Source organism: Cellvibrio sp. 25HG11W-0 (genome assembly GCF_057815475.1).
The window spans coordinates 1845487-1960829 of sequence record NZ_CM174230.1 but is presented as its reverse complement, the minus strand read 5'-3'; the positions used below and the strand labels follow the sequence as shown (position 1 = coordinate 1960829).

At 46.1% G+C, this 115343-nt stretch carries 93 protein-coding genes, 7 tRNA genes and 2 pseudogenes (2 of these 102 only partly in view); 32 read left to right on the top strand and 70 right to left on the bottom strand.

What is annotated here, in order from left to right; translation table 11 throughout:
- Positions 1-573 carry the 3' end of a TonB-dependent receptor gene (locus AC0KUT_RS08080; RefSeq protein ID WP_488834954.1) on the top strand. 2457 nt of this gene lie to the left of the window's left edge, so only the last 573 of its 3030 coding nucleotides appear in the window; the start codon falls outside the window, past its left edge; it ends in the stop codon at positions 571-573.
- 259 nt (positions 574-832) lie between these two features.
- Here AC0KUT_RS08080 and AC0KUT_RS08075 read toward each other — a convergent pair whose 3' ends face one another.
- The 5 genes from AC0KUT_RS08075 to tpiA form a co-directional block, all read right to left on the bottom strand.
- Positions 833-967 carry a hypothetical protein gene (locus AC0KUT_RS08075; RefSeq protein ID WP_488830101.1) on the bottom strand — a complete coding sequence of 45 codons (135 nt, stop codon included), beginning with the start codon at positions 965-967 and terminating at the stop codon, positions 833-835.
- Positions 964-1935 carry a group II intron reverse transcriptase/maturase gene (ltrA, locus tag AC0KUT_RS08070; protein ID WP_488834952.1) on the bottom strand — a complete coding sequence of 324 codons (972 nt, stop codon included), beginning with the start codon at positions 1933-1935 and terminating at the stop codon, positions 964-966. Before ltrA ends, AC0KUT_RS08075 begins: the two co-directional genes overlap by 4 nt.
- 770 nt (positions 1936-2705) lie before the next feature.
- On the bottom strand, positions 2706-3740 hold the full coding sequence (locus AC0KUT_RS08065; RefSeq protein WP_488835680.1) for a class 1 fructose-bisphosphatase: 1035 nt from the start codon (positions 3738-3740) through the stop codon (positions 2706-2708).
- A gap of 215 nt (positions 3741-3955) precedes the next feature.
- Positions 3956-5035 (bottom strand): class II fructose-bisphosphate aldolase, encoded by a 1080-nt coding sequence (gene fbaA, locus AC0KUT_RS08060; RefSeq protein ID WP_488834950.1) that lies wholly within the window; start codon positions 5033-5035, stop codon positions 3956-3958.
- Between the two features lie 72 nt (positions 5036-5107).
- Complete coding sequence (gene tpiA / locus AC0KUT_RS08055) at positions 5108-5932, bottom strand: triose-phosphate isomerase (protein ID WP_488834360.1); 825 nt, start codon at positions 5930-5932, stop codon at positions 5108-5110.
- A 470-nt stretch (positions 5933-6402) separates the two neighbouring features.
- Here tpiA and uxuA point away from each other — a divergent pair, with 470 nt between their 5' ends.
- Positions 6403-7602 carry a mannonate dehydratase gene (gene uxuA, locus AC0KUT_RS08050; protein ID WP_488834948.1) on the top strand — a complete coding sequence of 400 codons (1200 nt, stop codon included), beginning with the start codon at positions 6403-6405 and terminating at the stop codon, positions 7600-7602.
- A 229-nt stretch (positions 7603-7831) separates the two neighbouring features.
- Here uxuA and AC0KUT_RS08045 read toward each other — a convergent pair whose 3' ends face one another.
- The 4 genes from AC0KUT_RS08045 to AC0KUT_RS08030 form a co-directional block, all read right to left on the bottom strand.
- The gene (locus AC0KUT_RS08045) at positions 7832-9361 is read right to left on the bottom strand and encodes a glycosyl hydrolase family 28-related protein (RefSeq protein ID WP_488834947.1); all 1530 of its coding nucleotides are present in this window, start codon (positions 9359-9361) and stop codon (positions 7832-7834) included.
- 173 nt (positions 9362-9534) lie between these two features.
- Positions 9535-10749 carry a glycoside hydrolase family 5 protein gene (locus AC0KUT_RS08040; protein ID WP_488834945.1) on the bottom strand — a complete coding sequence of 405 codons (1215 nt, stop codon included), beginning with the start codon at positions 10747-10749 and terminating at the stop codon, positions 9535-9537.
- Between the two features lie 326 nt (positions 10750-11075).
- Positions 11076-13406 carry a hypothetical protein gene (locus AC0KUT_RS08035; protein ID WP_488834944.1) on the bottom strand — a complete coding sequence of 777 codons (2331 nt, stop codon included), beginning with the start codon at positions 13404-13406 and terminating at the stop codon, positions 11076-11078.
- Positions 13407-13780: 374 nt separating this feature from the next.
- Positions 13781-15271: a right-handed parallel beta-helix repeat-containing protein gene (locus AC0KUT_RS08030; protein WP_488834942.1), complete on the bottom strand. Its 1491-nt coding sequence runs from the start codon at positions 15269-15271 to the stop codon at positions 13781-13783.
- A 477-nt stretch (positions 15272-15748) separates the two neighbouring features.
- On the opposite strand from AC0KUT_RS08030, the gene uxaC reads away from it, so the two are divergent.
- Positions 15749-17161 (top strand): glucuronate isomerase, encoded by a 1413-nt coding sequence (gene uxaC, locus AC0KUT_RS08025; RefSeq protein ID WP_488834941.1) that lies wholly within the window; start codon positions 15749-15751, stop codon positions 17159-17161.
- Positions 17158-18657, top strand: a complete 1500-nt coding sequence (locus tag AC0KUT_RS08020) for a mannitol dehydrogenase family protein (protein WP_488834939.1) — start codon at positions 17158-17160, stop codon at positions 18655-18657. Before uxaC ends, AC0KUT_RS08020 begins: the two co-directional genes overlap by 4 nt.
- A gap of 86 nt (positions 18658-18743) precedes the next feature.
- Here AC0KUT_RS08020 and AC0KUT_RS08015 read toward each other — a convergent pair whose 3' ends face one another.
- A complete protein-coding gene (locus AC0KUT_RS08015; protein WP_488834937.1) occupies positions 18744-19439 on the bottom strand; it encodes a FadR/GntR family transcriptional regulator in 696 nt (231 codons plus the stop codon).
- Between the two features lie 302 nt (positions 19440-19741).
- Between AC0KUT_RS08015 and AC0KUT_RS08010 the strand changes: the two genes are divergently transcribed.
- The 5 genes from AC0KUT_RS08010 to AC0KUT_RS07990 are packed head-to-tail and all read left to right on the top strand — an operon-like array spanning position 19742 to position 24469.
- On the top strand, positions 19742-20668 hold the full coding sequence (locus AC0KUT_RS08010; protein WP_488834936.1) for a sugar kinase: 927 nt from the start codon (positions 19742-19744) through the stop codon (positions 20666-20668).
- A gap of 49 nt (positions 20669-20717) precedes the next feature.
- Complete coding sequence (locus AC0KUT_RS08005; protein ID WP_488834935.1) at positions 20718-21710, top strand: TRAP transporter substrate-binding protein; 993 nt, start codon at positions 20718-20720, stop codon at positions 21708-21710.
- A 1-nt stretch (position 21711) separates the two neighbouring features.
- Positions 21712-22236, top strand: a complete 525-nt coding sequence (locus AC0KUT_RS08000; RefSeq protein ID WP_488834933.1) for a TRAP transporter small permease — start codon at positions 21712-21714, stop codon at positions 22234-22236.
- Between the two features lie 11 nt (positions 22237-22247).
- Entirely contained in the window at positions 22248-23546 is a 1299-nt protein-coding gene (locus tag AC0KUT_RS07995; protein ID WP_488834931.1) for a TRAP transporter large permease, read from the top strand.
- 50 nt (positions 23547-23596) lie between these two features.
- Positions 23597-24469, top strand: a complete 873-nt coding sequence (locus AC0KUT_RS07990; protein WP_488834929.1) for a substrate-binding periplasmic protein — start codon at positions 23597-23599, stop codon at positions 24467-24469.
- 173 nt (positions 24470-24642) lie between these two features.
- Here AC0KUT_RS07990 and AC0KUT_RS07985 read toward each other — a convergent pair.
- Positions 24643-24730: transfer RNA gene (locus AC0KUT_RS07985), tRNA-Ser, on the bottom strand.
- A 159-nt stretch (positions 24731-24889) separates the two neighbouring features.
- Positions 24890-25453: a nitroreductase family protein gene (locus tag AC0KUT_RS07980; RefSeq protein WP_488834928.1), complete on the bottom strand. Its 564-nt coding sequence runs from the start codon at positions 25451-25453 to the stop codon at positions 24890-24892.
- A 217-nt stretch (positions 25454-25670) separates the two neighbouring features.
- Here AC0KUT_RS07980 and AC0KUT_RS07975 point away from each other — a divergent pair, with 217 nt between their 5' ends.
- Both AC0KUT_RS07975 and AC0KUT_RS07970 read left to right on the top strand, forming a co-directional pair.
- Entirely contained in the window at positions 25671-26915 is a 1245-nt protein-coding gene (locus AC0KUT_RS07975; protein WP_488834926.1) for a hypothetical protein, read from the top strand.
- A 289-nt stretch (positions 26916-27204) separates the two neighbouring features.
- Positions 27205-28587, top strand: a complete 1383-nt coding sequence (locus AC0KUT_RS07970) for an adenylate/guanylate cyclase domain-containing protein (protein WP_488834924.1) — start codon at positions 27205-27207, stop codon at positions 28585-28587.
- A 28-nt stretch (positions 28588-28615) separates the two neighbouring features.
- On the opposite strand, the gene queF is transcribed toward AC0KUT_RS07970, so the two are convergent.
- The 3 genes from queF to AC0KUT_RS07955 are packed head-to-tail and all read right to left on the bottom strand — an operon-like array spanning position 28616 to position 31207.
- Positions 28616-29452 carry an NADPH-dependent 7-cyano-7-deazaguanine reductase QueF gene (queF, locus tag AC0KUT_RS07965; protein WP_488834922.1) on the bottom strand — a complete coding sequence of 279 codons (837 nt, stop codon included), beginning with the start codon at positions 29450-29452 and terminating at the stop codon, positions 28616-28618.
- A gap of 26 nt (positions 29453-29478) precedes the next feature.
- On the bottom strand, positions 29479-30252 hold the full coding sequence (locus AC0KUT_RS07960) for an ABC transporter permease (RefSeq protein WP_488834920.1): 774 nt from the start codon (positions 30250-30252) through the stop codon (positions 29479-29481).
- A complete protein-coding gene (locus AC0KUT_RS07955) occupies positions 30242-31207 on the bottom strand; it encodes an ABC transporter ATP-binding protein (protein WP_488834918.1) in 966 nt (321 codons plus the stop codon). Before AC0KUT_RS07955 ends, AC0KUT_RS07960 begins: the two co-directional genes overlap by 11 nt.
- A gap of 65 nt (positions 31208-31272) precedes the next feature.
- Here AC0KUT_RS07955 and AC0KUT_RS07950 point away from each other — a divergent pair, with 65 nt between their 5' ends.
- On the top strand, positions 31273-31680 hold the full coding sequence (locus AC0KUT_RS07950) for a PA2817 family protein (RefSeq protein ID WP_488834917.1): 408 nt from the start codon (positions 31273-31275) through the stop codon (positions 31678-31680).
- 142 nt (positions 31681-31822) lie between these two features.
- Here the strand turns inward: AC0KUT_RS07950 and AC0KUT_RS07945 are convergent.
- The 4 genes from AC0KUT_RS07945 to AC0KUT_RS07930 all read right to left on the bottom strand — a co-directional run bounded on the left by AC0KUT_RS07945 (position 31823) and on the right by AC0KUT_RS07930 (position 32219).
- A tRNA-Gly gene (locus tag AC0KUT_RS07945) sits at positions 31823-31898 on the bottom strand.
- Positions 31899-31902: 4 nt separating this feature from the next.
- A tRNA-Glu gene (locus AC0KUT_RS07940) sits at positions 31903-31978 on the bottom strand.
- 85 nt (positions 31979-32063) lie between these two features.
- A tRNA-Gly gene (locus AC0KUT_RS07935) sits at positions 32064-32139 on the bottom strand.
- 4 nt (positions 32140-32143) lie between these two features.
- A tRNA-Glu gene (locus tag AC0KUT_RS07930) sits at positions 32144-32219 on the bottom strand.
- Positions 32220-32449: 230 nt separating this feature from the next.
- Between AC0KUT_RS07930 and AC0KUT_RS07925 the strand changes: the two genes are divergently transcribed.
- Both AC0KUT_RS07925 and AC0KUT_RS07920 read left to right on the top strand, forming a co-directional pair.
- Positions 32450-33235, top strand: coding sequence for a hypothetical protein (locus AC0KUT_RS07925; RefSeq protein ID WP_488834916.1), 786 nt, complete (start codon positions 32450-32452; stop codon positions 33233-33235).
- Positions 33236-33743: 508 nt separating this feature from the next.
- On the top strand, positions 33744-34988 hold the full coding sequence (locus AC0KUT_RS07920) for a site-specific integrase (RefSeq protein WP_488834914.1): 1245 nt from the start codon (positions 33744-33746) through the stop codon (positions 34986-34988).
- Between the two features lie 25 nt (positions 34989-35013).
- Here the strand turns inward: AC0KUT_RS07920 and AC0KUT_RS07915 are convergent, their stop codons facing one another.
- The 3 genes from AC0KUT_RS07915 to AC0KUT_RS07905 all read right to left on the bottom strand — a co-directional run bounded on the left by AC0KUT_RS07915 (position 35014) and on the right by AC0KUT_RS07905 (position 36171).
- On the bottom strand, positions 35014-35355 hold the full coding sequence (locus AC0KUT_RS07915) for a hypothetical protein (RefSeq protein ID WP_488834912.1): 342 nt from the start codon (positions 35353-35355) through the stop codon (positions 35014-35016).
- 194 nt (positions 35356-35549) lie between these two features.
- Positions 35550-35729, bottom strand: coding sequence for a hypothetical protein (locus AC0KUT_RS07910; RefSeq protein ID WP_488834910.1), 180 nt, complete (start codon positions 35727-35729; stop codon positions 35550-35552).
- A 148-nt stretch (positions 35730-35877) separates the two neighbouring features.
- Positions 35878-36171, bottom strand: coding sequence for a type II toxin-antitoxin system Phd/YefM family antitoxin (locus AC0KUT_RS07905; protein ID WP_488834909.1), 294 nt, complete (start codon positions 36169-36171; stop codon positions 35878-35880).
- Between the two features lie 519 nt (positions 36172-36690).
- Between AC0KUT_RS07905 and AC0KUT_RS07900 the strand changes: the two genes are divergently transcribed.
- Both AC0KUT_RS07900 and AC0KUT_RS07895 read left to right on the top strand, forming a co-directional pair.
- Positions 36691-36915: a helix-turn-helix transcriptional regulator gene (locus AC0KUT_RS07900; protein ID WP_488834907.1), complete on the top strand. Its 225-nt coding sequence runs from the start codon at positions 36691-36693 to the stop codon at positions 36913-36915.
- Positions 36916-36924: 9 nt separating this feature from the next.
- Positions 36925-38583, top strand: coding sequence for a replication endonuclease (locus AC0KUT_RS07895; RefSeq protein ID WP_488834905.1), 1659 nt, complete (start codon positions 36925-36927; stop codon positions 38581-38583).
- A gap of 50 nt (positions 38584-38633) precedes the next feature.
- Here AC0KUT_RS07895 and AC0KUT_RS07890 read toward each other — a convergent pair whose 3' ends face one another.
- The 4 genes from AC0KUT_RS07890 to gltX all read right to left on the bottom strand — a co-directional run bounded on the left by AC0KUT_RS07890 (position 38634) and on the right by gltX (position 43918).
- The gene (locus AC0KUT_RS07890) at positions 38634-39464 is read right to left on the bottom strand and encodes a hypothetical protein (RefSeq protein WP_488834903.1); all 831 of its coding nucleotides are present in this window, start codon (positions 39462-39464) and stop codon (positions 38634-38636) included.
- On the bottom strand, positions 39464-41185 hold the full coding sequence (locus AC0KUT_RS07885; RefSeq protein WP_488834901.1) for a hypothetical protein: 1722 nt from the start codon (positions 41183-41185) through the stop codon (positions 39464-39466). Before AC0KUT_RS07885 ends, AC0KUT_RS07890 begins: the two co-directional genes overlap by 1 nt.
- Before the next feature lie 1032 nt (positions 41186-42217).
- Positions 42218-42293, bottom strand: a tRNA-Ala gene (locus tag AC0KUT_RS07880).
- Between the two features lie 110 nt (positions 42294-42403).
- Positions 42404-43918: a glutamate--tRNA ligase gene (gene gltX, locus AC0KUT_RS07875; protein WP_488834899.1), complete on the bottom strand. Its 1515-nt coding sequence runs from the start codon at positions 43916-43918 to the stop codon at positions 42404-42406.
- A 507-nt stretch (positions 43919-44425) separates the two neighbouring features.
- On the opposite strand from gltX, the gene AC0KUT_RS07870 reads away from it, so the two are divergent.
- The 4 genes from AC0KUT_RS07870 to AC0KUT_RS07855 all read left to right on the top strand — a co-directional run bounded on the left by AC0KUT_RS07870 (position 44426) and on the right by AC0KUT_RS07855 (position 47716).
- Positions 44426-44821, top strand: a complete 396-nt coding sequence (locus AC0KUT_RS07870; RefSeq protein ID WP_488834898.1) for a DUF6165 family protein — start codon at positions 44426-44428, stop codon at positions 44819-44821.
- Between the two features lie 62 nt (positions 44822-44883).
- Entirely contained in the window at positions 44884-45951 is a 1068-nt protein-coding gene (gene waaC, locus AC0KUT_RS07865) for a lipopolysaccharide heptosyltransferase I (protein WP_488834896.1), read from the top strand.
- Complete coding sequence (locus tag AC0KUT_RS07860; protein WP_488834895.1) at positions 45948-46772, top strand: glycosyltransferase family 2 protein; 825 nt, start codon at positions 45948-45950, stop codon at positions 46770-46772. The genes waaC and AC0KUT_RS07860 overlap by 4 nt, the downstream gene beginning before the upstream one ends.
- A gap of 113 nt (positions 46773-46885) precedes the next feature.
- Entirely contained in the window at positions 46886-47716 is an 831-nt protein-coding gene (locus tag AC0KUT_RS07855; RefSeq protein ID WP_488834894.1) for a glycosyltransferase family 2 protein, read from the top strand.
- A 30-nt stretch (positions 47717-47746) separates the two neighbouring features.
- On the opposite strand, the gene AC0KUT_RS07850 is transcribed toward AC0KUT_RS07855, so the two are convergent.
- Both AC0KUT_RS07850 and AC0KUT_RS07845 read right to left on the bottom strand, forming a co-directional pair.
- The gene (locus tag AC0KUT_RS07850) at positions 47747-48784 is read right to left on the bottom strand and encodes a Stealth CR1 domain-containing protein (RefSeq protein ID WP_488834892.1); all 1038 of its coding nucleotides are present in this window, start codon (positions 48782-48784) and stop codon (positions 47747-47749) included.
- 32 nt (positions 48785-48816) lie between these two features.
- Positions 48817-49629: a glycosyltransferase family 2 protein gene (locus tag AC0KUT_RS07845; RefSeq protein WP_488834891.1), complete on the bottom strand. Its 813-nt coding sequence runs from the start codon at positions 49627-49629 to the stop codon at positions 48817-48819.
- Between the two features lie 194 nt (positions 49630-49823).
- Here AC0KUT_RS07845 and AC0KUT_RS07840 point away from each other — a divergent pair, with 194 nt between their 5' ends.
- Positions 49824-52679 carry a valine--tRNA ligase gene (locus tag AC0KUT_RS07840; protein WP_488834890.1) on the top strand — a complete coding sequence of 952 codons (2856 nt, stop codon included), beginning with the start codon at positions 49824-49826 and terminating at the stop codon, positions 52677-52679.
- Between the two features lie 296 nt (positions 52680-52975).
- On the opposite strand, the gene AC0KUT_RS07835 is transcribed toward AC0KUT_RS07840, so the two are convergent.
- The 13 genes from AC0KUT_RS07835 to pgi form a co-directional block, all read right to left on the bottom strand.
- Positions 52976-53067, bottom strand: a tRNA-Ser gene (locus AC0KUT_RS07835).
- Between the two features lie 275 nt (positions 53068-53342).
- Entirely contained in the window at positions 53343-53531 is a 189-nt protein-coding gene (csrA, locus tag AC0KUT_RS07830) for a carbon storage regulator CsrA (protein ID WP_488834889.1), read from the bottom strand.
- Positions 53532-53753: 222 nt separating this feature from the next.
- Entirely contained in the window at positions 53754-55001 is a 1248-nt protein-coding gene (locus AC0KUT_RS07825) for an aspartate kinase (protein ID WP_488834886.1), read from the bottom strand.
- A 154-nt stretch (positions 55002-55155) separates the two neighbouring features.
- Positions 55156-57786 carry an alanine--tRNA ligase gene (alaS, locus tag AC0KUT_RS07820; RefSeq protein WP_488834885.1) on the bottom strand — a complete coding sequence of 877 codons (2631 nt, stop codon included), beginning with the start codon at positions 57784-57786 and terminating at the stop codon, positions 55156-55158.
- Positions 57787-57827: 41 nt separating this feature from the next.
- On the bottom strand, positions 57828-58022 hold the full coding sequence (locus tag AC0KUT_RS07815) for a Trm112 family protein (protein WP_488834884.1): 195 nt from the start codon (positions 58020-58022) through the stop codon (positions 57828-57830).
- Between the two features lie 95 nt (positions 58023-58117).
- On the bottom strand, positions 58118-58945 hold the full coding sequence (locus AC0KUT_RS07810; RefSeq protein ID WP_488834882.1) for a M23 family metallopeptidase: 828 nt from the start codon (positions 58943-58945) through the stop codon (positions 58118-58120).
- Positions 58946-59042: 97 nt separating this feature from the next.
- Entirely contained in the window at positions 59043-60491 is a 1449-nt protein-coding gene (gene pyk, locus AC0KUT_RS07805; protein WP_488834880.1) for a pyruvate kinase, read from the bottom strand.
- Positions 60492-60502: 11 nt separating this feature from the next.
- Positions 60503-61510, bottom strand: a complete 1008-nt coding sequence (gene gap / locus AC0KUT_RS07800; protein ID WP_488834878.1) for a type I glyceraldehyde-3-phosphate dehydrogenase — start codon at positions 61508-61510, stop codon at positions 60503-60505.
- A gap of 85 nt (positions 61511-61595) precedes the next feature.
- Complete coding sequence (gene eda, locus AC0KUT_RS07795) at positions 61596-62231, bottom strand: bifunctional 4-hydroxy-2-oxoglutarate aldolase/2-dehydro-3-deoxy-phosphogluconate aldolase (RefSeq protein ID WP_488834876.1); 636 nt, start codon at positions 62229-62231, stop codon at positions 61596-61598.
- 47 nt (positions 62232-62278) lie between these two features.
- Positions 62279-62989, bottom strand: coding sequence for a 6-phosphogluconolactonase (pgl, locus tag AC0KUT_RS07790; RefSeq protein ID WP_488834875.1), 711 nt, complete (start codon positions 62987-62989; stop codon positions 62279-62281).
- Positions 62989-64470 (bottom strand): glucose-6-phosphate dehydrogenase, encoded by a 1482-nt coding sequence (gene zwf / locus AC0KUT_RS07785; protein WP_488834873.1) that lies wholly within the window; start codon positions 64468-64470, stop codon positions 62989-62991. Before zwf ends, pgl begins: the two co-directional genes overlap by 1 nt.
- Before the next feature lie 198 nt (positions 64471-64668).
- The gene (edd, locus tag AC0KUT_RS07780) at positions 64669-66495 is read right to left on the bottom strand and encodes a phosphogluconate dehydratase (RefSeq protein WP_488834872.1); all 1827 of its coding nucleotides are present in this window, start codon (positions 66493-66495) and stop codon (positions 64669-64671) included.
- A 231-nt stretch (positions 66496-66726) separates the two neighbouring features.
- Positions 66727-68391 (bottom strand): glucose-6-phosphate isomerase, encoded by a 1665-nt coding sequence (gene pgi / locus AC0KUT_RS07775; RefSeq protein ID WP_488834870.1) that lies wholly within the window; start codon positions 68389-68391, stop codon positions 66727-66729.
- 565 nt (positions 68392-68956) lie between these two features.
- On the opposite strand from pgi, the gene AC0KUT_RS07770 reads away from it, so the two are divergent.
- Entirely contained in the window at positions 68957-70036 is a 1080-nt protein-coding gene (locus AC0KUT_RS07770; protein ID WP_488834868.1) for a beta-N-acetylglucosaminidase domain-containing protein, read from the top strand.
- A gap of 5 nt (positions 70037-70041) precedes the next feature.
- Here AC0KUT_RS07770 and AC0KUT_RS07765 read toward each other — a convergent pair whose 3' ends face one another.
- The gene (locus AC0KUT_RS07765) at positions 70042-70707 is read right to left on the bottom strand and encodes an alpha/beta hydrolase (protein WP_488834867.1); all 666 of its coding nucleotides are present in this window, start codon (positions 70705-70707) and stop codon (positions 70042-70044) included.
- A gap of 171 nt (positions 70708-70878) precedes the next feature.
- Here AC0KUT_RS07765 and ppnN point away from each other — a divergent pair, with 171 nt between their 5' ends.
- A complete protein-coding gene (ppnN, locus tag AC0KUT_RS07760) occupies positions 70879-72291 on the top strand; it encodes a nucleotide 5'-monophosphate nucleosidase PpnN (protein ID WP_488834866.1) in 1413 nt (470 codons plus the stop codon).
- A gap of 372 nt (positions 72292-72663) precedes the next feature.
- Here ppnN and tadA read toward each other — a convergent pair whose 3' ends face one another.
- The 7 genes from tadA to AC0KUT_RS07725 form a co-directional block, all read right to left on the bottom strand.
- On the bottom strand, positions 72664-73200 hold the full coding sequence (gene tadA / locus AC0KUT_RS07755) for a tRNA adenosine(34) deaminase TadA (protein ID WP_488834865.1): 537 nt from the start codon (positions 73198-73200) through the stop codon (positions 72664-72666).
- Positions 73200-73466, bottom strand: a complete 267-nt coding sequence (locus tag AC0KUT_RS07750) for a DUF1653 domain-containing protein (RefSeq protein ID WP_488834864.1) — start codon at positions 73464-73466, stop codon at positions 73200-73202. The genes tadA and AC0KUT_RS07750 overlap by 1 nt, the downstream gene beginning before the upstream one ends.
- 24 nt (positions 73467-73490) lie before the next feature.
- On the bottom strand, positions 73491-74189 hold the full coding sequence (locus tag AC0KUT_RS07745; protein WP_488834863.1) for a transglycosylase domain-containing protein: 699 nt from the start codon (positions 74187-74189) through the stop codon (positions 73491-73493).
- Positions 74189-75394: a CaiB/BaiF CoA transferase family protein gene (locus tag AC0KUT_RS07740; protein ID WP_488834862.1), complete on the bottom strand. Its 1206-nt coding sequence runs from the start codon at positions 75392-75394 to the stop codon at positions 74189-74191. Before AC0KUT_RS07740 ends, AC0KUT_RS07745 begins: the two co-directional genes overlap by 1 nt.
- The gene (locus AC0KUT_RS07735; RefSeq protein WP_488834860.1) at positions 75381-76358 is read right to left on the bottom strand and encodes an NAD(P)H-quinone oxidoreductase; all 978 of its coding nucleotides are present in this window, start codon (positions 76356-76358) and stop codon (positions 75381-75383) included. The genes AC0KUT_RS07740 and AC0KUT_RS07735 overlap by 14 nt, the downstream gene beginning before the upstream one ends.
- Before the next feature lie 72 nt (positions 76359-76430).
- Complete coding sequence (gene pdxH, locus AC0KUT_RS07730) at positions 76431-77075, bottom strand: pyridoxamine 5'-phosphate oxidase (RefSeq protein WP_488834859.1); 645 nt, start codon at positions 77073-77075, stop codon at positions 76431-76433.
- Positions 77076-77339: 264 nt separating this feature from the next.
- On the bottom strand, positions 77340-77804 hold the full coding sequence (locus AC0KUT_RS07725; protein WP_488835678.1) for a catalase: 465 nt from the start codon (positions 77802-77804) through the stop codon (positions 77340-77342).
- A 337-nt stretch (positions 77805-78141) separates the two neighbouring features.
- Between AC0KUT_RS07725 and mobA the strand changes: the two genes are divergently transcribed.
- Both mobA and AC0KUT_RS07715 read left to right on the top strand, forming a co-directional pair.
- A complete protein-coding gene (gene mobA / locus AC0KUT_RS07720; protein ID WP_488834858.1) occupies positions 78142-78765 on the top strand; it encodes a molybdenum cofactor guanylyltransferase MobA in 624 nt (207 codons plus the stop codon).
- Positions 78766-78843: 78 nt separating this feature from the next.
- The gene (locus AC0KUT_RS07715) at positions 78844-79203 is read left to right on the top strand and encodes a VanZ family protein (protein ID WP_488834857.1); all 360 of its coding nucleotides are present in this window, start codon (positions 78844-78846) and stop codon (positions 79201-79203) included.
- A 96-nt stretch (positions 79204-79299) separates the two neighbouring features.
- On the opposite strand, the gene aceF is transcribed toward AC0KUT_RS07715, so the two are convergent.
- The 4 genes from aceF to AC0KUT_RS07695 all read right to left on the bottom strand — a co-directional run bounded on the left by aceF (position 79300) and on the right by AC0KUT_RS07695 (position 87676).
- Positions 79300-80892 (bottom strand): dihydrolipoyllysine-residue acetyltransferase, encoded by a 1593-nt coding sequence (gene aceF / locus AC0KUT_RS07710; RefSeq protein ID WP_488834856.1) that lies wholly within the window; start codon positions 80890-80892, stop codon positions 79300-79302.
- A gap of 92 nt (positions 80893-80984) precedes the next feature.
- Complete coding sequence (gene aceE, locus AC0KUT_RS07705; RefSeq protein ID WP_488834854.1) at positions 80985-83636, bottom strand: pyruvate dehydrogenase (acetyl-transferring), homodimeric type; 2652 nt, start codon at positions 83634-83636, stop codon at positions 80985-80987.
- Between the two features lie 488 nt (positions 83637-84124).
- On the bottom strand, positions 84125-87223 hold the full coding sequence (locus AC0KUT_RS07700) for an insulinase family protein (RefSeq protein ID WP_488834853.1): 3099 nt from the start codon (positions 87221-87223) through the stop codon (positions 84125-84127).
- Between the two features lie 174 nt (positions 87224-87397).
- Positions 87398-87676, bottom strand: coding sequence for a sulfurtransferase TusA family protein (locus tag AC0KUT_RS07695; RefSeq protein ID WP_488834852.1), 279 nt, complete (start codon positions 87674-87676; stop codon positions 87398-87400).
- Between the two features lie 268 nt (positions 87677-87944).
- On the opposite strand from AC0KUT_RS07695, the gene AC0KUT_RS07690 reads away from it, so the two are divergent.
- Positions 87945-89429 (top strand): M48 family metalloprotease, encoded by a 1485-nt coding sequence (locus AC0KUT_RS07690; RefSeq protein ID WP_488834851.1) that lies wholly within the window; start codon positions 87945-87947, stop codon positions 89427-89429.
- Between the two features lie 58 nt (positions 89430-89487).
- Here AC0KUT_RS07690 and AC0KUT_RS07685 read toward each other — a convergent pair whose 3' ends face one another.
- The 3 genes from AC0KUT_RS07685 to AC0KUT_RS07675 all read right to left on the bottom strand — a co-directional run bounded on the left by AC0KUT_RS07685 (position 89488) and on the right by AC0KUT_RS07675 (position 93636).
- Positions 89488-92049 (bottom strand): putative bifunctional diguanylate cyclase/phosphodiesterase, encoded by a 2562-nt coding sequence (locus AC0KUT_RS07685; RefSeq protein ID WP_488834850.1) that lies wholly within the window; start codon positions 92047-92049, stop codon positions 89488-89490.
- 187 nt (positions 92050-92236) lie between these two features.
- Positions 92237-92455 (bottom strand): SlyX family protein, encoded by a 219-nt coding sequence (locus AC0KUT_RS07680; protein WP_488834849.1) that lies wholly within the window; start codon positions 92453-92455, stop codon positions 92237-92239.
- Positions 92452-93636 carry a serine hydrolase domain-containing protein gene (locus AC0KUT_RS07675; RefSeq protein ID WP_488834847.1) on the bottom strand — a complete coding sequence of 395 codons (1185 nt, stop codon included), beginning with the start codon at positions 93634-93636 and terminating at the stop codon, positions 92452-92454. Before AC0KUT_RS07675 ends, AC0KUT_RS07680 begins: the two co-directional genes overlap by 4 nt.
- Before the next feature lie 155 nt (positions 93637-93791).
- Here AC0KUT_RS07675 and yciH point away from each other — a divergent pair, with 155 nt between their 5' ends.
- The 4 genes from yciH to AC0KUT_RS07655 all read left to right on the top strand — a co-directional run bounded on the left by yciH (position 93792) and on the right by AC0KUT_RS07655 (position 95441).
- The gene (yciH, locus tag AC0KUT_RS07670; protein WP_488834846.1) at positions 93792-94121 is read left to right on the top strand and encodes a stress response translation initiation inhibitor YciH; all 330 of its coding nucleotides are present in this window, start codon (positions 93792-93794) and stop codon (positions 94119-94121) included.
- A gap of 1 nt (position 94122) precedes the next feature.
- Entirely contained in the window at positions 94123-94374 is a 252-nt protein-coding gene (locus tag AC0KUT_RS07665) for a DUF3820 family protein (RefSeq protein WP_488834844.1), read from the top strand.
- Positions 94375-94495: 121 nt separating this feature from the next.
- On the top strand, positions 94496-95032 hold the full coding sequence (locus AC0KUT_RS07660) for an energy transducer TonB (RefSeq protein WP_488834842.1): 537 nt from the start codon (positions 94496-94498) through the stop codon (positions 95030-95032).
- A 148-nt stretch (positions 95033-95180) separates the two neighbouring features.
- Complete coding sequence (locus AC0KUT_RS07655) at positions 95181-95441, top strand: rhodanese-like domain-containing protein (RefSeq protein WP_488834840.1); 261 nt, start codon at positions 95181-95183, stop codon at positions 95439-95441.
- 135 nt (positions 95442-95576) lie between these two features.
- Here AC0KUT_RS07655 and AC0KUT_RS07650 read toward each other — a convergent pair.
- From AC0KUT_RS07650 to AC0KUT_RS07640, 3 genes and pseudogenes are all read right to left on the bottom strand, one after another.
- Positions 95577-95948: pseudogene (locus AC0KUT_RS07650) on the bottom strand (methyl-accepting chemotaxis protein); the annotation flags it as partial.
- A gap of 207 nt (positions 95949-96155) precedes the next feature.
- Positions 96156-96458, bottom strand: a pseudogene (locus AC0KUT_RS07645) (PAS domain-containing protein); the annotation flags it as partial.
- Between the two features lie 54 nt (positions 96459-96512).
- Positions 96513-98177: an eCIS core domain-containing protein gene (locus AC0KUT_RS07640; RefSeq protein WP_488834839.1), complete on the bottom strand. Its 1665-nt coding sequence runs from the start codon at positions 98175-98177 to the stop codon at positions 96513-96515.
- Positions 98178-98469: 292 nt separating this feature from the next.
- Between AC0KUT_RS07640 and AC0KUT_RS07635 the strand changes: the two genes are divergently transcribed.
- Together AC0KUT_RS07635 and AC0KUT_RS07630 are read left to right on the top strand one after the other, a co-directional pair.
- On the top strand, positions 98470-100974 hold the full coding sequence (locus tag AC0KUT_RS07635) for a YgiQ family radical SAM protein (protein WP_488835676.1): 2505 nt from the start codon (positions 98470-98472) through the stop codon (positions 100972-100974).
- A gap of 236 nt (positions 100975-101210) precedes the next feature.
- Positions 101211-103427, top strand: a complete 2217-nt coding sequence (locus AC0KUT_RS07630) for a protein kinase domain-containing protein (protein ID WP_488834837.1) — start codon at positions 101211-101213, stop codon at positions 103425-103427.
- Positions 103428-103521: 94 nt separating this feature from the next.
- On the opposite strand, the gene AC0KUT_RS07625 is transcribed toward AC0KUT_RS07630, so the two are convergent.
- The 11 genes from AC0KUT_RS07625 to bamA all read right to left on the bottom strand — a co-directional run.
- On the bottom strand, positions 103522-104469 hold the full coding sequence (locus AC0KUT_RS07625; protein WP_488834836.1) for an acetyl-CoA carboxylase carboxyltransferase subunit alpha: 948 nt from the start codon (positions 104467-104469) through the stop codon (positions 103522-103524).
- Between the two features lie 255 nt (positions 104470-104724).
- Positions 104725-105177 (bottom strand): CBS domain-containing protein, encoded by a 453-nt coding sequence (locus tag AC0KUT_RS07620; protein ID WP_488834834.1) that lies wholly within the window; start codon positions 105175-105177, stop codon positions 104725-104727.
- 171 nt (positions 105178-105348) lie between these two features.
- On the bottom strand, positions 105349-108879 hold the full coding sequence (dnaE, locus tag AC0KUT_RS07615; protein WP_488834832.1) for a DNA polymerase III subunit alpha: 3531 nt from the start codon (positions 108877-108879) through the stop codon (positions 105349-105351).
- Positions 108880-108953: 74 nt separating this feature from the next.
- Complete coding sequence (locus tag AC0KUT_RS07610; RefSeq protein ID WP_488834830.1) at positions 108954-109277, bottom strand: hypothetical protein; 324 nt, start codon at positions 109275-109277, stop codon at positions 108954-108956.
- A 13-nt stretch (positions 109278-109290) separates the two neighbouring features.
- Positions 109291-109863, bottom strand: coding sequence for a ribonuclease HII (rnhB, locus tag AC0KUT_RS07605; protein ID WP_488835674.1), 573 nt, complete (start codon positions 109861-109863; stop codon positions 109291-109293).
- 46 nt (positions 109864-109909) lie between these two features.
- A complete protein-coding gene (gene lpxB, locus AC0KUT_RS07600; protein ID WP_488834828.1) occupies positions 109910-111094 on the bottom strand; it encodes a lipid-A-disaccharide synthase in 1185 nt (394 codons plus the stop codon).
- Between the two features lie 43 nt (positions 111095-111137).
- Positions 111138-111908 (bottom strand): acyl-ACP--UDP-N-acetylglucosamine O-acyltransferase, encoded by a 771-nt coding sequence (gene lpxA, locus AC0KUT_RS07595; RefSeq protein ID WP_488834826.1) that lies wholly within the window; start codon positions 111906-111908, stop codon positions 111138-111140.
- 25 nt (positions 111909-111933) lie between these two features.
- Positions 111934-112371, bottom strand: coding sequence for a 3-hydroxyacyl-ACP dehydratase FabZ (gene fabZ, locus AC0KUT_RS07590; protein ID WP_488834823.1), 438 nt, complete (start codon positions 112369-112371; stop codon positions 111934-111936).
- 36 nt (positions 112372-112407) lie between these two features.
- Positions 112408-113421 carry a UDP-3-O-(3-hydroxymyristoyl)glucosamine N-acyltransferase gene (lpxD, locus tag AC0KUT_RS07585; protein WP_488834822.1) on the bottom strand — a complete coding sequence of 338 codons (1014 nt, stop codon included), beginning with the start codon at positions 113419-113421 and terminating at the stop codon, positions 112408-112410.
- A 16-nt stretch (positions 113422-113437) separates the two neighbouring features.
- Entirely contained in the window at positions 113438-113950 is a 513-nt protein-coding gene (locus AC0KUT_RS07580; protein WP_488834820.1) for an OmpH/Skp family outer membrane protein, read from the bottom strand.
- A gap of 44 nt (positions 113951-113994) precedes the next feature.
- Positions 113995-115343, bottom strand: partial view of an outer membrane protein assembly factor BamA gene (gene bamA / locus AC0KUT_RS07575; RefSeq protein WP_488835672.1) — the 3' portion only. Its footprint extends 1297 nt past the window's final position; the window shows 1349 of its 2646 coding nt (coding positions 1298-2646); the start codon falls outside the window, past its right edge; the stop codon is at positions 113995-113997.

Below are 115343 nucleotides of genomic sequence, written 5' to 3'. Positions count from 1 at the left end.
GGCGTGTGTACAACTCCAGATACAACAGCAGGTGCTCCAGCTGGCCAAACAAAAGTTGTCACAATCAATCAACTGCAAAATTCTAGAGAAACTTCAACCCTGAGCGGCGCAGAACTTTCGATTCAACAGAATCTGAATTTCTTGCCTTACCCATGGGACGGTTTTGGCGGTGTGGTTAACTACTCAAGAATCAGTCAAAATGATGATGAGCTAACTACCAATAAAATTGTGGGCATCTCTGAAGGAACCACCAACATTATTGTCTATTACGAGCAAGGTGCAGCTGGTATTCGTTTCTCTTACAACTATAGAACCGAATATGATTTAGAAAGCACCAATACTATTGCAGGTGTTGGCACTGGATTTAACGGCGCCGGAGACAAGAGTGTAAAAGCAGCAGGACGTTTGGACATGTCCGCCTATTACAATGTTACAGACGACTTAACATTGAGCTTTAAAGCCTACAATCTAACTGATACTTTGTATGAAGAATACCAAGATACAGAGCTACAACCACGTGCAACTCACTACGACGGCAAAACCTTCGTACTGCAAGCAAAATACAAGTTCTAACCTGTAACTTGTAGCACTAAATCGAGTAGGAGGAGGCCTCACGGCCTCCGTCCTCTCACACCACCGTACATGCGTTGGTCGCATACGGCGGTTCTGGTGGTAAATTTAATAACGCGTAATTCTCTCGCAAGCTGTACAGCCTTGCTCCTTAAACCATGCATTCGACAGCGCTTGATTAATCACTGGATTTCTCGATAGTCGCCACCAACCTTTCGAGGACATGGCCAGCTGCCACGCCAGAGTTGCTTTCACACCCAAGCTAATAATCCAACTTGCAATGCTGTAGCTTCGCTTGCGTTGCTTGAGTCGATAATACCGCAATCGCCGCCTGATCCATTCGTCCAGACTTTGCAATTTTGTGCTTAATCTCGCCAAGCGAAAATAGTGCAGTCATCCCCTCAAGAATTGATTCAACTCCGAAATAACCTGCTCGAACGCGCGCCCCCGGTTTCGGTACGTCAGCTCCCTCACTCGTCGTTTCATCCGCATTTGTGTTTTCGGCGGTAGCGCCAAATCACCACTCTTGTGAATGCGGTAACCCAGAAACTGCCGCTCACTCACCAACGCGCAGGCACTTTTAAGATCGTTGACCTTGAGTTTGAGTTTGCTTTCGATAAAACCTTTGACGCTGGTCATGACCCGCTCTGCTGCTGCCTGACTGCTGACATAAATATTGCAATCATCTGCGTAGCGACAGAATAAGTGACCGCGTTGTTCAAGTTCTTTATCCAGTTCGTCCAATACAATATTGGATAGCAGAGGCGACAAGGGACCGCCCTGCGGTGTACCCTTTTGTCGTTGCTCTACCAGTCCGTTTTGTAACAAGTCTGCCGTTAAATAGCGACGGATCAATGTCAGTACATGCTTATCGTTTATTGCTTTCGATAAGCGCGACATCAACCGATCATGATTGACGCTATCAAAATATTTCTCCAAGCCCACATCCACCACATAGACTTTTCCGCTTTTCACGTAGGCACTCGCTTGTTTTAACGCGTCATGCGCGCTGCGCCTCGGGCGAAATCCATAGCTGGAATTCGAGAATTGCGGCTCATAGAGCGGCGTTAATACTTGCGCTATCGCCTGCTGTATCCAGCGGTCGAGTACCGTGGGTATGCCCAATTGTCTTTCGCTGCCATCTGCCTTGGGAATTTTCACGCCGCGTATCATTTGCGGGTGATAGCTTCCGTCGAGCAGTTGTTGGCGAAACTCACGGGCATTGTTGTGTGAACGCAACCAGTGTTCAGTGGCTTCAATCGTTAACCGATCCACACCTGCTGCGCCTTTGTTGCGTTTGACTTGTTTGAATGCGTTGTTTAAGTTTGATGGGGCGCAGATTGCGTCCATCAGTCCATTACTCATTATCAAGACTCGTGTTTTCGTTTCGCCTGTGTTGCTTGCTGCTCTTGATTGCATCGAGTTTCGGTGCCGCCGTTACCCAACACAAACGAGCGGTGAGAAAAAACTACTCGCTTCATTTTTTTTCACCCTTTGCTGCCGCTCCACAACCCAGAGAGTGGATTCACTGCTTCTTGTTACTTCCAGTTCAGGCCTTCGTCACTCTTGTACTTCAAGCGACTACTATGCCGTCTGCTGACTTCTTGTTACGCATCATTCGCCATCACTGGCGAATTAGTTTCTCGCGAAACACACAACAAGATCTCCCGAGGTAAGACGACAATCTTTCACAGGGCAACGCCAGATCTACTGCTACACACGTCCGGTCGAGGTTAGGGTTATTTGTCTATGGCCAAGTTACCCCGCTGTAACAGCCTAACTATCTGATTTATACCTCGCTTCGCTCCTACCCTTCGGGCCAGCTAAAGCTGTTCAACACTTCGCTTTTGTCTGTTCGTCATCACCTTGCTTTGCCATTTGGTTACCGTTCCCTTCGGTCACTTTCGCTTCGCTCATGGTTTCCGCTGCGCTACAACTCCTTCAGATTCCACCTCACGATGGACACCCTTGCATAGGCTAGTGCTTCCTCCTCGACGAGGCGCACAGAGGACTTTCACCTCCTAGAATGTCGCCATGCTCGGCGCACCATAAAAAAACCCTCAGATAAAATCATGAGGGTTTTTAATTCACAAATATTCTTGCCAAATAGCGAGTAAAATCGCTATTAAATTTCATCATTCAACTACATCTATTTCATTATCCGAACAACCTTTTTTCACCAGCGGTTCACGCAGTAAGTAAGTAACGCACACCTTCACCTCATTGGCCGAGCCTAAAATAACGGGCACGCGCTGGTGAAGCGATTGGGGCTCTATATCGAGAATGCGTTGGATTTCATCCTGCGCTTCACTGCAGGCTTTGCCACCGGCATTTTCGATGAGCATGGCCATGGGGTTGGCTTCGTAGAGCAAACGCAACTTGGCCGGTTGCTTGGCATTGCGGTTATCGCTGGGGTACATAAAGATTCCGCCGCGCGTGAGTACGCGGTGCACATCGCCCACCATGGCCGCATTCCAGCGCATGTTGTAGCGCAAGCCACGCGCGCCCGATTCGCCTTGCAATAGATCGGCGATGTAGCGCTGCATGTTGCCACCCCAGAAACGTTGGTTAGACATGTTGATAGAAAATTCTTGCGTGCATTGCGGTACGGCTAACTTGCCATTGGTGAGTACAAATTCATTGCTTTGGCTGTCAAGGGTATAGCAGCGCGTTGCGCCGCCCGTGCTAATAACGAGCAAGGTTGCGGCGCCATAGAGTACATAGCCCGCGCACACTTGTTGTTTACCCTGCTGATAAAAATGCGCGGGGCTATCCGCTGCCAATTGCGACAGTGCGGGGTAGACCGTGAAGATGGTGCCAATTTGCCCATTGATGTCGATGTTTGATGAGCCGTCGAGAGGATCAAAGGCGACGACATAGGGTGCACCTGCAGTAGCGGCAACCACTTGCTCTTCCTCTTCCGAGGCGAGCGCGCGCACCGCTGAATTTTGTAACAGCGCGGTTTTGATTAAATCGTTGGCGATGACATCTAATTTTTTTTGTGTTTCGCCCTGCACATTTTCGCGCTGCGCTGAACCGAGTATGCCCGCCAAGGCACCTTGACGCACGCAGAGTGCGATATCTTTGGCAACCTGGGTAAGGCTGCTAATAACGGATACTAATGCCGGTTCCACTTTGTCATGGTGTAAATCAGTATAGATAGTTTGCATAGGAGAATGCCCGAGCGTGAAGCGCGTATGCCCATGAGTAACTGCGCAATGAGTAACAATGCCATGGGCGCTATTGTTGTTGTCGGCAGCAGTTAACACTGGCGGCTGGTGTGATGGAATGGAGTAGTGCATAACATAAATCTCGGTGTAGGCCTTACGCGCAGGGGGAAAAAAGCCGCGCGCCTTTTATAAGGCTGCGCGCTATTAATAAAATACTAGCGGTATTGATTTACACAATTCAAATCCGCAAAAGACTGTTGCAAACGCTGCACTATGCCCTCCTCCACTTTGCGCAGCCACACGCGTGGGTCGTAGTATTTTTTGTTGGGCTTGTCGTCGCCCTCAGGGTTGCCGATTTGCGCTTGCAAGTAGGCTTGATGCGCTTTGTAGTAGTCCATCACGCCCTGCCATGCGGCCCATTGGGTGTCGGTATCTATATTCATTTTGATCACGCCATAGCCAATTGCCTCGGCAATTTCCACCGGGTCGGAGCCCGAGCCACCGTGAAAGACAAAATCCAAACTATTTGCAGGCAGATTAAATTTTTCACTCACATAGGTTTGCGAATTTTTTAAAATTGCGGGCGTAAGTTTTACATTGCCGGGCTTATACACGCCGTGCACATTGCCGAAAGAAGCGGCAATGGTGAACTTGTCGCTGATGGCGCTGAGCGTTTCATAGGCGTAGGCGACATCTTCCGGCTGGGTGTAGAGCGCAGAGCTGTCCATACCGGTGTTATCGACGCCATCTTCTTCGCCGCCGGTGCAACCCAGTTCTATCTCTAAGGTCATGCCGATTTTGCTCATGCGCGCTAAGTAGGCGGCACATATTTCAATATTTTCCGCGAGCGGCTCTTCAGACAAATCCAACATGTGCGAGCTGAACAGTGGCTTGCCGGTTTGCGCAAAAAACACTTCGCCCGCATCCAGTAAGCCATCGATCCAGGGCAGTAATTTTTTCGCGGCGTGATCCGTGTGCAAAATAACGGGAACACCGTAGGCTTCAGCGACTGTATGTACATACTTAGCCGCGGCCACCGCGCCCAGCACGGAATTTTCTTGGCCGGTTAACGTTAAGCCCTTGCCTAAAAAAAACGCCGAACCGCCGTGGGACAGCTGCACAATAACCGGTGAATTAACGGCGTGCGCTGCCTCTAAGGTGGCGTTAATAGAATTGGTGCCCACCACATTCACAGCGGGATACGCAAAGCCATGTTCTTTAGCGTAACGAAACAGGGCTTGCACCTGGTCACCGGTGGCTACACCGGGAGCAACTTGGTTTACTAACGAGCTCATTATAAAATCCTGTCAAAATATCAATCTAATTTTTTTACTGTCACTGGGTGTCGTTAACTTATTCACTCGCTACTACAACGAGGGCACAAGGCTGGGCTGAACCGCCAGCACCGAGGCCTGTTGGCAAATCGCCAAAAAGTGGCCTGGGTCTAAACTCGCACCGCCCACCAAAAGCCCGTCGATATCTTCTTGGCCCAACAACTCAGTCGCATTGGTTTTATTCACGCTGCCGCCGTAGAGCAAACGCAAACGCTGGGCCGTGGGCTCATCGTAAAGCGCGGCCAATTCACGGCGAATAAATTGATGCACTTCTTGGGCTTCTGCAGGCGATGCGGCCAAACCGGTACCAATCGCCCACACGGGTTCATAGGCAATACACAAATCTTTCGCGGTTAAATCTATACCTTCTAGGCCTTCGCTCAGCTGACGAAAAATCACATCCTTCGTAATACTCGCTTCGCGCTCCTCTTGGTTCTCACCAATGCAAAGCACGGGCAACAAGCCGTGATTGAGCGCCGTTTGCACCTTGATATTACAGCTGAGATTATTCTCGCGGAACATCGCGCGGCGCTCCGAGTGACCAATTAAACAAAGTGAGCAACCCGCCTGCTTCAACATTTGCGCCGAGGTCTCACCGGTGTAAGCACCCGACTCAAACTTACTCACATTTTGGCTGCCAATTTTAATTTCCGAATGCTGCAAAAACGTGAGCATGTCGCGCATATAAATATAGGGTGGGCACAGCGCAATCTGAATATCAAAATGCTTGCCAATAAAAGACGCCACCGAGGTGCAGATTAAATCTATACCGCCATTCAACTTCCAATTCGCGATCACCATAGGTTTACGCTTTTTGAGCGTGGTAGGGCTGTTGGGTACATGGGTTGCAGAATTCATAAACAATACTCAGCCAGCCAACCCTATCTAGAGGATCACCCTAGTGGGCTGGGTTGCATAAAAATGATCTTCAAGAATAGGTTCATCAGCCTCAATTTACAGCCAAAGAACCCCTGAATAGATAACATACAGCAGAAAAATTGGTAAGGCAACCCTACCAATAAGACAAAGAATTATAGTCTTTTATTATAAAAGCCTATTATTGCGCACCAGCATCTTATTTATTGCTCTTTATCGGGTAGATTCTGTTCATCAACACCATCTTTATAAGGCTACAACAATGAAATATTCTTGAATGCGCTCTTGAAATATCACATTTAATACTGTTTAATTGGCTAAGTGGTAATGCCAATTAACAAAGAAGACTAGGCGAGACAATTAAACTGACGTCGGATGAGTAAACACTGCGTGTTGTTTATGGCCTATAGATGGTGCTCCGACAATCAACTATTTTCACAGTAGGAATCATCATGCAAGAAACCTGGCGGTGGTTTGGCCCTAAAGACTCCATCTCTTTAGAGAAAATAATTCAAGCGGGCGCTAGCGGTATTGTTAGCTCCTTACATGAAATCGCCACAGGCGAACTCTGGCCACTGGATGCCATAGTGGCTCGTAAAATAATGATAGAAGATGCGGGGCTTGAATGGTCGGTGATTGAAAGCATTCCTATGCACAATGACATCAAGACACGTACGGGTGATTTTCAACGCTATATAGATAACTATAAAGAATCTATTCGCAATGCAGGTACTGCTGGTGTAAAGGTAATTTGTTACAACTTTATGCCCGTCGTGGATTGGACTCGCACCAATCTCATGTACCGCCTTTCCAACGCGAGTCATGCGTTACGTTTTGAAATGACAGATTTCGCCGCCTACGATGTATATTTACTCAAACGAGAAAATGCTGAAAAAGACTACTCACCGCTTGTTATGGCGCGTGCTCAAGAACGTTTCTCAGTCATGAGTGAAGAGGAAAAAGCTCTCTTAGAAAAAAATATCATCGCAGGCTTGCCGGGTGGAGAAGGCTCTTATACACGTGACACTATTCGCACAGCTATACAAGAATTTATTGATTTAGGCACAGAGGGAATGCGCGAGCACTTGTTTATGTTTTTACGTGAAATTATTCCAGTAGCCGAAAGTGTCGGTGTGAAAATGTGTATTCACCCCGATGACCCTCCATTCTCACTCTTCGGCTTACCGCGCGTAGTTTCTACCGCCGATGATGCACGTAAAATTCTGAACGCAGTGCCCAGCGAATCAAACGGTTTAACACTCTGTGCAGGCTCCTATGGTGCACGCGGTGATAATGATTTGGTCGCCATGGCCAATGAATTTGGCCCTAGAATTTATTTTGTACACCTGCGCAATGTCACCCGCGAAGAAGACGGTTCTTTTTACGAAGCCGAGCACCTTAATGGCGACAATGACATGGTAGGGCTAATTAATGCGCTGCTGTGCGAAGAGCGGCGGCGCCATGCCAATGGCGAAACGACCCTGTGCATTCCTATGCGTCCAGATCATGGCCACTTAATGGGTGATGAAACAGGCCGTACTGATGTTAAACCCGGTTATTCATACGCCGGTAGAATGAAAGGCTTGGCTGAATTGCGCGGTGTTATACATGCGCTTGAACGCATTCAACCAGCCCAAAGACTTTCCCATTAATTTAAATTGAGTTTCTCCTAGCTCGTGTTTGCCCAGTTTATCTGGGCTTTTTTTCGCCTAAGTATTTTAACCAAAGCTTAAAATTCTTAAAGAGTAGTGCTTAATTAATTTTCTCGATAAAAAAGTCCGACCCTATTCAAAGTAGCTGCACTTTTTATGGACCCTAAAACAAATAGGATGTAGTAGGGACAGTAATAGCAACTGCCCAAAAAACTAATAGACGACTCCCCTACCAGCTTGCCTGAATATTGTTATCCGCGGCAAGTGTCGAGGTGTTTTTAAACTCTTCACCGCTATTAATAATACGATTGCCGCTAATCACCCAATTTGACGGGCCAGCTTTTGGTTCATCACCTTCGGCATTGTCATCGGTTAAACATATGCCGACATGGCCCACCACTAAATTTTCCACTATTTTATTATTGCGCAATAGACTGTGGCTACTAGAACCCAGACGAATAGCGCAAATGGGTGCTTGAGTGAGGCTATTATTCTCGCGAATAGTATTGTTCTCAATGGTGCTATAGGCAGTGCCGTACTGTACGGTTATACCCCAGGCAGAGCGCTCAATGCTATTGTGATGAATCCAATTATCAATACCCGTTTTATCATGCCCCGCACCTGAATTGCCCAGGGCAATACCCGCACGCTGTGAATTAGTAATTCGATTATGGGATATTTCATTGGCGTACTCGTCTTCGCCATGCAGGTCTATGGCATCTAAGCGAGTTTCGTCAAAGTGATTTCCGGTAATTAAATTATTATGCGCCCAGTACTGCACAATAACAGCGTGACGAATGTAAGGACTGTCGCTAGTATTATTTTCCAAAATATTAAAATAAGTATCCTGCATTGGATCACCTAAATAGGGATTTTGCGCTGCGTTATTGTGGGTTGGCCCCTGAATAACAAAACCATAACCCGCACCACCACCGGCCACATCGGTAGCATTGCGCGCAACCGAATTTTTTACAATCACATCGTGCGAGCCTGCCGCTATTCTAACGCCCATCCGCGAGAATTTTTCCAAAAGTAAATCGTCTAGGGTAATGTTGTAACTATTGGCACCGGTGGCTATAGCATACTTAGGGCCACCCACCTCTGGGTTATTCACACTGGTATCGGTTGAGTAATTTCCCGACCAATTAGAGGTAAAGGTAATACTCCTAATGAGAATATTATTTTTACCGTAAATATTTAGACTAGTACCTTCATTTTGCAGATTAGATTTAAAAATAGTTTCGTCGCGGCTCTTGCCCTGCAACTGCAGATCGCTTTTTGGCAGTGAAATACTGCGAATATTGTAGATACCCGCTGGAAAAAAAACCTGAGTGCCCGCCGTAGTTTGCGCATCTTTCAATACGGCTTCAATAGCCGCCTGATCGTCACTCGCTGAATCAGCCAAATCAATGCTGTGGCCCAACTCCGCCGCGCGGGTAACCACATCAATAATTTTAGTGGGCGCCGCAATGCTATGGGGTTTATGTAGGCTGCCATCGGCATTGCGCAGCCCTGGATTACCGGCGGGCACCTGCTCCGCCATAGCAGAACTTACCGCCGCACTCGATAGACTAACCACAGACGCGGGAGCGGAAGAGCTGCTGTCACTGACCGCCGATGATAGCACTTGGACACTCGATGCCTGCACCACCGGACTGCTTGCCCCAGGGTTGGTCGCAGACGGGCTGCCACTGCCGCCACCACAGGCGACAAGCCCCAATGCACACAAAGGAATTAGGTATCCGCTGTAATTATTCATATCATTTTCTCATCTATTAAATTAAGACTAAATGCGAGTCGTAAAGACTAAAATTTTACCTTATAAATTTTTATTTTATGGAAATATTTTATTAAAAACACAGTATTGAAAATACAAAAACCCCCGAGCTAAATACTTAGCTCGGGGGTTTGAAAAACAAGATATATAACTAATTAATAGGCGCGAACTTTAATATAACGACAGCTATTGCCAGCGCTATTTGCAAACTTCAACAGGGTGCCAGTTATATTGGATACAGACACATAATTGCTATTAATGGTCGCACTGCCAGACCCGTCCACCGAAGTGGCTTGGCCGCGGAAATCACAGGATGAGTTAGTATCGCTATCCCAAAACTGTAGTGTCGAGCCGGCAAGGTTGCTATTAAAGCGCGCGCACACACCATTGCTTAAGGTCAGCTCAGTACGGGCCCCAAAGCTAACATTTACATAGCTGCTGCAACCGCCAGTCGCGGGCGCAGAGGAAACGGAAGAGCTGCTAGAACGCACGCTGGAGCGCGAGCTAGGTACAGAAGAGGAGCTAGGTGCTACCGACGAACTGGATACTGAACTTGTAGTAGCGCTATTAGCAGGCCAATTTAAAATAATATCTTTTGCTAGGGCTCCCGATGCCGTTAGTTGAGAATTAACCCAATTACCCGCAGGGCTTGCGCCCGATTTCAATGCCGATGCACCTTCATTTTTGTCGTTTAACGCCCAGTTCGCATGGCTAATTTTATTGTCCTTCATGAACTTAACCCAAGCGGCTGTTTCACTATTAGCGATACTGCCATTGCCATCTGCATTGACAGAACCCCACTCAGTTACAAATAAAGCTATGCCGTTATTGAGTGCAGTTTGCGCCTTATCGCGTAGGTATTGCGTGTGAGTGCCCGCATAAAAATGCAAGGTATAGGCAATATTTACTTGGCCAGTAATTTTATCGCGCGAGGCAATATCTACATCCTGCGACCAAGTTGGGCTGCCTACAATAATTAAATTGTCAGGATCTATAGCGCGAATAGCATTAATCACCGCGATTGAATAGGGCTTAACTTTCCCAGCCCAGGTCACATCATTTTTAGGTTCATTAAAAATTTCATATATCACATTGGGTTTATTGCCATAGGTGCGCGCCATTTCTTCAAAGAAGGCTATAGCTTGAGCCTGATAGTTGTGCGCATAGTGTGAATGCCAATCGATAATCACATACATATCATTGGCGATGGCGGCATCAACAACTTTTTTAACGCGATCTTTATTGGATGCATCGGATAAATAGCCACCATTTTCCTCAACCCCCATAGCAGCACGCACCAAATTTGCATTCCAGTCGCGCTTAAGCCAAGCGATGGTATCGGCATTGTAGTATTTCCCCCCCCCCCCCAACCGGTATTGCTCCAGAACAAGCTCATACCCGCGAAGCTTACATCTTGGCCCCCTGCCTGAATTTTAGTGTCCTTCACTGTTAACGGCGCCACGCCAGCCGCAGCAGAAAGGCTAAGTAGCGATAGCATCATAGCCGCGCCAACTGCGAACAATGAACTGCTTTTAAATTTATTTTTACAATGAATTATATCGGTTAATATTTTCATTAGATTGACCTTTTATAAAAAAATTAATGATCATTATTAATAGGGGCTTTAGCTATTGTTGACTAAAAACCCCCTCTAACCTAACGCCTAAAAAAACGTTTAATAGCTAGGCTCTGGTAGTTAATAGGCACGCAGTTTTAAATAGTTACAGTTTGAACCTGCAGCAGGTGTGAATTTAAAAATAGTGCCTTTCAAACCAGAACTGGCAGCATAGTTACCGGTAATTGCAAGGCTGCCTTGAGCATCCACCGAGGTGGCGGTGCCGCGATAATCACAGCTGCTGTGGGTATCACTATCCCAAACCTGTAAATTATTTCCCGCTAGGCTTCGGTCAAAACGAACACAGCTATTTGCCGACAAGGTAACTTCAGTGCGCGCATCCCAAGGCACATCAATATAACTAGCACAGCCAGCTGCAGGCACTGAAGATGCACTGCTGCTAACGCGCGAAGAGCTGATCAGAGAAGAGCTTAGTGACGACGAACTAACTGGCGAGGAGCTAACTGGCGAGGAACTAGAACGCGAAGAACTCACTAAAACTGAACTGCTGGAACTTGCTAGGCTGCTAGAGCTAGAGCTAGAGGCAATACTGCTAGAGGCGACTGAACTTGAACCAGGCAATGAACAAACAACCGAGGTATTAGCGGCTCTAAGGGTAGCGCCCGAAAAACTGCAGTTAGCATTGACACCTAAGTTAGGCGCAGCTTGATAATTTTGCGTCTCTTGATGAGTCCAAGTTGGTATAGCTGAACCATTGAGTGCAAGATGCTGCCAATCGCTACCCGCTACACTATTTCTGTCCCATCCAAATTGATAAATGGTATTTGAATGTAAACCATAGGGTGCGTAATCCACATAGGGGCCATTGGCAACCAATTGTTTTTTCATGGAGTTGCGGAAAAACACATTTTGCGGGCCAGAAGCACCTGACCATCCACCGGCATGCTCACCCGCCGCCCACCAAATAGGAAACCAAGTACCCGAGTCATCGCCGCTATAGCAATTTGGGTTGCAGTCACGATGATAAAATGGAATCGCAGAAATATTATTTTCAATCAGATTGTTACGCTCCCAACCACCGTGAAGGTTAATATCAACATCCAAATTATTACCGCTAATGACATTGCCAGAGGCAGACCACTGCAGTGTTATATGACGCAGGCTGCGCAGGGTATTATTTACAATAAGGCTGTCCCACAACTTACTGTTTCTAAAGTAACCATTGCCACCCTTACCTTTATTCCATGAACCCTCTAAATAGTTATTCTCGAATTGCAAATTTTTTGCCATTTCGGTCACTATAGGGTGAGAGCCGGTCATGTAGGTTTTAATATTGCGCGCATAGCTATTTAAGGCCCACTTAAATACTAAGCCGTTCATTGCCTTTAAATAATCAAGGTTGTTGTAATTATTCATCGCATTGGCTGCCGTCAAATTACCTGGCGCGGTTTGCGTTAAGTAAAAGTCTTCGAAGCCTACGCCTTCAATCATAGTCAGTGCTGCCGCCCTACTATTATAAGAACCACCAATAGCACTAGAACCATCGGCAGTACTGGTCATAGGCAAATCAAACTCTAAAGGCTTATCAATGGTGATTGTTTTTGCGGTTGCATCTATCGCAACCACTCGGGCAATTTGCTGACGCATATGCATATCGATACGATCTGCCGCCAACACACCCTGCTGGTCGTACATTTTATTGGTGTTGGCTGCACCTACCCAGGCATAACCACCTACCACAAAACCTTTTATGGCTTTAAGGCTAATAGTCGTTGCGCCAGCCGTTGCATTTTGCATTACATTTTGATGTTTCCAATGCACATTGACGGTACCTTCGTAAATATCTTTACGGTTCTCTGGTGCATTGGCATAGGCAGTGGCATAGCCCGAATGAACCTCGCGGGTTTGCACTCTAAAGGCACCGCGCCCTGGCCAGAGCCAACCGCCATTGCCACCCCCGGCATCAGTCATTCCACCCAAATCAAAATCTATAATGCTGTCGTAGGCAGTGTTTGCATCTGGATTAAAAACAATTTTTGTCGCACTCGCGAGCGCAGGATTATTGCCCTTGCCACGAATGATTAAAAAATTCGCATCCACATGAATTTCTTTAGAGATGTTAATCGTGCCCGATGGCAATTCGATGAGCGACAAGTTGTTATAGCCGCCCGTGCAATTGCTGCGCACAAAATCTATTGCCTGCTGAATGGCAGCGCTGTCATCCACATTGTCATTAGCCAATAGATTAAAATTTTGCGCTAGTTCATTGGCAGTTATGACACATTGCGCATTAGTGGTAATGTCACTCGCACTAGGCAATCCAGCCCCTGCGCGATAGCCCGCTTTACTCCAATCAGGTAAACTTGCGGCGCCTAGCATAGGCGACATTAGCAACAGCATACTTGACATCAAAGCCGATATTTTAGCTTTCCTTTTTAGATGACCTTTCATAAAGAACCCTCATTATTGATTATTAATTTTTTGTTCAGATCCTGAAAATAGCGCTCCTATGTAACCTCTTCCTACAACTATTTACGTCTTTAAATTAATTACCCCCCTTGTTATTGACTTGCAAACCCTTGCACATAATTCCCACTGCACGAAAATTAAAATTTTAATTTATACGGTAAAAAATTATGCGTACCCCCTCTGCAGTGATTATCCTGTTTGAGATGTATCTACTTACAAAACACTGAGCTTTCCATGCAAGAATACTGGCTAGCATGCTCAGGCTTACTAGCGAATAAACTTATTATGGAAAAGCGCAATATTAGATTTGTAAAAAATGGCCATAGCAATCTATGGCCATTTTTGTGGAGTAGAACTTAGTAAGCTCTAAGTTTTAAATATTTACAGGAGGAGCCAGCTGCTGCGGTGAATTTCAATGTTGTGCCTGTGACAGCGCCAGTCACATAGTTGCCATTAATGTTCACACTACCTGTGCCATCAACCGAGGTAGCCGTACCGCGATAGTCGCAGGACGTATTGGTGTCGCTGTCCCAAAATTGCAGTGAAGAACCGCTCAAGCTGCGATCAAAGCGCGCGCAGATTAAATTGCTAATGGTAACTTCAGTGCGCTGATTCCAAGGTGCATCTACATAGCTCGTGCAACCCGTTGCGGCAGCCGATGACGATGCGGCAGAAGATGACCTAGGCACAGAGGAACTTGATGATGAAGCAGGCGCAGAGGAGGAGGGCCGCGAAGAGGCGGGCGCTGAACTGGCCGCTAAAGAAGAGCTTGCAGGGGCGTTAGTATAATTACCCGGCGCCGGAATATTGCTGGGTATATTGCTATCTATAGATGCCGCAGCCCAGTTGCCAGCAATGCGATCGCTGCGGCCATCTAAACGCTTATTATCGCTCGCCACATGATTTACACCCACAGAGGCAAACAATAAATAATCATTGCCGCCATCCAAATCGACTTGATTGCCGATAAAGGTGTTGTTGTCCGCTTCACTGTGGGTTTCAAACGCATGCTTAATGTTACTTTCGCCATTGCGATAAGCTTTATTGCCGCGAATGACCGCATTTTTACCTTTGATATCAATAAAGCCATCGGCAGAATTTTGCCCGGAAATACCAACACCATTCATGGTGTTAAATTCAAATACCGTGCCCGAGGTGCCCTCTTTAATATCGATATGCTCAGCCGCAATACCTGGGCCAATAGTATTGCCACCAATCACGTTGTTATTACAGGCAGCGCCGTAGACATAACCTTTGCCGTCATCGGAACCTGGGTGAGAGCCCACGTAAAATGCTTCACCTGTGCCGGGGCTTTTTAAGCCGGTGTTATACACCTTGGAGTTTTTAACTAGATTATTAGAGCTGTTGTCGCGCAGGTGAATCGCCTCTTCACCAATATTGTGCACCACAACATTATCAATAATGGAGCGATTAGAGTTGTCTAAAACTATGCCTTTAGCCGAGTTAGTTACTTCGATATCTTTAATGATCCAATAGTCGCCAGTAATATAAAGGCCAATTTTTTTGTCGTAGGTAGCGCCGCGCAACACTTGGCGATTAGTCGCACTGGCACTGCGTAGGGTAATGGGTTTTTGCACGGTGCCATTGGCGCTGCCAAAATAGTGCGCATTTGAAAAGCCACTCAAACTTCCTGTCGCCACGCTTTCATAGCCACCGGATTGCAATACAATTTCATCACCCGCCACAGCGGTTTGTATGGCTTGCTGTAACTCTTCCCCACTGTAAACATCTACTCGTGCTGCCTGAGCATCAAAAACGCAGGCCATTAGCAACAAGGAAGAACAGAGATTGGCGCACGTAGATATGCGCAGCTTAGGATTTTTCATGATTATGTACCCGTCTATTTATTGTCATTAGGTATTTATTGTCATTAGGTATTTATTGTCGTTGGCCGCTTAGAGCAATACTTCACCAGCCGACTAAAGATACACCCAACAAACTGGTAAGACAACCAAACCAAATAACCAAAACGGCATATAAAGTCACAAAAACCATAAATTAATCTCTAAAAATATCAAAAAACTCTAAAATTTGCCTTTTTCAATGTATTTATGTCGCGGCAAGTACAAACATTGGATTGATGGCCTTACCAATATGAGATTATAATCCAGTAGCCATAGAGAACTACCTGCCTCGGTTTAATGCAGTAAAAGGAGATATCTCTGCGAGCGCCATAAATGCAGCTCGGCACACAATTGAAGCTCGGAAGCCATCAGCTCACACAGAAAATAACGAAGGGAAACGAATACTTTGTATTTCCTGCCGTGTGCTTTCACGCAATTTATTGATATGAGACTTATCCTGTGCCTAAAAAACTACACCTTCACCCAGACCGACTATTTCCTGCTAATGACACCACACGCAGCATCGCACGCCGACTTTACAATGAAATAAAAACATTGCCCATTGTGAGCCCTCACGGCCATACGGATCCTCGCTGGTTTGCCCACAATGAGAATTTTTCTAATCCTACAGAACTACTTATAAAACCAGATCACTACGTATTTAGAATGCTTTACAGCCAAGGGATTAGCTTAGCGGCGCTCGGGCTTAAATCTAAAGAGGACAATAGCGAACAAAACCCACGTAAAATTTGGTCGATTTTCGCCAATCACTATCATTTGTTTCGTGGCACGCCTTCGCGCCTCTGGCTGGACTATGTATTCCATGAAGTATTTGAATTGGAATACTGCCTATCATCAGCAACAGCTGAGCTTTATTACGACAGTATTAATGAAAAACTACAGCAAAATGCTTTTAAACCACGCGCACTTTTCGAAAAATTTAACATTGAATTGCTAGCCACAACAGAGTCACCACTGGATGACTTGAGCCACCATCAAGCTATTCAGTCATCAGGCTGGCAGGGAAAAATAATTACAGCATTTAGGCCAGATCCTGTTTTAGACCCTGAGTTTGAGGGGTTTCAGAGCAATCTTTTGCAACTCGGAAAAATAACAGGTGAAGATGTATCGTCTTTTACAGGCTATTTAGCTGCGCTAACTGATCGCCGCCACTATTTCAAACGCCATGGTGCCACCTCAACTGATCATGGGCACCCTTCCGCACTGACTGCAGACTTATCAACGACGGATAAAGAAAAGCTCTATCAATTAGCATTCAGCGGAAAAATCAATAAGCAGGAAGCAGAACTATTTCGCGGACAGATGCTTACGGAAATGGCCGCGATGAGCTTAGAAGACGGTTTAGTAATGCAGATTCACCCTGGCTGCTTTCGCAATCACAATCAAGATGTGTTTTCTCGTTTTGGGCGCGACAAAGGTGCAGATCTACCCTTAGCAACTGAGTACATTAACAATCTTCGCCCCCTACTGACCAAATATGGAAACGACCCACGCTTAAATATTATTTTATTTACTCTGGACGAAACAACCTATAGCCGCGAGTTAGCGCCCCTAGCAGGGCACTACCCAAGTTTAAAACTAGGCCCCGCTTGGTGGTTTCATGACAGCCCCGAAGGAATGCGCCGTTTCCGTCAACAAACCACAGAAACCGCTGGTTTTTATAATACAGCTGGCTTTAATGATGACACTCGCGCGTTTCTTTCCATACCGGCACGTCATGATGTCGCGCGGCGCATGGACTGTGGATTTTTAGCAGAGCTCGTAGCAGACCATCGTATCGATGAAGATGAGGCTCATGATCTTGCCATTGATTTAACCTACAACCTTGTAAAAAAGGCGTACAACTTATGATGCAAAATAAACCATCAAGCAGTCCCCACACGCTTAACGCTTCAAACTTAGTGCACGCAAATAACTGTCGCCTCCCCAAATATATTCCAAATGCACATAGCTGTGGCATCGCACATATTGGTATTGGTGCATTCCACAAAGCCCATCAAGCAGTTTTTACTCATGAGCTATTAAATCAACAAGGTGGAGATTGGCGCATAGCGGCTATTAGCTTGCGGAATCCTACTGCGCGCGATCAACTGGCCGCGCAAGATGGCCTTTACACGCTGGTAGAGAAAAGTGATGGGACAGTCAGTTACAGCGTTATAGCGTCAGTAGCAAAAGTGCTCGTAGCACCGGAAGACCCCACCGCAGTCATTAACCTATTAGCCGATGAAGCCATTAAGGTGGTGACACTCACCATTACCGAAAAAGGCTATTGCCAGCACAAGGGGGTATTAGATATACACAGCACCGATATCCGCAAGGATCTTGCTACGCCTCATACACCAACAACTATGCCCGGGTTTCTTGTTGCAGCCTGCGCACAACGCCGCGCACAACAACGCTCAGGTTTTAGCGTTATTAGCTGCGACAACTTACCGCACAACGGTCGCATTACTCGTGCAGTAGTCATTGAGTTCGCAGAAAGAATAGATCCACTTCTCGCCGAATGGATTAACGCTAATGTATCTTTTTGCAGCTCCATGGTTGATCGAATTGTGCCGGCAACTACTGTAGAAGATATTACTACAACCCAGAATCATATAGGCTTAGTTGATCAAGCCACTGTCATTAGTGAACCTTTCCGGCAATGGGTGATAGAAGACAATTTTTGCAACGCACGGCCTGATTGGGAAAAAGTGGGGGCCTTAATTGTGAAAGATGTTACCCCCTATGAGACCATGAAATTACGTTTGCTTAACGGTAGCCATTCGGCACTGGCCTATCTCGGCTTCTTGGCTGAACATGAATATATCCATCAAGCCATTGCTGACCCACAACTATTAAAACTTATAGAAAAATTAATGGACGAAGAAGTTACACCGACCCTTCAAGTGCCAAGTGGTTTTAACATTGAAACTTACAAAAAAAATATTCGTGCTCGATTCGCAAATAGCTTAGTGCCCTACAAAACCACTCAGGTTGCGAATGATGGCTCACAAAAGCTGCCACAACGCTTACTGTTAGCAGCCGACGAGTTACTTCAAGCGGGCATCTACCCTGCCACTATCACCCTTATAATTGCCGCCTGGTTTCGCTTTTTGGAAGGAGAAACGCCGGAGGGTAACGGCATGGAAGTTAATGACCCACTTGCCTCACTACTCACACCTTTAGCACGCGAATATCGTCACAATGAAGTAGAGCAAGTACGCAAGCTTATGGCCGCTGCAGGAATTTTTCCTATTAGCCTGAGCACACACTCAAAACTCATTGAAGATATAGCGCACTGGCTTAAATTACTGCATCAATTAGGGGCGCGCGCAACAATTGATCGCTTTCTTCAAAGCCAATAATGTACACATGTTAATATACATACAATAAATTTTAAGCATAAAAAAAGCGGCCTGAATGAGGCCGCTTTTTTATGCAGGAGTCGTAACTACGACTCTTTTCCGAAATGCGCTGCCGCTGCTGCGGTGGCATTTTCAATATGATTCTTCATCGCCATGCGCGCTTTTTCTGGATTGCGTTTCTCTAACGCTTCGACAATACGCTTATGATCATTGATCGAAGGATGAATACCCTCCTTACGGATTCGCTCCAAAAATGCAGTGCTTAATGCCGATTGATTACGCAACTCCCACAACCAATTAACAACAGAAAAAATAGCACTGTTCTGCGAAGCCTCTGCAATAATACTGTGGAACTTCCAGTCTGCTTTTTCTGAAGCATCATCCTTTTTCTCTTCCTCTTCCATTTCACGCAAAACTTCTTTTAATTGCAAAATTTGCTCATCCGTTATACGCGCTGCAGCCAAGGCGCATGCCTCAGACTCAACAATATAGCGAATCTCTAAAATCTCAAAAGGGCCAACACCTTTATCAGCACTATCCAAGGTGGGCTTCTTCTTGGTGACATAAATACCAGAACCCGTGCGAATTTCAATAATGCCCGATAACTCTAATGCAATCATCGCCTCACGAATTGTAGGGCGGCTAACACCGAGCTTCTCAGCGAGATCCCGCTCTGCAGGAAAGCGCTCACCTGGCTTTATAGAGCCATCATGAACCAACTTTGAAAGCTGTTCAGCCACCTTTATATAAAGCCTGTCTGTTTTAACTGCTTGCAATTCCACGCTCTAGGTCCTCACGAATTATTAAAGGTTTACAGGGATCATTGCAGCATTCCGCTTTGCTATCTGACCACTTAAACACATATTTTGGCTATTCGAACAAAATGTTTTCACTCAAATAGTTTGGTATATAACCCAATATAACAGTTGGTGGCATTGTATTCGAATTTTATATGAAGTTTGACCAATAAAAGTTTATAGCCCTCATAGTTTCACCTTGCATTCAAAGGAGACAACCCATTAATATGGTAAGGTGGCATTACCAATTAAACCAATCTAACCTTGCAAGATAATAGGAGCCTACTTTGAAACTAGCCGCCATCGGAGAATGCATGTTGGAGCTATCCACCAGCGATCAAGCGCTATACACACTTGGCTTTGGTGGCGACACACTTAATACCGCTATCTATTTAGCTCGCAACGGTGGCGATGTGGATTATGTGACCGCACTGGGGGATGACGCCTTTAGCACGCAAATGATAGGTCACTGGGAGAATGAAGGTGTAGGAACAGCATTGGTTATGCGAAAGCCCAACAGCTTACCAGGCCTCTATATGATACAAACCGATCACTCGGGCGAGCGCAGTTTTAGCTACTGGCGCCAGCAGGCACCTGCAAAGACACTGCTAGAGGACTGGCCAGACATACTAAAAGAACTACAAGGTTATGACTACATCTACCTCAGCGGTATTACCCTTTCTCTGTATTCAGATACAGCGCGTGAAGAATTATGGAGATTCTTGACGCAGTATCGCCACCATGGCGGCAAGGTTGTATTTGATATTAATTATCGCCCTGCAAGCTGGCCTGAACACGACAAAGCATTGCACGTATTCGAGCAAATGATTCAGCTAACTGACGTAGCCTTACCCAGTTTTGATGATGAAAAATTGCTTTATGGCAGCCACACCATCGAGCAATGCTTAGCACGTTACATAGCTGCAGGCGCCATGGAAATCGTCATCAAAGATGGCAGCAATGGCTGCTTACTCTATAGCAATGGGCAAAGCACTCATATAACAGTACCACTCAAGATCACTCCATTAGATACAACAGCTGCAGGAGACTCCTTTAATGGCGCTTATTTGGCCGCGCGCCTGCAACAAGCAACTCCTATCGACGCGGTTAAGTCTGGACAAAGCTGCGCAGCATTAGTTATTCAGCATCGCGGCGCCATCATTCCGCGTCACCTCATGCCTACGAAAACAAGCGCCAACAGTAGCACGCGATAATTGGGTACATATAAATTTATAACCACAACCTCATAAAGAGAAAAGCAGAATGATTGTTCTAAAAATTCATTGGCCACTAAAGGTAGCTTCTTTATTTTGCCTGCTTTGGCTTAGTGCCTGCGGTCATCACGAAGAGCAAACAACCTTACGTTTGGCGCATACACTTGATGCACAGCACCCTGTCCATAAAGCGATGATCTACATGAATGAACGCTTGCTGCTGCACTCAAAGGGCGCCATGAAGCTTGAAATCTATCCATCTGGGCAATTAGGTTCCGAGCGAGAAGTGATAGAGCTTTTACAAATTGGCAGTTTGAGCATGACTAAAGTATCCGCCAGCTCTATTGAGGCCTTCGTTCCCCAAATGAAAATATTTAGCCTTCCTTATTTATTTTCCTCCCAAGATCATCTATGGCGAACATTAAATGGTGACATAGGCAATGAGCTACTAAATGCAGGCCTACCCTATCGAATTAGAGGCCTCGGCTATTACGATGCAGGCAGCCGCAGTTTTTATTCAACCAAAAAACAAATTAAAAGCCCAAATGACTTAGTCGGAATGAAACTTCGCGTACTCAGCAGCCAGTCCGCCGTTGAAATGATAAAAGCTATGGGCGGCTCTGCAACTCCCATTTCTTGGGGCGAACTCTACACCTCTTTACAGCAAGGCGTAGTCGATGGAGCAGAAAACAATCTTCCTAGCTTTTATCTTTCTAAACATTATGAAGTCTGTAAATTCCTAATTCTTGATGAGCACACATCTATTCCCGATGTCATGATTGTGAGCAGCAGAGTATGGGACAAACTCACCACACAAGAGCAACAGTGGCTAAAAATTGCCATGGATGAATCGACTGAATATCAACGCAACCTATGGCAAAAGGCATCAGATGAAGCACTTGCCGCTATAACTACAGCAGGCGTTCAGGTCATTACCGCGGATAAATCGCAATTTCAAGCCAGCGTTGAGAACTTATTAGAAGCCCAAGCGCAGACTGAGCTTGGGCCACTTATACATCGCATTAAAAAAATAGAGCCATAGTATGAACCCATTAAATAAAATAATTGCAAAAATAGATAACTTTATTAAGCACCTATTAAACTTTTTATTAGTTTTTTTGGTGGCCGATGTGAGCTGGCAAGTAATCACTCGCTTTGTACTGCCAGAGCCAAGTTCCTATACCGAAGAGATTGCACGCTTCCTATTGATTTGGATAGGCTTACTCGGTGCGGCCCACGCATATCGCCAGAAAATGCATTTAGGCATAGATTATTTCTCACAAAAACTATCCTTCAATAAACAAAAATATCTAACTTTAGCGGTTTATCTCTCTTGTGGTTTTTTTGCCCTAAGCATCTTAATTATTGGCGGAAGTAGCCTTGCCTTACTAACCCTAGAACTCAATCAAATATCACCTGCCCTCGGTATAAAAATGGGCTATGTATATATGGTACTGCCGCTAAGCGGAAGCTTAATACTACTCTACAGCCTTGAACTCATCATGGAATCCATCAATCAAACTGGTCCGGAACAGCAAAATATCGCGCCCAAAGACTTTCTAAATTAAAAGGTTAAAAAATGGAAACCACCACGCTCATTCTACTGTTTTGCTTCACTATTTTATTACTTGCCAATGTACCCATTGCTATTGCGATTGCTCTTGCCACACTCGCCACTATGCTTACAACGGTTGATGGCCTACCCGCTGTTACGACCCTAGCTCAGCGAATGTGTGCCGGCATGGATAGCTTTGCATTACTTGCCATACCGTTTTTTATCTTTTCAGGGTTTTTGATGGGTCAAGGTGGAATTGCTCGACGCTTAATTGAGTTTGCAAAAGTACTTGTTGGGCAGCTACCCGGCGGCTTAGCTTTTGTAAATATTATTGCCTGTACACTTTTTGGCTCTATTTCAGGGTCGGCAGTTGCGGCCACCTCCGCTATCGGCGGCTTTATGATTCCCGCCATGAATAAAGAGGGTTACGATCGAGACTTCAATACCGCAGTTACCGTAACTGCATCAACTACAGGAATGCTAATTCCACCAAGTAATATTTTGATTATTTACTCGCTGGCCAGTGGTGGTGTATCTATAGCTGCACTTTTTATCGCAGGTTATTTACCTGGAATATTGGTAGCACTTTTACTCATGATGGTCTGTGGCATCTATGCAAAGAAACGCGGATACCCTGTAGGTGAGCGAATTTCATTTGCAACTGCTATTAGTAAAACACTGGGATCCCTGCCAAGTCTTTTTCTTGTTGTCTTAATTATTGGTGGAATTATTGGTGGTTACTTTACCCCCACAGAAGCAGGCGCTATTGCAGTTATTTATTCACTATTGCTGTCAATGGTTATCTACCGCGAAATAAAACTTAAAGACTTACCCGACATCCTTTCTAAGTCTGTCACCACCACAGCGATAGTCATGTTACTCATAGGCTCATCGGCCGCCATGTCTTGGATGCTATCTTACGAAAATATTCCGCAACAACTTAGCGCAGGGCTACTCAACATAACCCAAGATAAATTAATGGTGTTATTGCTAATCAATTTAACCTTGTTAGTTGTAGGGACCTTTATGGACATGACCCCAGCTGTGCTCATTTTTACTCCCATATTTTTACCTATTATGGAGTCCATCGGCATATCACCACTGCACTTTGGCATCATGATGATTCTCAACCTATCAATAGGCCTTTGCACACCACCTGTGGGAAGCGTGCTGTTTGTAGGCTGCAGCATAGGAAAAACAAGCATTAGTAATCTCATAAAACCGTTACTACCGCTCTACTTTGCCATGTTTATGGCACTTGCTTTAGTGACAATTTTTCCTGCCATCAGTGAGTTTTTACCACGACAACTAGGCTTATATTAGCCAATGACAAAATCACTACGCATTTATAAATTAGAGCGGAGACTATAAATATGATGACTAAAAAACGTGCTGCTATTATGTTAAAAGTTTTGCTGTTAATGACTATAGGTATCGCAATCATATGCCGAGCCGAGGATCATGTTATTCGACTCAACACGGCTAGCGGAGCCAAGGCCGATTACGTAGTGAGCATATTAAAGCTGGCATTTGCACACACCGACAAAAGCTATAAAATTATCAGTGATGCAACACCGTCAACTCAATCGCGTATTGAAGAGGAAATGAAAAGCGGAAACCTTGACCTGATGTGGGCATCAACCAACAAGGAAAAAGAAAATGAATTTTTACCGATTCGTATCCCATTACTCAAAGGACTCTTAGGTTACCGTCTATTGTTAATTCGCAGCGATGATCAAGCAAAATTTGATAAAATTTTCACCCTGAATGACTTTAAAGATATTACTCTCGGCCAAGGTAGGACTTGGGCCGATACCAAAATACTCGAAGAGAATCAGTTAAAGGTAATCAAAACCAGTAAAATTCCTAGTTTGTTCCACATGCTTGATGGGGGACGCTTTGACGCTTTTCCTCGCGGCGCCAGTGAGCCCTTTGTAGAAGTAAAAAAATATCCATCCTTGCGTTTAAAAGTTGAAGACAATTTAGTGCTGCAATACACCATGCCATTCTATTTATTTGTCAACAAGGGCAATAAAAACCTCGCCAGAGACTTAGAGCTAGGCTTAAACCGCGCCATAGAGGATGGTAGCTTCGAAGAAGTTTTTCTTAAAAACCCGACGGTAAAAGACATGCTAGAACAAGCCCGGCTGAATCAGCGTAGAGTTATCCATCTGGATAACCCAACACTTCCGATCGAGACACCTCTTGATCGTGCAAATTTATGGATTGATCTCAGCACTTTGTAAGAATCATTATTAACACCCAATCTGCAACTTAAAGCGGGCGTATTAGCAGTAGGCACTGAAAAATAATCCTTAGACTTTTTGCGCGTTGTCAGCGATAAATCTAAAGCCCCTACGTAAGGTAGGAACCACAAAAAAACCCCAGCGGCGCGAGCCTCTGGGGTTTTCTTTAAAAATGGCGGTGAGAGAGGGAGTCGAACCCTCGATACCTTGCGATATACACACTTTCCAGGCGTGCTCCTTCGGCCACTCGGACACCTCACCGTATTAATTAGTTCGCAATTAACCTTCCTGATCAATTGCCTGTCATTTAACGCCGAGTGCGCAATGCCAGTATTTCCTAGACTTCAACAATTTTCTAGGCTGCTGCCATACCCTGTCGAAGGCGCGCTAATGTACACAAGCAGCAGCCTAAACGCAACGCTATTTCATAGGCCAAGCGCTAAAAAAGTCCTTAAGCACCATTTCACGCGGGCTTCCGATAGGTCGTAAAGGCGTCCCTAAATAAATAAAACCTACAATTTCTTCTCCCCCAGTCAATCCGAGCCCCTTTTTAACCTGAGCAGAATATGCCATTTCGCCTGTCCGCCACACGGCGCCAATATTTAGGGCAAATGCTGCAGTGATCAAATTCTGAGCCGCCGCCCCAGCAGATATTAATTGTTCAATAACAGGCACCTTAGGGTGATCCTGACACCGTGCTATAACGATACAAATTAGCGGCGCACGCTTAGGCATTTCCTTTAAACGCTCTATTTCCGTCGAGGTTAATGCTTCATTTTTGGCTTTAGCCGCCCCAACGAAGAGATCACCAAGCTGATCTAGCCCTTCCCCCTCTACGAACAGGAAATGCCAAGGCCGCAGAAGACCGTGATCCGCAGCGCGCATTGCGGCCTTAAGCATTGCTTCACGTTGCACTTGAGTTGGTGCAGGCAAGCCTAATCTAGGTGCAGATACACGCTGCTGCAGTACGTCAATAGCATTCATAAAACCCTCATTTGTCACAAATTAAATTATTTTTGACCGTAACCAACCTTAGTTGGGGGCGATCATTCGAATATCAGGCATTTCTATACCATACTTGACCATGCGAGCCACTCAATCAAGCATTGTAAATTCGCCTGCCCCCTAAGCCATAGGCACGCGCACTCATTGAAAACGACTCACTCGCTTGAGAAATAGCGGGAGAATACTAGAGAGAAGTATGCAATTACCCCTTATTGTACTGGCCATCGCGGTAGAAGCCTATGTTGTGTTGCTAATTGCAGCAATTGCACTGGCACTCTATTCACGCAAGCAAAAAAAGATACTCCGCCGACAACAAGAGAAACTCTTGGAATTTATCCATGAGCTAAAAAAACCATCAGCCACTGAGGCTGCACCTCCCGCTAAAACTTACCGCCAGTATATTAATGAGCAAATAGACACCACGCAGGAGCGGTTCTCATTACTCGCCCCTACGGGCGATATAGGCACCCATTTGGATGTGCAAGCACCCGCAAAGCAACAGGTCATCGCCTTGCGCTATGCGTTTTTAAGAGCAGAAGAATTAGGCACTATAGAAACAATTGGTAGCGATGACTATTGGAGTATTTTTTTACAAACGCTAGAACCCCTTCTTCCAGCCCACAAGGGGGATAGCGAAGAACTAGACACATACAAGAAGAGAGTTGAAAATCTAGAAAAGTTTAAAAAGCTATTTTTTGACTTAGAAGAGCGCTGGAATAAAGCGCAAAACCAAGCTGAAGATCATTTCAACGAGCTATCTACCTACGCTGACTCTGTAGCCGACCAGGAGCACTACACACAGCTACTTAATAATTACCGTGATCTCTATGAAGGTGTTGGCGAACATATACATAAAACTAGCCTTACGGTTTTAGGGCAACCACAAGAACATAAAACCATCAATATTATTCGTCAAGATCCTCGCGCCGCAGAAGAAATCATGAAATTACGCAATGTCGCGGCCGATCAACATCGCGTCATTAGCAACCTACAAAAGCAACTGGATTCCGCGAGCAGCACAGAAGAAAAGATCGCCTTAATTGGATCGCTTGAACAACAACTGCAGCGTCAAATACGCTTTGTACAAGAATCAGACACCTGCGTACAACTGCTAGAAGAAGAACTTGATAAAGCACATCAACAATTACAACAACAGGAGCAAACACTACAAGATGGGTTATTACTAGGAGAGGAAAATACACGTATTAAAGAAACACTCAATAGTTTTAGCATGGAAAGCAAAGACTTAATGGCCAGTCTCGAAAAAATAGAAGATGAGTGCCAGCAGCTAAAAAAATCACAGCACTCAAGCGCGAACAATACCGACGCAGACATCGCCGCCACTACCACTGCGCTCGAACAAACCAAAGCAGATTTAACCACGCTACAAAAACAGTATGCCGAATTGGAAGAAAAATATTTAGACTTAAAGCTTAAATAATATTTCTTGCAGCGCTCCAGAAAACTAAACAGCAGCACATTAAGTAAGAATTACCTATATGCAGAGCAAGTGAAAGCTCAAAAGGCATTCGCCAAACAAGGGGTATCTATTCATATAACTTAATGAATCGAATTAATTAACTCCCATAAGATTCAATCATAACCACCCTTAGCGCATGAATGTCGCGCAGAGTAATAGACTTTTTCGGCAAAAAGCCGTTTAATTCAAGTCTTTCGGTTTGAAAGTATGTTATCGCCAACCGAACACATAACAACAAGGCGTCTCATTCATGAACAGCAAGCTTGATACAGAACAATTACATACAGAAACCCCTATTCAACAATACTACTTTCGTGCACTTATTTGTTTTGCAGCGGCAGGAACACTTGCCTCATTCATAAATTGGAGTGAACCCAATCTGCTCCACATGGCGGTTATGGCCGTTCTACTGCTCTACGCTTACGGAAGTTACCTGCTTACCCGCAAACTCCCTCCTGAGCAAATTGGGAGGATTAATCGCTGGCTCTCTTATGTGGATGCAGGACTCATAGGCTTAGTGCTAAGCCTCACTGACTTTAGTATTCTGCCCTGTGTCATGTTTTTAACCATGATTCAATTCAATGCTCTCATTAGCGGCGGGCTGCGTAAGCTAATGGAGGACAACAGCGCATTTGCTGTAGGCATACTCTTTAGCCTTGTCATCCACAAACCCCAAATGGTGCTCTCTAGCAGCATAGAGATTAGCGCGGCCAGCCTTATCGGCGTTGCAACCTACTTTCTGGTCTACGCTATTTACATGCACCAGCGTTTCCATAAACTGATGCTCAGCCAAAAACAGCTAGAAAACGAACAAAAGTGGCACAAAATTCGCGCCTATAAACTTTCCCGCTATTTGCCACCCACCGTCTGGCAAGCCATCAATCGTGGTGACGACAAAAATCTACAAGCAGAACGTAAGCGCATCACCATCTTTTTTTCTGATATCAAAGACTTCAGCCAGCTCTCAGAAGAGATCGAAGCAGAAGCACTCACCGAGCTGCTCAACCACTACCTAACCGAAATGTCAAAAATTGTCGCTCACTTTGGTGGCACTATTGATAAGTTTATGGGTGACGGCATGATGGTATTGTTTGGCGATAGCATCAGTAAGGGCGTTAAAGACGACGCTACGCGTTGCACCGCCATGGCAATCGCCATGAAAAAGAAAATTAAATCCATGCAGCTCGAGTGGTACAACCAAGGTATTAAAAAACCGCTGCAAGTGCGCATGGGCATCAATACAGGCTATTGCACCGTGGGCACATTTGGTACATCCAATCACCTAGACTATACCGTACTCGGCACCCAAGTGAACCTCGCTAGCCGCCTAGAGTCAGCCGCAGAACCTGATGAGATATTAATATCACATGAAACCTGGTCGCTGGTAAAAGACATTGTGATGTGTCGCGACAAAGGCGAAATACAAGTAAAAGGCTTTTCCCTACCGGTAAAAGTGTACCAGGTTGCCGACTTGCGCAAAGAGATGGGGAAAAATCAGAGTTACTTTGAAGATCGTGCAGAAGGTTTTTCAATGTACTTGGATGTGGATAAGATTCGAAATTACGACAAACAGAAAGTGATAGAGTCACTACAGCGCGCCGCTGAGCGACTCAAAGATCAGATAATTGTGTAAGACTGATCATACCACCGAGAAAACATAATTATTGCCGCAACAAACGCAGTTTCGGCACCACAAATCCTTTATCGGTGGATCTATAGGGATTGATATCCAACCCACCGCGGCGCGTATAGCGTGCATACACACTCAATTGAGTCGGTGCACATTCACGCAAAATATCGCAAAATATTCGCTCCACACAGTGCTCATGAAAATCTTGGTGCTCTCGAAAAGAAATTAAATAACGTAATAGGTTTCCCTCTGGGATCTTAGCCCCAGTATAGCTCACCTCAATACTTGCCCAATCTGGTTGGCCCGTAACGGGGCAATTAGTCTTTAATAAATGGCTATGCAAGGCTTCAGTCACCACTTCCGGCCGAGAACCCACGTCCTCGCGTAACAATTCAGGCTCAGGATGATAAACCGACACTGAAATATCCATATCATCAATACAACGCCCTGCGAAACTCACAATCGCATCCAAACTATCGTTCATACGCTGCGTCTGCAAACTACGCAGATTAACTGATACTGACGCAGCAGCAGCCCGAGACAAATCCTGAGCCAGAAGCTGCTCCACATCTTGGAGCGAGGCAAATCGACTCTGATTCAAGGAATTTAAATACAACTTAAACGATTTAGATTCGATAATAAATTCACTGCAGCAAGGAATAAAAAACTCTGCCACCGCCACAATAGGCTTACCTTTTAAATCAAGCCAAGACAGCTCATAGCCAGTCCATACATCCACCCCATGAAAAGGTAGCTCACCCACCAAACCTAAGAGACTGCGAGACTCAGCACGCACTATAGGGAAGAGCAACTGAGGCGCATATTCAGACACATACTCTGTCTGCTGGCCAAGCGGATTTACCTGCATAAATCTAACCCTTTCATATACAAAACTTAAGCGCGCAGACGCTTACCTGATTTCAACAAATACATGCCTACAGCAAACAGTATAACGACACAAAATGCCAAGCCTGTGAAGGCCATAGTAATATTAACATCTGAAATACCGAGCATACCGTATCGAAATGCATTCACCATATGCAATATGGGATTAAATACAGAAACCTGTTGCCAAAATTCAGGCAATAAATTGATCGAATAGAAGACGCCACCAAAATAAGTCAGCGGCGTCAACACAAAAGTAGGCACGACAGAAATATCATCGAAGGTATTGGCATAGACAGCATTAATAAACCCAGCCAAAGAAAATAACACCGATGTCATTAACACAATAGATATTGTAATAAAGCCATGCTGAATATGCAGGTCAGTAAAAAAAAGCGACATCAGGGTAACAATTAAACCCACCGCTAAACCACGCGCCACGCCGCCCATGACATAACCCAATAAAATAATGTAATTTGGCGTAGGGGAAACAAGAATCTCTTCAACGCTGCGCTGAAATTTCGCACTAAAAAATGATGAGGATACATTCGCGTAAGAATTAGTGAGCACCGCCATCATAATTAATCCCGGCGCCACAAACTCGATATAGCTAAAACCACCCATATCACCAATACGACTGCCAATCAACTTTCCAAAAATTACAAAATACAGCACCATGGTGATAGCAGGGGGCAATAATGTTTGAATCCATATCCGCGCAAAACGCTTAATCTCTTTACGCAATATTGTAATAAAGGCTATCCATTGTTCATTAAAGGTCATTATTTGAGCCCTCTTTAACTGCAGCCTTATAGGTCGCTTTTTTGTTGGCGTCCACCATGGCAACAAACATCTCTTCAAGCCGATTTGCCTTATTGCGCATACTCACAATTGTTAAACCCAAAACACTCAATTGCGTAAACACCTGATTGAGAGAGCGCCCCTTCTCCACTTCCACCTCAAATGAATGAGTGTCAATTTTTTGAGTTTTATAATCCACAAGCTGCGGTGCGTCGACCAATTCGCCCTGCACATCAAAAATAAACACCTCTTTGTTCAACTGCTGCAGCAAATTTTTAACACTGGTATTTTGCACAATAACGCCTTGATCAATAATAGCGACATTACGGCAGAGGCTTTCTGCCTCCTCCAAATAGTGCGTCGTCAAAATAATCGTCGTGCCCGCCGCGTTTATTTCGCGTAAAAACTCCCACATAGAGCGCCGCAACTCAATATCAACACCGGCAGTAGGCTCATCCAAAATTAGCAGCTTGGGCTCATGCACTAGCGCACGCGCTATCATCAAGCGGCGCTTCATACCGCCCGAGAGCATGCGCGCAGGTGTACTGCGCTTATCCCATAGGCTTAGCTTTTTAAGGTATTTTTCTGTTTGCGCCTGCGCCTGCTTGCGAGGCAAACCATAAAAGCCCGCCTGCTGAATTACAATATCCTCAACCTTTTCAAACATGCTGAAGTTAAACTCCTGAGGCACCACACCCAGAAATTTTTTCGCTTGCGAAAAGTCTGTATCAATATTTTTACCAAAAACCTCTACACTGCCCGTCGTTTTGCGCACCAGCGAGCTAATAATACCTATTGTGGTAGATTTTCCGGCTCCGTTAGGGCCAAGTACAGCAAAAAAATCGCCAGGCATTACATCCAGCGATATGCCTTTTAAGGCTTCAAATTTTGAGTTGTACGTTTTGTGCAGGTTTCTTATCGAAAGAGCTGGTGTCATAATCCCTCGCAAAGGCGCTGACAAGTGCGCCCTTCACTATCAGGTTATTGGGTTTGGAAAATTACATGCAAACATCTGTATACGAGCAAGACTATCATACTTATCACCTCAACTTACTGCGCGACATGACTCGCCAAATCGCCCAGCAATATCCATTTATTGGCGATGATTGCCCGCAAGATGATCGCGAGTTTATCGCGCTATTACAGCAGCTAGGAGAAAGCACAAAGGACTCTGAATTTTTAATCAAGGGACAAGACTTACTGTGCAAGATTGTTTCTGCTTACGCCCATCTTATGCCGCTGGTGTATCGCGATCTCTTTTGGTTTTTTGGCGGCGACTGCCTACACTATATGCCCGATGAAGAAATTGCCATATTCCAAAACTTAGACGAACAACGCCATGACGCAGAAGCCCAACAGCTACCTTTCTCTTACAAAGATGCTCGCGCAAAAACCATGGGAATACTTTAAATACTAAATTCATAACCAAGCGGATCATATCGCGTTAACCGCAATGATTCGCTACATTAAAAAAGTGAAAATCAAATAAAAGGAAATGCCAAAAGGCGCCGAAGCACCAAGACATTAAAATATAAAGAAGACTTACAAAAACTGGAGCGGGAAACGAGACTCGAACTCGCGACCCCGACCTTGGCAAGGTCGTGCTCTACCAACTGAGCTATTCCCGCTAAATGGCGTCCCCAAGGGGAGTCGAACCCCTGTTACCGCCGTGAAAGGGCAGTGTCCTAGGCCACTAGACGATGGGGACATTTTGATCTGCAAACAACACAGAAAAACGTACTACGCTAACGAAAAACTTTTTAATCCACTTCTCCATATAACACCAGAGAAGTTGGAGCGGGAAACGAGACTCGAACTCGCGACCCCGACCTTGGCAAGGTCGTGCTCTACCAACTGAGCTATTCCCGCTAAATGGCGTCCCCAAGGGGAGTCGAACCCCTGTTACCGCCGTGAAAGGGCAGTGTCCTAGGCCACTAGACGATGGGGACCCAGAAACCTCCTTCAGCTCGTGCGTTGCATCTGCTGCAGAAGTGGGGCGCATTCTATGGATCGACGCCACAGCTGTCAACACTTTTAATTCTTTTTTTATAATAGCGGAAACAAGCACTTAGCTCACTTACTAAAAAAACCTCTATAGGTTTAGGTGCCATTTTTATAGCTGCTATACTGACTCGAAACCTTTTGAATAACCTTTAGCCAAAAAGGCCAAATAAATCCCATGTCTGCCTATATTATCGCCGCCGTCTTCTTGCTTTTGGCATTACTTGCAGGATTTCTTTTTATATCGCATTCCATTGAAAAACGCAGAGTGCGGCGCCTGCGCATCACGACCGCCTTGAAAGCACGACGCAACGGCTTCCGAGATCTCGCTGCCAGCTTCCCAGCCGATTTCTTGCCGCCAGATCTAACCACCCTACTTTATCGCGCCATAATCGACTGTTGCGACAAACTAATACAATTAGACACAAAAGACCCAACACACCAGGAGCAACTCAACTACTACACCAGTTTATTATCCGCACAAAAAGAAGGGGCGCAAAAACAGCGAGCCCGACTAGAGAACCCACAACAAATAAAAGAAGCACGCCAACTACTCAAAGAGCTCAGCAAATTTGTCTATCAACAATCAGCCCTGAAACTCATCAATGAGGCACAAACCAAAAGCTACAATGAACAAATCAATCGTTTAGTATTACAAATGGCAGTAGACACCCATTTGATAAATGCCCGCCAAGCTCAGCAAGCAGGAAAAGTACGCCTCGCCATCCACCACTACTCCCTAGCACGCAAACTCTTGATCAGTGAGAATGCTGCCGGTGGATTTGACAAACAATTACTGCAACTTGACAACCTACTCGTCAAACTCGAAGAAAAAGCGGTAGCAACCGGCAACATACCCGAAAAAGAAGCCACCTCTAACACTCCGCCAGAATCAGTAAATAAAGAATGGGATCAGTTTTCAGAGGAAAGTGAAAACTGGAAGAGAAAAAACATATATGACTAACAACTACTGCGATTAAAAAATTCCCACCATCACTGGCACGAAGAATTCATGATTAGTCAGAAAACACAAAATAAGGCTCATGCTTAAACTTGAATTGAATAAAAAAGGAAAAATTTAAGAATGAGTTTCAATAGTGGCGATAACCGCGCGCACAACATTTAGAACCGTCATCAGGGCAACTTCGCCGCGCCACCCTCCCACCTAACTTCATAGCAACGACAAATACTCACCCTCAATAAAAAACCCGCGTTTCGTGAGAAACGCGGGTTTAGTATTTGGTGGAGCTAAGCGGGATCGAACCGCTGACCTCAACACTGCCAGAGTGAAAAACGGCCAAATAACAGCGAATAACCATGAACAACAAAGAGCACCAAAAACAAAATAAATCCTTTTAATACAATGACTTATAAGTTCATGTTTGTTCATTGACAAATATTGGCTTTCCTTGCGATTCAATAAATTTGGACTTAATATGGACTTAAATTTCATTTAAGTCCAAGAGGGAGCCATGCAAGCCAAACTTTCTACCGCCAGCGTTAAGAGTTTTGACGCTCAAGAAAAAGCCTATGAAGTGGTCGATGCTGAGATCAAAGGTTTCCTAATGCGCGTTCAACCAACGGGCCGAAAAACCTTCTACTTTAGTTATCGCACTCATGCGGGAACTAGGAAACGAATCAAGATTGGCGTTTTAGGTTCTAGTCTTACTCTGGCACAAGCAAGAGACCAAGCACTTAGCTATGCAGGGCAAGCGTCCGGCGGCCAAGATATTCAAGGTGAAAAAGCGACCAGCAGAAGAGCTGCCAAAGAAAAACTCAAGCACACCCTTGATGCCTACCTAACAACTCACTATCGCCCTTGGGCATTAACCAACCAAAAAAGCGGCCAGCAAACCATCGACACCATCAGGCGCGCATTTCCCGACCTACTCCCCCTACCCTTATCAGAAATCACCCTTAAACAAGTAGAGCGCCTGCGCACTGACAAAATAATGAGCGGCTTAAAACCCGCCACAGTTAATCGAGTAATGAACGCCCTAAGAGGCGCACTTTCTCGTGCTATGGACTGGGGAATAATCGACACTCATCCACTAGCAAAACTTAAAGCTCTGAAAATGGATGCGGGAATTAAAGCGAGATACTTAAGCGAAGATGAAGATCATCGACTTTTTAAAGCGCTCAAAGATCGCGATGAAGATATTAAAGCCGCTAGAGCGAGGGGCAATACATTTAGGCAAGAGCGCGGCTATGAACTAATGCAAGATCTCTATCAATGCACCTATGCCGACCGCATGACGCCAATGATCACCCTATCCCTTAAAACAGGTATGAGACGCGGCGAACTATTTGATCTTCTGTGGAGTGATATTGACCTTCATAGCCGGATTTTAACCATAAGGGGCGAAATTGCTAAATCCTCCAAAACGCGCCATGTTCCATTGAGCCCTATTGCCTTCAGTACAATTTCTAACTGGAAATCACAAACGCCCAATCAAATAGGGCGGGTATTCCCTTCCGATAATGGAGAGCGCTTAGATAATGTAAAAAACTCATGGACAAGTATTTTGAAAGCTGCGGCAATTCCAAGTTTTCGCTGGCACGATATGCGCCACGACTTTGCGTCTAAATTGGTGATGAAGGGTGTCCCACTAAATACGGTGAGAGAGCTTTGTGGCCATGCTGATTTGAATACTACGTTACGTTATGCGCATCTAGCGCCGGATCATAAAGCCGATGCTGTTGCACTTATTGGGTAATATTTTCTTGCCATTCAGCATGCAGTTAATTATCGGCGGGGTGCTCGATAATATTTGTATACATTGTTCGAAGCCCTGACTTGTCATCTTGAAGCAACGTGAAGCCATGATTTTGATAATGCTCAATTAGCCTTTTGCTATCATCACACTCCAAAAATATTATTCTGCCTCCGATCAAGGCCTTTGCCGCAGAAACCACACTATAAATTTCATTCAATATTAATTGCAGAGTAATTGGGTTGTTTTCAATAGAAGCATTTTTTCCAATTTGCCCAATTAGAAATGCACTTATACGTTCAACATTTTTTGAAATGCCATCAATGCTTTTTATTTGTGTTTTACTGATTTTTTTGTCAGACAGAAGCAACTCTTTGAAGGTAACAGCAAAATAGGCAAGAATATTGCCAGTGTCATCGTCAAGGATAATATATGTTCTGGCATGCCCAGTTCTCTCAAAGCAAATTGCTTTAGTATCCTGAGTAAGAAAACGTTGAACATCGAGGTTTTGTGGGCAGGTAAAATCTTGTAGCAGCTTGGTAGTTTCGTCTTTACCAAGCTCTTCTAGGAGGCTGCTGAGTTGGACAATCGTTGTTTTAATAGCTCAATACCTTTGGCATTTTCCGCTTTATAATCGCGCACCTGAACTTCAATTTGGCGGGGATGCGCCAAATCTTGGCGAATCTTATCAATAGATGCCTTGTTGCTTACCACGAAAGTTTTATCAAAAGATGCTGTTGCCATCTTACTATCTCCACCAGCTTGATTTCAGGATTATGTGCAATACGCACATCTATGACCCGTACTAGCTCCTTAAAGTTTAACAAATACTAGGCGATTTGTTAATCAAATTTGATCAATGCACTACAGAGCTTAAGTATGAGGGATAAATTCACTCAGAGAAGCGCCCCAAATCAGCAGGCGAGGCATTGATAAGCAACTCGCTCCCCTCAGCCACTATTGCATCCAAGCGCGCGCGGGACGGGCGAAAACGGCTACGCCCTTCTGGATAGGCCAACTCGATCATATTGACCATATGCTGATAAACCTCGGCGGGTACTATATAGCCCGCTGTGCGATTATTTGAGAGAACCGCCACAGGCTCGCCTTTAAAGTAACTTGCAGGGCTTTTGCGTAAATCAGTAATAGACACTGTTTGCTCCGCATAGATCGGGCTAGTGCTCATAGGAAACCTCAAATTCGTACATAATTTAGTACATCTTAATGTACAACCACAAACACATCAAGCGCTGACAGACGCACCAACTTAAGCTATTCCCGCTTAGCACCACTCAATAAAGCTAATTTTGGCAGCAATATTACAGGCTAATTTGGTCAAAAAAGAGACCTATATAATTGGCGCTAGGGCTTCCTAGGCTCTACAACCGAAATAACAACCTACTTAATATTCACCCTTTTTCACTACCAACTGCTCTATTTCACCCAAACCGTGAATTTATTTACCCTAATTCATGATTATTTTCACCATCCTAAAAACCAACCAAACTTCAACCGAACTCATCCCAACTTTTAAGCGAACCACAACCGAACTCATCCTAACTTTAAGCGAAATAGTGGAATTATATTGCTTAAAGTTGGCTTATTTGACCGAACAATCTTAAGCGAACTCGAAAAACGGCTATTGACAGGTTAAGCGAACCGAGCTGTAAAGTCCGTATCCAGTGATAACTACTGGAGACAAATCATGACTAACAAGATACAAGCAAAAGCACTTACCGAAATTGAAGCATCACAATACATAGGCATGAGCCGTTCTTTCTTGGCTCAATCCCGCATGGATGGCAACCGCGACAACCGAACCCCAGCCCCGCCTTTTATCAAGATCGGTCGATCTGTTCGCTACCTACGCGAAGACTTAGACCGCTGGCTTGATAACTTCATGAAGCTTGAACACCTTGGGCAGTGTTAGGGCTGCCTTATGTCACTCTGGACAGATGAAGCCTTAACCATCACCGAAGGCTATGGCACCCGTGAATGCCACCAGTTTCGAGCCAAGATTTTTGATGCTCATTCATTCCTTTGCCTAACTCTGGCAAGGAACTATGTGCGCACAGCCAAAGCCAAGGGCTATGTCGCGGCGAATGATGAATTGAGGTGCTACAACGAAAAGCTGGTATTAGGTGCGCGGTTCCAAGGGATCTACATAGACTCACCAGATGAAGAAGTTAAGCGTTTTGCTGAACAGCGCTCTTTGAATATGTCCGGCCTATCAGCTCGATACATCAAGCGCTTTGGCTTGTATAAAGCAGCCGCCATGGTACAAGTTCGCCTTACATCCTTTGGCTTTCGCTTACCTGTGAAAGACTTGGAACAAGCCAGCGACGAAGAGATCCTCGGGGCGATTGCCCGCGTGTTCGATTCCGTATGGTGGCGCCGCCAAATAAGACGACTACAAGAATCTACCCTTGAAAGCCTACACATAGGGCTGGGGTTGGTTAACCGAAAATCTGGTATCTACGCCAGCACCTTTTGTGTAACCCGCAAATGGCAGCAGTGGCTGCGCAATGAGGCTATTTTGGCTTCGCTCGAAGCTGAGAATGATTTAGGCCAAGTGTTCAATTTGTTGGACTTAACTAAACGTGGGGTTTCTAACCTAGTAAACCGCCGCAATGAATTAATGACCCGTATTGCGGGCTTTGAAGGCTACGCCAAAGACCAAGGTAATGCCGCTATTTTCTACACCATGACGGCCCCCTCCAAGTATCACGCCTATCACTCAAAACCCTGCAGGCCAAACCCCAAATACCAAGGCGCCACACCTGCCGACACTCAAGCCTATTTCAATAAAATTTGGGCGCGTATTCGTGCGGCACTAAAACACGAAGGCATTCAGCCCTACGGAATTCGCGTAGTAGAGCCACACCATGACGGCACCCCACATTGGCACATGCTGTTTTTTATGGCACCCAATCAAGTTGAAACAGTAACCCAAATCATTAAACGCTATGCACTTGCCGAAGATGCCCATGAAGCAGGCGCGGAATTGCGCAGAGTAAAAGTAGAGCACATAGACCCAGCCAAAGGCTCTGCCATAGGTTACGTGGCCAAATACATTGCCAAAAATATAGACGGCGAACATGTAGGCGCAGACCTCTATGGTCACGATGCCATAGACAGCGCTATTCGCATTAGAGCGTGGGCGTCCATTTGGAATATTCGTCAATTTCAATTTATTGGCGGCCCCAGCGTAACCGCATGGCGCGAAGCACGCCGCTTTGCCACATCAGAAGCAGCCCAAGAAACACTAGAGCGCATTGGCAGCGAACATCTAGCCGCCATTGTCGAGGCCTGCGATAAGGGCGACTTTAAAAGCTACGTTGAGCTATCTGGCGGCGCAACCCTAGCCCGCAAAGATCAACCCCTTCGCGCCTTTCATGTAGCCAAAGAAACACCCAACAAATACGGCGAAGTTATTAAGAAATTAATCGGGCTTTGTTATCAGGGAATTGAAACCATTAAAACCCACACGCGCGAATGGTCTATTCGCCCTGTGGATTTAACAAATGAGAAAAAAGACTTTGGGATGGGTTTTGCTTTAGGGGGCGCGAACGCGCCACCCTTGGAGTTCTGTCAATAACTGTACGGCAAATAAACTTAAGCCTGAACATTTCTCTTTCAATAATAGAATTAAGTTGCTCTCGTTCGTATTATCAAGTTTCGGGTTTTAATTAGAGTTAACATCCCTCCCGAAATATTATTTGCAGCATCGATTTCTGAGTGGAAAAGTTCCCATATACTTTTAAATAATTTGTCGAAATTATGTGATCTATATGCTGGTATTCTAGGCCATTCATTATGCCAACGTTTAGATATATGAACAAAAATCTCTAAATTCACCGAGCAAACTAGAGCAGTACACACATCTGCGGCTTCCTGAAGTTCTGCAAAACCAACTACAATTTTTACGGGATTTTTAGAATTCGGCAGCTGTAAATTTACTGCATTCTTTCCCGCTAACAAGCCAGCACTGTGGACAATAGCATGACGCAACTCGCAAAGCCTATCAAACTCATCCAATGGAGTAGAAATTTGACTATTACTTGCAATGTTGTACCCGAGTAAATTTGTAAAACTTTTACGCACTGTTTCGGCATCTGAAAAGGAGGTATTTTCAAACGCCCCTTTTTCTAGCTCTCCGTACCCGAACCATGCTGTAGCCAAATTGAGCGGTTTATTTGCGCTCTTTTGTTTGGCCATAGGGCACAAGCGAATAGTCCCTGCTAAAATCCCCCTAAAATAATTTTCCGTGAGGGATATCAGTCCAACTAAAATTAAGGGTATTACTGCTGGGCTAGCGGCAGCATAACTAGGAGTTATTGCGGTTAAAAGCAGATTCCTACCAGTATAAAACTCATCAATTGGGCTCTTATTTAAAGTAGAATTAGAAATATATTTAGTTATATCCCTAATCGTTACAGTTGAAGCATTAGCGCTTACAGCTTGTTTCCAATCAGCCATTAGGAAATATACTCCTCAGCAAAATTGTAGATCCTAGCCGCCCAATAGCTACCTACTTGCGGCACAGAAAGAAGCTCTTTATGGCCAATATCATGCAAAATATCTCGAATTGTTCGTATACTCGAATTACTTTTTATTGATTTCAGCCTCGTCTGAGTAAGCGGTAATAAGTCAATATCTTGTGCAACGAGCTTTTCATAAATGGAGGCAGCTTTTAGCGGTGCCCCGCAACCATAACAAAACCTTGCTTCATCACTACTTCTCTCCAACCCACACACTTGGCATGGAGGCATACTCAATTTAAGATCGCTCTGACTGTTGGGAAGAAGAAAGTCTGTTTGCGTTCGCGTATATTCATGCGCATTTCTGGTTTCTAGCGCTACAGCAATATCATCTATTTTTACTGAAGCTGTAACTAAAATTGCATTATTTTCAATAAGAGCTGAGAGATTAATTAAGTAGAGATCGAAAACCCCTTTTTCTCCCTTACTAATTTGTCCTTTATAGCTCACAAGTCCAGCGTACTGAAAAAACCCCAATATTTTTTTTAAATCTGAACTTAATTCTTTTTTAATGGCTAAGGTTATGCTTTTTCGATCAACTCTTTTGTCTTTATTATAGACTTTTATCAACTCAACCATTCTAGCAAATACCAAACGACCCTCACCAATATAACTTTTGTAAGTCGGTAATTTTTGCTCCAAGGATAAATAAACAGCCATTGCACTTCTATGACTTTGTTTAACTTGTGTTAGCACATTTGATTTTGAAAATTTTGTTTTATACGTGCAAAGCCCATCAACACTCTCCTCCACATAAATATTTCTTACCATATTTAAAAGGATTCTTGGTATACCGAAGGATGCATAACACATAACTTTTAGCAGAGAGCTTTCAAACGATATTTTTTTATACACCTCTGCCGGAAGCCGCTTAACCAACATTGAAGACATGAACGAGGAATAATTTACATCCTCAGGATCAACCCATGCATTTATTTCTTCCGCGTCATGCCCTATGTTGAAAGTCGGAGAAAAATTGGTCACCCCTGGATAAACTGCAGCTTTCGGAGATATGGTTCGACTTTTTATTTTTCTGAAAAATTCGAAAAAATCACGTTGCTGCTCAGGAGAAAAAGCATGCGCCGCATCATCAAGAAGCAATACACACCTTGATTTATTTGTCTTTTCCATAGCGGCATTTATATCGCCCTCCAAATCATACGGAGACAGATCCCAACCCTTTGAATCGACCTTAACAATTTCTCCAAGTTCCAGAAAACTAATTATCCGTTCAACGTCCTTAATAGCTATTTTAAAATTTATTTTTCCTAAAGCATTAAAATCTTTTAAGCTTTTATACATCCCCTCATAGACCTTTAGATACATCCACTGAGAAAACCAAAAACCGCCATTGGCTTTACTTCTATATATTGGCTCTAATTTTAATGAAGATTTGAAATTCACATAAACAGGGAGCGCACCGCCAGCCCCCTTAACATTGAGCTTATTATAGGCCTTAAGCATGAGAGTGGTTTTTCCGCAGCCTCGCGGCCCGCTTAGTAATTTAGCGCCAGATTGCGTTAACTTTTTTAAAATGACATCCTCATTGGGATGATCGCTTGACCATTGAATGAATTCTGAAGGGCTAATATATTCAGCTTGTTCAATAAAAAGATTATCGTTATCCATCTGACCACCAACACCTTGCAGAATTGACATTAACTTGAACTCCCACCGAAAAAACTATTGATATCACTCCACACTAAAACACCAATAACCATATAACCCTTAAATTAACGACATCATCAAAATTTTCTGCGTTCAAATACTACATTCTAAAACTATGTTGCTAGCAGTATGCTCCAGAAAAATGCAGCAACAGAATGCTGCAAAACGCCTGCAATTATCAATTGAGATTTACATTTAGCGAAACACCAAAGAGGGATAAAGAGCGTAGCAGACGAACCACTTTATGTCATCAGTCGGCATAAACTCTGATCAGCACATTTTTGGGCGCTTTGAATATTATCAAGTGAAGCATATGCCAAATAGACATCACGTACGTAAAAAAGCCTGCCCGAAGGCAGGCCAATATTAATTGCTTTCAGACGATTCCGATGGTGCCCTGTCGAAACTGACACTAATGGAAAGTATCAATTTTCCATATCTAGCCAAAAAATTAAAGGATAGCTTCATACACATATCTCACTTCAGAGATTAGTTAAAGCCGGACAATGCTTTGCTTATTGCTAATCAAGTAATCATTACTTTTTAGATAGGATTTGAGTATTTAGATAGGATTTGAGTATTTAGATAGGATTTGAGTATTTAGATAGGATTTGAGTATTTAGATAGGATTTGAGTATTTAGATAGGATTTGAGTATTTAGATAGGATTTGAGTATTTAGATAGAATTTAAGTATTTTAAGTATTTTAAGTATTTTAAGTATTTTAAGTATTTTAAGTATTTTAAGTATTTTAAGTATTTTAAGTATTTTAAGTATTTTAAGTATTTTAAGTATTTTAAGTATTTTAAGTATCGCTAAGCTTTCTTTGTCCGGCACCAGTTGGCTACAAGCGCCGGAGTGCATATTACTCACCGACCGACAAACATACAACGACTATTAATTTATTTATTCAATCAAATAATCAGTCAAAGAAAATTTTGGACTTAATATGGACTTAAATTGCAGAAACAAAAAAGCCCGCTATTAAGCGGGCTTTTTAAGTTGTTGATTTACAACGATAATTTGGTGGAGCTAAGCGGGATCGAACCGCTGACCTCAACACTGCCAGTGTTGCGCTCTCCCAGCTGAGCTATAGCCCCAAATTCTTTGACGTCCTGTCCAAGTGGCGCGCATTGTAAGTAGCGAGAAGCAGGGTGTCAAGCAAAAACTAAGCTGAACACCTTGCAGTTTTCGTCGTTAAATCAAGTGGTTAAGGATTAACCGCCGCATCATCAACTACTACGCCGAGCTTGTTGTAGACCTTTTCTAAGTCTTTTTGTTTGTTTTTGCCAAAGCCACCAAGGCTGTTGACGGCGTGGCGCAGGCGAGCACGGCTCATGTCTGGGCCGATAATTTCCATTGAGTCCACCACTGAAAAGGATGCGGTAGTACCTGCAATGGCGACAAAAATGGGCGCGAGCGCGTCCTTGAGCTTGATGCCCATTTGATCGGCGAGCAGTTTGAGCTCGCCAAACAAAGTATCGCGCTCCCAGGTGCGCAGGGCTTCCATGCGCCAAAGGGCAAATTGCAGATATTCTTTTTGCTTGTCCAGCTCCAACTTGTTACCAGTAAAACTGGCTTCACTGAGCGGCATCATGCCACTCACTAAAAACCCAACTAGGGGCGCGAAATCGCTGAGGGTCGTCATTCGCGATTGGGCGTGAGGCAATGCTTTGATAAGCATGTCTTTATTGAGCGCCCAATCGTGCAGGCGCTCGGCGAGCTGCTCGACACTGAAGTTTTCGCGAATCCAGAGGCTGTTGAGCCAGCTGAGTTTTTCTACATCGAAAATCGGGCCGCCAAGAGAAACGCGCTTGATGTCGAAGTGTTCCTGCATTTCAGCAAGAGTGAACTTCTCGCGCTCGTCAGGCATAGACCAGCCCATGCGCCCCAGATAGTTGAGCATTGCCTCCGGCAAAAAGCCCATGCGCTTATAGTAGAGAATGCTGGTGGGGTTTTTGCGTTTGCTGAGTTTGGATTTATCAGGATTACGCAGCAGCGGCAGGTGGCAGAGCACTGGTGCCTGCCAGCCAAAGTATTCGTAGAGTTTTAAATGCTTGGGAGCGGAGTTAATCCACTCTTCACCGCGAATCACATGGGTGATTTTCATGAGGTGGTCGTCCACCACGTTGGCGAGGTGATAGGTGGGCATGCCGTCGCCCTTGAGCAGCACCTGCATATCCACTTGCGACCACTCAATTTCAATCGTGCCGCGCAGCATGTCATCTATGACACAAGTGCCCTCTTCCGGGATTTTCATGCGGATAACATAGGGCTCGCCGGCCGCCAACTTGCCCTGCACGTCCTGCTCAGAAAGCTGCAAGCCACGACCATCATATTTTGGTGTTTCACCGCGCGCCTGCTGCTCAATGCGCATTTGATCCAGCTCTTCAGCGGTAGCGAAACAATAAAAAGCGTGGCCTTTTTCCACCAATTCCATGGCGTATTTACCATAAATATCCATACGTTCGCTCTGACGATAAGGGCCGTGCGGGCCGCCTACATCGGGGCCCTCATCCCACTCCAAACCCAGCCAGCGCATGCTATCTAAAATCGCCTGCTCAGATTCAGGCGTACTGCGGGTTTGATCGGTATCTTCAATACGCAGTAAGAATTTACCGCCATGCTGGCGAGCGAAACAGAGATTGAACAGCGCTATATAAGCGGTGCCTACGTGCGGGTCGCCAGTGGGCGATGGAGCAATACGGGTGCGAACTTCAGACATGAATGGGCCTTTATACAATCGACAAGATAATGATTAAAATAGAGCAAATAAAAGAAAGGCGGGCATTATACGCTTTAGCAAAGAAAAATAACGAGCGGCGACCTAGCGTGCGCCATCTACCATCTCGTCACACTCCTTCAGCGCGTTACCTTACAAAACCCCCAAAATGAGCCCAACAAATTAAATTGTCCCTACACTTCTTGTAATAATCCTTTGTAGCACGTTGCCCACCCTAGTTTTGCACATGCCCTCCCCAAAAAAACAGAGAAGCAGATCGAGAAGCACGATGGATAAGTACATTTGTTAGCCAGAGCGAACCAGCCAACCCAGAATACATGCCAACCAGTTCCTGCAACTAAGCCATATCCCACCAACATGAGAAGATAGTCATGGTCAATTCAACACCTAAACTATTGGAAAATCACCCACAGCCCAGAGCGAATTTGCTAAGATAGCCGCCATCAAACGACACCCAGAAAACTTTAAAAACCACATGAGAGCACTGCAATGCTGATTCAAGCTCCAATCTCCCTTGGCGAATTAATCGATAAAATTACCATTTTAGAAATTAAAGCGGTGAATATTAGCGATGCCGCCAAGCTTAAAAATGTCACCCATGAACTCACCATTCTCAACGAGAAAGTAGCCAGCCTGCTTGATGGCGAAGGCGTAGCGAAACTAGCTCCGCTGCAGCAGGCGCTCAAGGATATCAATCAAGAGTTGTGGATTATTGAAGACGATATCCGCGACTGTGAATACGCCAAAGACTTTAGCGATAAGTTTATTCAACTCGCGCGCGCTGTTTATGTCACCAATGACAAACGCGCCACGGTAAAAAAGGATATTAATCTCGCATTTGGCTCTGAATTAATTGAAGAAAAATCCTATAAGGATTATCAGTAATCTCCAGTGAGCGCCGCCCCCAAGCGCTCGCCTTTTCTGCCTCGCTAGCACAAGAATCGCCGATGAAAATTTTGATTGTTAAAATGTCCTCCATGGGCGATATCTTTCACACATTTCCCGCCATTTCGGATTTAAAAGCGCACTTCCCTGACGCGGAAATACACTGGATAGTCGAAGACAGCTTTAAAGAAATTGCGGCCTGGCACCCAGCAGTAACGAAGGTCATTCCCATAAAATTGCGCCACTGGCTCAAAGAGCGAAAGCTCAGCAGCTGGCGCGAATTCAAAGACTGGAAGCTCGCCTTACAACAAGAAACCTATGACTATGTTGTTGATGCGCAAGGCTTACTAAAAAGTGCCCTTGTAGCGCGCTGCGCCAAACACAAAGGTATTCATGGCTATCACAAAGACTCATCGCGCGAGGCAATCAGTCACTGGCTTTATCAATCACGTTACAAAATAGGCAAAGATCGGCATGCAGTGCAACGCACTCGCCAACTATTCGGCAAAATATTTTATTACACACCCAGCGAAACCTTAAATTTTGGCATTAACCAAAACTTCATTCATATTGCCGAAAACCCGCGCAAATTAATTTTTATTATTGGCACCAGCTGGGTCACCAAACTATGGGCCACAAGCCACTGGCAACAGCTTACCACCATGGCCATAGCCGCCGGCTTTGATGTGGAAATTATTTGGGGCAGCCAACAAGAGCAAGACATAGCTCAGCAAATTATTGACCACTGCCCACAAGCAACGCGGCCAAGCGAGCGCATGAGCATTACCGGCATTGCCGAAAAACTCGTATCGGCAGCGGGAGTGGTAGGCTTGGATACTGGATTTTCGCATCTAGCTGGTGCATTAGAAATTCCCACCATTGCAATTTATGGCCCCACATCACCTACCAAGGTCGGGCTCATTGGCGAACATACCTTAAATTTGAGTTTAAACCCTGCATTACAATGCATGCCCTGCCACAAACGTCAGTGCAAATGGCTGCCAGAAAACAGCAATGCAACGCCACAATGCATGAGCGGAGTTAGCGCCGAAAAGGTATGGCAAGAACTGCAAAACAAACTAAATTCCACCCAAACACTCAGCCCAGCAGACACGAGCGTAGCCCCATGAAACCTGAATCTATCGGCGTTGTAATCACCACCTACAACTCCCCCGAGTGGCTCAAAAAAGTCCTCTGGGGTTACGAAGCGCAAACCACTGCTGACTTCACCACCATTATTGCAGATGATGGCTCGGGAGAAGCAACTCGCGCCGTTATTGAAATGTTTCAGGCGCGCGGGAAATTACGAATAGAACACATTTGGCATGAAGATAAGGGTTTCCAGAAGTGCCAAATACTCAATAAAGCTATAGCCCAAAGCACCTGCGACTATTTAATTTTTACGGACGGCGACTGCGTACCTGAACCGCACTTTATTAAACTGCATCAATCACTCGCTGCACCTGGGCACTTTCTTTCAGGCGGCTATGTAAAACTCACCACGCCCGTTTCTCAAGCCATCACCCAAGAAGACATTAAAACCGGTGTTATTTTCAATGTAGATTGGTTAAAACGACACGGACAACCCGCCAATCATAAATTGTGGAAGCTAACCAAAAATACTCAGCTAAAACGATTGCTCAATGCAATAACCCCGACCAAGGCCACTTGGAATGGCATGAACAGCTCAACCTGGACTGCAGACATAAAAGCCTGCAATGGGTTTAATGAAGACATGCAATACGGCGGCTTGGATCGCGAACTCGGCGAGAGGCTCTACAACCACGGGCTAAAAGGCAAGCAAGTTCGCTACAGCGTAAATTGCCTACACCTCGACCACCCACGCGCCTATGACAACCCAGAAACATGGAAAAAGAATTACGCTATTCGCAATGAAGTAAAAACATCGGGGCGCTTTTGGGCAGATAATGGAATTGTAAAGAAAGCCTGATAGGATCGGATGATACTATTGCTTGCAGGCGATGAAAAACGCTAAATTAATAAGAAGCTAGCGTGACAGCCTCGCAATAATTCAATGGATTTTATTGCGAGCCCCCTGCTGAGATGAAACTAAAACAAATACCCGAATCACTTATTAAGGCCTATCGACTAAACAAATTAGCGCGCGATGAACTGCACGGCGCCGGACCAACACCGCTACCTATTATTATCTCCTTTACATCAATCCCATCTCGCTTTCACATAGTACATACCGCCATACGCAGCATGCTTCATCAAACTCAACCTGCTGAAAAGGTTATTCTATGGTTACATGAATCACACCAAGGAAAACTTCCCAAAAAAGTAATGGATCTTATAGGCCCCCGCTTTGACATAATGTTTGTTCCGCTCGACTGCCCACATATAAAATTAATATATGCACTGAATGCATATCCCGAGAAGACTATTATTACCTGTGATGATGATTTGCTCTATCACACAGAATTCATCTCAAGGCTCTACCAATCACACCAAAGCTTTCCTAATGATATTATTGCCAACCAATGTCGGCGCATCACCTACACCAACACTGGAGAAATAAGCCCCTATTTAACATGGCCGAATGTAGAATCTATTGGTTACAGCTCACAAGATTTATTACCCCTTGGCTATGCAGGAATACTCTATCCACCGAAATGTCTGCATACAGACACCACTAATGAAGCGCTTTTTACACTACTCACACCAAAGGCGGACGATCTGTGGTTTAAATGCATGGCAACTTTAAACAACACACAAACAAGGCGCTCATGCAACCCATCCCCAAACCCTCGCCCCATAATAGGATCGCAAAAAATATCACTTAAATCAGAAAATGTTCATCAAGACAGGAATAGATTGCAATGGCAGAAACTAACCCTTCATTACAATCTAGATACAACTGCATTTAAATAAAGGGGAGCTACGCGCGCTAAAATGAGCAATTTATTTGCTTTTTTTCGACTCAACCTCAATAAAATCATCCCAATTACCGATCCTTTCTCGAAGCCAGCTCGTCACCAGTTCAAAACTTTCTGTTGGGGCATTTTCAAGGCTTTGAATACAAACAAAGACATAACTTTCATTTCGCTCGGCTCGAGCAAGCTTACTTTTAATGCGAACCAACGCTTGATCTGCGGGCTTCAATTGCAATGTTTGCAATCTATTATCGATGACAGCTTCATTAATTCTCAATGCCAAGTGCGCAATAATTCCCTCAGGCACTAGCTGCTCCGCAGACCGGAGGTGATGGCAACAATTTTTGCGCGCCACATCTGCATGTTCTTTTTCAAAAAGCTCCCACTGACTCAACTTCCAAGGGTGTGGATTATGTTCCAACTGGAACACCGTTTTAAAGTACCCAAACAAGCGCGCGCTATTTTCTTGAACGCCAATAAACTTTACTCGATCAATAGACCGCGCCACCTCTTTTATCCCCATCATTTTTTGCATTTGACGCCAAAGCTGACGATACCAACGATGGTTAGATTGCACCTGCCAATGACCCCGTAACACTAGTTTTTGGTCACAGAAAAAAGCATCCGCACCTACTGGACGAATCAAAGCAAAATCATCATTGAGAAACAAAAATTGTTCAGCCAAATTTGGAATGCGCCAAAGCTGGCTCGATATAGACATACTATTAAAACTAGGCAGACACTCCTCTCGCCCAGAAAAAATTACACTATGATCGACAATTTTTATACGTTGTGCAAAAGGAGTTCCTTGCAGCTTGGTCATGAAACTAGGTTGTTGGTTGTCGGTCACAATAAAAATGGTGCGAATCCATGGCGCATAACGCAGCAATGAAACCACACAATATTCAATTTCACCCACACTATTGAACCTGGCTGGATTAGCTGAATGCGGTCGTGCCCCGCCGATAGAGGTCAAATATCGATTCAGCTTTTCACTATGAAGAGGGTCAGCACCATCAACCCAAGTAATGACGGCATCTATTGGCGAAATTAAGGATGAATTCACAACATTACCTTATCAAGTATTACTTTCTAAAACTAAAAACCATAGTGATTACAGAGCGCAACCCACTGCTGGTAATTACCATCCTGTCGTACATTGGTTTTTTTAAGTGATTCTTTTTGCGAAGATATGATAGGCATAGGCTTATTACCTGGGCAACTAGAGCGACGAGTTCGAGTGCCCGCCAAATGCGACATGGCCTTAAACCATAAATCATCAGCCTTGGGCGTTAAATGCAAAAACAACTCTCGGTTTTGAACATCTTGATGCAAAGAGTTCGGTGGATAAAAAACGCCGCCATAACCTATCGGCATCAACCATGGCTCAGTCACATCGACCCTACTTTCGGTACGCCATTTAGCATAAGGAGCAGGCTGCCCCTCAGACGAAAACGCAATCATGCGACATTCATGCGCAATAATATCTTGCGGAAATCGTAAGTGATCACTATAGAGACGAGCCAACCACGTTGGGCCATACATTAAATCATCGTCGCAGGTAATGACCGACGTGTTAGGAAATGCTTCCAATGAATGTATGAGTTTTCTATGAGAACAATTAAGGCTCACATAACGAATTTCAAATCTTGGCGAAATAAGCTCACCCAAGGAGACTGGCACCTTATCCTGCAATGCATCATTCAACCAAAGTATGATTTTTTCGGGCGCTTGACTCTGCAAAAGAAGACTGCGAATTGTTAAATGAACAATAGACAACCGGCTTGGAATAGAAGTTAAAGAAACGACAACGGGTATAGAAGGTACGGAAACTTCGCGAAGACGGCTTAATTTAATTCGATTCAACTTTAGCGCACACCACCAAGACGCGGGCAACTCTTTTAACTTCATTCGTGTTTCCTACGATTAACCACAACATGATTTAACAACGTTTAATGCAATATAATAACATTCCACCCCATTTATAACCTGAAAACTAATCAACAACCCAACTAGGCCTACCCCTCGCCAGACTGTATAATCATCAGCCTTATTTTCTGTCCATTTTTCGCCGCTACGGCGACCCCGAAAGAGTCTGTTTTGCTATGGAAAAAACCTATCAGCCCCACGCTATTGAGCGCCAGTGGTATCAAACTTGGGAAGAAAAGGGCTATTTCAAGCCCGCCGGTAGCGGCAACCCCTATTGCATTATGATTCCACCACCGAATGTCACCGGTAGCCTGCACATGGGGCACGGTTTTAATAATGCGGTTATGGATGCTTTGATTCGCTATAGACGTATGAAGGGCGATGACACTCTGTGGCAAATGGGTACTGACCATGCAGGTATAGCCACACAAATGGTGGTTGAACGGCAATTAGCCGCGCAAGGCGTGAGTCGCCACGACTTGGGGCGCGAAGCGTTTCTTGGCAAGATTTGGGAGTGGAAAGATCAATCAGGCGGCACTATCACCCGTCAAATTCGTCGCTTAGGCTCGTCGGTAGACTGGAGCCGCGAGCGTTTTACTATGGATGAAGGCCTATCAAAAGCCGTACAAGAAGCCTTTGTTCGGCTGCACGACGACGGCCTGATTTATCGCGGTAAGCGCCTCGTTAATTGGGACCCTAAACTTCACACTGCTATTTCAGACTTAGAAGTAGAGAACCACGATGAAAAAGGCTCCATGTGGAATCTGCGCTATCCGCTAGCCAACAGCGCGACCACCGCAGAAGGCAAAAACTATTTAGTTGTTGCCACCACGCGCCCCGAAACCATGTTGGGCGATAGTGCCGTTGCTGTGCACCCTGAAGATGAGCGCTACAAATCACTGATTGGCAAATTTATTATGCTACCTTTGGTGAACCGCTTAATTCCTATTATTGCCGATGACTATGTCGATAAAGATTTCGGCACTGGCTGTGTGAAAATCACGCCAGCGCATGACTTTAACGACTACGAGGTCGGTAAGCGCCACAACCTGCCACTCATTAATGTGTTGGACAAAAATGCAGCTATTCTGGGCACCGCACAAATATTTAATTTTGATGGAACACTGAATTCACTATTAGATGGCTCCCTGCCCGCACAATTTACAGGCATGGATCGCTATGAAGCGCGCAAGCACATTGTCGCAGCCTTCGAAGCAGCTGAGTTACTCGAAAAAATTGACGACCATGCGCTAAAAGTACCTCGCGGTGATCGTTCAGGCGTAGTGATTGAACCCTGGCTAACCGACCAATGGTACGTGAGCACCAAACCCTTAGCCGAACCTGCCATAGCCGCAGTTGAAGATGGCCGCATAGAATTTGTGCCCAAGCAATACGAAAACATGTACTTCTCTTGGATGCGCGACATTCAAGACTGGTGTATTAGTCGCCAACTTTGGTGGGGACATCGCATCCCCGCTTGGTACGACGCCAGCGGCAAGGTTTATGTTGGCCGCAACGAAGCAGAAGTGCGTAGCAAGCACAATATTCCTGCAGAGGTTGCACTCGACCAAGATGAAGATGTACTGGACACCTGGTTCAGCTCCGGCCTGTGGACCTTCTCAACACTCGGCTGGCCTGAACAAACTGATTTCTTGAAAAAATTTCACCCCACGGATTTATTAGTTACCGGGTTCGACATTATATTCTTCTGGGTTGCTCGTATGATCATGCTCACCATGCACTTGGTGAAACATGAAGATGGTAGCCCGCAAATCCCCTTCAAAACCGTTTATGTTCACGGTTTAGTGCGTGATGGCCAAGGGCAAAAAATGTCCAAGTCCAAGGGCAACGTACTCGACCCCCTCGATATAGTTGACGGCATAGATTTAGAAACTTTAGTGCAAAAGCGCACCACTGGTTTGATGAACCCTAAAGACGCTGCAAAAATTGAAAAGCAAACTCGCAAAGAATTCCCTGAAGGCATTCAAGCCTATGGTACTGATGCGCTGCGCTTTACTTTTTGTTCGCTCGCCTCTAATGGGCGCGACATTAAATTTGACATGGGTCGCGTAGAAGGCTATCGCAATTTCTGCAATAAAATTTGGAACGCAATGCGCTTCACCTTAATGCAATGCGAAGGACACGACTGCGGCCTAGATCAAGCGAGCACCTGCGAACTGTCGCTTGGTGATCGCTGGATTATCAGCAAATTACAACTCGCAGAAAAAACAGTAGCTGAAAGCTTAGATAAATATCGCTTGGACCTTGCTAGCCAAGCAATTTACACATTTGTGTGGGATGAATATTGCAGCTGGTACTTAGAGGCCACTAAAGCCGTTCTATTTGACAGCGAGGCTAGCGCAACGCAAAAAACTGGCACTCGTCGCACCCTAGTGCGCGTACTAGAAACCATTTTGCGCCTTGTGCATCCGTTAATGCCTTTTATTACCGAGGAAATTTGGCAAACCATTAAACCGCTTACGGGTGCTACTGGCGAGACCATTATGCTTGCAAGCTATCCCGCCGCTGATGAAAGTAAAATCGATCAACAAGCCCTCAAGGATGTTGAATGGTTACAAACGATTATTTTAGGTGTGCGCAATATTCGCGGTGAAATGAATATTTCTCCCGCAAAAGATATTCCCATCTATCTTAAAAATGGTAGCCAAGAAGATGAGTTGCGCCTTAATAACAGTCGTCAGTTTTTAACCAAGCTCGCTTCACTAGAAAGTATCACCTTATTAGCCGCTGGCGATGAAGCCCCCCTATCTGCCACCGCACTGGTTGGCAATATGGAAATTCTAGTTCCAATGGCTGGCCTTATTGATAAGGATGCAGAGATTGCTCGCCTCACCAAAGAGAGCAGCAAGCTAGAGCAAGATATAACTCGCACTGAAGCCAAACTCAGCAATACCGCCTTTGTTGAAAAGGCACCTGCCGATGTAGTAGCCGCCGAGCGAACTAGAGTGGCTGAGCATAAAATCTCAGTTGAAAAACTACGCGAACAAATCCACAAAATTAGTGCACTTTAATATTTGCAATGAAACTGCTAGTCAAAACTTGTTAATCTAAAAAAATAGATAACTAAAAAAGGGGGATGATAACTCATCCCCCTTTTTAGTTATACCCACTCCGCATAAGCGCAGCACAAACTGCTTCATAGACCCAGCCAACGCCTGCTCACAGAAACAGCATGCTAGTGGCCTGTAATTAATATTAAATAAAACTGATGCGTGCACGGGTATATTTAACGCAACGATGCTCGTCGCCTTAATATTTTTTGCCAAAAAAAAGCCCAATCTTTCGATTGGGCTTTTTAGCAATTCAATGGCGGTGAGGGAGGGAGTCGAACCCTCGATACCGTTTAACGGGTATACTCCCTTAGCAGGGGAGCGCCTTCGGCCACTCGGCCACCTCACCATAACTACTTTGAAATTCTGCGCTTAAAAACATTTTCATGTTTCTTTGCACTCCCTCTCTCAGCAGGTGCGGCATAATATCATATTTCTCTTAAATTCAAAGGCTTGAATGCGAATTTTCAGAAAAAAATAAATTATTTTTAAATCCGTATGCTTTTCATACCATTATTCTTTTAATTTAATTTTTCATACCCTTAAAACGCCTGCGCGGTAAATGATCATCTCATTCACCGCGCAAACGATTAAGCAAGCACAAATAAATTATTTAAAACAAACCTATTCTTGCTCTTCTTGATTTTGCTTTTCACGTTGGATTCGTTGATAAATCTCTTCGCGATGCACAGCAATATCTTTAGGTGCATTAACACCAATTCGGACTTGATTACCTTTCACACCCAGAACAGTGACAGTTACCTCATCACCTACCATCAGTGTTTCGCCAATACGGCGGGTCAAAATTAACATCTTTAATCTCCTTCACTCATCCTGTAAGAGAACGATTTAGACACCCCTTGCCACCATCGCCCCTCGAATAACCCCTTTCGCTTTACTGACACCTAGATGCCTGTACTAAGTATCGTCTACTTTTCACGAAAAGGAAGAAACCCCTTAGTATTTTTCTGTTTATTTGCTCAACAAACAGCCACACACGGAAAACACCTTAACTAAACCACAGTTGTATAAGACCTAGCCCCTCACACGGTCTTCTGTAGGCTCGGCATCCAAACCAAAAGCGGTGTGCAGACTTCGCACAGCCAACTCCAAGTAACGCTCTTCAATGATTACCGAAATCTTAATTTCTGACGTTGTAATCATTTGAATATTAATTCGATCTTCAGCTAAAGCAGTGAACATCTTCGATGCAACGCCAGCGTGAGAGCGCATACCCACACCCACGATAGAGACCTTAGCAACCTTATCATCGCTGCGCACTTCACGTGCACCTATTTCTTTTGCTACCGACTCTAGAACCTTTACAGCCTTGTTCATATCATTTTTATGAACAGTGAAGGTTAAATCAGTAGTGCCATCTGCGCTCACATTTTGTACGATCACATCAACTTCAATATTAGCAGCACCCACAGGGGCTAAAATTTTGGCGGCTACGCCTGGAGTGTCGGGAATTCCAGTCAAAGTTACTTTAGCTTCATCACGGTTAAATGCTATACCGGAAACGAGTGGTTGTTCCATAGTCGAGTCTTCCTCATCGAGGGTAATCAGAGTTCCTGGGCCATCTACAAAGCTGGAGAGTACACGCAAAGGCACATTGTATTTACCTGCAAATTCTACTGAGCGAATTTGCAATATCTTAGAGCCAAGGCTTGCCATCTCTAGCATTTCTTCAAAGGTAATTTTTTCAAGACGACGCGCGCGCTCAACAACACGAGGGTCAGTGGTGTAAACGCCATCAACATCAGTGTATATCTGGCATTCATCTGCCTTTAGGGCAGCGGCCAAGGCCACGCCTGTGGTATCAGAACCGCCACGACCAAGAGTAGTAATATTCCCTTGCTCGTCTACACCCTGAAACCCAGCGACAACCACCACACGGCCAGCATCAAGATCGGCACGCATATTGGCTTCATCAATTGCTTGGATTCGCGCCTTATTGAACGAGTTATCAGTCAGAATACGCACCTGACCGCCCGTATAAGAGCGTGCGTCTACACCGCGTTTTTTCAAGGCCATGCAGAGGAGAGCAATAGTCACTTGTTCTCCAGTAGACACCAACACATCCAGCTCACGCGGATCGGGGGTGGTTTGAATTTGTGTAGCCATACCTATGAGGCGATTAGTCTCTCCGCTCATTGCAGACAAAACCACCACCATATCGTGACCCTGAGCACGAAAGCCAGCCACCTTATCGGCAACCGCTTCGATGCGCTCGACAGTACCCACAGAGGTACCGCCGTACTTCTGAACTAACAAGCTCATTCCAGCCTATTCCTCGTATATTGAATTGAATGCAAAGAACTAATAACTAGATCACAAAAAAGGGGGCAATTAAACACCAGTTTGCAATAAAAGTTAACCCAAATGCATGATAAAACACGGATATATCACGCTTTTATCACTATATGTACAGTGATTAGCCGAGTTGCTTGGTCACCCAAGGCACTACAGACTCCAGGGCTGCATTAAGAGCCGCCACATTAGTGCCGCCACCCTGCGCCATGTCAGGTCTACCGCCACCTTTTCCACCTAGCTGCTCGGCAACGTAACGCATAAGGTCACCCGCTTTCACTTTGGCGGTAATATCCTGCGTCACACTTGCCACCAAAGCAACCTTATCGTCTTCTACAGCAGCAAGCAGTACCACCGCAGTGCCCAATTTATTTTTAAATTGATCGGCAGTATCTCTTAATGACTTGGCGTCTGCATCGGCTAAATTCAAGACCAATACCTTAACACCAGCAATTTCTTGTGCCTGAGACAAAACATCCCCACTGCCCGCAGTCGCTAATTTGGTCTTTAGCGCAGCGAGATCTTTTTCGAGTTTGCGGCTTTGGAGCATCATCTGCTCCAGCTTTTCAGCAAGGTTCGTGCGATTAGCCTTAAGCGTGTAGGTCGCCGAGTCTAATAAAGATTCAACTTGATCAAATAGCCCCAAAGCTGCCGCACCCGTGACAGCCTCTATACGACGCACACCGGCAGCAACACCCGCTTCTGAGGTAATTCTAAATAAGCCGATATCGCCCGTGCGCTCAGCATGTGTGCCGCCACAAAGCTCCACTGAAAAACCATCACCCATAGTCAAAACGCGCACGCTATCGCCGTACTTTTCACCAAATAGCGCCATAGCGCCCTTAGTTTTGGCCGTCTCCATATCGCACAACTCAGTAGCGATTGAGGAGTTAGCACGTATTTGAGAGTTCACGAGCTGCTCAATTGTTTTTAATTGCTCTGCAGTTACAGCCTCGAAATGAGAGAAGTCAAAACGTAACCGCTCAGAATCAACCAATGAGCCTTTCTGTGTCACATGCTCACCGAGAATTTTACGCAGTGCGGCATGCAATAGATGTGTTGCAGAATGATTGAGTGCAGTGGCTTGACGTAAGCTAGCATCCACTTTGGCACCTAATTGATCGCCAACAGATACAGCACCCTGCAATACATGCACTAAATGAAGATGGGTGCTCCCTTGCTTTTGACAGTCACGTACTTCAAGACGGTTGGTGCCAAGCTCAAGATAACCACAATCGCCCGCTTGACCGCCAGACTCACCATAGAAAGGCGTGCGATCCAATACCACTACACCATCATCACCTTCTAGCAGGCGCTCAACTTTGGCGCCCTCTTTCAACAGTGCCAGTACCTTGCCCTGTTCTGCCAAGCTGCTGTAGCCAAGAAACTCACTCGCAGGCAAATCTATCCCCGCAGCGGTATAGTCAACCTTAAAACTACCTGCAGCGCGTGCGCGTGCGCGCTGTTCAGCCATAGCGGCATCATAGCCAGCTAGATCAAGGGTGTAACCTCGTTCACGGGCTATGTCATTGGTTAAATCTTGCGGAAAACCGAAAGTATCATAAAGCGTAAACACCAACTTACCGGGTATTTCTTTACCACTCAACTTGGTAAGCGCGTCTTCTAGTACAGCAATTCCTTTGTCCAAGGTTTTTTCAAACTGCTCTTCTTCTTGCAGTAATACTTTTTCAATTTGTGCTTGAAGCTTAATTAGCTCTGGGTAAGCACCACCCATGACCTCACCCAAGGATTTTACTAATTTATGGAAAAAAGCCTGCTTTTGCCCCAGTTGGTTACCATGGCGAATCGCGCGTCGAATAATTCGGCGTAAAACATAACCGCGCCCTTCATTGGAGGGAATGACGCCATCGCACACCAAAAATGAACAAGAGCGAATATGATCAGCAATTACCCGTAGGGATTTATTTTCCAAATCGGCGGTGTTAGTGACTTCAGCAGCGGCTTGCAACAAGTGCTGAAAGAGATCAATTTCATAATTGGAGTGCACCTTCTGCATCACGGCAGCAATCCGCTCAAGCCCCATGCCCGTATCGACAGAAGGTGCAGGCAGCGGATGCAACACGCCGTCTGGCGTGCGGTTAAACTGCATGAACACGTTATTCCAGATTTCAATAAAGCGATCGCCGTCTTCTTCTGGTGAGCCCGGTGGGCCACCCCAAATATCAGCGCCATGATCGTAGAAAATTTCAGTACAGGGACCGCAGGGGCCAGTATCACCCATGGCCCAAAAGTTGTCAGACGCATAGGGTGCGCCCTTGTTATCTCCAATACGGATTAATCGCTCAGCCGGCACACCAACTTCTTTATGCCAAATATCATAGGCTTCATCATCTGATGCATAGACTGTGACCGACAGTTTTTCCGCTGGAATATTTAGCCAGTCCTTGGATGTTAAGAACTCCCAAGCATAGGTAATTGCATCGCGTTTAAAATAATCGCCAAAACTAAAATTGCCTAGCATTTCAAAGAAGGTGTGATGACGTGCGGTATAGCCTACATTTTCAAGGTCATTGTGTTTGCCGCCAGCGCGCACACAGCGTTGCGAGCTGGTTGCACGCGTATAAGGACGTTTATCGTCACCAAGAAAAACATCTTTAAACTGCACCATACCCGCATTCGTAAATAACAAGGTTGGGTCATTGCCCGGCACCAACGAACTACTGGGTACTATGGTGTGACCTTTACTCTCGAAATATTTTAAATAGGCGTCGCGAATTTCAGCGCTTGTCATCATGGGTTACAACTCATCAAATGTTATGCAATCTGGCCTAGCAATCAGTGCTGGCGCTCTTCAATTTCTTCGTTACTTAAAGTACGAGCTTCATTTTCCAGCATAACTGGAATGCCATCGCGAATGGGATATGCCAAACGGCTTGCCCAAGAAATCAATTCTTGTTGCTCTGCGCGATATTCCAGCGCACCTTTGCTCACGGGGCAAACTAGAATGGCAAGTAATTTTTTATCAATCATGCGTCTGACTCTACAAATAGGTGATCAGGGGGCGGTATCTTACACTGCTCACAGCAGATATGTCTCTAGGAGTAAGTCAGTTCCAGAAACCTAACTTAGGGTGAATGAGGCATAGCTCCAACCAATAATTGCGGATCTACACGTTCTTCAAACCAGTTCATACGCCAATCCAAATGCGGCCCAGTCGCACGACCAGTCTGCCCCACTTTAGCAATGGCCTGTCCCTGCGCAATTTTATCGCCTTTATTAACCAGTATTTTACTCAAATGAATAAAGGTTGAAGAAAGACCGTGGCCGTGATCAATAATCAAGGTTCCTCCCGAAAAGAACATATCGGGATGCACCAAAGTCACCACTCCAGCTGCGGGTGCCTTCACTAAAGTGCCTACTGGGCGCGCTATGTCAACGCCATAGTGCGGACTGTTAGGCGCGCCATTATAAAAACGTTGGCTACCATAAACACCGCTAATCGGCCCCGTTAAAGGCCAGATGAATTTTTGTGCAAAAAAATCGAGTGGTAAGTCATCTTTACGCGCTTCAGCAGCCATCTGCGCCTCACGTTGACTGCGCGCCACTTGCTTGGGGTCTGGCGTTACCGTTCTCTGCGGAACCCCAGTGACTCGCTGAATTTGATAGGTGCGCTGCTTAACGTTATAACTATATTGTTGACGTTTGCCCGAACTATCTAAGATAGAAATGACCGCCGTTTTAGCCGCGTCGCGCCCGAGTCCAATCACAAAAGTACCGTCCTCCGTTAAGCGCAGGCTGCGCCCTTGAAACTCCACGCGAGAACCTAATTCTACCTTTCCGTATATAACCGCGCCCTGCTGCCATTCACCTCGCACGTCTAAGGCAAGTGCGTAAGGTATGGCGTTCACGCTTAGCAACCCCACTAGAGCTGAGAGCAACGTAGTCAATTTCATATACACATCCAACAAGAGCTTCTACATAAATAAATTGCATTCTACACGCAAAAAAAAACGGCAGTAAAACTGCCGCTTTTTTTGACAAACTTAATCACTACTTTGCCAAGTGATCGCCAACACGCAATATTTTCATGGTGTTAGTGCCACCCAAAACAGTGGTATCACCGCTTGAGAGAATGATTAAATCACCATCTACAACAATATTACGGGTTTTTAACAGCTCTACCGCACGCGTTAAATCTTGCGCACAAGGTACAGCTTCGGTATCAAAAGCAACGGGATGCACGCCGCGATACAGCGCCACTTTACGCTGAGTGCTCACATGACGCGAGAAAGCGAAAATAGGCAACTGCGAACCTACGCGCGACATCAAACGCGGTGTGCTACCTGATTCCGTTAACGCAATAATTGCCTTAACACCTGACAAGTGATTAGCGGTGAACATTGAAGCCAAGGCGATAGATTCATCGATTGAACTAAAATCTTCGTCCATACGATACTTATCAAAGCTGGCCGTTGGATGTTGCTCCGCGCCCAAAATAATACGCACCATTGCTTCAACAGTTTCTACCGGAAAATCACCGGCCGCTGTTTCAGCAGACAACATCACTGCGTCAGTACCATCGAGTACGGCATTCGCCACATCGAATACTTCAGCGCGCGTTGGGAGCGGACTATTGATCATAGACTCCATCATCTGAGTCGCAGTAATAACCACTTTGTTCAATGCGCGCGAGCGTTCAATAATACGCTTTTGCACACCGATCAAGGCTGCATCGCCAATTTCAACACCCAAATCGCCACGAGCTACCATTACCGCATCGCTCGCGCGGATAATATCGTCAAGCGTTTCATTGTCAGCTACAGCTTCTGCACGCTCAATTTTTGAAACCAACGCAGCCTTACCGCCAGCCTCTTCCATCAAACGACGCGCTAAATTCATATCTTCAGCGCTGCGAGGAAATGAAACTGCCAAATAATCTACATCGATCTCAGCGGCAGTTTTAATATCAGCCATATCTTTATCGGTCAATGCGGGTGCGGTTAAGCCGCCACCTTGACGATTGATACCCTTGTTATTAGACAAAACACCGCCAGCAGTCGTAGTGGTGTAAATGCGCGCACCTTCGATGCGATCAACTTTTAATACCACGCGACCATCGTCAAGCAAGAGCATATCGCCCGCTTTACAATCGTTAGGTAACTCTTTGTAGTCAATACCCACTTCGTCTTGATTGCCCACATCACGCTCAAGCGACGCATCCAATACAAATTTATCACCCACTTTCAGGTGGATTTTACCTACCGCAAAACGTGCGATACGAATTTTTGGGCCTTGCAAGTCACCCAAAACCGCAACATGACGACCATGCTTCGCAGCCAACTCACGCACCATGACAGCACGACGTTTATGATCTTCAGGTGAACCGTGTGAAAAATTCAAACGTACCACGTTCACACCAGCAACAATCAAGCGCTCCAAGACTTCGGGCGACTCTGAGGCGGGGCCGAGGGTACTTACAATTTTTGTACGTCTTAACATGTGAAGCTCTCTTATTTTGCTGACATCAATGCCAAGGTGTTATCCAACATGCGGTTTGAGAAACCCCACTCGTTATCATACCAAGACAATACCTTAACCCACTTGCCGTACACTTTGGTTTGCAAAGAGTCGTAGTTCGATGAGTGCGGATTGTGGTTGAAATCGATTGACACCAAAGGCTCATCAACATAAGCCAACACACCTGGCATTTCAGTCTCTGATGCTTTTTTCATAGCGGCATTAATGCTTTCTACAGAAACATCTTTTTCTACCAGCACATTGAGATCGACTAAAGAGACATTAATGGTCGGTACACGTACAGAAATACCATCTAGTTTGCCTTTCAACTCTGGCAACACCAAGCCCACTGCTTTTGCAGCACCGGTGGTGGTTGGAATCATAGACTGGGTAGCTGAGCGCGCGCGGTAAATGTCTTTATGGTACACATCAGACAATACCTGATCATTGGTATAAGAGTGAATAGTGGTCATAGAGCCTTGAACGATCGTGAAGTTATCATTCAATACTTTGACAATAGGCGCCAAGCAGTTAGTAGTACAAGAAGCGTTAGAAATAATAGTGTCAGTTGACTTCAATACATTGTTGTTCACGCCGAATACAACGGTGGCATCAACATCAGTACCTGGAGCAGAAATAATGACTTTCTTTGCGCCGGCAGCCAAGTGCAAACCTGCTTTCTCTTTGCTAGTGAATATACCGGTACATTCATAAACCACATCTACCTTCAGCTCACCCCATGGCAATTTAGCGGGATCACGCTCTGATGTGATACGAATTTCGTCGCCGTTAACAAACATGGTTTCGCCTTCAAATTTCACGCTGCCATTAAATACACCGTGAACAGAATCATACTTGGTCAAATGGGCATTGAGATGAGCATCGCCCAAGTCGTTAATGCCTACTATTTGAATTTGCTCGCGCTTACCAGACTCATACAAGGCACGCAGTACATTGCGGCCAATACGACCATAACCATTAATTGCCACTCTGATAGTCATTACTTTCTCCTAGGTTCAAAAGGTTGCCCATTGTGTCTGGGCTTTAATTTAAATAGTTTCTAATTTTTATGTGCCGTGCTTTTATCTATGAACGAGGCAAGCTAGCTGCTTCTCGCGCCAAACGCTCAATTTCATCCCAGCGACCAGCTTTCATCAATTCCTTCGGCGCCATCCAAGTTCCGCCCACACAAGCTACATTTGGCAATGCTAAGTAACTAGGTGCTTTTGCCAAATCAATACCGCCCGTTGGGCAGAAGGTAATTTGTGGCAAGGGGCCACCGATAGATTTCAACATAGGAACACCGCCCGCAGCTTCGGCAGGGAAGAATTTCTGATGAGTAAAACCTTGGGTGTAAAGATGCATAGCTTCCGTCGGCGTAGCCACGCCAGCCAAAAGTGGAATGCTTGATGCTTTTGCCGCTTCAATTAACGCTGGGGTCGTGCCTGGGCTCACTAAAAAAGTAGAGCCCGCTTTTATTGCTTTTTCTAAATCTGCAGGTGTAATAATAGTTCCGGCACCAATCACTGCATCGGCAGGCAAAGCTTCAACCATGGCGGTAATAGCGTCCAACGCACAAGGCGTGCGCAAAGTAATTTCCAATACCTTTAGGCCGCCATTATAAAGCGCTCTCGCCAAGGGAACTGCGTCTTCTATGCGCTCTACTACCATCACAGGAACAACAGGTGCTACTTTGAGAATTTGATCAATTGATAATGCCATTGTGAGTCCCTCGTAAGATTCAATAAAAAATTAATTCGACATTGTAATTAAGGCGCCCAGTAAATACTGACAGATACTTGTTGCTGTTGCAGTACGGCGCGAATTGGCATGGCCGCCACATCAGATCCAGCTTGAGCTGCCCGTAACACGGCAAGCTTTTCTTCACCGGTAATTAGCAAAACCAAAGATTTAGAGCGCAGCAGACCAGCCAAGGTTAGAGTCATACGCTCAGTAATAGAGCCAGTAACCTCACTTTGAATAGCATTTATAACGGCACAAAGGTGCTCACTCGCAGGATTTAATGCGGCTTCAAGCCCAGGAGCATAGGGGAAAAGTGATGCAGTATGGCCATCGGAGCCCATACCTAAAATAGTGACATCAAATGGCTGCGCCAATTGCTGATAAGCACTTTCGCAATCTGCCCAGCCTTCCATAGCCGTGTCAGCAGAGTTTTTCATGCCCACCAAGTTTGCCGCTGTAGCATTATTTTGGAAGAGATGTTTGACCGTAAAGGCTTCATTGCTTTTGTCGTGATCGAATGCAACCCAGCGCTCATCAACGAGAGCGACGTAGACTGCATCCCAATCCAAATCAACTTGGCTTAGAGCCTTATATAAAGGCTCAGGTGTACTGCCACCAGACACCATAAAACTAGCTTCACCGCGCTCATCTATAGCGCTGCGCAAAGCCGCTTCACACTCTGCTTGCAATGCCGCAATCATAGCGGCACGATTTTCAAATAGATGTTCTGTGACCATTAGTTATCAATCCCTTTAAGTGCGTCTTCAATGCAGAACCAACGACGATGATCACTTGCAAGCATCAAGCTAGCCGCTTGTGGGCCCCATGTTCCCGCCATATAACCTTGTGGTTTATTTTCAGGGCGCTGCCACGCTTGGATAATAGGATCTACCCAAGCCCAGGCTGCATCTACCTCAGCGCGGTGAATAAACAAACTAGGATCATTTGCCGCTGCATCTAACATCAGACGCTTATAAGCATCTGAAACAAAATTTTCATAACTGTCGGCAAATTCAAAATTTAAAACGACTGGGTGCAGTTTCGTTTCATGTTTCGCTAAATCTTTAGAAACCAATACGATTTTAATACTCTCTTCTGGTTGCAAGCGTATAACCAAACGATTGGGTGTAACCAAGCCGGCCGTGTCAGGATAGATGCGACGAGCAGTATCTTTATACTGAATAACGATTTCAGCAAAACGCTCTTTCATTCGTTTACCGGTGCGCAAATAGAAAGGCACATTGGCCCAGCGCGGCGTATCTATGTGGGCGCGAATAGCCACAAATGTTTCAGTATTACTGGATTGACCCAGCTCTTCCAAATAACCAGGAACAGCTTTGCCACCCATCTCACCCGCAACATATTGACCGCGCACTGAATTGTACTTAACAGTGTTGCCCGTCAAAGGACGCAAATTCTTTAACACTTCCAACTTGCCAGCACGAATGCAATCGGCCGTCATATGCTCAGGCGGCTCCATAGCAACCAAACACAGCAATTGCAAAATGTGATTTTGGATCATGTCGCGCATAGCACCCGCGCCATCATAGAAGCTGGCGCGTCCTTCTAAACCAACGGTTTCAGAAATGCTTATTTGCACATGATCAATCGAGTTGGCGTCCCAAAGATGATCAAACATGCCATTTGCAAAGCGCAGCGCCATAAGGTTTTGTACGGTTTCTTTACCCAAATAATGGTCAATACGAAAAATTGCATCTTCAACGAAATATTCAGCAATCTGGCTGTTAATTTCTTCTGCTGTTTGGGCGTCATAACCCAGAGGCTTTTCAACGACAACACGAGAGTTCTTAGTAATCAAACCAGACTCATGTAAGTGTTTACAGCAAACGCTAAACACAGATGGCGGCGTAGAAAGGTAGTACACGCGCTGGCGGTTATCACCGCTGTTGAGCAACTGCGCCATTGCATCCCAATGTTCGTCTTTAGTTGCTATATCGAGAAAGACGGGATAAATACGCTTAGCAAAATCATCCCACTCTGCAGCGATAAACTCACCGGCATTCAAATGCTTTTCCGCTGCTGCGCGCACTTTGCCTTGGTACTCCTCAACCATTTGCGCATTGCGACAGGTAGGAACTATACGTGCGTCAGAAGGCAAAGAGCCATCGCGATGAGCGCGGTAAAGACCGGGAATCAATTTGCGCAGAGCTAAATCACCAGCGCCACCAAAAATGACAAAATCAAACGCTTCGAGCATGAGGGTATTCCTGTGTGTGAATCTAAACTGAGTAATAAAATCTTTAGATCTTGTTGTCGTCATTCACCCACTGCTTAGCAGTCGGCTTGTGTCTCGCGTAATACAAAGTAAGTTGCTTAAGGTAACGACAGCTAAAAAACAACTCACCTAAAAAGAAAGACCCCGAACCTAAGTTCGGGGTCTGGATTCCAACTGGAATTACCAGTTAAAAACCGTTGCACCCTCTTCCGCCATACCGACGGTAGCGCGCAAGGGCGCAAACAGTTCACGGCCCATGCCATTGTGAACTTGTGTTAGATCGCAAACTGCTGGCTGGCGTGCGGCCAAGTCTTCTGCACTAACTAACAACTCCAACTTACCCGACTCAGCATCCAGCTCAATAATGTCGCCGTTGCGGATCAAGGCAATAGGGCCATTATCCAAAGCCTCTGGGCTAATATGAATAGCGGCAGGTATTTTACCTGATGCACCCGACATACGCCCATCGGTAACCAAGGCAACTTTAAAGCCGCGATCTTGTAATACCCCCAAAGGCGGAGTCAATTTATGCAATTCTGGCATACCGCAGGCCTTAGGACCTTGGAAGCGAACTACCGCGATAAAATCTTTTTCCAACTCGCCCTTTTTAAAGGCTTGCTGCAGCTCTTCTTGACTATGGAATACTATAGCGGGTGCGACTACCTTACGATGATCGGGCTTAACTGCAGAAATCTTAATTACCGAACGCCCCAGGTTCCCCTTAAGCAACTTCATGCCACCCTCTGCACTAAATGGCTTTGAAGGCGGACGCAGAACCGCATCGTCGAGGCTTTGCGCAATAGCATCGCGAAATACAATCTCACCATTCTCTAAGTAAGGTTCTTTGGTATAAGGATCTAAGCCGCCATCGCCCATCATGGTCTTCACATCATTATGAAGCAGGCCAGCCGCACGCAATTCGCGCATTAAATACCCCATACCGCCTACGGCTTGGAAACGATTTACATCAGCCAAACCATTGGGGTAGATACGACACATAAGGGGAATGATATCAGATATGTCAGACAAGTCCTGCCAGTCGATAATCACACCTGCCGCACGCGCTATAGCGACTATATGCATTGCATGGTTCGTCGAGCCACCCGTTGCCATTAAGCCTACAATCCCGTTGACTATAGACTTCTCGGTAACTATGTCAGCAAGTTTAATATCAGTATCGCGCGCCAGACGAGCCAACTGATGCACCGAAGCACGTGTTAGCGCCTCACGCATGGGAGTATAAGGATTGATGAAAGTACTACCGGGCAAATGCATGCCCATAATTTCCATCAACATCTGATTGGTATTAGCGGTGCCGTAAAAAGTACAAGTACCTGCACTGTGATAAGAAGCGCTTTCGGCGGCTAACAATTCTTTGCGGCCAACTTTACCTTCTGCAAATAGCTGGCGAGCCTTCGCTTTCTCGGCATTGGGTAGCCCCGGCGTCATGGGACCCGCAGGAATAAAGATAATCGGCAATTGCCCAAAAGAGAGCGCGCCCATCATTAAGCCCGGTACAATTTTATCGCACACACCCAAACAAATAGCAGCATCAAACATGTCATGTGAGAGCGCAATAGCAGTGCTCATAGCAATCACATCACGGCTAAAAAGCGACAGTTCCATACCAGGAAAACCCTGAGTAACACCATCGCACATCGCGGGCACACCGCCAGCCATTTGGGCCGTCATGCCCATCTCATGAGCGGCAGCCTTTATCGGCTCCAAGTACTCACCATAGGGCACATGAGCTGACAGCATTTCGTTATATGAGGAAACCACACCAATATTGGCCGCTTGACCTTCAGCCAACGCTTCTTTGTCTGAACTGTTGCAAGCGGCAAAGCCATGAGCGAGATTGGCACAGCCAAGATGATGACGCGCAGGTCCGGTAGGACGGAATTTATCTACTCGAGCAAGATAGGCAGCGCGTTTTTCGCGGCTGCGCTCAATAATGCGCTCAGTAATAGCGACAAGTCGTGAATCCGGGTTAAAAACATCAGTCATGGGAATACCATTGCTCGTGTTGTCTAATACATCGCTAGCAGCTAGGGCTTGCGAATTTAATTCTGGATGTTTTTCTCTACTATTTAAGCAGCTGTTATTCTTCTGAAATCATGTAAATTCGTCAATTTACGAGGCCGGCCTCCCTGCCCTGCCTTTCTAGCACCAGACTATCTGGTAACAAGCGATCTTGGCATCAAACTATCGATAAAAAGCCATACTGCACAAACTTGTCTAGCTAGATTTGGCACGCTTATAAAATTCGACCAAATTACGTGTGGAGCCATCGTGCTTAGGGTTAACCGGTGTATCAAGTGCCAATTCTGGCTGAATACCCGCCGCCAACACCTTACCCAGCTCTACGCCCCACTGGTCAAAAGAGTGAATGCGCCAAATGATACCCTGAACGAAGATTTTATGCTCATATAGCGCGATCAAGGCACCCAATGTTTTAGCATTCACTATAGGCAAAAGAATGCTATTGGTGGGGCGATTACCGCGATGTACCTTGTGTTCCACTATCTCTTCAATTCGCGCTGCGGGTAAGCCCTTCGCAGTCAACTCACGGCGAACTTGATCGGCATCTATACCCTGCATCAAAGCCTGGGTTTGCGCAAAGAAGTTCGCCATCAAGGTATCGTGGTGCCCCTCAACCGCCACCGTTGGCGCCACAGAGCCAATAAAGTCAGCAGGAATAATATCGGTGCCTTGATGCAACATTTGATAAAAAGCATGTTGGCCGTTAATGCCCACCTCACCCCACACCAAGGGCACACTGCCATAATTCAATGGCTCCCCAGCCCAATTGACTGACTTGCCATTACTTTCCATTTCCGCCTGTTGCATATAGGCAGGAAACCGATGCAAACATTGGTCATAGGGCAGTAATGCTTGGGCGGGATAACCCATAAAATTGCGATTCCAAATACCAACTAAGGCCATCATTACCGGTGCATTATCCGCCAACGGCGCACTTAAAAAGTGCTGGTCCATCTCATAGGCGCCCTGCAGCAGCTCTTCAAATGCTTCATAGCCTAAAGAAAGCGCAATGGGCAAACCAATCGCCGACCAGAGGGAGAAGCGTCCGCCGACCCAATCCCACATGTCAAAAATATTTTCTTCTGCAATGCCAAACGCTGTTACTAACTTGCGATTTGTCGATACTGCTACAAAATGCTTGGCAATAGCAGCATGGCTTTGCGCAGCCGCCATAAACCATTGCTCCGCCGTTTTAGCGTTAGTCATGGTTTCTTGAGTCGTAAACGTTTTAGACGCGATGACAAACAATACAGCTTCAGGATTTAAGCCTGCCAATACTTCTGCAATCTGCACGCCATCCACGTTAGAGACATAATGCATCTTTAGGCGGCTATCGCTATAGGCTTTCAATGCTTCAGTTACCATCAGCGGCCCCAAATTCGAACCGCCTATACCAATACTCACCACATCGGTAATTGGCTTGCCGGTATAGCCCAGCCATTCACCCGCGCGCACTTTAATAGACAACTTGCGCATGCGCTCTAATTCAGCATTGATCGCTGGGCGTACATCCTGTCCATCAATCATAATAGGATTACTTGATCTATCGCGCAGTGCCACGTGCATCACCGCACGATCTTCAGTGGCATTAATATGCTCGCCGGCAAACATTTTGTTGCGCCAAGCCTCAACCTCAGACTCTTGCGCCAAAGCCAAAAGTGCTGTTTTAGCATCCGAATTAATGAGGTTTTTGGAGTAATCGAGGAGAAAGCTGGGAAGCTCTACTGAGAAGTTTTCAAAACGTTTGGCATCTTGCTGAAATAAATCGTTAATTCGCTGGGGCTTAAGTTGCGCAGCCAAATCAGTTAGGCGCTTCCACGCAGGCAAATCAGTTGGGCATTTAATAGAGGGGCTGGTCATTTACTACTCCGTAAACTGGGTGTATAGGTTAAATCCTAAGCAGGCAGATGGTGGCCATGACTATCTTATAAAACAATGCCTTTTATATAGTGATCGTAGTTGCCGCCAGATCTTCGCCTTTAGCAGCACTATTTCCCTGAAATTTATTTTATGCGTCTGTGACAGGCAAGCTGATGTCAGCTCAGTGCACAACTATAGACACTTGTTTGGAGATTGTGCACCAAAGACCAAAAAGGATAGACTTCCTAATGATGGCAACGTTTCCCAAACAATATCCTAGATTAATCACTTTATATGCAAGCCATCAGCAGAACAGACGGAAGTTCTAGATGCATAGAGAAATGCATAAATGCAATGAAGAAAAACTCACATCAATTTTTCTAGTCTGCAAGAAAAACATCCGCTTGAAAAAGGCGGCTATGATAGGCAGATGGGGTTTGAGTGTCAATTAAGGCACTCTTTTAGCTTAGTAAAAACGACACCCAATTATTCAATAAAAGTAAAAAAACAAGGGGTTTAACAGTCTCCTTTCGCAAGAATCTGAAATCAAGAGTAACTCAACCCCATGACGTACATAGATTCACAGCCGCTAGGTATCATCGAAGGTTTTTTTGGCCGAGAGTGGAGCTGGGACGATCGAGCGGCTTACGCAAATTTTCTTGCACTAAATGCGTTCAATTTTTACATCTACGCACCAAAAAGCGACAAAAACCTGCGCATGCAGTGGCAGCAAAATTGGCCGCAAAGTAACTTCTCACAACTCTGCAATTTGCGCGAAACCTTTCGCAAGCAAGATATAGACTTTGGCATAGGATTAAGCCCGCACGAAATCTATTTGGATAAAACGCACAGTCAAAGACACCAACTCAAACAGCGTCTCGAACAAATTAATCAACTGCAACCCGACATTCTCTGCATACTCTTTGATGATATGCGCGGCGACATCCCAAACCTTGCACAACTGCAAATTGATATAGCGCATCAAGCTGCAGCGCAATGCAATGCCAAACATATTATTTTTTGCCCCACTTACTACAGCTTTGACCCTATTCTTGAAAAAGTTTTTGGGGAGATGCCTGCCAATTACTGGGAAGTTTTCGCACAAAAATTAGATCCAGCAATAGATATTTTTTGGACGGGCGAAAAAGTATGCTCAACCGACTACAGTGCCACGCACCTCAGTAAAATCAGCGAACTTATTGGTAGAAAGCCTTTTTTATGGGACAACTATCCCGTTAACGACGGAGCATCAAAATCAAAAATATTGCAACTGCGCAGCGTTGGAAAGCCCCACAGCCAGCTGAGCGGCTTATTAAGTGGCCACGCGATTAACCCTATGAATCAAGCCTGGCTGACGCAAATTCCACTACTCAGTTTCGCGCAGGCCTATACACAAAAAAATAACTACAACCCAAGCTTCAGTTTTTACAACAACTGTATTGCACTTTGCGGAAAAAAGCTTGGCCAACAACTTATAGCTGACATTGATTTTTTACAGGATAAAGGGCTGGACAAAATAACTGAGCCCGAGCTAAATAGATTGATCTCAACCTATCATCAGTTTCCAGATAATCCTTTTGCCCGAGAAATTAACGCATGGCTCCAAGGTGAATATCGTTTTGATCCCGCCTGCCTCACCGAATAACAAGCCTATTTCAACAAGCTTTGCAGCCAAATTGAAATACGAGCAACTTGTTCAGGGCAAACACTGTGTCCCATCGAAAAAGATTGATACTCAACACTGAGCCCCATGTCTGATAACTGCCGAAATGCGCGCTGACCCAAAGCCTCATTCACCACTTCATCTTCGCTGCCATGCTGAATTAAAATAGGCAGCTGCTGATTTTGTGAGTGAATCTTCAAGGTATTAACAGTGGCAAAATAACTAGACATTACCAATATACCTGCCAAGCCGTGCGCACAACTTAAGCCAGCTTCGTAAACCACCGCACCGCCTTGTGAAAAACCAACTAAGGCAATTTTATTAGGCGCCACACCCCGCTCAATTTCTCGTTCGATTAAGGCTTGTATAGCTTTCGCACTAGCACGTAATTGTGGTTCATCAACCTTACGCTCAAAATCCATTTCTAGAATATCGTACCAAGCTGGCATAACATAACCGCCATTAACGGTGACGGGCATTTCAGGCGCATGAGGGAAAATGAATCGCACCGCCAGTGATGAAGGCAGATGTAACTCTGGCACTAGCGAGCTAAAATCATAGCCATTGGCTCCCAGCCCATGCAACCAAATAACACTCGCTTGTGCCGCCATACCAGGCTGCGTTTCAATTTCAACTGATGGTAAATAGCTCATGCAATAATCTCGTTTTTGGGTTGTTTTTTAACCACCAAATTGGGCGATACCTATTTCTCAGAAAAATAAAAAAGTACACCATAAGCAGTAAAATGAAAAAAATCCCACTACACTGCATAAAGAATCAATTGAATTTATCCCACAGTCGCATCGCAGATGCTAAGGAATAACATGACGAATTACCACCCTTACAAATCCGTACATGAAGAGGCAGGCGAATACGAAACCATAGACGCCATCATCTCTCCTGTTGGCCACCTCAATATACTCTCCAAAATAGAAGTCGCTAAATTGCTCGACTCCAGTCAAAGCGGGCTTTATAAATTATTTCGCAGCTGCTCATTAGCCGTGCTCAATTGCGGAAACTACCTAGACGACGGCAAAGAATTACTCAATCGCTATAAAAGCTTTTCTATCAGTATTATTCAGCAAGAGCGCGGCATAAAACTCGATGTAAAAGGCGCCCCCGCCAGTGCTTTTGTTGATGGAAAAATGATCAAGGGTATCAGTGAGCATCTTTTTACCGTGTTGCGCGATGTCATCTTCGCCAGCGGTGAAATTGAAACCAATCCAAAATTCAACTTAGACACCACCGAAGGTATTACTGACGCGGTATTCCATCTATTGCGCAATGCAAAATTATTACAACCTGGCCTCGATCCAAATTTAGTAGTGTGCTGGGGCGGGCACTCTATCAGCCGCAATGAATATGACTACACCAAAGAAGTTGGCTACCAACTCGGTTTGCGCGGTTTGGATATTTGCACTGGCTGCGGCCCAGGTGCCATGAAAGGGCCGATGAAGGGTGCCACCATAGGTCACGCGAAACAACGCACAAGCCACGGGCGCTACGTTGGCATCACTGAACCCGGTATTATTGCTGCAGAAGCCCCCAATCCAATCGTCAACCAACTCACCATAATGCCGGATATCGAAAAACGCTTGGAAGCGTTTGTTCGCTTAGGTCACGGCATTATTGTCTTCCCTGGTGGCGCAGGCACAGCTGAAGAAATTTTATACATTCTCGGCATTTTGTTGCACCCCGACAATAAAGATATACCCTTTCCACTTATTTTTACCGGTCCAGAAAATTCCGCAGAATATTTTGCGCGCGTCGATAAATTTATCGGTGATACCTTGGGCGCAGAAGCACAGGCACTCTACAAAATTTTTGTGAATGCTCCTGAAGCTGTGGCTCGAGAAATGAAAGCCGGTATTCAAGAGGTGCGCGAATTCCGCAAACGTAGCGATGATGCTTACTACTTTAACTGGCAGTTAAAGATCAGCCCAGACTTACAGCAGCCGTTCACCCCCTCTCACGACAATATGCGAAACCTAGAATTGCATAAAAACCAACCAAGCTATCAGCTTGCTGCAAACTTACGCCGTGCCTTTTCAGGCGTGGTTGCGGGTAATGTGAAAGAAGAAGGTATTCGTAAGATTGAAGAGTTTGGTCACTTTGAGCTGCATGGCGACCCCGAAATCATGCACCCAGTGGATGAGCTACTTACCTCTTTTGCCGAGCAAAATCGCATGAAATTGCCAGGGAGAAACTATATACCCTGCTATAAAGTTATTAAATAATCACTTAAATGACTATTTGGGAATATGTTGTAGTCAATGTCTCACAAAGATTGCCGATTTTAGCGACTATCTACAACAAGGCTCTAGGCAGATAATAGCCACATCAAGGAAGTAGACAATGATGTGTAACGGCCAAGTAAGGTCAAGGGATGCGCCCACCTGTAGAGGAAGCGATGTCGGAGACATCAAGGGATTGCACTAGCGCAGGAGGAATGGCGGTCAGGGAAGCAACAGGAGTTGCAGCAGAATTGACTACTTCAATCAGGGATTGATACGAACGGGGCCGCTTAGCGGCCCCTAATCGTTTCTGAGGTGTCATTATTCCGCTGTTTAAGTCCCCTCCAACTTTCACCTCATAGTCCAATCAAAAACCTACTCATAAGAATCTCCTTTAGTCGCAAGTTTTTCCTGTCGCTTTTGCTCGCGCCTGCGCTGAAAAAAGCTGCTGAGCTGATGCTGACATTCCGCGGCCAAAACACCCCCCTCATGACTTACGCGGTGATTAAGGTAATCGCTATCTAACAGCTGCGCTTTACTCACCACAGCACCTGCCTTAGATTCATAAGCACCAAATACCAAACGCTCTATACGCGCATGCACTAATGCCCCTACACACATAGTGCAGGGTTCGAGAGTGACATAAATACTGGCACCCAAAAGGCGATAATTTGCAGCAGCGGTGGCGGCCTGACGCAAGGCTTGTATTTCAGCGTGTGCAGTAGGATCGCAACCACTGATAGGCTGATTCCAACCTTCACCTAAAATTTGTCCGTCACGTACTATGACAGCCCCGACGGGCACTTCCTGAAGCATTTCCGCCTTTGCCGCCAGCACCATCGCATACTGCATCCAATACGCATCATCCCCAACAGCTAACTTCGCTCCTGAGTTCGTATTGTGATCTTGCATCAAAGTTCAACCTCATGAATCTGCGGTGCCAAATAAGTAGCAATTTCCGACTCACTGAGACTGCGCACAAACGAAAAACGCGCAATAGTTTCTCCTGCAACATCAACAGTTTCACAAAACATGTCTAACGGGCGCACCCACCATGAATAGTCGCCGTAGAGACAGCGATAAAACACAAGAGACTCACGCGTCTCACTGTGCGTCGCCACTTGAAATACAAAATAATCATGGCCTTTATAATGACGATATAAACCAGTATTCAACATAACAAAGCCTTAATAACAATAAAACTAATGAGATACTTCCGTACAATCTGGATAATCTGTATCAAACCAACCTTGCGCCTGACACTGACCATCCAGCAAGTGCGTAATTTTGTTGGCGCGTTCATCCAATAGCCCTGCATTTTTATGTGGATGATAAAGATTGGGGCCCTTAATCATGGCCACTAACCGAATAAAATCTGCGCGTGCAAGCTGATCTAAAGGTTGATTGAAATATTGCTGACTTGCCGCCGCCAAACCTACAACAGCTTTTTTATTCACTTGCCCCATGTAGAGCCTCATCACATAAGCGTTTAGCTGCTCGGATTTTGGCATATTAGCGCTCAAGATGAGTGCCATAAAATCTCGACCTATATCGATTTTTTTACAACACTCAAACACACGGCGATAAAAACCTTGTATTAACCCACTTACACCCTGCAACTCTTGTCCATAGAGGAAAAAATCGCGCGCTAACGAAGAGGTGAGCGTGGTCACGCCTTGGCCACTTGAAAGATCAAGACCGTAATGCTGATAAAAACGCGGATCTTCTACTTGCAATAAAATCCACTCAAACTCTGGTGAAAGCTGGGTGGGCACTACCTTATAGCTGCGATGCAATGCCTCATAGGCATTATTAGCCCAAATCATCACTATGGCTAGGTAAACAAGATGCGCGCATAAAACCCAGAGGAGCCAACGACTCATGCGTTTAAGATAAATCATTAACCTATAACGCCCGCATTTTTTAATTCAGCCAAGTCCGCGTCAGAATAATTCAATAAGGTCTGCAACACCTCCTGTGTGTGACTGCCAATGTCTGCACCAGGCCAATCGGTTCGCCCGGGGGTGCCAGCAAGTTTAGGCAGTATGGCGGGAATTTTTAAGGGCTTACCATCTATTTCAACCTGCTCGAACATACCGCGCGCGTTAAATTGCGGGTCGGCAAACATATCTTCCACATTGTAGATGGGGCCGCCCGGTACGCGCGCCTCATCCAACAGACGCAAAATTTCATCTGATTCTAAACTCATACACCAAGCCGCCAAGGCATTATCAATTTCGCGTTCATGCAGGACTCGCCCTGCATTATTGGCCATGCGCGCATCAGTCGCCATTTCTGGATGTCCCGCTACCGTCATCAGCCGCTGGAAAATAGAATCACCATTGCCACCAATTACAACATATTTCCCATTTTTACAGCGATAGGTGTTGGTAGGCACTATACCCGTCACCGTGGTGCCCGATGGCTGACGTATAACACCCGCACCATCAAACTCCGGCACTACCGCCTCCATTAAATTAAACATGGATTCATAGAGTGCGACATCGACTAACTGCCCCAAACCCTCATCACTTCGCTCGCGTCCAAGCAGCGCTAAAGCTATACCTAAGGCAGCATGAATGCCCGCGATGGTATCGCCAATACTCAAGTTAGGCCGCACCGGTGCTTGATCGGCAAAACCGTTCACATAGCGAAAACCGCTCATGCCTTCGCACACGGAAGCAAAACCCGGCTTATTCGCGTAGGGGCCAGTTTGGCCGTAACCTGAAATTCGCGCGTAAACACATTTAGGGTTCGATTGTTTGATTTGCTCCGGCCCTAAACCCCAGGCTTCCATTACACCTGGGCGAAAGTTTTCTATAACCACGTCAGCGCTATCAATTAGTTGCCGCGCAATTTTCTGCCCTTCTGTTTTTTTCAAATCGAGCGTCACACTTTTTTTATTGCGCCCCAAGCTGCGCCACCAAAGCGATGTACCATTTTCCACCACCCGCCAATTGCGGATAGGGTCACCTTCAGGCGGTTCAATTTTAATTACTTCAGCCCCAAAGTAAGCCAGCATACAACCGGCAAAAGGGCCCGCCAATAGCTGCCCTACTTCAATGACTCTAATGCCATCCAAAGGGCGTGCTTTATTCTGTGTCATGGGTAAGATCCAATATTATTTTACCTATGTGTTGACTGGACTCCATTCGCGCGTGCGCCGCAGCGGCATGCGCCAAGGGAAACACCGAATCAATCACTGGCTGAATTTTTTTATGCTGTAACAGTGGCCAAACATTTTTTAATAATTCTTGCGCAATCAGCGCCTTTGTCTCAGCGGGTTGCACCCGCAGCGTGGAGCCCGTTAAAACAAGTCGCTTGAGCATTAAGGGCATAAAATCTACTGTGCTTTTACTGCCCTGCAAAAAAGCGATGTTCACGATACGGGCTTCTTTGGCAGCAGCAGAAAAGTTGCGCTGAATATAATCGCCACCCACCATATCGAGAATGACATTAACGCCCTGCCCTTTAGTTTGCATTTTTATGATTTCAACAAAATCTTGCTTGCGATAGTTAATCGCAAATGCACCTAGCTTTTCGCACGCGATACATTTCTCATCAGAGCCAACCGTCGTAAATACATTGACACCAAAAGCCCGCGCCAACTGAATAGCTGTTGTACCTATGCCACTGCTGCCACCGTGAATCAATAGGCTTTCACCCGCCGTTAAGCGGGCACGTTGAAAGAGATTATGCCAAACGGTAAAAAAAGTTTCGGGCAGTGCAGCTGCTTGAACAAAAGAAAAACCATTAGGTACTGGCAAACATTGTGCTGCCGGTGCAGCAGCATATTGTGCATAACCGCCGCCATTGACCAAGGCACAAACCTTGTCGCCGAGGTGCCATTGAGTCACGGCATCGCCACAGCTAATGATTTCGCCCGCAACCTCTAACCCTAAAATAGGTGAGGCATCTATAGGTGCAGGATATAGCCCTTGGCGCTGTAGAATGTCAGGGCGATTAATGCCCGCCGCATAAACGCGAATTATCACCTCGTGAGGCTTTGGCTGCGGCGCGGCCATTGTCTGCAATTCTAATTGTGCGGATGTTACCTCTATGAATTTCATCCGCTGCAGATCCTGATACTCGCGTTATTAGTATTCATTAAGGCACATATTCCAAAACTCAAAGCTAAAGAGTTATGGTTCTAGGCGCACAATCGCCCAGCCACCATCGGCCTGCAAGTTGTATTGAAAACGGTCGTGCAATCTATGAGCGCCACCTTGCCAAAATTCAATTTGATGGGGTTTAACGCGATAGCCGCCCCAAAAATCTGGCAGAGGAATTTCGCCTTTGGTGAATTTATTTTTCATTGTTTCAAACTGTTGCAATAACAATGCGCGCGAAGCAATGGGTCGACTCTGCTGAGAAGCCCAAGCTCCCAATTGTGATTCGCGCGGGCGGCTTACAAAATACTTAAACACCTCAGCTGTTGTCAGCGGCTCCACTTGACCACACACTTTTACCTGCCGCTCCAGCATATGCCAAGGGAAATGCAAACTGATTTTAGGATTTTGCTGTAGTTCTTGCGCTTTGCGGCTTTTAAGGTTGGTATAAAACACAAACCCCTTAGCATCCAAGTTTTTTAACAACACGATGCGCTGGGATGGCTGCCCAGTTCCATCTACCGTGGCTATGGTCATCGCATTAGGGTCGGGAATACCCGCTTTAATGGTTTGATCCATCCAACGTCCAAATTGCTCAAGAGGATCATCCGCCAGATCAGCGCGCGCCAATCCACCTTGCGTATATTCACGGCGATAATCTTCTAGCTTTAATTCCATACAAGTCTCACTTAAGTGCCGTTGCTTAGAGGAGTGCATACTACTGACTAGCAGCAGAAATGCAATTTTTCGCTGCCTAAATACACGCTACGCAACCATCTAGCTGCGTAGAGTAAAGAGGTTACGAGAGAATCCTTAGGCCTATAATGTCGCCTTCACCATGGCGGCATATTGAGCATCAACCCTAGCCAATTGCACCAACATCCGCTCCTGAATCGACGCATTAGCCTGAGGTAAACCGTCCGCGATCAGACATTAGAATTGTCATCTGATGTAGCAATTGTAGATAGTTGGCCCAAACCTCAAACACAACGACCGGATCTGGCAAATTGGTTTGAGGGTTCTTTTTTTACGAGCGGATAAAATCTGGAAACTTGATGGGATAATGTAAGAAAAAATCGGTGTATTATTCCTCACTATGTCGTAATTACCTTGTTTAGGGTAAAACTTCACTGCAAATCTACGTGGATCACGCTCATAGTCACGAGAGCCCTTACCGCCACCCAGTGTCGAGAAGCGCAGAAAGACCTCAGTTTTATCACCTACATGCTGTGAAAAATCAGCAATAAAATATTGGCTAAGACTTTTAGCCAGAGTGAAATATCCATAAGCACCGATGCCGCGGGCATGAACTACCTGCTCGGGAATGATTTCGCGGTTAAAATGTGCCAATTTTTCAAAGGGATAATGATTATCAAAGGTTAATAGACCACGGGGGCCTGCACTGATGCTATTGTTATCATTAGCAGCAAGAGCAGCAGCGGGAGTGGTTAAGGTTGTCTAACTCGTGGCGCTTTTCCTCTGTTTCATTGAAGTAGCTGATTTCATCCTTAAAGCTTTGCAAAACTTGGCGCTATGCTAGGCCAGACCTAAAATTAATTAAATCAATTACAGAAATAAAACTAATAGTTTTTATTTCTTATATCGCTACTAAAATTCTGAGAGTAAAATCGCACCAAAACCTATTTGAGAGAGTTACACTGACAACTTAATTAAAATGATTTTCGCGCCAACAGCCGAACCAAGTCAAAATCCCTTAAAACTAAAAGATGAATAGCAGTCCATAATGACCCAAACTGATTCCATTGTAGGTGTAATACTCGCTGGAGGCCTCGCTAAGCGAATGGGCGGAGGAGACAAGTGTCTGCTTCCACTCGCAGGCAAAACCTTACTGCAGCGCACCATAGAGCGCGCTCAGCCTCAAGTTAGTAAATTATTATTAAATGCTAATGGCAGCAGCCTCCGTTTTGCACGTAGCCGCCTTCCGGTTGTGGCAGACATATTTGCCGGTAACCTTGGCCCCTTAGCTGGAATTCACAGCGCGCTGTGCTGGATGAAGGCCGACAATCCCGATGCGGAATGGCTTGTAAGCTTTGCGTCTGATACGCCTTTTTTTCCCAATGATCTCGTCGAACAACTCCATAGTGCGGCCATTTCGGCAGATGTTCATATTGCAGTTGCGACCTCCCAACAAAATCTTCACCCCGCCTTTGCCCTTTGGCATGCATCACTGCTCGACAAAATAGATGCCCTATTAAAAATAGGGGAAATACCTCGGCTACAAGACTGGATTAATTCGCAGAAAAAAATTGACGTCGAGTTTCCTTTTGATAAATACGATCCTTTTTTCAACATTAATACACCTCAAGACCTTTATGCAGCGGAAACATTAGTGCCCCTCGTGAAATAATGAGAGGGGAGCATTAATCTAGCCCCCCTAGTGACCAATGCACTTAGCACTTCAATACAAGCTACATTTGGAACTTTTATGGCCTGGCGCGCGCTCTGTCTCCTGCAATTTTTCTGCTTACTTATTATCTACACCTATCTCGGATTAACCCCACACCCAGAAAACTCCATACCTATTTTTAATGATTTATTAATGCACCTATGCGGTTACATTGTTGCAGCTATTTCTATTAGCCTGGCTTTTCCCTCGTGGCATACATGGCAACGAGGTATATTTTTACTTAGTTTTTCAGTTGCCATAGAAATTGGGCAGCACTTCAATCCACCACGTACGTTTAGCCTTATGGATATAGCGGCCAATGGCAGCGGCATATTGCTCGGTTTAGCAATCGTTTTTGCACTATTAAAAGGCCTCCCTCGGTTGCAAAAATTGCTCTAGTGCTGAGGCATAAAGTTACATTCAACTTATGATTTACTAAAATTAACGCATAAAAAAAGCCAGCAATATGCTGGCTTTTTGTGTGATACCGAAAAACTACAACAATAAACGTCTCACATCAGCAATCACAGCAGTCAAGTAAGTAAAGAATCGACCGGCATCACCACCGTTAATTGCACGGTGATCATAAGAGAGCGACAAGGGCAACATATTGCGTGGTACAAACTCTTTACCATTCCATACAGGCTTAATCTGCGCACGCGACACACCCAGAATCGCAACTTCAGGCGCATTTACAATTGGCGTAAAGCCATTACCGCCCATAGCACCCAAGCTTGAAATGGTGAAGCAGCCACCTTGCATATCGCTCGGCAACAACTTGCCATCGCGTGCTTTCTTGGCCATTGCATTAATTTCGTCGGTAAGCTCCCACAGGCCTTTTTTATCGACGTTGCGAATAACCGGCACCATCAAACCATTCGGTGTATCTACTGCAATACCAATATGCACATATTTTTTCTGCACGATATTTTCGCCGTCATGATGAAGCGAAACATTGAAGCTTGGCTCAGCAATCAACGCTGCTGCACAAGCTTTCATAATAAAAGGTAATGGCGTGAGTTTGGAGCCGCGCTTTTCGGCTTCAGCTTTCAAACCACCACGGAATGCTTCAATCTCGGTAATATCGGCATCATCCCACTGAGTCACATGCGGCACGTTCAACCAGTTGCGCGTCATATTATCCGCAGTGATTTTTTTGATTTTACTCATTTTAACGAGTTCGATATCACCGAACTTTGCAAAATCTACTGCTGGTATACGTGGAATACCACCGCCTACACCAGCACCTGACTGAGCAGCAACAACGATTGGCTTAACATAGCCACGCACATCATCTTTTAACAGACGGCCGCGTGGGCCAGTGCCGGATACTTTACCCATATCAACGCCAAGTTGGCGCGCAAGCTTACGTACAGCAGGACCAGCATAGACATCACCCGATTGTGCAATTTCAGCAACAGGTGCCGCTGCTTTCGGCGCGTCAACTTTTGCAGCCTCAACCTTAGGTGCTTCCGCTTGTACAGGAGCCGCGTCTGGCTTAGCAGCAACTGAGGCTGCAGTACCCGTAGAGGCAACCACACAGATAAGCGCACCCTGAGTTACTTTGTCGCCCACATTCACAGCGATACTGACAATTTTACCTGCAGCTTCAGCAGGAATTTCCATAGAGGCTTTATCAGTTTCCAGAACGATGAGTGAGTCACCTTCAGCAACCTCATCGCCCACCTTGACACATAGCTCAATAATTTCTACTGCATCGCTAGTACCTATATCAGGCACTTTTAAATCGATGTTGGCACTCGCAGCAGCGGGTGCAGGTGCAGTAACAGGAGCGGCAGCTTCTGCTTTTGGTGCTGCAGCTTGCGGAGCGGGAGCTGCCACAGCTGCGCCTTCAGCTTCTACTTCAAGCAGCAAATCACCTTGAGACACCTTATCGCCCAGGCTTACTTTAATGGCAACCACCTTGCCTGCAGCATCGGCGGGAATTTCCATTGAAGCCTTGTCAGTTTCAAGTACCACAATAGAATCGCCCTCAGCAATCATATCGCCTACTTTTACTGAAATTTCAATAACTTCAACGCCTTCTGCGCCGTCAATGTTTGGCACTTTAATAGTTTGAATTGCCACGGTTTTTCCTCACTAATCGTTTATATCTACATTGGATAAATGTTTTGAATGGGCACAAACAAGATCGCCCTCTTTGTGAGAGGGCGATAGTTTTATACGCTCATTGGATCCGCTTTTTCTGGATCAATACCAAACTTCTTGATGGCCTTGGCAACCACATCGGCTTTAATTTTGCCTTCGTCTGCCAAAGATTTAAGCGCTGCAATCACCACAAAATAGCGATTCACTTCAAAGAAATGACGCAATTGTGTACGGGTATCACTGCGGCCAAAACCTTCACAACCTAACACGGTATAGGTACCTGGTACATAAGCGCGCAACTGCTCAGAATAGGTTTTAAGGTAATCGGTAGAAATAATAACCGGACCTTCGCGGCCTTCCAGTTGTTGCGTAATATAGGGCTTACGCGCAGCATCAGTTGGGTGCAACAAATTCCAGCGAGTAGCGCGCTGACCATCGCGGGTCAATTCGTTCACACTGGTTACACTCCATACATCTGCCTCTACGTCGAAGTCTTTGCGCAGAATCTCTGCTGCAAAACGCACTTCGCGCAAAATGGTGCCAGCGCCCATCAACTGTACGCGGTGCTTGGCTTTACCCGTGCCCTGCTCCAGCAAATACATACCCTTGATAATACCGTCCTGCGACCCTTCAGGCATTTCGGGATGCTGATAGTTTTCATTCATCAACGAGACGTAATAGAACACATTTTCTTTGTCGTGATACATACGCTTCATACCGTCCTGCAGAATCACTGCAAGCTCGTAAGCGTAAGTGGGATCATAGGTGCGGCAGTTTGGAATAGTATTCGCCATGATATGGCTGTGGCCATCCTGGTGCTGCAAACCTTCACCGTTCAAGGTGGTACGACCCGCAGTAGCACCCAACAAGAAACCACGCGCTTGCGAGTCACCCGCAGCCCAAGCCAAATCGCCAATGCGCTGGAAACCAAACATAGAGTAGTAAATATAAAACGGAATAGTCGGAACACCATGGTTGCTATAGGCTGTTGCCGCCGCAATCCACGAGGACATGGCACCCGCTTCGTTAATACCTTCTTCCAAAATCTGGCCAGTGGAAGACTCGTGGTAGGACATCATTTGACCGGAATCATGAGGCACATATTTTTGGCCTTCAGATGAGTAAATACCGACGGTTTTGAACATACCTTCCATACCAAAGGTACGCGCTTCATCGGGCACTATAGGTACAATATTTTTGCCTATCGCCTTGTCTTTGACCAAAGTTGAAAGAATACGGACAAAGCTCATAGTGGTAGAAATTTCACGCTCACCCGTTGACTTCAACTGAGACGCAAAAGCATCTAGCTCAGGCGTTTGTAGTGCATCAAAATCCGCTTTACGCGCAGGCAAATAACCTTTTAATGAGGTGCGACGTGAACGTAAGTATTGCATCTCTGGGCTATCTTCACTGGGACGATAGTAGGGAAGCTTAGGCAAGTCTTCATCGCTAATCGGTAATTCAAAGCGATCGCGGAAAATTTTAAGGTTTTCAATATCCAAGGATTTAACCGAGTGAGTCTTGTTAATCGCCTCACCCGAGGTGCCCATACCATAGCCCTTAACGGTTTGCGCTAGAATCACAGTAGGCTTACCTTTGGTATTCACTGCTTGATGGTAGGCGTTATATACCTTGTGACCATCGTGACCGCCACGGGCCAAGTGCAGAATATCTCTGTCGGTTAAGTCTTTAACCAACTCAAGCAACTCAGGGTACTTGCCAAAAAAGTGCTCGCGGGTATAAGCGCCGCCATTGGCTTTGTAGTTTTGCATTTCGCCATCGACCACTTCGTCCATGCGCTTTTGCAACAAACCCGTTTTGTCTTTAGCGAGCAATGCATCCCAACCGCGCCCCCAAAGTACTTTGATAACATTCCAGCCAGCACCACGGAATACACCTTCCAACTCTTGGACGATTTTACCGTTGCCGCGCACTGGGCCATCAAGGCGCTGCAGGTTGCAGTTGATGACAAAAATTAGGTTGTCGAGCTTTTCACGGGAGGCCAATGAAATAGCACCCAAGCTCTCCGGCTCATCGCACTCGCCGTCGCCCAAAAATGCCCAGACTTTACGGTCAGAAACGGGCACCAAACCACGCGCTTCCAAATAGCGGTTATAGCGCGCTTGATAGATAGATTTAATGGGGCCAAGGCCCATAGATACGGTAGGAAACTGCCAGTAATCGGGCATTAGCCAAGGATGAGGGTAAGAGGACAGGCCCTTGCCATCGACTTCGCGCCGAAAGTTATCTAACTGGTCTTCACTTAAGCGGCCTTCAACGAACGAGCGCGCATACATACCGGGAGAAACGTGGCCTTGGAAATAAATCAAGTCGCCGGGAACATCACCTTCATTACCGCGGAAGAAATGGTTAAAACCTACGTCGTAAAGAGTTGCAGAAGAAGCAAAAGATGCGATGTGACCACCAAGGCCCTCATCGTTATCATTGGCTTTCATGACCATCGCCATCGCATTCCAACGAATAATTGAACGCAGTTTGCGCTCTAGGGCTACGTCGCCCGGCGAGCTAATTTCTTTGTCTACAGGAATGGTGTTGCGATAAGGAGTCTGAATGGAAGAAGGCTGTTCAATGCCATGATTAACAGCGGACTCGGACAAAGCTTTAAGCAATTCGGCAGCACGGTCTTTACCAGTGTGGCGAACTACTGACTTCAGGGCATCCAGCCACTCTTTGGTTTCGATGGCATCGATATCTTGTTGCATTCAATTCTCCTCAGCCATGCGCAGCGAGCGCATATATAAACGTAGCAGTAGTAACCTTATAAAAAACATCTCATTTACTAAGACGAGCTAATGCTCCTCTCTAAATAAGTAGTCTCTAATTCAGTAATAGTTACTGGAATATGGAACCAGTTTTCTTGCTAGACACATCAATTAGCACGTTGCTTTTCAAGGACTTAGCCAGAAAACTTTCCTATAGATTGGGTAAAAAAGACCCGAATTCTTGCACAAGTGGGAATTATTTACCAGTCCAACCCCGAAGTGGTAACACCTAAAGGAAGCACAGAAGTGGTGCGCTTTCGGCCCAACGAATGATTTAGCTTATATTCAGACAAGCAAAATCCTCATTCCGAAATAGGTGCGGCATTATTACCCAAAGATCTGTATTCACCAAGTAATTCACAGTAAAAATATTGATAATATTTTGCTGAAAATGCACCAAAAAACAGCAACTTAATAAAAAAAGACAACTATCGGCTTAATTCGAGAGGCCGCATTTGTGCTTTGTAATCCGTTAGCTTTTCAATTAGCTGATACTTGTCTTCATCGTTAAATGCTGACGTGGAAAGCCACAGACGACGGTTTTTGTGTAAAAAACGCGCTCGATAATAGGCTTGCAGCGCCTCAGGGGTAATATTCATGATCGCCACCGCCAAATCAAAACGCCGCGAAAAGTTCTTATCGCCCAGCAGAATCGAATCCCAGTAACGAGCCGCCTGCTCTGACTGCGAACGCGCAGGCTCGCGCAGCTCTGCCACTAAGGAGGCCTGACTTTCAGCAAAACCCGTAATAATGGTTTCACTACTTGCATCCAAAAGCGTATCGATTTCCGCCTGCAACACCTCCGCCGAGGCCTTGGGTGACTGCACGAGTAATAAGGTTGCCTCCAGACTGCGCAATGGCATGGGCAAAGTCCCTACGATATAGCCGAGCTGCTTTTCTGTACGCAGTTCATTGAAGAAAATGGGGCGCAACAACTGCTGCGTCAGCTTCATTAGCGCAGTCTCCTCGATTGCCAGCGAAGCAGCTTGGATATAAAGCTCCACTACTGCATCGCCATGATCGACTGCTTGATGCAACAACCAAGGCTTGACAGGCGTTTCAGGTAAAACCAAAAGCTGCGCTGGCGCCAATGCTCTGCCAGTTTGTCGCTCCAGCAATTCATGCTCAATAAATACCGAGAGTTTTAAGGCCTCAGATTTAAAATAATTACCGTAAAACAACGCATCCAACTTAGCATCCAACAACTGCCGACCACTAAAACGATTAAATTGCTCGAAGTCATTCAACTCCAACGCATTTATAAGCTCTGCATTGGACCAATAGGGCTGATAGTGCAATACAGGCACCTGCTTCGCCAACACTTGATAAGGTAAATTTTTTGCTTCATTCTGCAAGCTGCGCAACAAATCAGCTTTTACCAAACCATAACGATCCTCATTAAATTGAGCGCGACTAATAGCTTCAGTAATTTTATTGAGCAATAAACTCTGACGACTGGAATAGCCAAATATTTTAAGTTCAAACCCGCGCATATTGGCTTCAAAGGTGTAATCCAATCCAGCCAAATGCGCAGGATACGTATATTCACGCAGCTGGTCGGTAATGAGTGCAGCAAAGAGTTGCGCTTGAGCAGCACCCGCAGCAGAGGCGCTAATTAGCGGGGAGTGAAGTCGCAAATTAATCGCCGCACGCGGCTGAGAAAAGAATTGATCTTGCTGGAACCAAACCTGAGTGTTGGCGTTGGAAAAAATCAGTTCAGGCACCGCCGTTTGGCTTGCGATTTGAGACTGAGTTTGCGCTTCTAACATAGACTGGGACTTAACCATAAGTCGTCGCGGCATAAAGACATTTTTTTCAGGTAAGTACAACTCTTGCCGCACAGCATTTTTTAAATCCAAAACCTCTGCAATACCCGCACGCACCACATAAGGCGTCGCATAATGCGTCGATACTCTATACGCCTCAACTTCGGGCGCAAGTAATACCAACAACACATTTTTATTGTTGAGATACTCCAGTGATTTCTCAATTAACCTTTCATCAAACTCTGCGTAACTATATTCACCGCGCACCACATCACTCAGTGGGTAGCGATTCATGGCTTCCGCCAACGACGAAACAGTCGCCATAGGCGATTGCTTTTCGCCAAAACGAAACTGCATATCCGCCAGCTCTTTCAATTCTTCATAGCGCCAGCTCGTCACACCACGGTTGCGCAATTGTTCAATACAGTGAAAAACCAAGGAGACAATTTGATCGCGCGCTTTAACCCCGCGCGGGGTAAGAGTGAGATTCAATTGAAAAACGGCATCTTTACGACTCTGTAAACCCACCTGGGCACTTAAAGCATCAGCCCAGCCTAAGCGTTTTAACAGTGAGAGCAAACTGCCCTTACCTTCGTGCCCCAACAACTGCGCAATATAGGCATAAGGTTTTTTATCAAGATGCTGGTCAGGATTGGGGATGGGGAAATTAAAACTCAATTCGCGCAATTCTTTTTCAGGCTTTATATCAACACTTGCCGGCAAAAAATCAGCAGGAAATAACGTTGGATACTTGGTATCCAGTGCTGTCGTATGCTGTGGAATTTGATTAAAACGTGCAGCAACCAAGTGCTGTAGCTGATCAAGATTTTCACGGCCTAACACCACAAGATCCATTCTGTGTGATGAGTAATAACGATGATAAAAATCGAGCAAATCTTGGCGCACCGATTTATCGGGGTGATCAGCGAGGGTTTTATGATTGCCAACAGTGAATTTAGCACTGGGGTGTTCAGGGTTCATCAGATCGCGATAGACATCCCATTCACGCCGCCCATCATCTTTTAATTTGGCCATGTATTCAGAGTGCACAGCATTGCGCTCGCGCTCAACATAATCTGCATTAAAGAGTGGTGCCACGAAAAACTGCGCAAAGCGATCCAGTGCAGGCGCTAATTGCGCGCTGTCAATTTCAAAAAAGTAGTTGGTATTTTCCGCCGCAGTATAGGCGTTGTAGGTGCCGCTATGCTGGGCAATAAATGCTTGATACTCGCCAGCTTCAGGATATTTTTCGGTGCCCAGAAATAACATATGTTCAAGAAAATGCGCTAGGCCCTGCCGCTCTAGTGGATTTTGATTTGCACCTATATTGACGTTAAGTGCAGCTGCTGATTTTTCAGCGCCGGGGTCAGAAATCAAGAGAACTTTAAGCTTATTCGCGAGGGTAATGGCGCGATATTGGCGCGAATCGTTTTCGCTTTTTACGACAGCTTGTGTCGATATTACTAGCTCTGACTCGTCGAGGGTTGCAAGAGGTGCATTAGCAAGGTCACCGTCAGCCGCCGCCTTTTCCAACACACTACTCGTACTGAGCGAGCTTACCGCAGCAGAATTTTTTACTGCTGTGCTTGTTACTGCTGAGTTTTTTATTGCAGAGTTCTTTATTGCAGAGCTCTTTATCGCAGAGTTATCAACCGCAGAATCATCAAGCCCAAAAGCAGATGGACACAAACACCACAACATGGAACTGACAAACGCAAAATTCCGCACCGATACTTTCAACTTGAACCCACGTCTAACCATAGAAACTCGCCTTGATCTCAAGTGCCCAACCTGTTTGTTGTGCTCTTGATTGTTGTAGCAGTTGTCAATTTTACATCGCCTTGTAACCGTGCTGGCTACATTGAGCCAAAACACATCACATACGATAAGCTTAAAATTCATGTTTTGTGAAAACAACGCATGTCAACGCAAAAACTACTTTTTGAGTAAATAACAAAAAACCTGATCATGCTCAACAGCAGCCAACAACGTCTGACCACTCAGCTGTGCATAGCTACCAAAATCACGCAGAGAGCCCGCATCAGTTGCGAGCACCCGCAAAATATCGCCCGCCGTCAAATTGCGCAGAGCCTGTTTCGCCTTCAATAGTGGCAATGGACAGGTCAAACCGCGTGCATCTAACTCCAGCGCTACAGGTACGGTGAAACAATCGGGCAAGGCCAGAGGCTCAAGCGGTTGAGTGCTATCGTTCAAAACATACCTCGTTTAAACCCACCTCAGTGGTGAATGATCAGTGGCTTTCCATTGTCAGCACAGAGGTGCTGAATATAAAAATAGAACCTGGGATCATATCTGGGGTCGGACTTATGTTGTTATGCATAACCGCTATGCAGTGTGCCAACCTAGTCTTTCGCGATCAAAAAGGCTAGAGTGCGCGTTAATTTACAGGCACCTTACTCACTGCCTATTGAGCTGTTTGCTAGCGCCAACATATCTACTATTTCAGGAGCAAATACACACCGTGCCTTCCTCTCGTGCAATTGTCTACTGCAGTCGTGCCCTTCAACCACTCAAAGCCGTAGGCATAGGGTTCTATCTGGCGCTCAGTCTTATGGCCAGCAGTTCGCTTAGCCATGCAGAAATAGAATTACCCACCTTGGGCGACACCAGCTCCACGACCATCTCACCGGTGCAAGAGCGCATCCTAGGGCAAAAGTGGCTGCGATTCTATCGCAGTCAGGTGCTTACGTCTTCTGATCCGCTGATCATCGATTACCTTGAGCAGCTATTCGATCGCCTCCTGCCTTATAGTCAACTCAACAATAAACACATAGATTTAGTGGTTGCGGAGAACTCAACACTGAATGCTTTCGCTGTGCCTGGCGGCATTATCGGTATACATACGGGTCTATTGAATTACGCCAAGACCGAAAACCAATTAGCCGCCGTACTAAGCCATGAAATGGGCCATTTGAGTCAGCGTCACTATGCCCGTCAGCTTGAAAAAGAAAAAAACATGATGATGCCTATGCTGGCCGGCATGCTAGCAGGATTAGTGCTCGCGGCGAATAGCAACGGCGACGCGGGCATGGCCGCCATTATGGGCACTCAAGCAGCTACTCAGGCGGCACGCTTGAGTTTTAGTCGCCAAAACGAGCAGGAAGCCGACCGAATCGGCATGCAAACCATGGTAGAAGCTGGCCTGGACCCCTATGCAGCGTCGGATATGTTTGAAGAAATGATGCGCGCCAATCGACTTAATCGTCGCCCGCCCGAATATTTGCTCACACACCCTATTAGCGAAAGCCGTGTTGCCGATGCTCGTAACCGCGCCCAGCACTACGAACACAAAGATTATGTCGACAATCTCGAATTTCAACTTATGCGCACTCGAGTGAGAGTGGCAGGCGAAGAGACACCACAAGTAGCCGCAAAAATGTTTGCCAGTGAACTCGCACGCGAAAATAGCTCGCCCAGCGCTAGTCGCTATGGACTGAGTTTGGCACTCGCCAATTCTGGCCAAATTGCGGAAGCACGGGCAGCACTGGCTCCGCTACTCAAGGAAGACCCCAGCCGCATTACCTATCAAATCATGCGCGCAGATATTGAAATTGCAGGCGAGCGCTATAAAACTGCACTCGATATATTAGAGGCGCAACTTAAGCTGCACCCCGACTCTTATCCCTTGATAATTCGCCATGCAGAAGCCCTCATGAAAGCCGGCAGCTATGCAGAGTGCGCACGGATTCTCGACCTCTATTCGCGCAAGCGTAGCAATGATGATTACGTATGGTATTTGTTGGCAGAAGTGAACGGTTTGGCGGGTAACATTTTAGGCGTGCATGAGGCGCGCGCAGAGTATTTTATTTTGAATGGCGTTTATGACCGCGCACAAATTCAACTGCGCAATGCACTTAAATTAACCAAGGACAATAGCTATAAAACAGCTATTTTAGAAGAGCGTTTGAAGTATGTAGAAGCGCAAATGCAAGATCGTACATTTTAAGTATTGAGAGTCAGCTCCATCCCACCAATTAACACGCCAAGCACTGAAACCCGAGGTTTTAGACCTCGGATTTCATCCAGCCTGAAGCTACTAACCACTCATCAGCATTATTAATCGCCATAGGGCGCCCGATAAAATAGCCCTGAGCCTCATCGCAGCCCATGGATTTCAAGCGCTCAAGTAAAGCTTCATTCTCTACGCCCTCAGCCACTACAGTAAGGCCAAGGTTATGCGCAAGATTGATGGTGGAGTTTACGATTAACTCATCTTGTAAATCTTCCAACATGTTGCGCACAAAAGAGTTGTCAATTTTTAAGGTTTGCACGGGAAGACGTTTTAGATAGGCAAGTGATGAATAGCCCGTCCCAAAATCATCAATCGCTAAATGCACCCCCAAATTGTGTAAAGACTCCAAAACGCGCATGGCGCGATTAGGGTCAGACATAATCGCGCTTTCCGTAATTTCCAACTCTAAACGCGACGGCGCCACCTCATATTTATTGAGTAGACGCTCCACCAACTTAGGCATATTTTCATCCATCAAGTTGCGCGCCGATAGGTTTACCGCAATGCTCAATGCCAAGCCCTGATCCTGCCAACTGCGACACTGGGCAATACTCTTCTCCAACACCCACGCCGTCAGTGGATGAATCAAGCTGGTCAACTCCGCAATGGGAATGAAATCGTCCGGTGGCACAAACCCAAGTTCAGGGTGTATCCAGCGGATTAAGGCTTCAAAGCCAAAACAGCGCTGCTCATCCAAAAGCACTTTGGGCTGATAATAGAGGCATAGCTGGTCTTCGCGAATAGCTCGCCCCAACTCACCGATCATCGCCAAGCGTTTAGGCGAGTGGGGATCATAATCCGAACTGTAAATCGACAGGCCAATCATGCGGGTTTTAGCGTGATACATGGCGATATCGGCATAGCGCATGAGGGCATGAAAATCGAGCGCCTGTTGCGGCGCCAAAGAAATACCAATACTCGCCGTTATCTGCGTACAAAAACCATCAAGATCAAACTCTTGCGCCAAGGCATCCAAAATTCTATGACCAAAGACAACTGCCTGATGAGTGCTGCGAATACGTGGCAGGAACACAGCAAATTCATCACCGCCTAAACGTGCAACCGTCCCCGGCACCTCTGCCATTTCCAGCGCTAACCTCGGGCCAATTAACTGCAAGAGCCTATCGCCCACATTGTGGCCAAGGGTGTCGTTAATCTCTTTAAATCTATCTAGGTCAATCAACAGTAGCGCGCTAATTTGCTCAGCGTTACGCTGCTGAAAACATTCCTCCATATCCAAATAAAGTTTTTCGCGATTGGGGAGCCCCGTGAGCGCATCATGAAGTGACTGGTGCTGCAGTTTTTCCTCAAAACGTCGGCGTGTGGTTACATCTTTGGTGGTGCCCCACACGCGCTTCAAATAGCCATCTTCAACTATGCCGGTGCAAGAAATTTGAAAATAGAAGGACTTACCACTTTGATCTTTACGCACTATGTCATGATCAACCATTTGGTAATGGTGATTGACAAAATGGTGCAAATCAAACACATAGTGGCTTGAACCACTCTCGGTTAAACCCAGCCCCAAGACTTCATCAAGCGACGTCGCCCCGAGCATAGACAACATGACCGTATTAGCTTCAATTAAGCGCGCATGCTCCGCAATTTGTTTTACTTGAATTTCCAACTCCGCGTTGACACTCACCTTGGGCTCAATGTCGTAACACCAAATAGCTTCTGAGCTGTTGGTGATAAATGCTTTATAGCTAGCCTCGCTCTCCTGCAGCGCATCGCGTACATTTTTTTCCTGTGACAAGTCTTGCAACTGCACTAAAAATTGCACAGCGCAGCCAGCGCGGTCACGCAGTGGCAAAAAACTTAAACGGAAATACAGTTTTTTATTGCCAATAAAGCGGCTGCGATAAATATTGCCGAGGGAATAATGCATTTCAACGCTATGGGTACGGCCCTGTTGGTAAACCGCCACTAACTCTTTTAACTTCGCCGCATGGGCTCTGAAATATTTATCGCGCAAAATTGAATAGCGGCCTATCGTTGCCTCAGCTTGCTCCGGCGACATGAGGAACATCTGTTCCAGAGCACGATTTAACTGCAATATAACGCCTTGAGTATCGGTTACAAAACTGGGGATAAGACTTTCGCCAAATGCCTGAGAAAAATACCCTAAGAAATTGTCATGATTACTCGCTGCAAGCCAATGCTGTGCATTGATTGCGACACCGTCATAAACCAGCTCATTGTCTACAGAGCGTAATTGCCCCGAAAAGCGCAGGCATAACTCACCCCAACTACCCAGTAATCGCACCTCGCAACTGCGCAACTCTGGCGCACCAGGCACTTCCTGCGGTGCAGAGAAGGTTTGCTGAAATAAGTATTTATCCGTTGGCGGCATAAGCGCCAAAAGTGCATTGAGGTTGCAGACATCGGTGAAAGCGATAGGATGTACAGCATCAGGATGGGGGATAAAAGAAAGCTTTTCAGTATTGACGTCTAAATTCCATGCAACTAGCTCCACCATAGACAAGCCCGCATCGCGGGGGATGGCAGTGAGTAAAGTATTAGATGAATTGTCGGTTGAACTTGAACGCTGCATAAATTCTGAACTGCTCTCACCAAAAAGAGATCCCTGACTCTCAAGTCTAGTCAAGAATTTCGATGCGGCGAATCTATTAAGAATTTAAACAGCTAAAAAAACTTTACTGATGATTTTGGCGCCACGCAGAGGTGATAAATCTAAATTATCACCTCTGCCCAGCTCTGTCTTAAAGATCAATACACATCTAATAATGAGGCGGACGCTCATTACCAGTCTCTTCGCCCCCCTCGCTTTGCGCATACTGCAAGTCATCAAAGCGCTTGGCGATAATACGCATCTGCTGAGTAAGGCTCACAATATCGGCATCCTGTTTAGTGATGACATCATTCAACTGCGCAATCGTATCCTCTTGATACGCGAGACGAGTCTGTAGGTCGATTAGCTGGTCTTCAATATCATTCATTGTGTCTGCTCCAAAATAGCGTAGGCCGCGTCAATCAAACGCACCGCACGCTCATCAATCAATAAACTCTGCCCCATACGGGCCGTCACATAGCCAAAACCGAGCCCATAATCAGGGTCAGCAAAACCCAGAGAGCCGCCTGCACCTGGGTGCCCAAAACTGCGTTCACCACGCCCATAGCGACAGTCGGGGCGCTGCGCTTGGGACAGCATAAAGCCGTGGCTAAAACGCAGTGGCAAACCTAAGGTTCGGTCGCGCTCAAAGGTTTGTTGCTGCCATGCGAGAGCCAAACTACTCCTAGGCAACAAGGTCTCTTCCGCGCAGGCTAAGCCACCGTAAATACGCGCTAACGCATTGGCATTACTGTGAGCGTTAGCGGCTGGAATCTGCGCTTTACGCCACGCGAGGCTATTGGTTGAGGTCATAAGGCTGAGCGGGTTCACAAAGGCGCGATTAGTAACGCCGCGCGGATCTGCTTTCATAAGCTTTCCAAGGGCAACACTGTCGGCACCTTCACTCGCGCTAGACACATTCACCGTACGCTTTAACGGGCCAGTATCTGCAATCGACGCAATTAAGGTATCAGGCACACCAAAATGGCAATGTACGCCCAGCGGCTTAGCGACATGTGTTTGGAAGTAATCGTTAAAACTATCGCAACCGCTAATACGCCTCACCAGCTCACCCAATATCCAACCAAACATAAAGGGCGAATAGCCCTGCGCTGAATTTGGCTCCCACCACGGCGACTCAGTGGCGACGGCGTGCGTCATGAGAGCCCAGTCAAAGATTTGATCGCTGGGAATTTGCTGCTTAAACGCTGACATGCCTGACCTGTGACACAACACCTGGCGCACACTTATAGACGTTTGCGTAAACTCTGGCCAATAGTGCGCAACAGGCGCATCCAAATCCAACTTACCCGCCGCAACCAGCTGCAATACACAGAGTGCAACCAAACCCTTCCCCGCCGAAAACACATTCACCAAGGTATCTTCCGTCCAGGGCGCTTGGGCTGTATCGGCTAAACGATTACTGCGCTGCCCAGCCCAAATACTCACCACCATCTCACCGCGCTGATAGAGCGCAACCCCAGCTCCCTCCTCGCCCTGCTCAAAATTAGCAGCAAAAGCATCTACCAGTGGCTGCCACGCGGGCGCCCATTGGCCTTCAATATTCATGGCGTTATTCTCGAATAGTAAAAAGTGGGCGCATTCTACCAGCAAGCTATCACCTTCAACGCCCTTAACATTCAACCTCGTTAGATATAGATCCACGAGGCTTGAACTAATAAGCTCAGGGTTTATGATGCGCACCAGCAATCAAAGAGGCACTTATGAGCAAAGACAAAAACAGCCGCTTAGTCTATTCCACCGACACTGGCCGCATTAAAGAAGACAAACCCACCACCAGGATTCCCAACGGCGATGGCATAGTACGCATTCGCCGCGAAACTGCTGGGCGCAATGGCAAGGGCGTTACCACCATTAGCGGCATACCACTCGATGATGCGAAACTAAAAGACCTCGCCAAAGCCCTCAAGGTACTCTGCGGTGTGGGCGGTTCACTCAAAGATGGCGTGATAGAAATTCAAGGCGACCAGCGCGACAAACTCAAAGCCGAATTAGAAAAACGTGGCTTCGTCGTAAAATTGGCGGGAGGCTAACATGAGTGACACATTACCCATGGAATTCCCCTTCGACCCGCAACTGATCAAAGACCTCGCCAACACCCCCATGCCCTATGGTAAGTATGCAGGACGCATGCTGGTGGATGTACCGGAACATTATGTAGTCTGGATGGCAGGACAAGGCTTCCCCAAGGGTAAACTCGGACAGCAACTCGCCCTATTGTATGAAATCAAACTTAATGGATTAGAGGGGTTACTGCAGCCCTTGCGGCAAAAACCACCACGATAAACATCATCATGTACACCGCAGCCACCAAACTGTAGATAGCTACTCGGCATGGCCTAAAACTTGCAAAACCTCTGTCATAACGCAACACCCCGACATTTTTCTGACGCAGAGGCTGATCACCATGGATTTAGCAACCTTTTTACAATTAACTGACACTCCCCTCAAAATCGGCTTAGGCGCCTTGATCGCAGCGCTCAGCGCTTGGTTTATTCTGCGCCGCAGCGCCTCCAGCCAGCAGTTAACATCCCGCGAAAACCGCCGCATTGTGATTTTGGAGGAAGTCTCCAGCCAAGTCGGCACAGTTACTCATATTTTCTCCAAATACTCATCCCTTGTGGTTGAATCCATTCAAATGGGCGACCGCTGGCCCGCAGCTCGCCGTGAAGAGCTGGATAGCGTCAATAACGAACTGGTTCAGGAGTTCAAACGTTTGGCGGGTGCAGAATCGAAACTGTTGATGCTAGGTGAAAAAAATCTTGAGCGTAGCTTGCGCCTCTACGGTGCCAAAATCGCGGTTTACCGCAAACAGGTTTACGTTTGCCGCAAAGACATTACGCCGGAGCAAATCACCGCACTCAAGTCACAAATCACCCAAGTGCGCGATCAGTTTTACGACATGCTCAGCCGCAAATATGATCGCTTGCTCGCCAGTGTTTAGCGCCGAACTGATTTAACAAAACAACAAGCCCAACCGACAACGCCCGCATTGCGGGCGTTGTTGTTTTTGAGCAAGCTTAAAACCTATACTAAGCCCTATACACTATTCCAAACGCCCCCCGCCCAATTGACTCAGGATAAGCTTCACCATGACAACGCAATTTTGGATTGATGTTCGCACCGCTAACGAATTTAACGCCGGTCACCTGCAGGGAGCCGCACACATACCCTATGAAGAAATAAGCGCGCGTATTGGAGAAGTGACGAGCGATAAAGGCGCCAGCATCCACCTCTACTGCCGCTCCGGCCATCGCTCCGGCGTAGCACAACAAACTCTGCAGGCGATGGGTTTTAAACATGCGGTTAATGAAGGGGGTTATGAAGATTTGGTACAGAGGTTAAACAAATAGCCATTATTCATTTGCACAATTAGGACAGCGGGAAAGCTGAATCAACTAACAGGGGGTCCCTGCAATACTACCGTTCGCCCCCATACAGAAAGAAACTCATCCCGCACTGTGTAGATTTTACGATGAAACAAAAACTTAATTATTTACCAGCTCATGAACAACTCTGGCAAAGTTTTCGACACCCTGCTCTATCTCTTTCATGCCAGTGGATACCTCCACAATTTTTTCCTGCCCCTGCCCTGAAATACTACTAACTTGCTCCATCTGCTCGCGAATGGATTGTATTAAGGCGTGGTTGGCACCTACCACACTGGCTATTTCTGCCGTTGCCTCGCTAGTTCTAGCGGCTAATTTGCGCACCTCATCGGCGACCACTGCAAAGCCGCGCCCCTGATCGCCAGCACGCGCTGCTTCAATCGCGGCATTGAGCGCAAGTAAATTGGTTTGCTCGGCAATGGCGCGAATGGTCGACACTATTTCACTGATGCTTTGCGATTGATTGTTTAGCTCATGGGTTACTTGCGCAGCCTGGTTTATCTTCGCAGAGATTTGATTTGAGGTTGCAATTGCCTCCTCTAACACTTGGCGCGCATTGGTGGTAATTTGCGACGTTTCTTCCGATGTGGACGCAGCGGCTTCTACCGCACTGCGACCCGTTTTAACCCGCTCGGTAATATTGCTCGCAAACTTAATTACTTTGTAAACCTTGCCATTGACATCAAATATGGGGTTATAGGTTGCCTCTAGCCAGATAGGATCCCCCGTCGACGTTTTACGCTCAAATTGTCCCGATTGAAAATTGCCCGCTGCCAAATAGGACCAAAAGTTGGGGTTATTACGATAGAAAAGATCAGTACAAAATATTCGATGATGCTTGCCTACTACATCAGCAAGCTGATAATTAACAGTTTTTAAAAAATTGTCATTGGCGTTCAATATCGTTCCAATAGGATCAAACTCTATGACGGCAAGGGATTTATCTAGCGCAGTAAACAATGCATTGCGATCCAGTGTCACGCGGAACAAATTTAACGATGTCAGAGCAAGCTAATTTTTTAGAGGCCCCTAGCTTTATTTCGCTAGGTTAATACCTAAACGAACAAGTGAGACGTTACTAACTCTATTTATCGCGTTATAACCCAAGTCACCCTCATTATCGATGTGCTTGTAATGGGCTGTATTGACTTCTCCCGAGTAGTTTCGGTGCAGGTGTACAGTCCAATCATCTGATTCATTGAAGTAATACGCCTCTCCCGCATTGTTGCCACCAAAGACTCGCGCATTTCCTTTAATAGTTAGTTTTCCACCTCTCACAAGAAAAGCAAAAAAATCGGGGGAATTATCACGCAGTTGATCGACACCTGTATTTTCATCTGCAAATGAATCCTGCAGGTCTGACAAGCCACTATCTAAAAAAAGCACGCCAAGCTTACGTTCACGCTCCCACTTATAATAATAGCTTTTTGTTTCACTAACGCCCGCATCCCAAGGCAATCCCGTTGTTGGTGCCATTTTTTGAATATTATCAATTTCCCTTTTTACACTGACCAACGCAGCAAGGATATCGGCTACAGCATTTTTGATTTCGCTGCTCTCTCTGAAAATAAAATGTTCAGCTAGCTTTTCTCTGGCGCTCACCTCCTGATGCTCAGCCTGATTCATAGCCAACCTTATTTGGTTACTCAACAATTGACTTTCACTAAAGGTCTTTCTTTTAGCTTTTTGATGTTGTTTTTTTTTATGTTCTTCAGATATAGGGTCAATAAGCATTTGTGCGATTGGCTGCGCAATGACACCTGCATCGAGTATTTTATTTTTTGCCGAATCAACCTGCGTCTTACCCTGGGCAACTGCCTTTGCACCCATCACATCCGCCTCAGTCTCCAAACCCACGTCGTCATTGACCGGCACTCCCGCCTTCATTTGCATTGTGGGCTTCACTCTACCTTGTGCCTGCTGCACAACATGCCAAGCTTCGTGGGGTAAATGTTGCTCCTGCCCTGCAGCGACATGAATGTCGCTGCCCTGCGCATAGGCGTGGGCATTGAGTTGCGCGGGCTTATCGGAGTTATAGTGAACCTTAACGTGATCCATACTCATACCGGAGAGGGATTCGATACCGGCTTTAAGTTGGTTGGGTAAGCCAGTATTATTGGGCTTTCCGGCTAACTGCGCAGTGACTTGCGGAGCAAGGTCTACAGCGAATTTGCCCTGTAAGAGCTCTTCATCTTCCATTCGTTGCAAGGCCTCAAACTTTCCCTGCAGAGGTTCCTCTTCCTCCATACGCTGCGCAGTTACAAACTTAGCTTGAAGCTCGTCTTCTTCCATAAGCTGGGCGGTTTCAAACTTACCTTGCAGTAACTCTTCGTCTTCCACACGCTGAGCTGTTTCAAATTTACCTTGTAGTAATTCTTCATCTTCCATAAGTTGGGTAGTCGCAAATTTACCTTGCAACAACTCCTCATCCTCCATGCATTGCGCTATCGCAAACTTGCCCTGCAGCAACTCTTCATTTTCTACGCGTTGAAGTGCTATTGGCTGTGCCGTCAAAGATTGCATTGAGTCTTGCTGCTTTCGCTGTGCTGTCGCCTGTGGACTAGCATTCATAAGCCCCTGCAACCGAAGCTGGGCAGTACTGCTAGCGCGATTATCCACAAACTGCGCAGCGCCTTTTTGCAGATTGGCACCATTGGTTTCAAGTTGGTCACTCGCACGATTGGATTTGCTGTACACCATGGAAACCTCGATTGTTATTCTGCTTTTGCTTGGGACGGAAGAAGTACTAGCTGACACTAATCAGATAGCGGCCCTTTTACAACTCTACATAGATGTTTAGAGGCGAAAAGTCGCCTCTGTTTGCATTTTTGCCTAGCTAATTCCCGCTCAAAAGAACTTTTACTGGGGAACAGGAACAGGTTTTTAGCCGAAGCTTTACCTTTAATTAGCCTAGCCGATGCGTTTAAGGCTGTATAGGCAAGCGGGTTTCTGGGACAATGGCCGCCTATTTCTCTGTAGTGCCCTTACCGCCATGAATACTCACGCCAAAAACCTCTTTTCCTACACCCGCTATTGGGCTGAAACCTACCTGCCCGCGCCTTTTTTGCCGATGACGCGCGCCGAGATGGATACCTTGGGCTGGGATAGCTGCGACATTATTATTGTGTGTGGCGATGCCTATGTGGATCACCCGAGTTTTGGTATGGCGGTCATAGGGCGCTTTTTGGAGTCCCAAGGGTTTCGCGTGGGCATTATCGCCCAGCCGGATTGGCGCAGCGCTGAGCCTTTTAAAGAGCTCGGCAAGCCCAATCTGTTTTTCGGTATCAGCGCCGGCAATATGGATTCCATGATTAACCGTTACACTGCCGATTTACGCATGCGCTCTGACGATGCCTATACCCCCGGCGGCATGGGCGGCAGTCGCCCTGACCGCGCAGTGACGGTATACAGCCAGCGCTGCAAAGAAGCCTACAAAGATGTGCCGATTGTTCTGGGCGGTATTGAAGCCAGCCTGCGCCGTATCGCCCAGTACGACTACTGGAGCAATGAAGTACGCCGCTCGGTATTGATAGACGCCACTGGTGACATTCTGCTCTACGGCAATGCCGAGCGCGCTATCGCCGAAATAGCCCATGAGTTGGCCAAAGGCCGCTCCATTAAGGATTTGGATTCGATTCGCGGCACCGTGGTAATCAAAAAAGAAGCGCCCGCTGGCTGGACCGAAATTGACTCCACGCGCATCGACTGGCCGGGCAATATCGACAAGCTACCCAATCCCTACGAATACCAACACAATCCCAAGTCGGTAGTGGATATAGCCAACACCGACAGCAATAACTCACAAGTAGGCATGCGCCAGTTAGACCCCGATAAAATGGCGGCGCAGATTGCCGAGTTAAACCCCGGCCAAGTGCAAACCCAAGGCTGCCCCGCGCAGGGTATGGAGAGCGAAAAAGCTTTCGACCCCAACGAGCCACAGCCGATTCGCATTATCCCCATGCCGCTACAAAACCGCAGCGACCTGTTGGATGAAGACAAGGTGTATGTGCGCCTGCCCGCCTTCGACAAGGTGCGCAATGATTCGATTTTGTACGCCCACGCCTCGCGCGTTTTGCACCAAGAAGCCAACCCTTACAACGCGCGCCCGCTGGTGCAAAAGCACGAGAACCGCGAAATCTGGGTAAACCCACCGCCCATTCCGCTGGAAACCGATGAGCTGGATGGCGTGTTTGACCTGCCCTATCAACGCGTGCCCCACCCCAGTTATGGCAAGGCAAAAATTCCCGCCTACGAAATGATTAAAACCTCGGTGAATATCATGCGCGGCTGCTTTGGCGGCTGTACCTTTTGCTCGATCACCGAACATGAAGGGCGCATTATTCAAAGCCGCTCGCAGGAATCTATTCTGCGTGAGATCGAAGACATCCGCGAAAAAGTGCCAGGCTTTACTGGCCATATTTCCGACTTAGGCGGCCCTACGGCGAATATGTATCGCCTCACCTGCAAAGACATGCCTACGCTATCCAAATGCCGCCGCTTGTCCTGCGTCTACCCCACTATTTGTAAAAACCTGATTACCGACCACAAGCACACCACCGCGCTCTATCGTGCGGTGCGCAATGTGCGCGGTGTTAAGCGGGTGTCGGTAGCTTCTGGGCTGCGCTACGACTTGGCGGTACTGGACCCAGAATATGTAAGAGAATTAGTCACGCACCATGTGGGCGGCTATTTAAAAATTGCCCCCGAGCACACCGAAGACGGCCCGCTCGCGCAAATGATGAAGCCCAAAATGAGCAGCTACTACGAATTCAAACGCATGTTTGATAAGTTCTCGAAAGAAGCGGGCAAAGAGCAGTTTTTAATTCCCTACTTTATCGCCGCCCATCCAGGCACGCGCGATGAAGACATGCTTAACATGGCGCTCTGGCTCAAGAAAAATAATTTCGAAGTGGATCAAGTGCAAACCTTTTACCCATCGCCCATGTCGCTGGCAACGGCCATGTATGTGAGCGAGCGCAACCCGCTTAAAAAGCTTACCTACAAGAGTGGGAAGATCACCATTCCACGCGGTTTGGAACAGCGCCGTTTGCACAAAGCTTTGCTGCGCTATCACGATAAAGCCAACTGGCCGATTATTCGCGAAGCACTCACCAAAATGCGCAAAGGTCATTTAATTGGCTCCAGCGCCTCGGCGTTAATTCCCGCTGAAACTGCGGGTGAACGCGCTGGTACTGCTAATCGCGGCAGCAAGCCACGCGGTGCTAACCCACAGGCGCGCACGGCGAGCCCACAAGCACGCGTAGGGCAAAAACCCAATACACCCGCGTACAAAACCAAGAAAGCGCCCGCGGCTAAAGCTTTTGGCGATAAGTTTGAAAGCGCAAAAAAATTCAACACAGAAGCCAATGGATCGAAAGCCACTGCGGCAAAATCTGCTACTCACTCAGCAGCTAAGACATTTACAGCAAAGCCGAATGGTGGGAAAGGTACTAAACCTTCCACCAAAGCCTTCATCAAACCCAGCAAGAAGCGCTAAAAGGTGGGAGTAAGTATCTATAGACTAACTAGAGTGCAGGTGTAAACCCTGCACTCTAGTTAGTCTTTTACGAATACTTATTCGCCCCAGCACACCACTTATTACACACCCGGGCCTCATGAGATTGGCGCAAAAAAAGCCAACAACGACAAGCCAACAAATGACATCAAATTTATTGGCTGACTTTTAAGTTTTTACCTGACTTTAATTTTTAAAACCCGGCTGAACTTTAGACTATGCAAATCCCTGGCTACAAAATCATTCGCAAAATTAACAGCGGCGGCATGGCCAGTGTTTATTTGGCGATTCAGCTGAGCATTGGGCGCACAGTTGCACTCAAAATCATGAAGCCCGCACTCGATCAAGACCCAGAGTTTCATCAGCGTTTTCAGCGCGAAGCGGAAATCACTGGGCAACTAAGTCAGCCTAATATCATTCCCATTTACGATATTGGCCGCCATGAGGGCTTTAACTATATCTCCATGGAATACTTGCCAGAGGGTTCGCTCGAGCAAAAAATTTCAGCAGGTATTTCGCCCGACAAAGCCTTGCAAATTACCAAAGGTATAGCTGCCGCACTAGAGCATGCTCACGCCAAGGGCTATGTACACCGAGACATTAAACCTGAGAATATTTTATTTCGCGCAGACAACACACCAGTGCTCACCGATTTTGGTATAGCGCGCGCTCTCAAACGCAAATCTACTATGACTCAGGTCGGCGCCGTTATAGGCACACCCTACTACATGAGCCCAGAGCAAGCCAAAGGGCAAACAACGGATGGCCGTTCAGATTTATACAGCTTGGGCGTGGTGCTCTACGAAATGCTCACGGGTGAAAAACTATTCCACGCCGAAGACTCACTCAGCTTGGGTATTAAACACATCCAAGAAGCGCCCCCTGCATTGCCTCTGCGCATCTTTGCCTGGCAAGCCATACTGGATAAATTACTTGCCAAAGACCCCGCTAAACGCTTTCAGCAGCCGCGTGAACTCATCACCGCCTTGGAACGGCTGGGTGACAACCTCAACCCATTAGGAGATTCCCAGCACAATCACCATAGCCTGCAGTTATTCAAAGCAATCCTGCAATTGCTGCTAAAAGACAGCCGCAGCTACGCTATGAGCATATTAAGTGGAAGTCTGCGACTGTTTCACAAACATACAGGTACAAAGGCTACAGAAGCCGTTATTACGCCGCTGGCGAACACTCAGCTTACCCATGCACAAACTGCGATCACCTCTGTAATTCAAGTCCCAGCTAAAAAACATTTTTGGCAGCGTCCTTCACTCTATGTCTATGTGACTATGGGTTTGCTCGCGCTCATCGCAGCCGCCAATTTTAGCGGAAGCCAAAATACAACCAGAGGCAATTGGGCAGCGCTGGTTGGCAAAGAACCATCAAGGATACCGGCAGCACCTGCACCCAAAGCCGCCGTAGTCACAAGAGAAAAAACAGACAAAAATAGCAGCGCGCTTCCAGTGGCCAAACAATTTCCGCTCACCATTCAAGCAGACCCCCTAAGTGCCCGTATTCGCATTTTAAATATCAAAGAAAAATACTCACCAGCCATATTACTCACGCCAGGTAATTACCAAGTTAAAGTTAGCGCCCCAGGCTATAGCACCTACAACGACTGGGTCACGCTCAATGCTGACCGACAAGATATTCACATCAAACTACAACCTAAAACCAAGAGCGCAGAAGACCTATTAACACCAGAGCTGATCTACATCACCGCCGCCAACTTCCTCATGGGCGATGCCAGCCAAGCAGAGCACAAGCCTTTGACCAAGGTATTCCTACGCAAAAATTATTACATTGGGCAATTTGAAGTAACCTTCGATGAATACGATTATTTTGCGGTAGCCACTAACCGCAACCTACCAAACGATGAAGGCTGGGGCCGAGGTAGGCGTCCCGTCATCAATGTAAGTTGGGATGATGCGCAGGCCTATGTAAATTGGCTGAGTAAAACCACAGGGACAACTTACCGTCTACCGAGGTCTGCGGAATGGGAATTCGCTGCGCGCGGCAAAACTACTGGGCGTTTTTGGTGGGGCAATAACACCCAAGATGCCTTAGGGCGCGCTAACTGCCAAGGGGACTGCAAACCTCTAATGGAGAATCTACTTAGCGGTATTTTCTCCGCTAGCACCGATGTTGTCGGCAGTTATCCACCTAACGACTGGGAATTGTATGACACAGCGGGCAATGTAGCGGAATGGGTAGAAGACTGCGCAGAGGACAATCTTGGCGATAACCTGCAGTGCACCACGCGTACTATTCGCGGCGGCTCCTTTATGGACGATGCACCTCATATCGCTAGTCATGCACAAACCGGTGAAGCACAGGCTTACAGCGATAAAACGATCGGCTTTAGAGTTTTAAAAGAAGAACCTCTACAGCAGAATATTTTCCAAAAAATATTTCGCAACAACCCTTTTCGATAACGTCTTTTTCATTTTGAGAACATAAAAAAACCGCTGATATGGCAGCGGTTTTTAGGGCAATACTTGAGTTCAACTAGGATGCGGTCTCGGAAAATCAGTTCCCGTAGCTCATCAAACGTTGATAGCGGCGCTCTAAGAGAGCATCCATAGGTTCTCTGCTCAGTTTATCTACCTGAGAAACCAAGCGCTCACGCAGCTTTTTGGCCATTTCATCGACATTGCGATGTGCGCCACCCAAAGGCTCTGGGATAGTTTCATCCACAATACCTAAGTCTTGCAGCACCTTGGATGTCACACCCATGGCTTGGGCCGCTTCCGGTGCCTTAGCAACGGTTTTCCAAATAATATTGGCGCAACCTTCTGGGGAAATAACAAAGTAGGTTGAGTACTGCAGCATGTTCAACTGATCGCCCACGCCTATCGCCAAAGCACCACCTGAAGAACCTTCACCAATTACCGTACAGATAATGGGTGTGCGCAAACGCGACATTACCGCAAGGTTTTGCGCAATCGCTTCCGAAATACCGCGCTCTTCTGAGTCAATGCCCGGATAAGCTCCAGGGGTGTCTATAAGGGTAATAACAGGTAACTTAAAGCGCTCAGCCATTTGCATCAGACGCAATGCCTTACGATAGCCCTCTGGTTTGGGCATACCGAAATTACGCATCACTTTTTCACTGACGGTACGGCCTTTCTCTTCACCAATTATCATGACAGGCTTGCCATCTAAGCGCGCAACACCGCCGATAATCGCGTGATCATCGCCAAAGTGACGGTCGCCGTGCAGTTCATCAAAGTCGGTAAATACGCGGCTGATGTAATCTGATGTATAAGGGCGATGGGGGTGACGCGCAACTTTCACTACATCCCAAGCGGTTAACTTGGAATAAATGGTTTCGGTCAATTTGGTACTTTTTTCGCGCAATTTGGCGACTTCATCAGCGATGTTCACATCTGAACTATTGCCAACCAGCTGCAATTCTTCAATCTTGCCTTCAAGCTCGGCGATGGGCTGTTCAAAATCTAGGAAATTCAGATTCATATCGGGCTCTTAGTCGGGGTAGAAAACTACCAAAAATCTTGTAGGTTAGGTGCCCTTCCGCTATTTAAGGAAGCGTTACGTCCACCTAGAGTGGCGACACAATTGGAGCGCTACCTTACGCGAAATAGCGAATTTAGTCGATCTTTTCAGATGAATTTGAAGTGATTTCAACAGTTTAAGCAGGCTTTTAAAAGTCACTCGCGCAAGCGTATAGGGCCAGAGGTCTTCCCTCTGAGTCCCAATACACAAAAATATCTAGCTTATCGATTGAGTAACAGCAAATGCGGGGCGCGGACTTTGATGAGAGAAGTAACTACCGCTATTGCTGCTTAGCGCCTGAAGGATCATACGGCGAGTAATTAAACCGACCAGTTTGCCCCTTTCAACAACGGGATATATTTTGGGCTTGTTACCTAGCATCGTTTCTGCAATCTCCAAGATGCTGGCATCGGGACTTACCGTCAACACATCAGTTCGCATAATGCTGGTGACCAGCGCTGTCTCCTCGCGGTAAAAACTACTATTGAGCATATCTTTCATGCAATCCTGCTCAGAGACAAATCCAACAAGGGCATTGGTGTCATCAATAACTGGCGCACCGCTTAGGGAATTTTTTAATAAATGAGCCACAACTTCGCGCACATCCGCACTCGATTTAATGGCCTGCACATTCGCCTGCATATAATCTTTTACGAATAAAGACAACATAACAATACCCTCTAATAGACTCCGTCTTTTACAGTGTAGCCCTATAGAGGGCGCAATAAAGACTTTGCCTGAGGTTGTTTATATTAACTTTTTCTATACAGGGCGCTGGATAAAAGCAAACCTAAGCTTGCCAGACTAAAAAATTGCAGAAGATATGGTGCAAAGGACAGATCAATAGACCAACTTCACCGCTCCTGCGCCATAACTATCGCGCAATCGCTGCAACAAATCATCTTCAGGGCGCACATGCCAAGCAGCGCCTAATCGCAGCTGCGCACGTGCATCGCTACGCTGATAGTCAATCACCAAGGGACAGCGCGCCTCTTGCTGCGGGGTTTGACGATAGGGCTCTAATATTTCTCCAAGATCGCGTACAAAGCTGGCAGGCAAAGCCCCCGACTCCACGCTTAAACACAACTCGCGCGCTCTTTCTTGGCGAACATCCGCCAATAAACGCACTGACTCTGCACTCATTTTTAACATGCCACTAAAGTCATCGTATTTAACCTGGCCACTGATCACCAGCAATCCGTCTTTCAACAAAATATCGCGCGCATTATTATAAATTTCGGAAAAAAGCGTGATGTCCATACGCCCTGTACGATCATCGAGGGTGAGAATCGCCAAATTATCGCCGCGCTTGGTTTTCACAATACGCTGAGAAATAATTAAACCTGAAATAGTTTGATTCGATTTATCTGGTTTGAGATTGGCAATACGCGAGCTAACCAAATGGGTTAACTCACTTTCATATTCATCAATAGGATGGCCCGTGAGATAAAGCCCAAGTGTTTCTTTCTCAGAATTCAAGCGCTCCTTCATAGTCCAGGTGCGCACGCGCCGAAAATCGCTGTACACATCGCCCGTGCTTGGGTCTGCCGCTATCACAGTCCCGAATAAATCCATCATGCCCGCATTATTATTTGCGGCTGTTTGCTCCGCTGTTTTCACCGCTTCGCCCATAGCCGCAAACATGACTGCACGGTCATGATCTATGCCGCGCGTGGGGCTAGAATCTTTCGGCATCAAATTATCGGCGGCGCCCGAGCGAATAATGGCCTCCATGGCGCGTTTGTTAACTTTGCGCGCATCTATTCGCGCGCAGAAATCAAATAAATCTTTAAAGGGGCCACCTTCATTGCGCGCGGCGATGATGCTATCGACTGGCCCCTCACCCAAGCCTTTAATCGCACCTAAGCCATAAATAATTTGACCGGCATCATTCACCGTAAAATGAAATTCACCCGAGTTAACATCCGGCGGCAGCAGCTGCAATTTCATCTGCCGACTTTCTTCGATGAAGGTTACCACCTTGTCGGTTTTATCCATGTCCGATGACATGGTTGCTGCCATAAAGTGCGCGGGGTAATGTGCTTTTAACCAAGCCGTTTGATAAGACACCAACGCATAGGCCGCCGAGTGAGATTTATTAAAGCCATAGCCCGCAAATTTTTCTACCAAGTCAAAAATACGCGTTGCCAATTCAGGATCAACGCCTTGGCTTTTGGCACCCGCTGCAAAAACTTCACGCTGCTTAGCCATTTCCTCTGGTTTCTTTTTACCCATGGCGCGGCGCAACATGTCTGCACCACCTAAGGTATAACCGGCAAGTACCTGAGCAATTTGCATGACCTGTTCTTGGTAAACAATTACGCCGTAGGTAGGTTCCAACACTGGTTTCAAACTCATGTGCTGAAAGTTTGCATCGGGATAGGCAACCTGCGCGCGACCGTGCTTACGGTTAATAAAGTCATCTACCATGCCCGACTCAAGTGGGCCAGGACGAAACAGTGCCACCAATGCAATTAAGTCTTCGAGGTTGTCTGGCTGCAATCGCTTAATCAGATCTTTCATACCGCGCGATTCCAACTGGAATACGGCGGTCGTTTCTGCACGCTTTAACAACGCAAAAGTCTTCGCATCGTCAAGCGGAATCGCCATTATATCGAGTGGCGCTTCACCGGTTTTTATGCGCTGCTTATCGATCATAATGCGCGCCCAATCGATAATAGTAAGGGTGCGCAAGCCAAGGAAGTCGAACTTCACAAGCCCCGCCTCTTCCACATCACCTTTATCAAATTGGGTTACGAGGCCACCGCCAGTTTCATCGCAATAGAGCGGTGAAAAATCAGTTAGCTTGGTAGGCGCAATTACAACGCCCCCCGCATGTTTACCCACGTTGCGTGTTAAGCCTTCTAACTGAACTGCCATCTCCCAAATTTCACCGGCATCGCCATCAGTGGCAATAAACTCTTTAAGCATCGGCTCTTCCACTAAGGCTTGTGCCAAGGTCATACCGGGTGTCGGCGGAATCATTTTTGAAAGTTTATCGGCAAGGCCGTAGGATTTTCCCTGCGCACGCGCTACGTCGCGCACTACTGCTTTGGCGGCCATAGTACCGAAAGTGATAATTTGACTTACCGCATCGCGACCATAGTTATCCGCCACATAGGAGATAACCTTATCGCGGTTATCCATGCAAAAATCGATATCGAAATCCGGCATGGAAACCCGTTCAGGGTTAAGAAACCGCTCAAAGAGCAAATCGTATTGCAATGGATCCAAGTCAGTAATTTTTAACACATAAGCTACGAGCGACCCAGCACCCGAACCACGACCTGGCCCTACAGGAATATCATGGTCTTTAGCCCACTGGATAAAGTCCATTACAATAAGAAAGTAACCGGGGAATTGCATTTGGATAATAATATCCAATTCAAAATTTAGTCGGTCATCATAAACTTTGCGCTGTGCAGCATAATCACTCGCAGATTTGTCGAGGATACGTTCAAGTCGAGCATCCAACCCTTTAAAAGAAATTTGACGGAAGAATTCTGCTTCCGTCAGCCCTTCGGGAATAGGAAACTCCGGTAAAAAGCATTGGCCTAATTTAATGTTGATAGTGCAGCGCTTAGCGATTTCAAGAGTATTCGCCAAGGCTTCGGGGATATCGCTAAACAACTCAGACATTTCTTCTGCAGTGCGCAAATATTGTTGGTCACTATAACGACGCTCGCGGCGCGGATCATCCAGCGCCCGCCCCTCACTGATACAAACACGCGCCTCGTGCACTTCAAATTCATCTTGTTTCAAAAAGCGGACATCATTGGTTGCCACTACAGGGCAATCAAGTTCTTGCGCTAGGGCAACAGCCGCATGCACATGATTTTCATCGTTCTCGCGCCCGGTGCGCTGCAACTCTAGATAAAAACGATCAGGAAAATCTTGCATCCAAGCAACCAATAACTCTTTCGCCTGATCAGCACGACCACCAAGCAGCGACATGCCCACATCGCCCAACTTTCCACCCGAGAGCGCTATGACACCAGCACTGTATTCACTAACCCAAGCGCGTTGGATATAGGCCACGCCTTGTTGCTGTCCATGACGCCAAGCGCGCGACATAAGCTCAATAATATTTTTATAACCCTGATCATTCAACGCCAACAACGTAAGCAGTGTTGGCTTTCCCTCACTATCGCTGGGCGCCATAAAAAAATCGCAACCCGCAATCGGCTTAACACCCGCACCCTGCGCTGCCTTATAAAATTTGATCAAGCCATAAAAGTTAGTTTGATCTGTAATTGCACAAGCGGGCATATCCAGCTCCGCAACGCGCTTCACCAAAGGCTTGATGCGCACTAGGCTATCCGCGAGTGAAAATTCAGTATGCAAACGAAGATGTACGAAATTAGCAACCATGGTATTTTCTTATGACGCAAAAGTGCGTTTAACTGAAATAATGAAGCGCAACGCGCAAGTGATGGACTAAAGATTTAATAGCGACACACAAATTTTAAATCGCTGAGCGCGATCCAAAGCACATTTTCTGTGGTTTCTGTGGTTTCTGTGATTTCTGTGGTTGAAGTAACCAAGCCCAAACTGGCTAAGCTCTGATCAAAGACAACCAAAACCGAGGGGAATGATTTGAGTTCGCGCACCACTCCATCAACCAATGCACCCTTAGTATTCAGCAGCAGCCAATAGTTATATTGTTTTTGAGTGGCCGACGGGGTGCAACTCAACCCCATATAGCTATTGAGCAGAACTCTCTTACCAGGAGCCAAATGCTGACCATCATGCGCGCACTGAATAGCCATAAACACATCCACATTATTTGAAGAGTTTCATCTGCTCGATACAAGCTCTTACCGGCGCATAGGACCTACGATGGATAGGTGTTATACCTAAGCTTGTCAGCGCATCCATATGCACCTTTGTTGGGTAACCTTTATGTCCGGCAAAACCATAGCCGGGATAAATGGCGTCCAATGCAATCATCTCGCGGTCGCGGGTAACCTTAGCAAGGATTGATGCAGCACTTATAGCCGTCACTCGGCTATCGCCCTTCACAACCGCTTCAGCCGCATAATGCCACTTGGGTAATTTATTACCATCAACCAAGACGTGCTCTGGCTGTATATGTAACCCCTCTACCGCTCGCTTCATGGCTAATAGACTTGCTTGCAAAATATTAATTTGATCAATTTCTTCAACCGAAGCGCGCGCTATACACCAGCTAATCGATTTTTGCTTAATCTCATCAAACAATAATTCGCGTTTTTTTTCAGTGAGTTTTTTGGAATCATCTAAGCCAACAATCGGTTGCTGCGGGTCGAGTATAACCGCAGCAGCAACCACATCACCGGCCAGTGGGCCGCGCCCTACCTCATCGCAGCCCGCCATTAATAAACCGCTGTAACAACTTATAAAAGGCTCAAGCACACACTACCTACTGATTCGCTGAGGGAGAGTCTTCAGCATTTTGCCGAGCGCTCCCTGTTATTAAATGGGCTACAGCTTCTGCCGCCCTTCGACTTGCATCGCGCTTTAATTCCTGATGCATATCCGCAAAGCTATGCCGTAAAGCTTCTGTTTCATCAGGGTTTTCAAAATAATTCATAATGGCGGCACTAAGCGTGGTCGCCGTAGCTTTACCTTGCAACAACTCAGGCACTAACATTTTTTGAGCGAGCAAATTAGGCAGCGATACAAAAGGCGTTGTCACCAACCAAGATAAAATCTTAAAGCTAAGCGCCGCCATTTTATAGGCGACCACCATAGGCTTTTTGAGCAGTAGAGCTTCTAATGTCACTGTACCAGAAGCAACTAATACGACATCAGCAGCAGCCATCACCTCATGAGAGTGGCCATTGAAAAGCTCTATAGGAAAGTCAACATAATCTGTAAGCTGAATGTGCAGCTGGCGATAACGCTCGGGATTAGCGGCGGGAATAATAAAACGCAAACTGGGATCTTGCTCTAAACAAAATACCGCAGCATGCATAAATAAACTGCCCATGCGCTCAACTTCACTGCTGCGACTACCCGGCAGAAGCGCGACTATACGTCCCTCCTCGGGTAAACCCAAGGTCTTACGTGCAGCGACTTTATCGACAAAGAATGGAATCTCATCTGCTAAATGATGACCAACAAATTCAACGGGGACATTATGTTCTTGATAAAAGCGCGCTTCAAAAGGCAATAGCGTAAGCATTAAGTCCACTGAGCGGGCAATTTTAAATACACGCTTTTGTCGCCATGCCCATACTGATGGGCTGACATAGTGTACTGTTTTAACACCCTGTGCTTTGAGTGCCCCTTCAAGACTAAGATTAAAATCTGGCGAATCAATACCGATAAACACAGCGGGTTTATTAGCAATAAAATGTTCACGCAAAAATTTACGGATACGCAGCAATTCAGGCAAGCGCTTTAGCGGCTCAATTAATCCCATAACGGCGAGACGATCTTGCGGAAAATAGGAATGAAAGCCCTGCGCCAACATACGCGGACCACCTATTCCAGAGAATTCAGCAGAGGGAAAAATTTTGCGCAGCTCAAGCATTAAGGCTGCGCCGAGAATATCACCGGAGGCTTCACCGACTACAATACCAATGTGTACGTGATCAGACACTCAGCCCTCCGGCGCATAATATATAATGAAAAACAGACAGATGTTAACGCACTATACCGCGCGTTGAAGCATGCAATGAATCCACCAATAGGTTGAGCGCGGCACACTCATCTTGCATGGGTTTGAGCTGCGCCAAGGCTTCATCAAGCGTGAGGCCGCGCCGATAAATAATCTTGTAGGCTTTGGTTAATATAGCTACGTCTTCCTTACTAAAACCTCGTCGACGCAGGCCTTCCGCATTGATACTTTTAGCTTCCGCGGGACTGCCAGTCACCATTACATACGCAGGTACATCTTTACCTATAGCACTGCCCATGCCTGAAAAACTATGAGCACCGATGTGGCAGAACTGATGAACCAAGGTATAACCACTTAAAATGGCCCAGTCGCCAATATAAACGTGACCTGCGAGGGCAGTATTGTTAACCAAAATGCAGTGGTTACCAATTACGCTGTCATGCCCCACATGGACATAGGCCATCAATAAATTATGATTGCCAATGGTTGTTTCGCTGCGATCTTGCACGGTACCGCGATGGATAGTGACACCTTCGCGAATAATATTGTTGTCACCAATTACCAGACGAGTAGGTTCACCTTTGTATTTCAAGTCAGGCGTGTCTTCGCCAATCGTTGAAAATTGATATATCTGGTTCTGCTTACCTATTTTTGTCGGACCTTTAATCACCACATGGGAGGCGATTACCGAACCTTCGCCAATCTCTACATCGGCACCAATAAGAGTCCAAGGGCCAATGCTAACATTGGCCCCTATCTTTGCATCAGGATGAATAATTGCTTGGGAGTGAATCAAAATGGGTTCTCGCTAGGTTGCTTTGCTAAACCTTGCGGTCGGCGCAGAGAATAGTTGCAGAAGCCGCGAGCACACCATCCACTGTGGCCTTACATTCAAATTTCCAAATACCGCGTTTTTCAGAAATAACACGAGACTCTAATTGCAGGCGATCACCGGGAATTACTTGCCGTTTGAAACGAACATCATCCACACCCGCAAACAGATAAATAGAACCATCTTGAGGTTTTTTATTCATCGTTTTAAAACCGAGAATACCTGAAGCCTGCGCCATAGCCTCAATAATCATTACACCTGGGAATACTGGACTCTGAGGGAAGTGACCATTAAATACTTCTTCATTCACCGTAATATTTTTGTAAGCGACAATGGATTCGCCTTCGACCAATTCAATTACGCGATCCACCAACAAAAAAGGATAACGGTGCGGAAGGTATTCGCGTATTTCGTTAACATCCATCATGGTCTAAGACCCCAAAAAATTATATTAATCAATATCTTACTTGCGCTCTAGTTTAATTAAGCGCACCGCAAGTGCATCAAGTTGACGGAAACGGGCCGCATTTTTGCGCCAGTCTTTGGTAGGTGCCAAAGGCACACCAGAAGAATAGGAACCCGCCTCAGTAATTGAGCTAGAAACCATACTCATGCCGGTAATATGAACTCTATCAGCCAAGGTTAGGTGGCCTGCAATAGCAACCGCCCCCGCAATAGTGCAATTATCACCTATTGTGGTGCTCCCTGCGATGGCTGTGTGCGCCGCCACGGCAGTATTTTTACCTATGCGTACATTGTGACCGATTTGCACCAAGTTATCGATGATGACACCATCAGCCAACTCAGTATTGTCTAAGGCACCGCGATCAATACAACTATTAGCACCTATTTCGACCTTATCACCAATGATCACCCCGCCCAATTGATGGATTTTAATCCAGCCACCTGCGTTGGGTGCGAAACCAAAACCATCAGCACCAATCACACAACCACTGTGAAAAATACACTGCGCGCCAATCGTCACGCCATGATAGATACTCACATTAGCCGCTAAGCGCGTGCATTCACCAAGGATGCTATTAGCACCGACAAAACTGCCTGCACCTATAACAACGCCATCGCCAAGCTGCACCCCCTCTGCAATTACCGCATTAGGGCCAATAGAAACATCGCGGCCAATAACTGCATCGCTAGCTACGACAGCACTCGCATCAATAGATTGGCTCGCAACAGGCGCAACATCAAACAGGGCTGATGCGTACGCATAAGCAACATAGGGATTCACTAGCAATAATTTATTGCCGGAAAACTCATGAGCAAAATCAGGGTGAATTAACACTGCACCAGCGCTCGACGTAGGCAGATATTTTTTATAGGCGGGATTGGCAATAAAACTTAGATCTGACAACCCCGCTGTCTGCAGGGTCGCCAAAGCACTTATTTCATGTTGCGGGTTGCCGCTAAGCTCAGCATTGAGAATAGTGGCAAGTTCAGCAAGAGAATAAGAGCGTTTCACAGAGAGTTCGCTAACACTATTTGGCTTTATTCAAAAGCTCAGTAACTTTCTGTGTTAAGTCATGTTCAGGTTTAGCCATCATGACCGACTTCGCATCAACGATCATGGTGATTTTTTCTGATTCAACCAGCTGTTTAACAATAGCCTCCATTTTTGGAGCCATTTCTTGCATTAATTGCTGCGCTAAAGCCTGTTGTTCACCTTGAAGTTTTTTACCTTCAAATTGATAGTCAGCCGCAAGACTTTGCATTTTCTTTTCGCTCTCAGCACGTTTAGTATCATCCCAAGTCATGCTGTCTTTTTTATAGGCAGCTTGCAGCGCTTTAATATCCGCAGTAAGGCCATCTAACTTAGCTTTAGTTGCCGCAAAATCAGCACCTTTTTGCATTTTTTCAAATCTAGCTTTTGCAGCCGCCGTGCCCATGATGGCAGCAGTTGGATCAAGTACAACAATCTTTCCTTCGGCCCAAGAGATTGCTGACATTAACGACAGAGCAACGACAGCAAATAGTTTTTGTGTAGCAGTCACGATCTATACCTCATTGATAAAATTAAGTGTTAATTGTTATGTTTTTAAAACGTTTGACCTAGCGAAAATTGGAATATTTCTGTTCGGTCGTATTCATTTTTATTCAGTGGTTCAGCAATACTGAATGTCATAGGTCCGAACCCTGAAATCCATACCAAGCCCAAGCCCACTGAAGCATTCATATTTTCAAAGCCAACATCGTAGCAGTTTAATTGCCCTACGCCGCAATTGGTATCAAAAACATTTCCCGCGTCAAGAAAGAAGGTGGTTTGCAAGGAGCGCTGATCCTTAATAAAGGGCAGCGGGAAAATAATCTCAGCGCCACCTTCAATCAGCACGTTGCCCCCAAAAGCACCGCGGGTGCGGCCCACAGACGCATTGGTATTGACAGAACTCACTAATTGGCCCGGTTCACAATATCCAATATTATTTGCATAACCTGGCAAACTAGGGTCCTCACAAAGGACATAAGCCAGCCCTGAGCGCTCAGAAGGCTGCGCAATACCATCGCCATTACGATCATCCCAATTTAAATAACTGGCATTGCTCTCTGATATCGTACGCTGCGGAGTAGCTCGTGGACCTAAGGTATTACGCTCAAAACCGCGCACTGAACCAAAACCACCTGCATAGTAATTTTCAAAAAATGGCAGTCTTTCCAAATCACCATAAGCTTCGGCATAACCCAAATGAGTATGTAAGCGCAAAGTCAAGGCACGAGTTAGTGGTACAAAAAGCTGGCCGGTATAGTCAAACTTATAATATTCCAAGTCGCCACCTGGCAGTGACAACTCAAACGATACCTGTTGCTGCGCGCCTCGTGTTGCTAAGATGCCGCGGTTTAATGTCGACTTCAGCCAATAGAGATTTAGTTGCGCATCATTAAAAGTGTCACCATAGAGATCCAAAAAGCCAGGTGTCCCCATTACATCATCTGTCAGAGGTAAATATTCATAGGTGCCATCAGGAAAATCGACGCCCTGACTAACTTTTTGTAGTAGCTCATAGTTTTGCGCTTGCGTTATATAACCTAAATTAGAATCCCATGACGGTGAGCGGATAATTTCCTGCGAGGAATAAGCAGTATTTTTTACTTCTAAGCTACGCAAGCCAATATCAAACCCAATACGTTCAATGTCCGAAATAGGATAGCCAAAGTTCAGTTTTCCGCCGTAGACATTAGTACTGTAAGGCGTCACATTGTAAGACGCATAATCGCTTTGGGTGTAATACAAACTAAAGCCACGACTTACACCATCTGAAGTAAAGTAAGGATCGCTATAGTTAAAGTTATAAGCAGTTTGATATTTGTTGTGGCTAAAGCTGAAACCAACCTGTTTACCCGTACCAAACCAGTTGTTTTGTTGAATGTTTGCTGAAAACAAAACACCCG

Bases quoted from the DNA above. Each gene is read 5' to 3' on its own strand.
- AC0KUT_RS08075 (WP_488830101.1), bottom strand. From the start codon at position 967: ATGACTGCACTATTTTCGCTTGGCGAGATTAAGCACAAAATTGCAAAG.
- ltrA (WP_488834952.1), bottom strand. From the start codon at position 1,935: ATGAGTAATGGACTGATGGACGCAATCTGCGCCCCATCAAACTTAAAC.
- AC0KUT_RS08065 (WP_488835680.1), bottom strand. From the start codon at position 3,740: ATGCAAACTATCTATACTGATTTACACCATGACAAAGTGGAACCGGCA.
- fbaA (WP_488834950.1), bottom strand. From the start codon at position 5,035: ATGAGCTCGTTAGTAAACCAAGTTGCTCCCGGTGTAGCCACCGGTGAC.
- tpiA (WP_488834360.1), bottom strand. From the start codon at position 5,932: ATGAATTCTGCAACCCATGTACCCAACAGCCCTACCACGCTCAAAAAG.
- uxuA (WP_488834948.1), top strand. From the start codon at position 6,403: ATGCAAGAAACCTGGCGGTGGTTTGGCCCTAAAGACTCCATCTCTTTA.
- AC0KUT_RS08045 (WP_488834947.1), bottom strand. From the start codon at position 9,361: ATGAATAATTACAGCGGATACCTAATTCCTTTGTGTGCATTGGGGCTT.
- AC0KUT_RS08035 (WP_488834944.1), bottom strand. From the start codon at position 13,406: ATGAAAGGTCATCTAAAAAGGAAAGCTAAAATATCGGCTTTGATGTCA.
- AC0KUT_RS08030 (WP_488834942.1), bottom strand. From the start codon at position 15,271: ATGAAAAATCCTAAGCTGCGCATATCTACGTGCGCCAATCTCTGTTCT.
- AC0KUT_RS08020 (WP_488834939.1), top strand. From the start codon at position 17,158: ATGATGCAAAATAAACCATCAAGCAGTCCCCACACGCTTAACGCTTCA.
- AC0KUT_RS08005 (WP_488834935.1), top strand. From the start codon at position 20,718: ATGATTGTTCTAAAAATTCATTGGCCACTAAAGGTAGCTTCTTTATTT.
- AC0KUT_RS08000 (WP_488834933.1), top strand. From the start codon at position 21,712: ATGAACCCATTAAATAAAATAATTGCAAAAATAGATAACTTTATTAAG.
- AC0KUT_RS07995 (WP_488834931.1), top strand. From the start codon at position 22,248: ATGGAAACCACCACGCTCATTCTACTGTTTTGCTTCACTATTTTATTA.
- AC0KUT_RS07990 (WP_488834929.1), top strand. From the start codon at position 23,597: ATGATGACTAAAAAACGTGCTGCTATTATGTTAAAAGTTTTGCTGTTA.
- AC0KUT_RS07980 (WP_488834928.1), bottom strand. From the start codon at position 25,453: ATGAATGCTATTGACGTACTGCAGCAGCGTGTATCTGCACCTAGATTA.
- AC0KUT_RS07975 (WP_488834926.1), top strand. From the start codon at position 25,671: ATGCAATTACCCCTTATTGTACTGGCCATCGCGGTAGAAGCCTATGTT.
- AC0KUT_RS07970 (WP_488834924.1), top strand. From the start codon at position 27,205: ATGAACAGCAAGCTTGATACAGAACAATTACATACAGAAACCCCTATT.
- queF (WP_488834922.1), bottom strand. From the start codon at position 29,452: ATGCAGGTAAATCCGCTTGGCCAGCAGACAGAGTATGTGTCTGAATAT.
- AC0KUT_RS07960 (WP_488834920.1), bottom strand. From the start codon at position 30,252: ATGACCTTTAATGAACAATGGATAGCCTTTATTACAATATTGCGTAAA.
- AC0KUT_RS07955 (WP_488834918.1), bottom strand. From the start codon at position 31,207: ATGACACCAGCTCTTTCGATAAGAAACCTGCACAAAACGTACAACTCA.
- AC0KUT_RS07950 (WP_488834917.1), top strand. From the start codon at position 31,273: ATGCAAACATCTGTATACGAGCAAGACTATCATACTTATCACCTCAAC.
- AC0KUT_RS07925 (WP_488834916.1), top strand. From the start codon at position 32,450: ATGTCTGCCTATATTATCGCCGCCGTCTTCTTGCTTTTGGCATTACTT.
- AC0KUT_RS07920 (WP_488834914.1), top strand. From the start codon at position 33,744: ATGCAAGCCAAACTTTCTACCGCCAGCGTTAAGAGTTTTGACGCTCAA.
- AC0KUT_RS07910 (WP_488834910.1), bottom strand. From the start codon at position 35,729: ATGGCAACAGCATCTTTTGATAAAACTTTCGTGGTAAGCAACAAGGCA.
- AC0KUT_RS07905 (WP_488834909.1), bottom strand. From the start codon at position 36,171: ATGAGCACTAGCCCGATCTATGCGGAGCAAACAGTGTCTATTACTGAT.
- AC0KUT_RS07900 (WP_488834907.1), top strand. From the start codon at position 36,691: ATGACTAACAAGATACAAGCAAAAGCACTTACCGAAATTGAAGCATCA.
- AC0KUT_RS07895 (WP_488834905.1), top strand. From the start codon at position 36,925: ATGTCACTCTGGACAGATGAAGCCTTAACCATCACCGAAGGCTATGGC.
- AC0KUT_RS07890 (WP_488834903.1), bottom strand. From the start codon at position 39,464: ATGGCTGATTGGAAACAAGCTGTAAGCGCTAATGCTTCAACTGTAACG.
- AC0KUT_RS07885 (WP_488834901.1), bottom strand. From the start codon at position 41,185: ATGTCAATTCTGCAAGGTGTTGGTGGTCAGATGGATAACGATAATCTT.
- gltX (WP_488834899.1), bottom strand. From the start codon at position 43,918: ATGTCTGAAGTTCGCACCCGTATTGCTCCATCGCCCACTGGCGACCCG.
- AC0KUT_RS07870 (WP_488834898.1), top strand. From the start codon at position 44,426: ATGCTGATTCAAGCTCCAATCTCCCTTGGCGAATTAATCGATAAAATT.
- waaC (WP_488834896.1), top strand. From the start codon at position 44,884: ATGAAAATTTTGATTGTTAAAATGTCCTCCATGGGCGATATCTTTCAC.
- AC0KUT_RS07860 (WP_488834895.1), top strand. From the start codon at position 45,948: ATGAAACCTGAATCTATCGGCGTTGTAATCACCACCTACAACTCCCCC.
- AC0KUT_RS07855 (WP_488834894.1), top strand. From the start codon at position 46,886: ATGAAACTAAAACAAATACCCGAATCACTTATTAAGGCCTATCGACTA.
- AC0KUT_RS07845 (WP_488834891.1), bottom strand. From the start codon at position 49,629: ATGAAGTTAAAAGAGTTGCCCGCGTCTTGGTGGTGTGCGCTAAAGTTG.
- AC0KUT_RS07840 (WP_488834890.1), top strand. From the start codon at position 49,824: ATGGAAAAAACCTATCAGCCCCACGCTATTGAGCGCCAGTGGTATCAA.
- csrA (WP_488834889.1), bottom strand. From the start codon at position 53,531: ATGTTAATTTTGACCCGCCGTATTGGCGAAACACTGATGGTAGGTGAT.
- AC0KUT_RS07825 (WP_488834886.1), bottom strand. From the start codon at position 55,001: ATGAGCTTGTTAGTTCAGAAGTACGGCGGTACCTCTGTGGGTACTGTC.
- alaS (WP_488834885.1), bottom strand. From the start codon at position 57,786: ATGATGACAAGCGCTGAAATTCGCGACGCCTATTTAAAATATTTCGAG.
- AC0KUT_RS07815 (WP_488834884.1), bottom strand. From the start codon at position 58,022: ATGATTGATAAAAAATTACTTGCCATTCTAGTTTGCCCCGTGAGCAAA.
- AC0KUT_RS07810 (WP_488834882.1), bottom strand. From the start codon at position 58,945: ATGAAATTGACTACGTTGCTCTCAGCTCTAGTGGGGTTGCTAAGCGTG.
- pyk (WP_488834880.1), bottom strand. From the start codon at position 60,491: ATGTTAAGACGTACAAAAATTGTAAGTACCCTCGGCCCCGCCTCAGAG.
- gap (WP_488834878.1), bottom strand. From the start codon at position 61,510: ATGACTATCAGAGTGGCAATTAATGGTTATGGTCGTATTGGCCGCAAT.
- eda (WP_488834876.1), bottom strand. From the start codon at position 62,231: ATGGCATTATCAATTGATCAAATTCTCAAAGTAGCACCTGTTGTTCCT.
- pgl (WP_488834875.1), bottom strand. From the start codon at position 62,989: ATGGTCACAGAACATCTATTTGAAAATCGTGCCGCTATGATTGCGGCA.
- zwf (WP_488834873.1), bottom strand. From the start codon at position 64,470: ATGCTCGAAGCGTTTGATTTTGTCATTTTTGGTGGCGCTGGTGATTTA.
- edd (WP_488834872.1), bottom strand. From the start codon at position 66,495: ATGACTGATGTTTTTAACCCGGATTCACGACTTGTCGCTATTACTGAG.
- pgi (WP_488834870.1), bottom strand. From the start codon at position 68,391: ATGACCAGCCCCTCTATTAAATGCCCAACTGATTTGCCTGCGTGGAAG.
- AC0KUT_RS07770 (WP_488834868.1), top strand. From the start codon at position 68,957: ATGACGTACATAGATTCACAGCCGCTAGGTATCATCGAAGGTTTTTTT.
- AC0KUT_RS07765 (WP_488834867.1), bottom strand. From the start codon at position 70,707: ATGAGCTATTTACCATCAGTTGAAATTGAAACGCAGCCTGGTATGGCG.
- ppnN (WP_488834866.1), top strand. From the start codon at position 70,879: ATGACGAATTACCACCCTTACAAATCCGTACATGAAGAGGCAGGCGAA.
- tadA (WP_488834865.1), bottom strand. From the start codon at position 73,200: ATGCAAGATCACAATACGAACTCAGGAGCGAAGTTAGCTGTTGGGGAT.
- AC0KUT_RS07750 (WP_488834864.1), bottom strand. From the start codon at position 73,466: ATGTTGAATACTGGTTTATATCGTCATTATAAAGGCCATGATTATTTT.
- AC0KUT_RS07745 (WP_488834863.1), bottom strand. From the start codon at position 74,189: ATGATTTATCTTAAACGCATGAGTCGTTGGCTCCTCTGGGTTTTATGC.
- AC0KUT_RS07740 (WP_488834862.1), bottom strand. From the start codon at position 75,394: ATGACACAGAATAAAGCACGCCCTTTGGATGGCATTAGAGTCATTGAA.
- AC0KUT_RS07735 (WP_488834860.1), bottom strand. From the start codon at position 76,358: ATGAAATTCATAGAGGTAACATCCGCACAATTAGAATTGCAGACAATG.
- pdxH (WP_488834859.1), bottom strand. From the start codon at position 77,075: ATGGAATTAAAGCTAGAAGATTATCGCCGTGAATATACGCAAGGTGGA.
- mobA (WP_488834858.1), top strand. From the start codon at position 78,142: ATGACCCAAACTGATTCCATTGTAGGTGTAATACTCGCTGGAGGCCTC.
- AC0KUT_RS07715 (WP_488834857.1), top strand. From the start codon at position 78,844: ATGGCCTGGCGCGCGCTCTGTCTCCTGCAATTTTTCTGCTTACTTATT.
- aceE (WP_488834854.1), bottom strand. From the start codon at position 83,636: ATGCAACAAGATATCGATGCCATCGAAACCAAAGAGTGGCTGGATGCC.
- AC0KUT_RS07700 (WP_488834853.1), bottom strand. From the start codon at position 87,223: ATGGTTAGACGTGGGTTCAAGTTGAAAGTATCGGTGCGGAATTTTGCG.
- AC0KUT_RS07685 (WP_488834850.1), bottom strand. From the start codon at position 92,049: ATGCAGCGTTCAAGTTCAACCGACAATTCATCTAATACTTTACTCACT.
- AC0KUT_RS07680 (WP_488834849.1), bottom strand. From the start codon at position 92,455: ATGAATGATATTGAAGACCAGCTAATCGACCTACAGACTCGTCTCGCG.
- AC0KUT_RS07675 (WP_488834847.1), bottom strand. From the start codon at position 93,636: ATGAATATTGAAGGCCAATGGGCGCCCGCGTGGCAGCCACTGGTAGAT.
- yciH (WP_488834846.1), top strand. From the start codon at position 93,792: ATGAGCAAAGACAAAAACAGCCGCTTAGTCTATTCCACCGACACTGGC.
- AC0KUT_RS07665 (WP_488834844.1), top strand. From the start codon at position 94,123: ATGAGTGACACATTACCCATGGAATTCCCCTTCGACCCGCAACTGATC.
- AC0KUT_RS07660 (WP_488834842.1), top strand. From the start codon at position 94,496: ATGGATTTAGCAACCTTTTTACAATTAACTGACACTCCCCTCAAAATC.
- AC0KUT_RS07655 (WP_488834840.1), top strand. From the start codon at position 95,181: ATGACAACGCAATTTTGGATTGATGTTCGCACCGCTAACGAATTTAAC.
- AC0KUT_RS07640 (WP_488834839.1), bottom strand. From the start codon at position 98,177: ATGGTGTACAGCAAATCCAATCGTGCGAGTGACCAACTTGAAACCAAT.
- AC0KUT_RS07635 (WP_488835676.1), top strand. From the start codon at position 98,470: ATGAATACTCACGCCAAAAACCTCTTTTCCTACACCCGCTATTGGGCT.
- AC0KUT_RS07630 (WP_488834837.1), top strand. From the start codon at position 101,211: ATGCAAATCCCTGGCTACAAAATCATTCGCAAAATTAACAGCGGCGGC.
- AC0KUT_RS07625 (WP_488834836.1), bottom strand. From the start codon at position 104,469: ATGAATCTGAATTTCCTAGATTTTGAACAGCCCATCGCCGAGCTTGAA.
- AC0KUT_RS07620 (WP_488834834.1), bottom strand. From the start codon at position 105,177: ATGTTGTCTTTATTCGTAAAAGATTATATGCAGGCGAATGTGCAGGCC.
- dnaE (WP_488834832.1), bottom strand. From the start codon at position 108,879: ATGGTTGCTAATTTCGTACATCTTCGTTTGCATACTGAATTTTCACTC.
- AC0KUT_RS07610 (WP_488834830.1), bottom strand. From the start codon at position 109,277: ATGGCTATTCAGTGCGCGCATGATGGTCAGCATTTGGCTCCTGGTAAG.
- rnhB (WP_488835674.1), bottom strand. From the start codon at position 109,863: ATGGCGGGCTGCGATGAGGTAGGGCGCGGCCCACTGGCCGGTGATGTG.
- fabZ (WP_488834823.1), bottom strand. From the start codon at position 112,371: ATGATGGATGTTAACGAAATACGCGAATACCTTCCGCACCGTTATCCT.